We start from the raw sequence: 111620 nt of genomic DNA, 5'->3' as shown, positions 1-111620 counted from the left end.
CTTCGGAAGCGCTGACCTGGAGCACAAGATCCCTGCAACTGTGGATACCAAATTCCAGGTCGACAAACTGGCTTGGGAGTTTGTCGCGATCGCCACGCTGATGCTGGAACAGCAGGGAAAAATTCAGCTCGACGAGGATGTCCGGAAGTACCTGCCCGACATGCCGGATTTCGGCGCGAAGCTCACGGTCAGGCATTTGCTGAGCTCAACTGACGGACTGCACGGCTACAAGGTGTTGAACTCGTTGGCGGGATGGGAGTCCAGGGAGCCCGAGCTGCACAAGACGGTCCTGCAGTTCATCAGCAGGCAGAAGGCTTTGAACTTCACGCCGGGTCAGGCGTATTCTCCAAGCGGTGATACGCGCTTTGTCGTGCTGGCCAGGATTGTGGAGGCGGTTTCGGGCCAGACGTTCGAGGTCTACTGCCGGGATCGCATCTTCGCTCCGCTGGGAATGTCGAATACCTTGTTCGTCTACGACGGCGGCATTCCTTTGCCGAACACGGCCGTTCCCTATCGGATTGGCGAAAACGGAACGTACAGGAAGGACTATGGCGGCGGCAACGTCGCCGGTCCGACCAACCTTTATACATCCGTCAGGGACATGGGCATCTGGCGGGCACACCTCTCGTCGAAGGCGCCCGGCATCCAGTCCCTGGTTGAAAAACTGGAGTCGCCCATACGGCTCGACGGCGGCACGGTAGTGAAGGATATGTCCAGTGTTTCGATATACGGCCAGCAGCACGTTGGACAGGAGCGGGGTATATCCAAGGTCTACCAGTATGGCACTTCCGGCGGGTATGCGAGTTCCATTTTCCGTTTCCCGGGCCAGGACTTCACGGTGATCACATTGAGCTCCGGCCTGGCCTACAGCGGAGGTTACGGCATGCGCCTGGCAACCGTTTTGCTGAAGGATCATTTCCCGCAACCCGCAACGATCGATTTTGGCAAGATCGCGTCCGTGAAGCTGACGGCCCGGCAGATGCAGAAATACGAGGGGGACTACTGGAATCCGGTGCGCGCCATTTCCGCAAAAGTCCATGTCAAGGACGGTGCACTGCACTTCAGCAGGACCGAAGGGGCGGAAGGGCGAGAGTTGCTTCCATTGGGAGGGGCGGTTTTCCAGGTGAAGGTTGAAAGCGACGATACATTCCTCATCAAGTTCGTCGAAACAGCATCGGGACTGGAGCTGCAATTCACCATGGACGGCAGCGACCCGATTGTTTACCAATCCTACAAGCCGGCGCCTTATACGAAAGACGAATTGGCGCAATTCGCCGGAACTTTCTACAGCGAAGAACTGGATTCTTCTTTTGTCCTTGATGCAGGGCCTGGCGGGCTTACCGCAAACAATATCCGGGTGGGCACGGTCAAGTTCAAGCCGACGAATCCCGACATGTTTGCCGGCGACAAACGCTTCATGGCCGGCATCAAATTCATTCGAGGAAAAAACAGGGCGATCACCGGATTCCAGGTTGTGGTGGATGAAGTTCGGAATCTTGTATTCAGGAAGCTGCGCGGCAGTCACTGAGCGCTGGCGCCGGCCGTTGTCAAAGTCCCTCACTGCCCCGTATCATGCGGGGCACGCGGGTGTTTTCAATCCAACCCTACTTTGACGATGGCCAAAGCGAACTTCCAGGTGCTGCCGTGTGGTGATGCGCGTATCCAGGCGGTGGAAGCGCATAGTAGCCAATCCTTTTCCCGGCATACCCACGAACAGTTTGGCATCGGCCTGCTTACGCACGGCGGATCGAAGTCGTTCAGCGGCTGCGGCACGGTGGAGTCTGGCCCGGGCGATGTGATCACCGTGAATCCGAACGAAGTTCACGACGGTGCGCCGCTCGGTGACGGCGGACGTAGCTGGAAGATGTTGTACCTGGAACCTGGCTATGCTGCCGACCTGCTGCACGAAGCGGACGTCGGCGCTGGCGGTGCCTCGCTGGAGTTCAAGGCGCCGGTGCTGCAGGATACTCGCCTGGCCGCAGGCTTCATTCGGGCCTACATCGCGGCCACCTCGGCACTGCCGGGTGCCCGGCTGGCTGCCGAACACCACTTGCTCGACCTGATGGCACAGACCTTGCTCCGCCGTCGCGCCGCTGTGACGCGTGCTGCTGCGCCCACTGCAATCGCCCAGTCGATGATGGAAGACGATCCCCTGGCCGACTGGTCTCTGGCCGAATTGGCCGATGCCTGCGGCTTGAGCCGCTTCCAGCTGGTGCGATCGTTTTCCCGCAATACGGGTTTTACGCCACACGCCTATCTTATTCATCGCCGCATCCTGCTGGCGCGCCGCTTGATTGCCGGTGGCACGGCGTTGGCAGATGCCGCCGCCGGCAGCGGGTTCGCGGACCAGAGCCATATGACCCGCGTATTCACCCGCAAATATGGCGTCGCCCCGGGCGCTTTTGCAATTTCGTTCAAGACCTGAATGCGCCAAATGGTTTAGCCTTCAGCTTTCGTTCATGGAGGCTGCATATGGTGGGATATCTGTATTGCGCGCTGGCGATGGTGACAGTCGGCAGCACGGTGGTGGCCAGCAAGGTGATCGCTGCGGGACTGCCGCCGTTCACGGCAACGGCTTTGCGGTTTGTCGTGGCGTTGCCGGTGTTTCTTGCCTTGTGCTGGCTGATGCGGGCGCGCTGGCCGCGTATCGGGCGGCGCGATGCCGCTTTGCTGGCGCTGCAGGCTGGCGCGGGAAGTGTGGGCTATACGGTGCTGCTGATCTCGGGAATGTCGTTCACCAGTGCGGCTACTGCCGGTGTGCTGGTCGGCACGCTACCGATCGTGACAGCGGCATTTGCCGTGCTGGGTCTTGGCGAGCGCCCTACGTTGCGGCTGCTGGGGGCGATCGCCTTGGCCGCGCTTGGGGTGCTGGTGGCGAGCGGCGTGGGCTTGCCGTCGGCGGGAGCGGAGGGCGGCGCGGCGCCCGGCGTTGCCAGCGAGTCCGGGCGCCTGTTCGGAGCGGCGCTGGTGCTGGCCGCCGTGGCCTGCGAGTCGTTCTTCATCCTGCTGAACAAGCGGCTGCACGCGCCGATCGAAGCGTTGCCGTTGTCGACGTTGATGTGCGCCCTGGGCCTGCTGTTCGCGGGCGGCGCCGCGTTGGCGATCGAGCAGCCATGGCAGGTCAGCATCAGCGCCGGCGCCTTGCAGGCGGTGCTGTATTACGCCCTGGTGCCGACGGTGCTGGGCTTTGTCCTGTGGTACGCCGGCGCGGCGCGCATCAGTGGGGCGGAGGCAGCATTGTTCACGGCCTTGTCGCCGATCTCCGCGACGCTGCTGGCCAACACCATCCTGCATGAAGCCATCACGCCGCCGCAACTGGCGGGCATGGCTTGCGTGCTGGCGGCCGTGGCGAGTCTTGCCTGGAAGCGTGCTCCTTATGGTAGGGTTGAGACTTTGTAACCAAGGAGGTGCGCCATGAGCATCACACAACAAGTATCCACCCTGCTGGCCGGCCTGGCGCTCGCCGCCAGCGCCTTTGCAAACCCATTGGACGCGTTGACCGAGAAGGAAGCGGGCGGCGGCTTGAAAGCCGCGCTGGAAGCCGGTTCGGTGGCGGCTGTGGGCAAGCTGGGCGTTGAAGGCGGTTTCCTGAACAACGATGCGGTGCGCATCAGGCTGCCGCGTGTGCTGGAAAAAGCCCGCCCGATCCTGGAAATGACCGGTCGCGGCGAACAACTCGATGAGCTGGAAAACGCGATGAACCGCGCTGCCGAGCAAGCGGTCCCGCTGGCGAAGCCGTTGCTGGTGAATGCCGTCAAATCGATGACGCTGAGCGATGCGAAGGCGATCCTGACCGGCGGCGAAACCTCGGTCACCGACTTCTTCAAGGAGAAGACCGCTGCACCGCTGGCGGTGAAATTCAAGCCGATCGTGAAAGGCGTGACGGACAAGTCCAAGCTGTCTGCCCAGTTCAATGGCGCCATGGCGCAGGCCACCAAATTCGGCCTGGCCACTGAAGAGCAGGCTTCGGTGGAAAGCTACGTCACCCAGCGCGCGTTGGATGGCCTGTTCCTGATGATCGGGGAAGAAGAGAAGAAAATCCGCGAGAATCCGATTTCCTATGGCAGCAAGGCGATCTCCAAAGTCTTCGGCCTGCTCAAATAAGCGTTCGGCCGCGCGGGTTGCGGGCTTGCGCGGCCGAATTCAGGACTTCAAGCTGTCCTGATTTGAAAGTTTGCTGGTGTTCGCCGTCGCTGTCGTGCCAGCGGCACAACACATCCTCGTCATCATTCCGGCCCGTGCGGCCCGGCGTGGTGCGAATCACCAGCATCTTATGGTGCCAGCCGATTGGCCGCACCGCATCGCCTGCCTTTGCCCGTTCGCGTTCCATGATTCCCTCCTGCTAGCTGCCAGGGCCATGATACGCCTGCCGGGAAAGGCAGGGCGCCCGATCAGGAACCGATCAGCTGTACGGCGTCGACCTGCAGGCGATGGGTGGTGATGTTGTTGGACTTGGTGATGCGCGCTGCCTTGGCCTTGTACGACGTTTTCTCGATCGGCTGCACGAACCAGGTGCGCGGGCCGCGGTTGTCGGCTTTCACGCTGTGCACGCCGGACCAGACGGTGTTCCATTTGCCATCGGTATCTTGCAGCTCTACCTTGGTAATGCCTTCCAGGCCATAGGATTCGGCCACCGCCACGCGCAGCTGGGTTGCGTTGACCGGCTTGTCGAAAGTCACTTCCAGCGAATCGAAACCGATATCGCTGTCTTTGGTGGACCAGTAGTTGCCATCGACCTTGCCGGTGGCCTTGGAGGCGTTGTAGCTGTCGCTGTAGTTCGAGCTGGCGCTAGCCGCGCTAGCCCACTGTGCTCCGGGATCGGCCATATAGTCCTGCTCCATGTTCGAGTAGTCGAGCTTGGCCTGGCGCTTGGCGGTTTCCCTTTGCTCGTCGCTCATGTTTTCGGTGGAGATCACCGGCGTCGGCAGGGGCGTGTTGCCGGCCGGGGCAGCTGCAGCGGCGGCGACAGGTGCCGGCGCGGCGGCGGGTGCCGGGGCCGGAGCAGCGGCTGCAGTGGCAGGAGCTGGCGCGGCAGCCGGTGCTGCCTCAGGTTCCGGGTGCTTCTTGGCGCATGCGGCCAGCAACAGGACGGGCAGCAGCAGGGCGAATTTGGTCTTCATGGGCATCCTTTGCGGAATTATCAAAAATATAAAGCCGCAATATGGCATAGGGATGCCAAAAATTCAATTGTGCGTGGGGCGATTACGACAGGTTGACGTCCAGCCACACTGCGTATGCCAGGCGCTTGCCTTCGTACACCTGGCCGCCGCGGATGACGGCGTCGGTCGACGTCAACTGGCCGGTGATTTCCTGGCGCGCCAGCATGGTGCGGAAGGCCGCGGCGTCTTTTGGTGCCAGGTAGCCGACCATCTCGTTGTTGAGGAAGACGGCCACCGCCTTGTCTTCGTAGGGATTGTTGTCGTCCGCCAGCAGCAGCGCCTTGTGGCGGGCGTCCGCTGCCGCCTCGCCATGCTCGCCGGCCAGGGCGCGAATCGTGTCGGAGTAGCGCGATTCGCCCAGTACTTCAAGCTGGAAGCGGCCTTCGTCGGTCCAATGGTGCACCGGCTCCCCTTGCGGCAGCGGGGTGTAAGACCCGCCCACCGGCTTGCCTGTTGGCGCCGGCGTGGCTTGCGGGCCGCCCTTCAGCAGGAAATACAGCGTTACCAGTGCCAGGACGATGATCAGGATGTTCAATGCGAGGGCCATTTCAGGGGACTTCCTAAGGGACAAGACCCGCTATTATCGCAGGCCGGGCGATAAAACCGGAATGGTATAATCGCCCCTTTTCCTTGCACGTTTAGCCATGTCTTCCGAATCCACGCCAAAGGGCAAAATGCTCTATGACCCGACCGAACACCGCATTCGCAGCTTCGTTACGCGTGCTGGCCGCCTGTCCACGGGCCAGGAACGTGGACTGAAGGAGTTCGGCCCGCAATTCCTGATTGAGCACAAGAAGGAAGCGCTGGATTACGAGCAGGCATTCGGCCGCAAGGCGCCGGTGATCCTGGAGATCGGTTTCGGCATGGGCGGCACCACCGCCCACATCGCCAAGGTCATGCCGGAGAAGGATTTCATCGGCGTGGAAGTGCATACGCCTGGCGTGGGCAGCCTGCTCAAGATGATTGGCGACGAAGGCATCACCAACCTGCGCCTGATCCAGCACGATGCCGTTGAAGTACTGCGCGACATGATCCCGGCCGGTTCGCTGGCAGGCGTGCATATCTACTTCCCGGACCCTTGGCACAAGGCGCGCCACAACAAGCGCCGCCTGATCCAGACGCCATTCGTGAAGACCCTGTGCGACCACCTGGCGCCGGGCGGCTACATCCACCTGGCGACCGACTGGGAAGATTACGCGGTGCAGATGCTGGAAGTGCTGAGCGCCGAGCCGGCGCTGCAGAACACCGCCGAAGGCTACGCGCCGCAGCCGGCATACCGCCCGCTGACCAAGTTCGAAAACCGTGGCCTGAAACTGGGCCACGGTGTGTGGGACCTGGTTTTCACCAAGAAGTAAGTTAGGCAGCCGCCGGCGCCTGGGCCTTCGCCCGCGCCGGCATGAAGGCCAGCAAATTCCCTCCGATGACCAGCAGCAGCCCGGCCAGCGCCATGCCGCTCCACTGGTAGCCTTCGAAGACGGTGGACACCGTCAGCGCCACCACCGGGAACAGCACCGTGCAGTAAGCCGCGCGGTCCGGCCCGATCCTCCCCACCAGCATCAGGTAAGCCGTGAAGGCAACCACCGATCCCGGCACAGCCAGGTAGAGCAACGCGCCGACATAGCGCGGGCTTGGGTCGAAGTTGAATGGCATGCCAAGCGCCAGCGCGCCAATCGTCAGGATAGTCGCGCCGCACAGCATGGCCCAGGTGTTGGTCAGCCACGGCTGCATGCCCAGTGCCTGCATCCGGCTGGAGAGCAGGTTGCCGGTCGAGAAGCACAAGGTGCCCAGCAGGGCCAGTCCCAGGCCGCCAAGCATGCCGGAATCGTTCCAATGCCCCTGCATCGAAGGCAGGAACAGCATCACGATGCCCGCCAATCCCAGCAGCGCGCCACCGAGTACCTGCGGGCGGATCGGGCGGTTCATGAAGAGGCGCCCGTTGATCGCATTCCAGATCGGCGCGGTGGAAAACACCACCGCCACCAATCCGCTCGGCACCCACATGGTGGCGTAGTAGAAGCACAGGAAATTGCAGCAGAACAGGGCGAGGCCTTGCGCGACCAGGTAGCGCCACGCTGAGCGCGGCGGCAGGATCTGCTGCCTGCGCACCAGCAGGATCAGCATCAGCACCAGCGCCGCGATCCAGAAACGATAAGCGATCGACACCGGCGCTGCGACGACGCCGAGTTGGAACTTGATCGCGATCCAGGTGGTGCCCCAGATGAGCACCGTGGTGAGGTAGAGGGCAGTATTCATAGTCCTGCCAGTGTGCCGCTTGCCGCACCCTGGCAGTTGTCTGAACTTGCTGCGTTTTTTATTTCCCTGCTTATTTCCCTGTGCGACGGCGGGAGATGCCCAGCGCGGACAATCCAAGGCCAAGCAGCGCCAGCGTGCCTGGCACCGGCACTTGCTGCCCTGGCGTGGTGTCGACGTTGATTTCGGAGAAGCCAAAGCCCTGTGTGCCGCCGTCCTGGTCGATGTTGAAGACAACCGAAGTCACGTCACCCATGCCGGCGATGGCCAGGGTGCCGAGTCCCGACAAGGTTTGGGTCACACCGTTGGAGCCGGTGACGGTGATCGAATTCGCGCCATCGGCATAAGCGGCGATATTGATGTTGACCAGGCTGAAGCTGGCGCCGAAGAAGTCGATGACCCAGCTCACGTCATCGGCATTCTGGAAACCGTTATGGATGCCGATGTCGCCAAGGAAGTTTGGATCGAAATGGTCCCCTGCACGCACCGTGCGCAGGCGGAAGCCGTCTTCGGTGTAGGTATCGACAACGGCCGAGCCGTTGTTATTGGCGAACACGCCGCTGGTCAGGTCTAGCTGGATCGGGCCTGCATGTGCTGCAAAGGCGGCCAGCGACAGGGCTGCGAGGCAAGCGAGCTTCTTCATCGAGATTTCCTTTCAGAACAATAGCTAGTTGATAGTATTGATTCAAATGCAATAAGCAATTTCTATACCCCGTGCCTGCAAGTTACTGATTCTTATGGATAAGTGGTATCTGGCCCGGATGCCACTGTCAATTTTCCCGACAGCCTTGTCTGAGCTTGCGCAAATCGGCGGGACCGCCGGCGGGGCGGGAGCGGCCGTGCTAGACTTTTCGGCGTGAAGCCACTGACTGGACAACTTGATGATGCCGTTCCCCGCAAACGCGTAGGGGCGGCGGCGCGTGCCGCGCTGGCGGAGCAGCCGGGCGATGCGATGTCGCATGCGGTGTTCCGCACCATGTCCGGCACCGATGCGACGCTGGAACGCTTTGCCTGGCTTGGCGATGGGCTGGCGGCGGCGGTCTGGCATCGCAGCACGCCGGAGGCGTTCACCGAATATCGCCAGCCGGGCCACCATACCTTGTCGTGCTACCTGGGCGGCGGCTATGAAGTCGAGCGCGAAGGTTTGCCAGGGCAATATGGCGCGCCGCAGCGCCTGTGCTCATTGCCGGACTGGCATGAGTCGGAGTGGGTGGTGCGCGGCCAGTTGCGCATGCTGCATGTGTACTTCATGCCCGAACACTTTACGCGGCGCGCGGTGGCGGAACTGGACCGCGAACCACGCGAGTTGACGCTGCAGGACAGGACGTATTTCGAGAACCCGCGCCTGGTGCAATTGTGCGGTGACTTGCTGCAGCAGCCGTGGGATGACGCCGACCAACTGCTGCGCGCCAATGAAATCACCCATGAAGCCCTGAGCGAGCTGCTGCGCTCGCAATCGATGGTCAAGCCCGGCTTGCGGCTGCGCGGTGGCCTGGCGCCCCTGGTGCGGCGCCGCCTGCATGAGTACATCGAGGCTCACCTCGACCAGAACATCACGCTGGGCATGCTGGCGCAGCTTGCGCGCATGTCGGAATTCCACTTGGCGCGCATGTTCCGCATCAGCTTTGGCATGCCGCCATCGGCGTGGATCGCCGCGCGCCGCGTCGAGCGGGCACGGGGCTTGTTGCGCGCTGGCCGCCTGCCGCTGCAGCAGGTGGCGGAAGCTTGCGGCTATGCCGACATGAGCCACTTCAGCCATCGCTTCAGCGAAGCGGTTGGGGCGCCGCCCGGCCGCTACCGCCAGTTGGCTGCCGGACTCAAGTCCTGACCCTATCGCCACGCTGCGCACGATAGGATGCGTAGCGCGCGCGGTTGACGGGCCACGTCCACCATTGGCGACTGTGCCTTCGGTTGGAGATTGCCATGAAGCTGATTGCCCCCATGTGCGGCCTTGCCCTTGCCCTTGCGTTTTCGTTGCCGCTATTCGCCGCGGCCCAGGTGCCGCCCGCTTATCGCGCCACCGCGCTCCCCTTCGATAGCGCAAAACTGGTCATCAACAACGCGGGTGACGTCGCCGGCACGGCCGGCGGCCGCGTGGCGCTCTGGCGGCGCGGCACCGGACTCGCTTACCTGACAGGCAGCGGCGAACAAGCCTATCTGGGCGACATGAATGACGTGGGCCAGCTGGTTGGATCGTCCGATGCGCATCCGACCATCTGGCAGTTGGGGCGGCAACCGGTCACGTTCGAGGCGGGTAGATATGGCGGGGCAGCCCTTGCCATCAATAACCAGGGCACGATTGTCGCGATGGCGCGTGCCGTGCCTGGCGAACAGGGCCCGCGTGACGAGTACTTCATCTACAAGGATGGCCAGAGGAATTGGCTGCACGGCCTGCTTCCCTGGGCGATCAATGAGCAGGAGCAGGTCGTCGGCACCTTGCGCGGCGCGACCCAGGACGCTGCAGTCTGGCAGGGGGGCATTTACCATGAGCTGCCGGACCAGGGGTATTCCTTGGCTCGCGACATCAACGACAAAGGCTGGGCCGCCGGAGGTACCTCCAGCGAAATTACCACCGTCTATGGCGCGATCTGGAAAGGCGATCAGCTGGAGACCTACGGCCTCGGCTATGCCAACGCCATCAACAACGCGGGCGTGGCAGTCGGTTACTGGGAAGGCGCGCGGCATGCCATGATGTATTCCGGCGGCCGGACTTACGACCTGAACACCCTGTGGGACAACAGCGGCTGGGACGGCTGGAGCCTGTTCTTCGCGGAAGACATCAACGATGCCGGCGAGATCGTGGTCATTGCCAGCAATGAGGCAAACTTCGCGCAGCAGGTGTTGTTGCTGTCGCCGGTGCCTGAAACCGCCACGGCGGCCATGCTGCTTGCCGGCCTGGCCCTGCTTGGCGGCTTGCATCGCGCTATAGCGCGCAATGCTATCGCGCCGATGCGCACGATTTGAGCTGGCGCGCGCGCGGCCCACCGCGCTGGCGCAGCATTGGCTCCTGTCCACACACAGGAGGTTGCCATGCTCAAGTTTGCTCGAATGCTGTTGGCTGTGCTGGCGCTGCTTGCCGGCGCCGCGCACGCGCAGAATGCGCCCACCTATCAAGCCTTCAAGTTTGACGGCCAGTTCACCCCGCAGTTTTTGAATGACCTGGGCCAGGTCGCGGGCGTCGGCCCGGATGGCAGGCCGATGATCTGGCATCGGGACGGATCGTTGCAGCCACTGGCGGGCAACGTCAGCCAGCTCACCATCACCGGCTTCAACAACCAGGGCACGGTCGTCGGCAATGGGGTGATCCCGGGCTACAGCCTGCCGCAGCCGGTCGTATGGCGCAACGGAGGCGCGGTGCAGCGTTTGCCGCTGCAGGGCCTGGGTGGTTATACGGAAGGAATCAACAACCGCGGCGACATTATCGGCTATATGGCAGGCGCCTCCAACACGGGCTCGGGACAGGTTGGCTTCATCCAGTGGGGCGACGGCGCGGTGCCGCAGCTGTTCGACGATTATTTCCCACACATGATCAATGACCACGGTTTCGTTCTTGGCCGGCGTAGCGGCGAATACGGCGCCAGGAGCTGGCAGGACGGTGTATTCGGCGCGTCTTCGATTGATGACTTGAACATCCGCGCGCTCAACAATGAAGGGCGCATGGCGGGCACCCACGAGAGCATGCATGCGTTTTCGGCGATCGATAGGGCGGGGCAGCGCGAAGTGCAAGACCTGTGGTCCGGCACTGCCGCTGACCTCAATGACGCAGGCAGTGTCGTTGGCGAGACTGAATATTCCTTGCACGCTATGCTGTGGTACCAGGAGCGCGCCTATAACCTCGACCATTTGTGGGACCATGCATCCTATTCGGGCTGGACTTTGCTCAATGCCTGGGACATCAATGAAAGCGGTGCGATCCTCGCGACCGCGCTGGACCCGCTTGGGGGCTATGGGAAATTCCTGCTGTCGCCGGTGCCTGAGCCCCAGGCCGCCATGTTGTTGCTGGCCGGTCTGCTGGTGTTGGCGGCGCGCTGGCTGGCGCAGCGAAAATCGTTGACCCGCATGGCATCGGCATCCTTGCTGGCCGTGCTGGCCTGCAACGCTCATGCGCAGGAAGCGCCGGCCTACCGGGCCCTCAGGCTTGACGGCCAGTTCACCCCGCAGTTCCTGAACGATGCCGGACAAATCGCGGGAATCGGCCAGGACGGCAAGCCGGTCATCTGGAGCCCTGACGGTTCGCTCGTGCACTTGTCGGGCGTCGCCGGTCATTTCAGCCTCACCGGCTTCAATAACCAGGGGACGGTGGTCGGCAATGTCACGATCCCCGGGTTTTCGCAATCGCAGCCGGTCGTGTGGCGCAATGGCGGGGCGATGGAACTGCTGACGTTCGCAGGCTCGGGCGGTTATGCGTCCGGCCTGAACAACCGCGGCGACATTATCGGCTTCAGCTCCGGTGCGTCGGGCACGGGCCCGATCGGCTTCATCGAGTGGGCCGATGGCAGTGCACCGCAGCGGTTTGACGATTACCGGCCGCGCTTGATCAACGACATGGGCATGGTGATCGGCGGCCATACCGGTGAATTTGGCGTGAGGAGCTGGCAAGACGGCGTCTTTGGCGCGTATCACCTGGCGTACGACTATGACATTCGGGCGCTGAACAGCGAAGGGCGGCTGGCCGGTTTCCAGGACAATGCCAATGCCTTCACACTGCTCATGCGCGGCGACCCGTGGGAGCACCAGGAATTGTGGTCCGACTATGCCTACGACATCAACGATGCGGGCAGCGTGGTGGGCGAAACCGAGTACCGGCGGGCCATGCTCTGGTACCAGGACCAGCCCTATGCGCTGGACCGCTTGTGGAACGAGGAGCAATACGCCGGCTGGATGTTGCAAAGTGCCTGGAGCATCAACGCCAGCGGCCAGATTCTGGCACGCGGCGCGAATGAATGGGACGCGCAGGCGAATTTCCTGCTGTCGCCCGTGCCTGAGCCGGCACAGGGTGCACTGTTGCTGGCCGGGCTGGCGCTGCTGGGTAGCCTGCGCCTCAGGCCAGGTCGGCGATCAGCCTGACGATTTCGTCGCCGTAGGACACCAGCTTCTTCTCGCCCACGCCCGAGATGCCGCGCATCTGGTCCAGCGTGGCCGGCCGCACCTTGGCGATTTCGCGCAGCGTGGCGTCGTTGAAGATCACATAGGCCGGCACGCTGTGTTCGCGCGCCGCACCCATGCGCCAGGAACGCAGGCGGTCGAACAAGCGCTGTTCGTCGCCATCCAGGTTGGTTTCCTCGTAGCCTTTCGGCGCCGAGCTGCGTTTCTGCTTGACCGGCTTCTGGTACTGGCGCAGTTGTACTTTCTGGCCGCCTTTCAGCACCGGGCGCGCGGCGTCGGTCAGCTTGAGCGAGCTGAATTGTTCGTGGTCGACGGTGACCAGTCCCAGCGCGATCACCTGGCGCAGGATGGCGCGCCATTCCTGCTCGCTGCGGTCGGCGCCGATGCCGAATACGGACAGCTTGTCGTGGTGCCAGGTCTGGATGCGTTCGGACTCGGCGCCGCGCAGCACGTCGATCACGTGGCCGGCGGCAAAGCGCTGGTCGCAGCGGTAGATGGCCGACAGCAGCTTCTGCACCGGTACCGTGCCGTCGAAGGACACCGGCGGAATCAGGCAGGTATCGCAATTGCCGCAAGGCGTGGCAGGCTCGCCGAAGTACTCCAGCAGGCGCACGCGGCGGCAGCTCAGGGTCTCGCACAGGCCCAGCATGGAGTCGAGCTTGGTGGACAGCACGCGCTTGAAATTCTCGTCGGCTTCCGACTCGTCGATCATGCGCCGCTGCAGCACCACGTCCTGCAGGCCGTAGGACATCCAGGCGCTGGCCGGCATGCCGTCGCGGCCGGCGCGACCGGTCTCCTGGTAGTAGCCCTCGATCGACTTCGGCAGGTCGAGGTGGCAGACGAAACGCACGTCCGGCTTGTCGATGCCCATGCCGAAGGCGATGGTGGCGACCATCACGATATTCTCCTCGCGCAGGAAACGTGCCTGGTTATCGGCGCGCTTCGCATGCTCCATGCCGGCATGGTAGGCCATGGCGCGCACGCCGTGCTCGTTCAGGAACTCCGCCGTCTCTTCCACCTTCTTGCGCGACAGGCAGTACACGATGCCGCAATCGCCGGCATGCTCGGCCGTGATGAAGTCCAGCAGCTGTTTGCGGCCGTTGGTTTTCTCGACGATCTGGTAGCGGATGTTCGGGCGGTCGAATGAGGAGACGAATTGCGCGGCATCGTTCAGCGCCAGGCGGTGGATGATCTCGGCGCGCGTCTGCTGGTCGGCGGTGGCCGTCAGCGCGATGCGCGGCACATTCGGGAACTGCTCGTGCAGCACCGACAGCTTGATGTATTCCGGACGGAAGTCGTGGCCCCATTGCGATACGCAGTGCGCCTCGTCGATGGCGAACAGCGCGATATGGGAATCCTGCAGCAGGTCGAAGCAACGCTGCGTCAGCAGGCGCTCCGGCGCCACGTACAGCAGGTCGATCTGGTTGGTGCGCACCAGGCGTTCGATGCGCGCCGCCTCTTCATAGGTTTGCGTGGAATTCAGGAAGGCCGCGCGCACGCCGACTTCGGCCAGCGCGTCGACCTGGTCCTGCATCAGCGCGATCAGCGGCGATACCACCACGCCTACGCCCTCGCGCAGCATGGCGGGAATCTGGTAGCACAGCGACTTGCCGCCGCCGGTCGGCATCAGCACCAGGGCATCGCCGCCATTGCCGACCTGCTCGACAATCTGCCCCTGCTGGCCGCGGAAGGCTGGGTAGCCGAATACGGTCTGGAGCAGGTGCAGGGCGCGCTGGTTGATATCCTGGCCGGTCATGCTCTTATTCGGCCCAAACGATCGTGCCGGTGTAGGCAGTGGCAATCACCACGATGCCGAACACGATGCGGTACCAGGCGAAGATGGTGAAAGTGTGGGTGCTGATGTAGCGCAGCAGCCAGCGGATGCAGGCGAAGGCCGACACGAACGCCACCACGGCGCCGATGCTGAACAGCGGCAGGTCGGCGGCGCTCAGCAGCGCGCGGTCCTTCCACAGCGAGTAGAAGGTGGCGGCCAGCAAGGTCGGGATGGCAAGGAAAAACGAGAATTCGGTCGCTACTTTGCGCGACAGGCCGAACATCATGCCGCCGATGATGGTGGCGCCGGAGCGGCTGGTGCCGGGAATCAGGGCGAACACCTGGGCGAAGCCGACTTTCAGCGCGTCGAGCAGGGTCATATCGTCCACCGACTGCACGCGCACGGCGACCGGGTTATTCCTGGCACGGCGCTCGACCCACAGGATGATCAGGCCGCCGATGATGAAGGCCAGCGCCACCGGCTCCGGCGCAAATAGCACCGCCTTGATCTTCTTTTCGAACAGGTATCCCAGCGCGGCCGCTGGAATGAAGGCCACCGCCACGTTGAGCGCAAAGCGGCGTGCGCGCGCGTCGCTGAACATGCCCAACAGGACTTCGCCGATCTTCTTGTGGTACTCCCAGATCACGGCCACCATGGCACCGCCCTGGATGGCGATCTCGAACACCTTGGCTTTCTCACCCGTGAAATTCAACAGGCTACCCGCCAGCACCAGGTGGCCGGTGGAAGAAATCGGCAGGAATTCGGTAAATCCTTCGACCAGACCCATGATCAGAGCCTTCAGCGCAAGAACGATATCCATTGTGATTCTGTTAAGTGTTTCGGTGGGGGAACGCGGGCGGGATGCTGCGCGGGCACGAAGCTTACCATGAGCGCGGCCTGCCGATGCACTTGAGCCAAGCGTAGCCCGGTAGCCGGGGCGCCGGTTTGCGCTGCGTCAGGAGTGGACCCGCACCAGGCGACTGCTGGCGGCTACCAGCAACAGCGCGCCGCCCAGGGCGGCAAACGCCAGTTCCAGGCTGGTCAGGTGGGCGACAAAGCCGATCATGGCCGGGCCGGCCAGGACGCCCGCGTAGCCGATGGTGGTGATGGCGGCGATAGCCAGGCTGGCCGGCATGGCGCGCTGGTTGCCGGCCGCGGTGAACAGGATCGGCACGATATTCGAGGCGCCCAGGCCGACCAGCACGAAGCCCGCCAGGGCCGCGGCCGGCGAAGGCGCTGCGACTGCCGTGAAGAAGCCGGCGGCGGCGCACAAGCCGCCCACCAGCAGCACGCGGCGCCCGCCGAAGCGGCCCACCACCCGGTCGCCAGTCAGGCGGCCGACAGTCATGGCAACCGCGAAGGCCGCGTAGCCGAGGCCGGCGCGGCCTTCCTCCAGCCCGCGCTCGGCGGTCAGGAAGACGGCGCTCCAGTCGAGCATCGCCCCTTCGGCCAGGAAGACGATGAAGCACAGAACGCCGATAAAGATCACGGCGCCATGCGGCATGACGAAGGTAGGCGTACTGCCGTCGCGCGCTTCCGGCTGGTGCAGCAGGTCGGGGCTGGCGCGCCACAGCAGGAGGCCGCTCAAGGCAACGATGGCCAGGCAGGCGGCCAGCGGGCCGCTGCCCAGCCACAGCAGCAGCGCCATGCCGCCCGCGCCGGCAAAGCCGCCCAGGCTGAACATGCCGTGGAAGCCCGACATCAGGGCGCCGCCGCTGGCTTTCTCGACAATCACGGCTTGCACATTCATCGCCACGTCCATCGTCCCCAACGCGGCGCCAAACACGAACAGCACCAGGCCGAGCAGCAGCGCGGTCGGCGCCAGCGCCAGGCCGGGCAGGGCCAGGCAGACCACCAGAGCCGCCCACAGCACCACCTTGCGGCAGCCAAAGCGCGCCGCCAGGGCGCCGGTCAGCGGCATGGTCAGCAGCGAACCGAGGCCAAGGCAAAGCAGCAGCAAGCCGAGCGGGCCCTCCGCCAGTTGCAGGCGCTCCTTCGCATAGGGCACCAGCGGCGCCCAGGCGGACATGACAAGGCCTGCGGTCAGGAAGGCCAGGCGGGTGGACAGGCGGTGATCAATGGCATGGTTCATGGCTGAACATTCTAGCCGGGAATCGTTTCCAATGCCCGCGCCCGGCGTGTTCAGGGTGCCGTGGCCAATTCCAGCGCAGTGAGCCAGTGCATGGCTTGCTCGCGCGTTGCGCCGCACATTTCGGCCGAGGGCTGCAGGCCGCCGCAGAACGCCGGGCGTTCGGGCTGGCCGAAAATCTTGCAAAGATGATCGTCGCCCAGCTGGACGCAGCGCACCCCGGCCGGCTTGCCGTTCGGCATGCCGGGAATCGGGGACGTGATCGAGGGCGCCGTGCAACAGGCGCCGCAGGCGGGGCGGCATTGGAAACTCATGATGGGGCAGTATTTTACCGCTTCGGCCAGCCCAGCCAGCGCATGGCCTGTTCGCGCGACTCGCCGCACACCGCTGCGTCGGCGCCGAACTCGACGCACACGCGGGGGCGTTCGGGCAAGCCATACAGCTTGCAGCGCCGTTGTGAATCGAGCTGGATGCAAGGCACGCCCGCCGGTTTGCCTTCAGGCATGCCGGGAATCGGGCTGGAGATGGCGGGCGCCGTACAACAGGCGCCGCATTGTGGACGGCACGGGATCGGGGTGCGGTTCACAGCCTTGCTGGCGGCTTTGCCTGGCTAATGGACAACGTGTTGCGTGCGGCCGCCGAAGGCTTTGAGGGCGTCCGACAGCGACACTTCTATCTGGCCGAGGTGGGCGTCGGCCAGCACCCAGGGTTCGCCGTCCGCGTCGTGGCGCTTGGCCACTTCGCGTTCGACCATGGCCGCCATGCGCTCATGCAGCACCTGCTGGTAGCGCGGCGAATCCGGATTCCCAGCCTGGGCGCGGGCGTACATATCCGCCCCTTCCCAGAGTTCCTGGATGCGCTCATCCCCAAGTCCGGAGGCCGCTGCCAGGACTTGTAATGTTGTCTTGTTATGCATTTTTACTCTCCCAGACACGTTCTTTGACGCGTACTTAGCAGTAAATACCTAATTCTCACGAATTACCAATCTTTTTGGAGCAGTGGATCTTTATAACAACAGTCGTTGTTCTTCTGGCTAGATTGTTCGCCAATGCCAGTCTGTTAGAATGGCGCACGTTGTGTGATTGGTGCCTTCCTGCAAGCCTGCAGGGAGGTGAAACGGGAAGCCGGTGCCGCGCGAGATTGCCATCTTGCGCCAGTCCGGCGCAGCCCCCGCTGCTGTAAGCCGGACGAAGCTGACCAACGCCACTGTGCATCGCACGGGAAGGCCAGGCCAGGGGAGGATGAAGGCGAGCCAGAAGACCGGCCAGTCACTTTGATTGTGCAAAGCCCGGGGTGTGGTTTTGCGTGCTCGGAAACCTGCTGTGCCTACCACTACCTTTGCCCGGACCATTGCGGTCCTGCTATGTGCGTTCGCTTGCGCGCGTGCCAATGCCGGCGTGCTGTTTGCCATCGTCACCGAGCGCGCCGCGCCCATTGCCATCGAGGCGGCCCACCGCCACCTGGCCAGCCATCCCCAGGACCGTATCGTGCTGCGCACGCCGGCGCAGTGGATGGCGGCCGACGACAAGCAAGCCGCCCAGTGGCTGGCGCAGGCCGACAGCATCCTGGCGGTATCGCTGTTCGGCGACCCGGCGCGGCGCCTGAAAGAAGCCTTGCCGCGCCACGCCCGCCCGCAAGCCACGGTGCTGGCCATCAACGGCGAAGCCACGCTCAGCCTGCTGTCGCGCGGCCGGCAAGGCAGCCTGCAAAGCTTTGCGCCGGAAACACTGCGCCAGCTGTCGGCCGAACAGCCGCCGGAAGCGGCGCTGCAGGCGGCCAGGGCGCGTCCCGCAGCGGGGCAGTGGCTGGCCGCCCGCCAGCTGTGGCAGGCCGGGGGCCGCGACAACACGGCGGCCTTGTTGGCGCACCTGCTCGACCCGGCGCAGGCCTTGGCGCAGCCGCAGCCGGAACCGACGCTGCGCCTGCGCGTTGGACAGCGCGAGCTGCATGACGCGGCAGCGTGGGGCCGGGCCGCGCAGCTGGGCGTGCAGGCGCGGCCGACGGTGGTGGTGCTGGACTTGTCGAATATGGATGGCACGGTGCCCGATGCCGTGTGCCGCCGGATCGAGCGCAATGGCCAGCAATGCGTGCAGGTGCTGCCGCGCTGGGGCGGCGCCTCGCGCGAGGCGCTGGAGCGCTTGCCGGAGCTGATTGCACCGGCCGTTCCGGCGGCGATGGTGGTATTGCAGGACTTTGTGGTCGGCGCCGCCGAAGGGCGCGAGGCTGTCAGCGATGCATTCAAGAAGCTCGACATCCCGCTGTTCAAGGCGATCCGCCTGTCCGACCGCACGGCCATGCAATGGCGCCTTTCTCCTGACGGCTTGCCGCCGGATTCCGTGCAGTACCGCGTGGCGCTGCCGGAGCTGCAAGGCATCGGCCAGCCGATCGTGGTGGCCGCGCTGGGCGAGCCGCAACGCGACAAGCTGACCGGCATCGAGAACCGTCCGCCGGTGGTGCTGGCGGCGGAAGCGGAACGCCTTGCCGCGCGCGTCGATCGCTGGCTGGCGCTGCGCGCCAAATCCAACCGCGACAAGCGCGTGGCCCTGGTCTACTACAACCATCCGCCGGGCCGGCAGAACATCGGCGCCGACAACCTCGACGTGCCGGCTTCGCTGTTCGACATGCTGCATGCCATGAAGGGCGCCGGCTACAACGTTGGCGAATTGCCCGCCACGCCGGAGGCGCTGCTCGATCGCATCATGGCGCACGGCGTCAACCTGCCGGAAGACCGCGGCGCCTTGCGCGAACTGGCCGGTTCCGTGAACAGCGTCAGCGCCGCCGATTACGCAAAATGGTTCGCCACACTGTCGCCGCGCGTGCAAGGCGAAATGACCAGCGGCTTGCTGGGCCGCCTGCACGCCGACGTGCTGGAAGCGGAAGCCGCCGGCGAATGGGCGCTGGGCCGCAAGCAGGCCGAAGTCGTGATCAAGGAGTTGCAGCACCTGGTGGAGGGCGCCGACCATCCGCAGCGCGAGGCGGCAATCCGCGACCTGGCCGCGCTGGCCGATGGCTATGCGGCATGCCTGAAAGCGAAGGCGCCGCGCCGTTGTTCCGCGCTGGAGCCGTTGCGCCGCCGCGTGGCGTCTTACGGCATCGAGGGCTTGAAGGGTTGGGGACCCGCGCCCGGCAAGATCATGGTCGATGGCGGCAAGCTGCTGGTGCCGGGCCTGGTGTTCGGCAATGTATTCATCGGCCCACAGCCGCCGCGCGGATGGGAAGTCGATGAAGAACTGCTGCACGCGAATACCAGCGTGCCGCCGCCGCACCAGTACCTGGCCTTCTACCATTGGCTGCGCGACCGTTTCAAGGCCGACGCGCTGGTGCATGTCGGCCGCCATTCGACTTATGAATTCCTGCCGGGGAAGGCGGTCGGCCTGTCGGGCGACGATTTCCCCAGCCTGATTGCGGGCGACCTGCCGGGCATCTATCCCTATATCGTGGACGGCGTCGGCGAAGGCACGCAGGCCAAGCGGCGCGGCCTGGCCGTGATGGTCGACCACCTGACGCCGCCGCTGGCCTCCACGCCGCTGTATGACGAACTGCTGTCGCTGCGCCAGATCGTCGAGAGCTACGAGGCTGCCGGCTCCGACACGCTGAAGGAAAAGGCTGCGCAACTGATGCGCGAGCGCGTGGTGGCCTTGAATTTAAAGGCGGAACTGGAAGCCTCGATGGCCGACGTGCTGGCCGTGCGCGGCATCGGTTTCGATGCTGCCGACGACGACCTGCTGGCGCACGAAGTCGGACACTACCTGACCAAGCTGCAGGAAAAATTCATGCCGCACGGCCTGCACATTTTCGGCCGCCCGTGGAAGCAGGAATCCATCGACCTGATGCTGGAGTCGATGAAGAAGGGCGGTATCGACGACCCTGAAGTGGCGCGCAAGCTGGCCGCTTCGCCGCTGAATGAAATGCGCGGGCTGCTGGCGGGCCTGGAGGGCCGCTTCATCGAGCCGGGCAAGGGCAACGACCCGCTGCGCTCGCCGGAGGCGCTGCCGACCGGGCGCAACTTCCATGCGGTCGATGGCGATATCCTGCCGACCCGGATCGGCTACCAGATGGGCTCCAGCCTGGCTGCCAAGGCGGCGGCGCGCGAGCGCTCCGATGCGGGCAGCGAGGGCATCCTGCTGTGGGCATCCGACGCGGTCCGCGATGAAGGCGTGATGGTGGCATTCGCACTGGCCATGATGGGCGCCGAGCCGGTCTGGAACGCGCGCGGCATCGTCAATGACGTGCGCCTGCTACCGGGCGCCGTGCGGCGCGATGCGCTGGTGACTACCTCCGGCCTGTTTCGCGACCTGTACCCGAACCTGATCCGCCTGATCGACCGCGCGGGCCGCCTGTCCCTGGCAGCCTCCGCCGCCGGCATCGCCGAGCAGGAACCGGCGTTGCGCGAGGCTTTGGAGTCCGCCCTGGCGCCGCTGGGCAGCAGCGCCGGTGCCGGCAGTGGCAGTACGGGCGCCAGCATCGCCTGGGGACGCGAACCCGCCTCCAGCAACCGTGTGGCGCGCGAGTGGCTGGTGCGGGTGCGGGCCTTGCAGGCCGGCGGCATGCCGCCGGCCGAAGCCGGGCGTGCCGCAGCCCAGCGCATCTTCGGCGATGCGCCGGGTGCCTACGGTGCCGGCGTCAACCGCCTGACCGAACGCTCGGGAGCCTGGCGCGAACGCGACGAGATCGGCAAGGCTTACCGCAACCGCATGGGCCACGCTTACGGCCTGGACGCCAGCGGCGAATCGAGCCACGCCGCTTTCGATGTTGCGCTGGACGGCATCACACGCACTTACCATGGCCGCGCCAGCAACCTGTACGGCCTGCTCGATAACAACGACGCCTTTGATTACCTTGGCGGCCTGTCGCTGGCTGTCGAAAGCCGCACCGGCCGCGTGCCGGAGGCGCTGATCCTGCAGCATGCGCAACCGGGGCGCGCCGACGTTGAGCCGCTTGCCTCCGCCATGCTTGGCGAGCTGCGCGGCCGCTTCCTGAATCCGGCCTGGATCAAGCCCTTGATGGGACACGGTTATGCCGGCGCGCGAACCATGGGGCAGGAGTTCCTCGAAAACCTGTGGGGCTGGCAGGTGACGCGCCCGGATTTGGTGAAAAACTGGGCCTGGAATGAAGTGAAGTCGGTCTACTTCGACGATGCGCATAAACTGGGACTGCCGCAATTCCTCGGCCAGCGCCACAACGCGCATGCCAAGGCGCATATGCTGGCGATCTTCATGGTGGCGGCCGAGAAGGGCTTCTGGAAGACCGACGACGCCACCATCAAGAAGATGGGCGGCGAACTGGCGCGCCTGGTTGCCGGCAACGGCCTGCCAGGCAGCGGCCATACCGCGCCTGACCATCCCATGTGGCAATGGCTGACGCCCCAACTCGATTCAGCCGATGCCCAGGCTTTGGCAGCCACGCTCGCCAAAGCCCGCGGCGACGCGCTCGCCGCCGATGCAGTGGGCGCCGCGCTCCGGCAGGACGCAGCGGAGAATAGTCCCGCAGCCGTGCGCGCCGACCGCCCTTCGCACGAACTCCGCACCACGCAGGACGCGAACCAGTTCGGTGCTGTCGTGGCAGCGCAAGGCAACGCCACGCAAGCCAAGGCCCGCGCCTACGAGCTGCGCGACCTCGCCGACCCACCACAATCCCCCGCCGAGCGCGCGATGAAGCTGCTTTCCCTGCTGGCCGCTGCGGCAGCGGGCATCGCACTGTTCGCACTCGGCGTCCTGCGCGGCACCCAAACACCAATCTACAAAGGAGCACACCAATGATCGACAACCAAACCTACGCCTGGCTGCACGACGGCGTCAGCTTCCTTCTTGCCCCAGCCTTGCTGGCCCTGCTGGTCGCCTGCGCAGTGGCGGCGGTCGAAGCAGGCATCGCCGCCGGCGAACGTTTCGGCGGCTTGAAAAAACTACGCGAAGCCGGCAACGCCGCCCACATCCAGGCCCTGGCGCGCCACCGCCTGGAGCGCGCCGACCTGCTGGCGCGAATTCCCCCGATGCTCGGCCTGATGGCCACCATCATCCCCCTTGGCCCCGGCCTGGCCGCCCTCGGCCAAGGCAACCCCGCCCAACTGGCCAGCGCCGTGACGGTCGCGTTCGACGCCACCGTCCTCGGCCTGGTGGCGGGCATCGCCGGCCTGGTGATCGGCAAGCTGCGCCGCCGCTGGTACGAAGAAACGCTGGATGCGATGGAGCACGCCGCATGAGGGACCAGGCCCAAGCCCCCGCCCCCGCCGCGGTTGCGGCCCGCCAGCGCCTGCGCCTGTACCGCCACCTCGACTCGCGCTTCGACGACAGCGACGAAGACCCGCGCGCCAGCCTGGTCAACCTGGTCGACGTGATGCTGGTGTTCGCCTGCGGCCTGATCGCGGCCATCGCCGGCAGCCAGGGCGCGCTGCAACATAAGCCGGTGGAGAAGGGACGCCAGATCGAGCGCCCGGCCGCCGGCGTCACGCAAGCCGGCAGCGGCTACGACCGGGTCGGCGAGGTGTTCCGCGACCCCAAGACCGGCCAACTGGTGCTGATCGAGCCAGCCAAAAGCGACGCAACGCGCGCCAAGTAAGGTCAGGCCCTTCCATCACATTCCGGTCCGCCCACTGCAAGGCTGCAAGCTGGCCGGCCAGGTTTAAATTGGGTACTTGCCGCCATTGAAATTTGGGTGGCAGTACTGATTCCTGCATCCTCTCCCCTGGTCCACTATGACCACTCCGTCGCCCCGGGCATGCAAATGCCGCGGGCAACGGAGGCATCGACGCCGGCTGGCGAAGATTATATAAAAAACAACAAACAGATTCAAAGTGCGGCTAGGGAGCGTTCGGCCCATAGCTATTTCGACCAGATCGAAAAGTTGACAAATTTTATATACTTCGCTACATTAGATACCTATCGGTACGAAATTCGCCGAGCAGGATCTCGACATTGGTTGTACGCACCTTCAGAGTTGACAGACGCCATGAACAGCCTCAGTACAGAGCAGACCGCCGCCGTTGCCGCCTTCATTCAGGCTTGCCACAGCGTATCGACGCTTCAGGATTTCAGCACCGTGGTGGGCCCGCGCCTGCGCGATGTGCTGCCCCATGCGATGTTCGCTTGCGGCTGCATGCGCATGGCGGACCGGCGCATCGTGGAAGCGGTGAATTTCAGTTTCCCGGCCGCCTTCATGAACGGCTTTGTGGTCGAGGACAACCACTGCCCATGTCCTGCGCTGCGGCGCTGGGTGGAGACGCGCAGCCCTGTTTTCGTCGACCCGGATTCATCGCTGCTGCTGCCGGGCGACCGCGCCTGGCTGGCCAAGGCCGAGCGGCACGGCATCCGCAACGTCGCCATCCACGGCGTCATGAGCCTGAGCCAGGAGCACGCCTGTTACTTCAGTTTCGGCAACCTCGACCAGTGGAACCGCGAGACGGCCTTCCTGCTGCAGCTGCTGGTACCGCATTTGCATTACGCGCTGACCCATGTCGAGGAATTCGGCAACAAGCGCCCCAAGAAGATCCTCACCGAGCGTGAGCAGGAAGTGCTCAAGTGGATCTGCGGCGGCAAGTCCAATTCGGAGATGGCCTCGATCCTCGGCATCAGCTCGTGGACGGTGAAGATCCACGTCAGCAACCTGCTGGCCAAATTGAACGCTTCCACGCGCGGGCACGCGGTGGCCAAGGCCATCTCTTTCGGCCTGATCGAAGTCTAAGCCGCCTTCAGGTGGCGCTTGCGCGCGGGCGCCGGGGGCTTGGGCCACACGGCCATTGCCGTCTCGATCACCGTCAGCAACTTGGCCTGGCCGGCGCCGCTCTTGGCCATCACCGCCAGGCCGGCAATCAATGAACCGAACAACGCGGCCATGGCCTGCGGGGTGAGCGCGGCCGGCAGTTGGCCGTCCTGCTCGGCCCGCTGCAGGCGTTGCAGCACCATCGTTTCGGTACCCTGCAGGGCAGTGCGCAGCGCCATCTCCACCGAAGCGGGAATGCTTGAGCCGCCGCAATCGGCCGTGCCGTTGATGATGAAGCAGCCGCCCGGCAGGTCGGGATCGGCCAGCATCCCGGCCAGCGAGCGCAGGAAGCCTTCCAGCGCCGTGCGGCCGTCCGGCTCGTCGTTGAGCTTGGCCGCGTGGCGCGCGATCAGCAGCGACAGGTAGCGCTGCAGGCCTTTCAGGTAAAGGGCTTCCTTGTCGCCGAAGGCCGCATACAGGCTCGGTTTCGACAGGCCCATCGCATCGGTCAGTTCGTGCAAGGAAGCGTCCTGGTAGCCGTGTTTCCAGAACACTTCCACGGCCCGGTCCAGGGCATGATCGATATCGAAAGTGCGTGGGCGGCCGCGTTCGCGCGTCATGGTGATCTCCATTCAATCGTGTGGTTGACGAATATTATACTAACCGGTATATTAAATACCTATCGGTACATAAATAAACACGAACCGGTATTTTTCAATTTTTGCCGCTCTTGCAGGGCGGCCTTTCAAGGAGAAGATGATGGGTAGACTGACTGGCAAAACCGCTCTGATCACCGGCGGCACCACTGGCATCGGCCTGGCGACGGCCAAGCTGTTCCTGAAAGAAGGCGCACGCGTCGCGATCATTGGCCAGGACGCACAGCGCGTCGAAGCGGCCGGCAAGGAGCTGGGCGAAGGCGTCCTGGCGCTGCGCGCCGACGTATCCTCGGCAGCGGAGATGGCCGGCGTGGCCGCCAAGCTGAAGTCGGTGTTCGGCAGCCTGGACGTGGTATTCGCCAACGCCGGCATCGCCCAGCCGATGCCTTTCTCGGACGTCGATGCCAAGCACATCGACAACCAGGTCGACGTCAACTTCAAGGGCGTGATCTACACCGTGCAAAGCGTGCTGTCGATGCTGAACAACCCGTCGAGCGTGGTCCTGACCGGCACCACCCTGGTCGAGCAGGGCGTGGCCGGCCTGGCGGTGTATTCCGCCACCAAGGCCGCCGTGCGTTCGCTGGCGCGTACCCTGTCGACCGAGCTGACCCCACGCGGCGTGCGCGTCAACGTGATCAGCCCGGGCCTGATCGAAACCCCGATCTATGGCAAGCTGGGCCTGCCACCGGAAGCGGTGCAGGAGTGGGCCGGCCAACTGATGGCAAAAGTGCCGGCCTCGCGCTTCGGCCAGCCGGACGAAGTTGCCAAAGCCGTGCTGTTCCTGGCCAGCGACGATTCTTCCTACATGATCGGCGAGAACATCCTGTTCGACGGCGGCATGGCCACCCTGTAAGGCAAAACGAAGCCCGCTACGGCGGGCTTCTTGAGGAAGAAAGGCGCCATATCGATATGGCGCCTTTTTCACAGGTCGAGAACCAGGGTCTGGTCCAGCGAGCGCGAGCAGCAAGGCATGAACTGGTTGTTGCGCGCCTTCTCTTCTTCGGTGAAGTAGCAGTCGCGATGTTCCGGCGTGCCCGCCAGGACGCCGGTGATGCAGGTGCCGCACAGGCCTTCGTTGCAGGATAGCGGAATGGCGATGCCATGTTCGCCCAGCACGCCGGCCACCGTCTGGTCGGCGCCGACCCGGATCACCTTGCCGGTGCTGGCAATGCGCACATCGAAAGCGCCCGGTTCGGGCAGCTCTTGCGCCGGTGCGGCGAAGTGTTCCACATGCACTTGCGCCGCCGCCCAGCCATGCGCCGCCGCGCGCTCGCGCACGTGGGCGATAAAGCCGGCCGGGCCGCAGATGTACACATGGGTATCGGCATCCGGCACCGCCAGCAGCGCGTCGGCATTGAAATGCTGGTACGGCCCCTCGTCGTCGATGTGCAGCCGGGCGCGATCGGACCACGGCGACTGGGCGATCAGGTCGAGGAAGGCGGCGTGTTCGCGCGAACGGACGCAGTAGTGCAGCTCGAATGCACGGCCTTGCGCCGCCAGTTCCGCCGCCATCGCCAGCATCGGCGTGATGCCGATGCCGCCGCCCAGCAGCAAGCTGCGTGTGGCGGGCACCAGGGCAAAGTGGTTGCGCGGCACGCTGATGGACAGCAGGTCGTCCACGCCGACCTCCGCATGCAGTGCACGCGAACCACCGCGCGACGCCGGTTCGTCCAGGATGCCGAGCAGGTAGCGCTGGCGCTCCAGTGGCGAGCTGCAGATGGAGTATTGGCGCAGCATGCCGTTCGGCGCCAGCACGTCGATGTGGGCGCCGGCGGTGAATGGCGGCAGCTCGCCGCCATCCAGCGCACGCAGTTCGAAGCTGGCGATGCCAAGCGCTTCTTCGCGCCGCTGCGCCACTGTTACCAGCAGCGACGGCGCCACCATGGCGGAGTCCATCACGCCGCCTCGGCCGGCGCATAGGCCGCCAGCACTTCGGCCAGCGCGGCCACCAGCTTGTCGGCGTCTTCGCGCACGCGCACCACGCTGCGCAGGTATTGCTCGGTCGAGCCGGCCTTGTTGCTGCATTCGCGGATCAGCAGGCCATACTGTTCCAGCAGGATGTCGCGCACCTGCTTGCCCGAGACGCCTTCCGGCAATTCGCTGAACAGGAAGTTGCCCTTGGACGGGTAGGTCTTCAGGCCCGGCACCGTTTGCAGCTGGCGATACATGTACTCGCGGTCTTGCGCGACCTTGACGAAGCTTTGCGCATAGATTTCCTTGAACTGGCCGATGTTCTTCAGCACGAAGCCGGCCAGGCCGTTGACGTTCCAGTAGGGCACTTTGGCGCGCAGGATGGCGGCGGCGCGCGTATTGGCTACCGCGTAGCCCAGGCGGATGCCGTGCCAGCCGAGCGACTTGCCCATGCTCTTCACCACGATCACGTTGGGCGACTCCATCGCCAGCGCTTCGGCGCTCTCCAGGCCGGAGAACTCGATGAAGGATTCGTCGATGATCAGGCTGTCGATGTCGGACAGCTCGTATGCCATCTTGCGGATGTCCTCGCCGCTGAACCAGGCGCCGGTCGGGTTGTTCGGGTTGCAGATCACGACCGTCTTGGCGCCGGTTTCGCGTGCGCGGGCGATCACGTCGTCGGCGCCGATCACGAACTCGCGCGCGCGTTCACGGTGCACGAAATGGACCGGGACGTTGAACTCGGGCGGCAGGTCGGTCCAGCGCCCAAAGGTGGGCACCGAAGTCAGGATCGGACCGCCGCTGTCGCGGCACAGGATGGTGATGATCTCGGTGATGCCGTTCGCCACCACGATGTTTTCGGCCGGGGTGCCGACCAGGTCGGCGATGCATTGCTGGTAGACCGGCGAGTAGTCCGGGTAGTACTTGAGGATGTCGCCCATGTTCTGAGCGATCAGCTCCAGCATCCGCGGCGGCGGGAAGTAGGAATTGGCAGGCACGCAGAAGTCGGTCAGTTTTCCCTGGTACTTGGTGCGCGAACGGATCGCGAAGATGGACGGGTTGTGGAATCGGGTCTGGAAGATATCCAGGTTGTTAGCAGTCATAGCATCCTCCGCTGATAATCTTGAAGTCGCCCACGATCTCGACGCTCTTGCCAAAGCGCTGTGTGATGGCGTGTTTGAGGGTGTCGCCCAGGCGGTCGCTGGCGCGGTACATCACGCCCAGCACGGTGCCGCTGTGGGCGCAGTTGACGCCGAGCGCACCGAGCTCGCGGCTGGTGGCCAGCATTTCGTCGAATTGCGGCTTGAGGTGAATCTGCTGGCTCAGCGTCGCGCTGGCGGTGGCCGCATCGGCCACGGACAGCGGATCGGCATGGCGCAGGCCGCGCTTCAGCTTGGCCAGCGCATCCTTCAGGTAAGGCTGGTTCTGGCGGTAGATGGCGCGTGCCCTTTTGCGGTCGAAGCCGATGGTATCGATCTCGCCGCCGCAATCGACCACCAGCACATTCAGGTCGGCCGGCGCCGGCATCGAGTCGAGCAGGCGGCCGGTCAGGTGGTTGACTTCCGCGATGCCGGGGAAGTGGACGCAGTCGGACGGCTCGATCTCGGTCACCAGGCGCGCGAACAGCTGGGCGTCCAGGCGCACTTCGGCGCTGCGGAACACGGCTTCCAGCGCGGCGGTGATGTCGGCCGAGCTGGACGCCATGCCTTTGCCGCGCGGGATGTCGCTGTGGATGGCGACCTTGTGGCCGAGGCGGAAAGCGTACTCGTGCGCGGCCAGCGAGATGGTGTCGCGGATCTTGGTGAAGCGGTTCAGGTCCGACAGGTACAGGCCGTCGTCGTGTTCTTCGACGGTGGCGTAAGAAAACAGGTTGACCGGGCAGTTGACCAGGAAGTCCTGTTCGTCGATGGCGCCTTGCATCAGTTCGCCGCAGGTGCCGGGCGCTTTGAGACGCAATGCGGATGCTGCGTCAACGCCAATGGATGTCGCTTGCATGATGGTTTCCTTTGGGTGGGGAACGACGGATGCGCGCCGGCGGGCGGGCCGGCGCGACAGGAGGGGATAACGATTTAAGCCGCGGCCTTCGCTTCCTGGTACAGGTTGGCGAAGTAGTTCCGCGCCTCGGGGTCGTAGTTCTTGATGAAGTCAGGCAGCGCACGGGTCTCGCCATCAAGCGCGATCGCGCGCGAGAACGGGATGGTGTCGCCGACCTGGCCCATGAAGTGGTCGACCTTGGACTGGTCGGCCTGGATCGCATGGAAGAATTCCAGGTGTTCGCGGGTGTACGGGTTGCACTCGGCGCCGTCGCACACGAAGCCCCAGTAGTCCTCGTAGTCGGCCTGGCGCACCTCGTGGTACTCGGCCATCGCTTGCTCGAACGGGACTTCGTGCTTCAGCACGCGGTCCAGGTAACCGGTTACCAGTTCGGCATCGCGCAGCGAGTGGGTGATGCCCATCGCGGTCCACTGGTCCTTGAAGCTGCAGGCGTCGCCCACCAGCACCCAGCCCTTGCCGTAGGTCTGGCGGTGATACGCCACCATGCGGCCCATGGCCTTGAACTCTTCCACACGCTTGCCTTGGGCGACCAGGTCGGCCACTTCCGGCGCCACGTAGCGGTAGGTCTTGTGGAAGTTCGCTTCCGGATCCTTGCTGAAGTCGCTCCACCACGCGGTCGGGCCGTACACCAGCACCAGGTGGCGGTCTTCCATGGTCGGGAAGATGGCGGTGCCGAAGCGGCCGCGCTTGTGGATGCACAGTTCAGGCTTGTCGATGCCGCTGAAGTAGCCGTAGTAGGCGAAAGTCGACTTTTCGCGCACCACGGTTTTTTCGGCGCCGACCATGCCGGCAAATTGCGACATGCGGCCATCGGCGCCAACCACCACCCGGGCCCGCGCCAACAGGGCGCCGTTCGGGCCGTTGCCGCGCACGCCGACCACCTGGCCGTCTTCCACGATCAGCGACTGGACGGTGGTGGCTTCGCGCACGTCGACGCCGGAAGCACGCGCTTCATCCAGCAGCACCTTGTCCAGGTAGAAGCGGCGCGGGCCGGAATAGTAGTCGACCACGCCGTCGTCATTGCCGTGCAGTTTGATGAAGCGGTCCTTGACCGCCTGCACCGGCACGCCGCCATGCAGGCTGATGCCCTCGATCGAGACTTCCAGCTGCTTGAAGCTGGGGGTCTGCTCCAGCACTTTGCCGGCCACGCCCAGGCGGTTCAGGTAGGACATGCCGCGCGGCCAGATGAAGTGGGTGGAGTTGGTGTCGCGCGGGAAGGTGTCGCGCTCCACCATCAACACTTTATATCCTTTGCGGGCCAGCCAGGTGGCGGTGGGTGCGCCGGATACGCTGCCGCCCACGACGATTGCGTCGAACTGTTCCATGATGATTCCTCAGTAAGTGAAGTTGGCGGGCAGGCTTCAGCTGCCTTTGCGGTAGGTGAAGGCTTCGAAGGAAACGCGGTAAGTCTTGTTCTTCTCGTTGTAGCGGGTGCAGTACTGGGTTGGATACCAGCCATCGGTCTGCACGGCAGCGGGCTGCTTGACCGGCAGGCAGTCGTCCGGCTTGGAGTCCAGGTAGTCCTTGCTCATCATCGGCTCGTAGAAGGTGATGCGGCCGTCGAACGTGCCGAGGATGAAGGTATTGGTGAAGGTGCCGCCGTTGAATTCCGGCGCGGTGGAATCGGCGTAGTGGTTGCCCATGTGCGCATACACCAGGTTGGTGTTGAACATGTCGGCGTGGACGTATTGCGGTGCAACCGGATTCTTGGCCTTGGCCTCGATGGCGCAATTGGTCAGGCCCGGGCAATCGCCGGTGAACACGGCCAGGCGTTCGGTGTCGGGAATGGTGTAGAAATGGAAGTCGAAGTGCGGACGGTCATACACCTGGTCCGGCACGTGGCCATGCGCTTCCCAGTTGATGGTGATGTTCTTGAACTGGCTTGGGTTGGCATCGAAGTACAGCGTGCGCGAATGGCCGCCGACGCACTCGTCATGATCGTCGATCTTGTCGTCGCGGTTCAGGTCGAGGCAGGTCTTGCCGTCGTTGAGCGGATGATGCGGCAGGTTCTTCAGTGTCGACTCGTGGAATTCCACGCCGACTGCTTCCGGCCTGCCTTTATGGCTGGTCTTGGTATACGCGGTGAAACGGCCGTTGCCCATCGAGGCGCTGTCGCCGTAGCGCATGCCCGGCTTGAACTTGACGGGGGCTTCGTCGTCTTCGTGTGCTTGAACGTTCAGGGTGGCTGCGAGCAGGGCAAGTGCAATGGCGGTACGTTGGAATTTCATGTCGATCCTGTTTTGGTTGGTGGGTCATCGGCCGCGACATGGTCACGGCATCGTTTTTTTGACGTCGAGGGTATGGTGACAAAACAGGGTCGCGACCACCATAGCCCACCCGGGCTAGTAGTTGTGCGACGAATGGTTGCAAATGAAAAGATTGTGCGAGTCGTCCTATGGACGTAAGAATCGTCTGATAGGAAATGCGGCAAGCCGGCGCATGGCATACTGCGTTTTCTGATTTGACGACAAGGAACATGAATGGAATTCTCGCAGTCGCCCACGCGCAGGCCTCGCCGCCGCCATGCAGCGTTGGCTGTCATCGGTGCGGGAATGCTGCTGTTGGCCGCATTGGTCTGCCAACCTTTTGTGACTGCCGTGCCATCGACGCCACCAGTGGTCGATTCCGCCAGGCTTGAAGCGCACGTCAAAAAGCTGTCCGTCGATTTTCATCCACGCTCATTCGCGCACCGCGCAAACCTGGAGCGTACAGCGGCGTACATCGCACAGCAATTCAAGGACGCGGGTGGGCAGGTATCGCTGCAGGATGTGGTGGTCGAGGGTGAGCGCTACAAGAACGTCGTGGCGCGCTTCGGCCCAGAGCGTGGACGGCTGCTGGTGATTGGCGCGCATTACGACAGCCACGGCGCGACACGCGGGGCCGACGACAACGCCAGCGGCATTGCGGGTCTGCTGGAGCTGGCGCGCTTGCTGGGACAATCCGGACCAGCACGCCCGGTTGAATTGGTGGCGTATACCTTGGAGGAACCGCCGCACTTCCGCTCACCCCACATGGGCAGTGTTTGGCATGCCCGCGCATTGAAGGCGGCGGGACGCGATGTGGAGTTGATGCTGTCGCTGGAGATGATCGGTTATTTCAGCGACAGCCCGGGCAGCCAGGCCTACCCGCTGGCCGCGATGCGACTTGGCTATCCGGATCGCGGCAATTTCATCGCGCTGGTGGGACAATTCGGCGACTTCGGCGCAAGCCGTTCGGTGAAGGCGGCAATGTCGGGCGCGTCGCAGTTGCCGGTCTACTCGCTCAACGCGCCCAGCCTGGTGCAAGGGGTCGATTTCTCCGACCATCGCAGTTATTGGGCGCAGGATTATCCGGCGCTGATGGTGACCGATACGGCATTCATGCGCAATCCGAACTATCACCGCGCTGGCGATACGTTTGACAAGCTCGATTACCAACGCATGGCGATGGTGGTGCAGGCAGTCTACGCGGTGGCCCGGCCGGACCCTGTGGAGGCAGCGAGAGCGCGCTTGCCTTGAACGGACTGGCCCGAATGTCTTAAAGGCTCACGCCGTACTTGGCGTAGATCCTGGCGATGGCCCCCGAGCGCTTCATGGCCAGGATGGCCTCATCCAGTTCCGGTAACAAGGCTTTCTTGCTGGGGTGGACGCGCATCGACACGTCAAACGAGCCCAAAACGTCACCGAGGACGAATTCCCGGTACTTGGGCACCAGGAACATGTTGTATTGGGCGACGGCCTTGTTGATCAGGATCTGGTCCATCCGTCCGGCAGCGAGCATGGCCATGAGCTGCGTTTCGCTCACGGCGTCCGAGCGATGCACGATGCCACTGTCAAACAGCTCGCGCAAGTCCGGATAGGTGTATCCCCTGACCAATCCGAGTGTTCTGCCGCTCAAGTCCCTCGGCGTGTTCATTCGAAAATGTTTGCCTGGGGCAAACACGAGTACGTCGACCACTTTCCCAAACGGCACTGAAAATTTGCCGGGAACTCTTTGCTGCTTCACCCAGCCGGGGAACACACCGGGTTCGAGGTCGATCTGGCCCAGGTCGAACTCTCTGGCAAGACGTGCGTAGGGAAAGTAGCGGATCTGGAAGCGATGGCCGGTGATCTGACTCAGCTCGTCCAGGATTTCCTGATAAATGCCGGCCTGCCCGCTCTCAATCATCATCGGCGGGTAATTGTAGAAGCCGACCTTGAACGTGTCGGAGCGCGCGTCCGTACACCAGGCGGCGAACACAAGGCATGTCGCGAAAACTAGGCGTCCCATGGTTATTCCGGGTAATGCGGCGTTCGCATTCACTATCATGCCGCTGCCAGCCCAAGTCAAGCGCCGCGCTGCCGCTGCTGGCGCCCAAGACCGGAAACTTGACGGCGGGCGGGTGGGGGAACTAATATAAATGACTCACAAGTAAGTTACCGGAACGCAATTCCACGCAATTATTATCATGCAAGCCCCGACTGATACCAAGCCCCGCTGGGAGCGGCGCAAGGACGCGCGCCCGCAGGAACTGCTGGCGGCGGCGCTGGAGCTGTTCGTCGATCGTGGATTTGCCGCCACCCGCCTGGAAGACGTGGCGCGCGCCGCCGGCGTCTCCAAGGGCACGCTCTACCTGTATTTCGAAAACAAGCAGGAACTGTTCAAGGCCGTGGTGCGCGAGACCATCGTGCAAACCATCGGCCAGGCCGAAAGCGATGCGGCCGCCGCCCGCGACATGCCCAGCGACGAGCTGCTGCGCCAGATGCTGCGCACCTGGTGGACCCAGGTCGGTGCCACCAAGGCCGCCGGCCTGACCAAGCTGATGATGGCCGAATCCGGCAATTTCCCCGAACTGGCCCGGTTCTATAACGAAGAAGTCATTGAGCGCGGCAGCGCCTTGCTGACCCGCATCCTCGAACGCGGCGTCAGCCGCGGCGAGTTCCGCCCGCTGGACCCGGTGATGATGACCAACGTCCTGATCGCCCCGGTGCTGACGCTGATGATGTGGAAGCACAGCTTCTTCCCCTGCGAGACCCACGAGGGCGTCGATGCCGACGCTTTCATGGAGTCCTTCCTGGGACTGGTGCAGCAGGGACTGGCCCCGCAAAAGCCAGCTTAAATTGCCGATTTTGGTCGTTCACCCCCCCAAATCTGCAGACTGTCGCAATTTCCCGCGATCCGTTGTCTTAATCGTTAATATGCCCACCTGACCAGACAAACGATAAAATGACGGATTATTTATCCCTCACCGAGTCAACAAAGATGAATATCGAACAAGCCCGTTTCAATATGATCGAACAGCAAATCCGCCCTTGGGATGTGCTGGATACGGACATCCTCGATCTCTTGCTGGTCGTAAAACGCGAGAATTTCGTGCCGGAAGCCTACAAGAACCTGGCTTTTGTCGACACTTTCATCCCGCTGCAGGGTGGCGAGCAAATGCTGACCCCGAAGCTGGAAGCGCGCATCGCACAAGATGCGCAGATCAAGAAACATGAAAACGTGCTGCTGGTGGGCGCGGGCACCGGCTACCTGGCCGCCCTGCTGGCCCACCGTGCACGCCACGTAACCGCCGTCGAAATCGCTCCTGAAATGAAGGCGCTGGCGGCCAAGAACCTGACGGCAAACGGCATCTCCAACGTGACCGTGGAACTGGGCAATGGCGCCCAGGGCTGGTCCAACGGCGCGCCGTTCGACGTGATCGTGTTCTCCGGTTCGCTGCCGGTACTGCCGGAAGCAGTGCTGCAGCAAGTGAAGGTAGGCGGCCGCATCGTGGCCATCATCGGCGATTCGCCGGTGATGTCCGCGCACCGCATTACCCGCACCGGCGACCACGGCTACGACACCGTCAAACTGTTTGAGACCGATGTCAAGCCGCTCGACCTGGCGGTGAAACCTTCGGCGTTCACTTTCTAAGGGAACGCCAATGCAGCACTTAACCGCACCGGAACTGGCCGGCTGGCTGAATGACGAAAGCCGCGCCAAGCCTTTCCTGCTGGACGTGCGCGAGAACTGGGAATACGGGACCTGCCATATCGCAGGCTCGACCCTGATGCCGATGCAGACCATCCCGGCCCGCATCGACGATCTCGACGAGGATGCAGAAATCGTCTGCATCTGCCACCACGGGGCGCGCAGCCTCAACGTGGCAGCTTTCCTCGAGCATCATGGTTTCAGCAAGGTAAGCAATCTGACAGGCGGGATTCACGCCTGGGCTGTGCAGGTAGACAGCTCGATGCCGCAGTACTAAGGCACGAAAACTAACCCTTTTTGACGACTCCAACGGAGATGCAAATGCAGAAACCCCTCCTCGCCGTGCTGGTATCCAGCGCCCTGTTCTCGCTGAATGCGCAAGCGGCCGACCTGGTCCAGGTGTACAAACAGGCGCTCGCCAATGACGCCACCTATGCCAGTGCGCGTGCCGCGCTGGCGGCGGGCCAGGAACGCACGGTGCAGGGGCGCTCGCAATTGCTGCCAACCATTTCCGCCAGCGGCCAGCACTTGAAGAACGATGGCGAAGTGTCGCCGGAAAAGACTGGCTTCGTCGACAAGGAAAACTACAACGGCCAGGTACAGGTGCAACTGACCCAGCCCCTGTTCCGTTGGGCTAACTGGGAAAACTACCAGCAGAGCAAGCTGTCCACCGCCGCGGCCGAAGCTGTGTTCGCGCAAGCGCAACAAGACGTGATCTTGCGCGTGTCGCAAGCCTACTTCGACGTGCTGACCGCGCAGGACAACCTGACTGCGACCCAGGCCCAGAAGGCCGCCACCACCGAGCAGCTGGCGTCGGCCAAGCGCAATTTCGAAGTGGGTACCCAGACCATCACCGACACGCATGAAGCGCAAGCGGCATACGACCTGGTGGTGGCGCAGGAATTCGCCGCGCAGAACGACCTGGAAGTGAAGCGCACCGCGCTGCAGCAGGTGATCGGCCAGGCGCCTGGTGCATTGGCACCGCTGCGTACCGGCGTGACCATCGCCACCCCGCAGCCGGCAACGCTGGAACCATGGGTGTCGGCGGCGGAAGAACAGAACTACGGCGTGACCGGCGCCAAGCTGAATGTGGAGATCGCCAAGCGCGAGATCAGCAAGCAGCGCGCAGGCCATATGCCAACCCTGGACCTGATCGCCAACTCGACCCGTATCACCTCCACCGGCCCGAACGGCGGCATCAACAAGAACAACGCCATCGGCGTGAGCTGGAACATCCCGATCTTCAACGGCTTCGCCGTGACCAGCAAGGTGCGTGAATCGATCGCGCTGGAAGACAAGGCCCGCAACGACCTGGAATCCTCGCGTCGCCAGGCCGCGCAGACCGCGCGCCAGGCTTTCCTCGGCGTGAACAGCGGCCTGGCCCAGGTCAAGGCGCTGGAAGCGGCGGAAGTGTCGTCCAAGTCCGCTCTGGAATCGAACAAGCTGGGTTACCAGGTGGGCGTGCGCATCAACATCGACGTGCTGAATGCACAGCGCCAGTTGTACACCACCCAGAAAGACCTGTCGAAGGCCCGTTACGACACCATCATGAATGGCCTGCGCCTGAAGTCGGCGGCCGGCTCGCTCAAGGAAGAAGACCTGGAGCCGATCAACGTCCTGCTGCAGCACTAAGCCCCCTGATCTGCCGCGGCGCCGTTCAAGGCGCTGCGGCGGATTTCTCTCAGCGCAGTCCGGCCCCCTGGGCGTCGAAACTGCGTTCGATCAGTTCGATCTTGTACCCGTCCGGGTCCGTCACAAAAGCGATCACCGTGGTGCCGCCCTTGACCGGCCCCGGCTCACGCGTGACGTTGCCGCCGTTGGTGCGCACTGCCTCGCAGGCGGAAACGATGTCGGCCGCGGAAATCGCGATGTGGCCATAGGCATTGCCCATGTCGTATTGCTCGACGCCGTAGTTGTACGTCAGTTCCAGCTCCGCGTGGTCCGGGTTGTGACCGTAGCCGAGGAAGGCCAGCGTGTACTTGTATTCGGGATTGTCGCTGGTGCGCAGAAGTTTCATGCCCAGCACCTTGGTGTAGAAGTCGATGGATCGCTGCAGGTCACCAACCCGCAGCATCGTGTGTAGGATGCGCATGGCTACATTGTATTGGTTTTCTCAGTGGCTCGCCGGCACTACCCGCCACACCACATTGCCCACGTCATCCGCCACCAGCAAGGCGCCGGTTTTATCCACCGCCACGCCGACCGGCCGGCCCTTGGCCTTGCCCTCGCGCGTCACGAAGCCGGACAGGAAATCCACCGGCGGCCCGGCCGGCCGGCCTTCCGCAAACGGCACGAAGGCCACCTTGTAGCCGCTGAACTGTTTGCGGTTCCACGAGCCGTGCTGGCCGATGAAGGCGCCGCCTTGCCAGCTGGCAGGGAACAGTTTCGCGTCGTAGAAGGCAAGGCCGAGGGAGGCTGTGTGCCCGCCCAGCGCGTAGTCCGGCATCACCGCCTTTGCCACCAGGTCCGGGCGCGGCGACTTGACGCGCGTGTCCACGCGCTGGCCGTAGTAGCTGTAAGGCCAGCCATAGAATGCGCCGTCCTTGACCGAGGTCAGGTAGTCCGGCACCAGGTCGTCGCCCAGTTCGTCGCGCTCGTTCACCACGGTCCAGAGAGCCTTGGAGCGGGGCTCCCACGCCATGCCGTTGGCATTGCGCAGGCCTGTTGCGAACAGGCGCGACTTGCCGGTGGCACGTTCATATTCCCAGATCGCGGCGCGGCCTTCTTCCTTGTCCATGCCGTTCTCGCCAACGTTGCTGTTCGAGCCTACGGTGACGTACAGGAAGCGTCCGTCCGGGCTGGCCGTGATGTTCTTGGTCCAGTGGTGGTTGAGCGGGCCGGCCGGCAGGTCCAATACCTTGATCCCGGCCGCGCCGATCGACGTCGCGCCCTCGGCGTAGGGGAAGCGCACCACCGCATCGGTGTTGGCGACGTACAGGTCCTTATCAACCAGCACCATGCCGAACGGCGAGTTGAGGTCCTTGATGAAGGTGCCGCGCGTTTTCGCCACGCCGCGTTCGTCGATATCGCGCAGCAGGGTGATGCGGTTGGCGGAGGGCGTGACCGAGCCGGCCTTCTTCATTTCGTGCTTCATGATCGCGCCCTTGATGCCTTTGCCGTCTTCCGGCTTGGGCGGGGCGGCCGTCTCGGCGACCAGCACGTCGCCGTTCGGCAGCACGTACAGCCAGCGGGGGTGATCGAGGTCGCGCGCATAGGCGCCGACGCTGAATCCCGCGGCCGGCACCGGCTTGTCGTCGCCCTTCCAGCGTTCGACCGGCGCCACGTTGACGGTCGGGATCAGCTTCCTGTTCGGCTCCGGCAGGCTTGGGTTGGGGCCCCAGCCCGGCGGGTAGCTTTGCGCCAGGGCGACGCTGGCGGCCGCGCAGGCCAGCAAGGAAAGGATGGCGGTTCGCATATGGGCCTCAATCGCGTTTGGTGCCGGGCAGGGGATTGGCCTTCGACTCATTGCCGGCTGGCGGCTTTTGCAGGCCCGGCTTGCCGTGCAAGTCGGTGTCGACCAGCCCTTGTTCGACATCTTCCGCCGCCTGGCGGATCACGCTGCGGGTTTTTTGCTGTGTCGCGCCCTGCGGCGACTCGTCGCGTTCGTGTGGCAGGCGCTTGCCGCCGCTGCGGTCCACGGGCGTCTGCGTGTTGACTTTGCGGTCCTTGCTGTTCGGTTCCATGGTGTCTTCCTCCTCAGTTCATGGTAGCGAAGGCGCGCGGCGGTGGTCGCCAGCTTGAATAGAAGCAATTCCACCGGTAGCATTGCACTATGGATATCGCCACCGACAACACTTGCCGCAACTGCGGCGCCACTACTTCCGGAAATTTCTGCCATATGTGCGGGCAGGAGACGCATTTGCATGCGCCCAGCTTCAGTGAGTTCATGCATGAGTTCATTGGCCACTACGTTGCGCTGGAAGGGCGTTTGTGGGGCACCATTTCGCGCCTGCTGTTCCGTCCCGGCCTGCTGACGGCCGAATACCTGGCCGGCCGCCGCAAGCGCTATGTCGAGCCGCTGCGGCTGTACCTGTCGCTCAGCATCATCTTCTTCGCCGTGCTGAAGTTCAGCGATGCCGATGTGGCGACGGTTGATCCGCGCCCTACGCCGCCGGCCATCAAGCTGCAGGCCGAGCGCGCCATCAGCGAAGTGAAGGCGAACCAGGCAGATCATCCGCCGATCGTGAACGATCAGCTGGAACGGGCGCTGCAGCAGAAGTATCCCGCCGTCTACCACGCCGTCGACCGCTTCGATAAGATGGACGACCACCAGAAGAGCGCAGTGATGCAGGCCGGCTTTTACAAGTACGCACCGTACGCGATCTTCCTGCTGATGCCGCTCTTCGCGCTGTGGATGAAGGTGCTGTATCTCGGTAGCGGCAAGAAGTACGGCGAGCATATGCTGTTCGCGCTGCACACCAACGCATTTGCGTTCGCCATGCTCGGCGTGTTTATTTTCTTGCCTGACGGCTTCCTGAAGTTTTTGGCGCTCTGCTGGGTCGCCGGCTATCTGCCTTGGGCCATGCAACGCGTCTATCAGAAGGGCAGGTGGGGGACGTTCTGGCGCTGGGTGCTGCTCGCCGTACTGCATGGCATTTCGCTGGCGATCGCCGTCCTGGGCGTGATGGGGCTGGGGATTATCTCTGCGCACTAAGCCGCACGAAGGCTGCGACTTCACGCGCGGCGTGTTCGGGCGCCGTTTGCAGCAGGAAGTGAGGCGCGTCGAATGCGATGACTTTGGCTGCAGGCTTGATCTTCGTGATCAGGCTTGCTGCAGCCAGCGGCACCAGGCGGTCGCGCTTCGCACGCAAATACAGTATCGGCACAGCGCAGGCACGAAGGCGGTCACAGACATCGACGGCCAGCACGGCGCGCATCCGCGCACGCAGTGCCGGCGTTGATACCTGCTCCAGCGCTCGCTCGAACGCTGCGCGCAGCGGCCGGTCGACGAGCCAGCCCGAAGGCAGTGCTTTGAATGGAACGGCCCCGATGACCGGCTTCAGCGCCGACAATCCCGGCCTTGGATTACGCGCGAACGTGCAACACAACACCAACCCTAGCAACTGGCCGGGCGCTGACGCTGAAATCGAAATCGCAAGCGGCCCGGAAAACGATTCCCCTAGCAGCAAATAGGGCCTGTCGAGCGGAATCGCTGCCCGCGCAACTTCCTCTAGTTGCTCATAACCGCCACAGTGGTCGCCGGGGTAGCGCACCACCCGTACATCAAATTCGCCGCCAAGTGCCTGGATGAATGGGGTAAACAGTTCGCCCGTGCCATCCATGCCGGGCAGCAGAACGAGAATGGGGGTTGTCAAGATGAGCGCCGAATTTTCCACGCAAGCCAAAGCATGAATGCGGGCGCCAGCGGAACAATGCCAAACATGACAAGACCGATCAGCAACCCATCCTGGCGAAACAGATAGGGTGTGGCGAAGCCGAACAGCGTGCTGGTGGCCACGAACAAGACTGTCCAGCGCAGCCGTTTCCCAGGTCCGGCAATGACCAGTCCAACTGCGAAGGTCAGCACAGGCATCAGCAAGGCCAACAATAGCGGCAAGAGTACCGGGAAGGTCAAAGTGAGGCTCCTCATGGGCCTGCAGACTAGTAATCGAACTTGGTGCTGCGGACGCTCTTGTTCTGGCGCTTGATACGCTCGGCCGCTTGGCGTGCTTCAGTCTCGGCGCGCTGGCGTTGGCGGGTTTCTTCGGCGGCTTGCGCCTTGGCGGCGCGCTCCGCGTAGACCGTGTCCAGCCGGCGTTGCGACTCGAAGCGCTCACTGATGTTCTGGAAGTGCATGGCTTGCTGGGCCAGCGCCACCAGCCACGCAATGGCGAGTGCCCACAGCACGAAAGTGTAGAACGATTGCCAAGACCCGAACGAGCCCTCCAGCAGGGGGCGCGCCTGCCCCAGCGCGCTCTGGCCGACAAACGCCAGCAGTCCCGCCATGACACCGAGTGCCACCGTCCCAAGCAGCTGCCGCTTGGCCTGGAGGCGCAACTGGTCAAGTTCAAATTGGGCTTCTGATACGGAATCCATGGCGGGGCAGGGGTAGTAAATCTCTCAACAGCTTGAATTTTACCTCAACCTTGCCGCCTGGAAAGCCGCCTCTGGCCTTCGTTTGAGATGGATCAGCACCCGATCGGGGCCCGCGCACGCCGTTCAGCTATACCTTGTCATTCCTCACGCCGCAGCATTCGGCTGCCACAGCTCGACCTTATTGCCGTCCGGGTCGACAAACCAGCCAAAACGGCCATAGTCGAAGGACTGCACATCGCCCACCAGGGTGCCGCCGCCATCGGCGACCTGTTTCAATGCGCCGTCCAGGTCATCCACAATAAAATTGATCATGAATTCGCGTTTGGACGGGGCGAAATAGGATGTCGTGCTCTTGAAGGGACTGAACACCGTGGCGCCATTCGACGGCATGGCGGCCGGCGCGAAGGAGGCGTACTCCTTGGCTTCGTCCGACAGGCCGAGGCAAGCCTGGTACCAGGCCATCAGCGCCACCGGGTCCTTGGACTTGAAGAAAATCCCGCCAATACCCAATGCTTTTGCCATTCCAGTCCCCCTTGTTATATACTGTGCAAACATACAGTATTTATTAGCGTATCGGCCAGTGTCGCAATGCATGGCATGAGCAAGCATTATGGGTTACTCTGCTGCGTGTTGCCACCCCCATATTTAGACCGAGATTGATATGTCCGCTACGCATCCGATGTACAACACGATTGCCCTGGTTGTCCGCCCCAATACGACCGGCATCGAAGAGCCGGTGCGTGATGTGCTGGACTTCCTGAAGCAGGGTGGTTACAGCGTGGTGCTGGAGGCTGACACGGCAGAGCACCTTGCCATCTCGGATTTCCCCTCGATGAGTGTGCAAGGCATTGGCGAGCGCGCCGATGCCGTAGTGGTGATGGGCGGCGACGGCACCATGCTGGGCATCGCGCGCCAGTTGGCCTCCTACGACACGCCGCTGATCGGCATCAATCAGGGGCGCCTCGGCTTCATGACCGACATCCGCCAGGAAGACATGCTGCCGGTGCTGGGACGCATCCTCGGCGGCACCCACAAGGCCGAACGCCGCACCTTGTTGGAAGGCCGCGTCATGCGTGATGGGAAGGCGATCTTCTTCGGCACCGCCGTCAACGACGTGGTGGTCTCGCGCGGCGCCGGCGCGGGCATGGTGGAGTTGAGCGTCGACGTCGACAACCAGTTCATGTACAACCAGCGCTCGGACGGCCTGATCATCTCGACACCGACCGGCTCCACGGCTTACGCGCTGTCGGCCGGCGGCCCGCTGCTGCATCCGACGCTGGGCGGGATAGTGATGGTGCCGATCGCACCGCACGCGCTGTCCAACCGCCCGATCGTGCTGCCCGACTCCAGCGAGATCGTGATCGAGATCAAGCGCGGCAAGGACACCACCGTGAACTTTGACATGCAGACCTTCGCCAGCCTGGCGAACGGTGACCGGATCCACATCCGCCTCTCGCCGCACACCATCACCTTCCTGCATCCGGAAGGCTGGAGCTACTACAACACCCTGCGCGAAAAGCTGCACTGGAACGAATACCCCTCTACTGACGGCAAAATCTGATGCTTCGAACCCTGTCCATCCGCGATTTCGTTATTGTCGATTCGATTGAGCTTGAATTTTCCCCTGGCTTCACAGTCTTCACCGGCGAAACCGGTGCCGGTAAATCCATCCTGATTGATGCACTGACGCTGGCGCTGGGTGGCCGGGGCGATGGCAGCATGGTGCGCGAAGGCACGGCCAAGGCCGACATCACCGCCGATTTCGCACTCACCGAACAGGCCCGGGCCTGGCTGGAGTCGAACGAGTTTGCGGTGGAGGAGGGCGGCGCGCTGTTGCGGCGCGTGATCGACAACGCAGGCCGTTCCAAGGCCTTCATCAACGGCGTGGCGGCGACCGCCGGCCAGTTGCGCGAGTTGGGCGATATGCTGGTCGACATCCACGGCCAGCACGCGCACCAATCGCTGCTGAAATCCGATTCGCAGCGCGAGCTGCTGGATAACCAAAGCGGCGCCAATGTGCGCGAAGTGACCGCGGCTTACCGCGCCTGGCGCGCTTTGTCGAAGCAGTTGGAGGAGTACGAGGCCAACGCCGCCAACCTGCAATTCGAACGCGAACGCCTGGAGTGGCAGGTAACGGAGCTGGACAAGCTGGCGCCGAAGAAGGGCGAGTGGGCGGAAATCGGCAACGAGCATTCGCGCTTGTCGCACGCGGCCAGCTTGCTGGAAGGCGCGCAGGAAGCGCTGGGTGTTCTTTCGGAGGCCGACGACCATCCAGTCCTTTCGCAGGTCACCACGATTGCAACGCGGCTGGGCAAGCTGGTGTCGGTCGATGCCGAATTGCAGCCGGTTGTCGACCTGCTCGAATCGGCGCGCATCCAGTTGCAGGAATCCGTATACGCGCTGAATAACTATATGGATCGCGTGGAGCTTGATCCAGAGCGCCTGCGCCAGGTCGATGCGCGCATGGAAGCGCTGCATTCGGCCTCGCGCAAGTTCCGTGTGCACGCCGACGATCTGCCGGAGGAGCATGAACGCCTGTCGGAAAAGCTGGCGCAGTTGGCAGATGCCGCGGACCTGGAAGGTCTGCGCAAGCAGGAAGAAAAACTGAAGGCGTCTTATCTCGAGTTGGCTGCGGAGCTGTCGGCAACGCGTGCAACCGCCGCGCAAGCGCTGGGAGCAGCCGTCACGCAAGGGATGCAGGAGCTGAGCATGTCCGGTGGACGCTTCGAGATCGCGCTGCGCCCGTGCGAGCCAACTGCTTACGGCGTGGAGCAAGTGGAATTCCTGGTGGCTGGCCACGCCGGCGTCGCGCCGCGCCCGTTGGCAAAAGTGGCGTCGGGCGGCGAACTGGCGCGTATCTCACTGGCGATCTCCGTGATCACTTCGCATGCGACCACCGTGCCGACCCTGATCTTCGACGAAGTCGATAGCGGCATCGGCGGCGGCGTGGCTGAGGTCGTGGGCCGCTTGCTCAAGCGCCTCGGTCAGGAGCGCCAAGTATTGTGCGTGACGCACTTGCCGCAAGTCGCCAGCCAGGGCAACCAGCACTTCCAGGTCGCCAAAGGACCCTCCGACAACGGCCGCACAGCCTCGCGCATCGAAGTGCTGGACCAGAAAGCGCGCATTGAGGAAGTGGCGCGGATGCTGGGCGGCCTTGAAATCACTGCAACCACCCGCAAGCACGCCCGCGAGCTTTTGGCTTCTTAGTTGTGGGGCAGCGTATGAACGGAGTGGGGTAACTTCATCGTCGCTGGAACAATCGCCACTCGCGCGAATCCAAGCAGTTGCGATCGATTCGGAGGATTCCGGGGTGTCCTTCCGAACTCCGAATCATTACCTTTTGCTCGTTTAACTCGCGCAAAGCTGCTCTTTGCTGCTCTTTCTTGCTCCTTTGCTGCACTTTTTTGCTCATTCAGTGCTCCTTTGTGCTCCTCTTCTGCTCTTTTGTGCTCTTTCTCTGCTCTTTTCTGCTCTCCGAATGCAGGAGCAAAAAAGAGCAGTAAACGAGCACGAAAGCGCACAAAAGGAGCACAAAGGAGCACTGAAAGAGCACGAAGGAGCAGCGAAAGAGCAGCAAAGAGCAGATTTGCGCACGATTGCGCAGCATTGCGCAACAACGCGAAGGAGGATGGAAAATGGAACCCACCATCAGCATCCCAATCACTTTCAGGGTATTCGAAAATCTTTGTAGGTTTCTCGATGGTTCGACAGTAAGTGAAGAAGTCGCGAAGGTGGCGAGCAAGGCGATCACCGCCTGGATCGAGCAGCAAAGCGCACCACCGCCTGAAGAGTCACTAGCCCTGCTGGGAGGGTATCAATGGAAGCACCTGTTTCTGCCAGAGGGGACCAAACTGCGCGTTGTCGTCAAGCGCAAGACATTCCACGCTTCGGTGGTCGGAGACCACGTCGTTTTCAACGGCCAAGCGACATCGCCAGCATCTCTGGTTAATCAACTCGCGTCGACAAAGCGCAATGCATGGAAACACATATGGATTCTGCTGCCAGGTGAAACCAGGTGGCAACTGGCGCAGTCCATGCGCGAATAGCACGCCACGCCCGCATGTCCCTCCTGCACCGTGCACCTAAAGCGCGCCAGTTTATAATGGCGCGCCCACGAATAACAAAAAAGTACCCAAGATGCCGTTCGCCAAAGAACCCGCCCTGCAGCCAGGCTCCGTCTCCAGAACCGCCGTGGTACTGGTCAATCTCGGTACCCCTGACGAACCGACGCCCGGCGCCGTGCGCCGCTACCTGAAGGAATTCCTGTCCGACCCGCGCGTGGTCGAAATCCCGAAGGCAGTCTGGTGGTTCATCCTGAACGGCATCATCCTGCCTTTCCGCTCCAAGCAGTCGGCGCAGAAGTACGCCGCGATCTGGACCAGCGACGGCTCGCCATTGAAATACAACACGCAAGCGCAAGCTAAGCTGCTGCGCGGCCTGCTCGGCGAACGTGGCCACAACGATGTCACGGTGGCGATGGCGATGCGCTATGGTTCCCCGTCCCTGCCCGAAGTGCTCGGCAAGCTTAAAGCCGACGGCCACGACCGCATCCTGGTCCTGCCGGCCTATCCGCAATATTCCGGTACCACCACCGCCTCGGTCAGCGACGCAGTGTTCGACCACTACAAGAAAGTGCGCAACATCCCCGAGCTGCGTTTCGTGCGCGACTACCACGATCACGACGGCTATATAGACGCGTTGAAAAAGACCGTGCTGGCTCATTGGGAAACCAACGGCCGCGGTGAAAAGCTGGTGATGAGCTTCCACGGCGTGCCGAAGCGCACCATCGACCTGGGCGACACCTACCAACGCGAATGCATGGAAACCGCGCGCCTGCTGGCGAACAAGTTGCGCCTGAACGAAAACCAGTACCTGGTCACCTTCCAGTCCCGCTTCGGCAAAGCTGAGTGGCTGCAGCCCTATACCGCACCGACTGTGGCACAACTGGCAAAAGGTGGAGTGCGCAAGCTGGATGTGATCTGCCCGGGCTTCACCAGCGATTGCCTGGAAACCCTGGAAGAAATTGCAATGGAAGTGCGCCACGACTTCCTGTCCAACGGCGGCAAGGAGTTCAATTACATCCCTTGCCTGAACAGCCATCCCGCCTGGATTGCTGCCCTGACCGAGGTTGCCGAGCAACACATGATCGGCTGGCCGACCATGTCGTCCATGCGCAAGCTGCGCCGGTAGCCAGTTGTTAGCACTTGCGGGTGGTGAGTGCTAACCTGCTAAAATAACTGGTTAGGGGAACAGTTCGCTGAAGACGATCACTGCTGTAGCAAGAAAGCTCCAGGCAATGATCGATGCTGTAATAAATGGCAACTTCATGATGCGCTCCGAGGGGACGCGGTGTCCAGGCACCGCATAGATTCATCTTAGTCAAAACCCCCGGTTAACGTATCTCCGAGCTTTGTAAAATTTGTAACTCTACAGTTACAGCACCCCCGCCGGCGTGCGCCGGGCCTTTGCACTGAGGGGCAGAATACCCCTTGAAAAGATAGGGGCAAGCCCCATTTCTTGCTCGTGCACCAAGCAGCAGATGTCAGATAAACATGATTTTGTAGGAGTCTTTTAGATGCAAGACCAGGAAAACCAGCCAAGCCAGAACCCGGAAGTGGAGCAGGCAGAAGAGCAAACGACTCCAGTTGAAGCCCCTGCGATGTCCGACCTGGAAGCGCAGCTCTCCGCGACCGAGGCGAAACTGGCCGAAATGCATGACGCATTCATGCGCGCCAAGGCGGAAGGCGAAAACATCCGCCGCCGCGCCCAGGAAGACGTGGCCAAGGCCCACAAATTTGCCGTTGAAAGCTTTGCCGAAGCCATGGTGCCGGTGAAGGACAGCCTGGAAATGGCGCTCAAAGTCGACAACCCGACCCTGGAATCGCTGAAGGAAGGCGTCGAAATGACCCTGAAACAGCTGAATTCCGCCTTCGAGCGCAACCGCCTGATCGAAGTGATGCCGGCGGTCGGCGACAAGCTGGACCCGAACAAGCACCAGGCCGTGGCCATGGTGCCTGCCGAGCAGGAGGCGAACACCGTCGTCACCGTGCTGCAAAAGGGTTACATGATTGCGGACCGCCTGCTGCGTCCCGCCATCGTGACGGCTGCCCAGCCAAAGTAAGCACTTGAAAAGAAACACAAATTCCACATATAAGAAGTAATTAAACTTAGTACACAAGGAAGAACAAATCATGGGCAAAATCATCGGTATTGACCTGGGCACCACCAACTCCTGCGTCGCCATCATGGAAAATGGCGCGCCGAAGGTCATCGAGAATGCGGAAGGCGCGCGTACCACCCCTTCCATCATCGCCTACCAAGAAGACGGCGAAATCCTGGTTGGCGCACCTGCCAAACGCCAGGCCGTCACCAACCCGAAGAACACCCTGTTCGCGGTGAAACGCCTGATCGGCCGTAAGTTCCAGGAGAAGGAAGTCCAGAAGGACATCTCCCTGATGCCTTACGAGATCATGAAGGCCGACAACGGCGACGCCTGGATCGGCGTGCGCGACAAGAAGCTGGCGCCTCCTCAAATCTCCGCGGAAGTGCTGCGCAAGATGAAGAAGACCGCTGAAGACTACCTGGGCGAAGAAGTGACCGAAGCGGTCATCACCGTGCCGGCCTACTTCAACGACTCGCAGCGCCAGGCAACCAAGGACGCGGGCCGTATCGCCGGCCTGGAAGTCAAGCGCATCATCAACGAACCGACCGCAGCCGCTCTTGCATTCGGCCTGGACAAGACCGACAAGGGCGACCGCAAGATCGCCGTGTATGACCTGGGCGGCGGTACCTTCGACGTCTCGATCATCGAAATCGCCGACGTGGACGGCGAAAAGCAGTTCGAAGTGCTGTCGACCAACGGCGACACCTTCCTGGGCGGCGAAGACTTCGACCAGCGCGTGATCGACTACATCATCGACGAATTCAAGAAGATCAACGGCCTGGACCTGAAGAAGGATCCAATCGCCCTGCAGCGCATCAAGGCATCGGCCGAGCGCGCGAAGATCGAACTGTCGTCCTCGCAGCAGACCGAAATCAACGAGCCTTACATCGCCATGGCCAACGGCGCGCCAGTCCACCTGAACCTGAAGATGACCCGCGCCAAGCTGGAGTCCCTGGTTGAGGAACTGATCACCGCCACCATCGAGCCTTGCCGCACCGCGATCAAGGACGCCGGCGTGAAAGTGTCCGACATCGACGACATCATCCTGGTCGGCGGCATGACCCGTATGCCTAAGGTGCAGGAAAAAGTGAAAGAATTCTTCGGCAAGGATCCACGCAAGGACGTGAACCCTGACGAAGCCGTGGCCGTTGGCGCCGCGATCCAGGGTGCGGTTCTGTCGGGCGACCGTAAAGACCTGCTGCTGCTGGACGTGACCCCGCTGTCCCTGGGTATTGAAACCCTGGGCGGCGTGATGACCAAGATGATCCACAAGAACACCACGATTCCTACCAAGTTCTCGCAAGTGTTCTCGACCGCCGACGACAACCAGCCGGCCGTGACCATCAAGGTGTACCAGGGCGAGCGTGAAATCGCTGCCGGCAACAAGGGCCTGGGCGAATTCAACCTGGAAGGCATCCCGCCAGCAGCGCGCGGCACCCCGCAGATCGAAGTGACCTTCGACATCGACGCCAACGGCATCCTGCACGTCGGCGCGAAAGACAAGGCCACCGGCAAGGAAAACAAGATCACCATCAAGGCAAACTCCGGCCTGTCCGAAGAGGAAATCCAGAAGATGGTGAAGGACGCGGAACTGAACGCGGAAGAAGACAAGAAGCTGAAAGAACTGGCCGAGTCCCGCAACCAGGCCGACGCGCTGGTGCACTCGACCAAGAAATCCCTGACCGAATACGGTGACAAGCTGGAAGGCGGCGAGAAAGAGAAGATCGAAGCTGCCATCACCGCCCTGGAAGCCACCATCAAGGATGGCGACAAGGCAGCGATCGACGCCAAAGTGGCAGCGCTGTCCGAAGCTTCGCAGAAGCTGGGCGAGAAGATGTACGCTGACATGCAGGCGCAGCAAGGCGCCGCCGGTGCCGAAGGCGCTGGTGCCGGTGCACAGGCTGAATCCAAGCCAGCCCAGGACGACGTGGTCGACGCCGACTTCAAGGAAGTCAAAGATAGCAAGTAAGCTTCACATCCGGTCAATTCTCTGACCTGCCGAGCGACGCATCCAGACGGGGCTCGCTCGGCTTTTTCGCATAAATTGGTACATCATGGCAAAGCGTGATTTTTACGAGATCCTCGGGGTCGCTAAGAACTCGTCCGAAGACGAAATCAAGAAGGCCTATCGCAAACTCGCGATGAAATATCATCCGGACCGCAATCCGGATAACAAAGAGGCCGAGGAAAAGTTCAAAGAGGTCAAAGAGGCCTACGAGATGCTGACCAATCCGGAGAAGCGCGAAGCGTATGACCGTTACGGTCACGCCGGCGTGGACCCGAATATGGGCGGCGGCGGTGGCGGCGGCTTCGGCGGTTTTGGCGACGCCTTCGGCGACATCTTCGGCGACATTTTCGGCGGCGGCGGCCGCGGGCGCAGCTCCGGCCCGCAGGTTTACCGCGGCGCGGACCTGCGCTACAACCTGGAAATCACCCTGGAGCAGGCCGCCCACGGCTTCGACACCACGATCCGCGTGCCGAGCTGGGACAAGTGCGACACCTGCCACGGTTCCGGCGCCAAGCCGGGCACCCAGCCGGTCACCTGCGGCACTTGCGGCGGCCATGGCCAGGTGCGCATGCAGCAGGGCTTCTTCAGCATCCAGCAGACCTGCCCCAAGTGCCACGGCACCGGCAAGATCATTCCCGAGCCGTGCCCATCGTGCTCCGGCGCGGGCCGCATCAAGCGCAACAAGACGCTGGAAGTGAAGATCCCGGTCGGCATCGACAACGGCATGCGCATCCGCTCCACCGGCAACGGCGAACCGGGCACCAACGGCGGGCCGCCGGGCGACCTGTATGTGGAGATCCATATCAAGCCGCACACGGTCTTCCAGCGCGAAGGCGACGACCTGCATTGCGAAATGCCGATCAGCTTCGCCAAGGCGGCGCTGGGTGGCGAGATCGAAGTGCCGACGCTGGATGGTAAAGTATCGTTCACCATTCCGGACGGCACCCAGTCCGGCAAGACCTTCCGCCTCAAGGGCAAGGGCATCAAAGGCGTGCGTTCCGGTTATCCGGGCGACCTGTTCTGCCATGTCGCCGTTGAGACCCCGGTCAAGCTGACCGACAAGCAGAAGGACCTGCTGCGTGAATTCGAGCGTTCCACCACCGAAGGTGGTGCGAAGCATAGCCCACAGACCAAGTCCTTCATGGACAAGGTCAAAGACTTCTTCGAGTGAGTATATGAGCGACGACGTACTGAAGCACCTGCTGGAAAACAACCGTAAATGGGCGGAGAAAAAGGTCATCCAAGACCCTGACTACTTCCGCGACCTGTCGATGGTGGCGCCGGAGTACCTGTGGATCGGCTGTTCCGATTCCCGCGTACCGGCAAACGAACTGCTTGGCCTGCCGCCTGGAAAAGTGTTCGTGCACCGTAATATCGCCAACGTGGTGGTCCATTCGGACTTGAATTCCCTGTCGGTGCTGCAGTTCGCCATCGAAGTGCTGAAGGTCAAGCACGTCATCATCGTAGGCCACTACGGCTGCAAGGGCGTGCACACCGCACTGACCGGTGGCCGTGTGGGCCTGGTCGACAACTGGCTGCGCCACGTGCAGGACGTCGCGCAGAAGCACGAGCGCTACCTCGGCGCGGCGCTGGCCGATGTCGGCAAACAGAGCGAGCGCCTGTGCGAGCTGAACGTGGTGGAACAGGTGACCAACGTCTGCTCGACCACTATCGTGCAGGACGCGTGGGAGCGCGGCCAGGAACTGACCGTGCACGGTTTCGTCTACGGCCTGAAGGACGGACTGCTGAACGACCTGGGCATGAACATCAGCTCCCAGGCCGACCTGCAGCCCTGCACCGACGCCCGCCTGGCGGCATACGCCCAGCAGTAATCCTGCCAAAAAAGCATGTACACTCCTGTGCATGCTTAAATCCATCACTGCCTTCCTCGCTTCCCTCGGCGCTCCACGCGCCAGGGCGCCGGGAAATTTCCAACCCAGCCAGCAGCTTGTCGTGAAGGCCGGGGATGTGCTCGTCCAGCCGCAGCCGGATGGACAGCTCTGGAGCGCGCTCAAGGTATTCGCCGTCGATGGCGCCACCGCGCATTGCCTGACCTACGAATCGTGCGCCATCAAGCCCACGCTGGACTCGCTGGCGCAAGCCCCGGTGCGCATGGCGCATTCGCCGCGCGCCATGGCCACCCTGGCTGAGGGCTGGGAGCTGGCCGGCAACCAGGCCGCCACCGCGCGCGAACTGCAAGGCTTGAAGTATATGGACTTCGAACTCTATGTCCGCCTGACGGGGCAGGATGCCGACACCATCATGCGCACCGCCACCGAACATTTCGAACGCGCCGGCCTGCACGCCGCCGAAGGCCGCCGCATTGAAGCGATCAACGAATATGGCAAGGCAATCGAACTGTATCCCGCCTACACCGACGCATTGGATAAACGTGCTTTCGCGTTCATGGAACTGGGCTTGTACCAGCAAGCCTTGCGCGACCTGGACGAATCAATCTACCTCAATCCGGAGGGAATGACGGCATTCTTCTCCAAAGGCGAATGCCTGCTCAAGCTGGGCCACCTCGACGAGGCCGAGGCGATCTTCGTCGAAGGCCAGGAGCTCTTCCCCGAGCATGCCGCCCAATTCAACGAGTTTCTCAAGCGCACCCGCGCTTTCGCCCTGACTGGTCGTCCAGCGTAAGCTGGAAGTCCATGAAATTCAGTGCTGTGCGGCGTGTCGCTTCCAGCATCGGCAGGTGGCCGATGCCTTCCATCATGACCAGCCGCGCATTCGGCATCAGCGCCTTGGTGGCTGCGGCGCCTTTGGGGCTGAGGATACGGTCTTCAGTGCCCCACACGATCAGCGCAGGCGTTTCGATGGCACCCCTCAGCATCGGCGAGTCAACCAGTTCGCGCATGATTGCGCAGTGCAGCCCGTAATCCGCCACTGCGCGTCGCGCCAGGACGTGTTTTAGCGAGTAAGGGAAGAATGGCGGCTTAGCCATGCAGCTTGCCATCAGCGCGCCGAAGTCGCGCGGGTTGGGCACCAGCAGTGGCATGCCGCCGCCTGCCAGATAGGTATGGAAGGTGGGATTGTCGTACGCCGCCTCGGTACCGGCGGGCGCCAGCAGCCAAAGGCTCGCCACCTGCTCCGGGTAGCGCGCCGCGTACTCGGCGGCGATGAAGCCGCCCATCGAATTGCCGCCCACGTGGAAGCGCTGCACGCCCAGCTCCGCCATGAGGGCGCGCAGGTTTTCGACTTGCGTCGCTATGTCGTGCTTGGCGGATGGATCGCGCCGTGCATCACCGAAGCCCGGTAGGTCGGGAATGATCACGCGGTAGTGCGGCGCCAGCAAGCGCGCGATACGCGTGAAGTTGTCCTTGTCGCCGGCAAAGCCGTGCACCAGCAGCAGTACCTCCTGGCCCGCGCCGCTGTCGAGATAGGGCAGGGAAGCTTGCCGCAGCGTGAGGCCGGAACGCTTGCGTTCAAATGCGAGCGAAGCCCTGGCCAACGGGGCTGGCAGCAGCCGGTCTGCCGCTACCAGCGCCAATGCCGCAACGCCCACTGCGTAAAGGAAGAACATCGCCGTCTCCGTATTGACTTGTTATTAATGCAAAATTATAGTCTGCCAAACCATCCTGGGGGGGCGGCAATGGATTACGACGTAGTAATCGTGGGCAGCGGCTTTGGCGGCATATGCAGTGCAATCAAGCTGAGGGAAGCAGGCATCGACAACTTCGTCATGCTGGAGAAGGATGAAGTGTTCGGCGGCACCTGGCGCGTCAACACCTATCCCGGCGCCGCTTGCGATATTCCCAGCCATCTTTACTCGTTCTCTTTCGCCCAGAACGCGCACTGGAGCCGCCTGTTCCCGCGCCAGGACGAACTGCTCGAATATACCCAGCGCGTGGTACGCGACTTCGACCTGGAGCGGCATCTGCGCCTCGGCACGGCGCTGCGCTCGGCGCAGTTCGATGAAGCGACGGGCAGATGGCATCTCGCCACCAGCAAGGGCGAAATGACGGCGCGCGCAGTGATTTTCGCTATCGGCTTACTCGGCCGGCCAAGCATCCCGCAATTTCCCGGCGCGCAGCGTTTTCGCGGACAGAGCTTCCATTCGGCGCAGTGGGACCACAGCATCGATCTAGGCGGCAAGCGCGTGGCGGTGATCGGCAGCGGCGCCAGCGCCGTGCAATTCGTGCCGGAGATCCAGCCGCTGGTGCAGCAGCTGGACCACTACCAGCGCACGGCGCACTGGGTACTGCCGCGTCCCGACCGTACCGTGACGCGCGTCGAGCAATGGCTGCTGGACCGCGCGCGCCCCTTGCAGTTGCTGTATCGCGCCAAGCATTACATGCAGTTCGAATCGCGCGTCGTGCTGTTCATTTTCCTGCCAGTGCTGGCAAAGCTGATGCAGTGGCAAGCCATGCGCCACCTGAAACGGCAAGTCGCCGACCCGCAGCTACGCGCCAGGCTGGTGCCGGACTATACGCTTGGCTGCAAGCGCGTGCTGCTGACCAACGATTACTACCCCGCGCTGTCACAGTCCAATGTAGCGGTGCTGAAGGACGGCATCCACGAGGTGCGCGAACACAGTATCGTCACCGGCAGCGGCGAGGAGCGCCCGGTCGACGTGATCATCTACGCCACCGGTTTCGACGTCGAACACGCCTACGGCCCGATCGAACTGCGCGGGCGGGATGGATGCAGTTTCGCCCAGGCGCTGGAAGACGGCGCAGGCGCCTACAAAGGCGCCACGGTGGCCGGTTTCCCCAACTTCTTCATGATCACCGGGCCGAATACCCTGCTTGGCCACAACTCCATGATCTACATGATCGAGTCAAGCGTGCGCTATGCGGTCGACGGCGTACGCCGCGTGCTGCGCGGGGGCCTGCATTCGGTCGAAGTACAGCCGGCGGTGCAGGGCGCCTACAACCGCAAGCTGCAGCAAAAACTCAAGGGTACGGTGTGGCACACAGGCTGCAAGAGCTGGTATCTCGATTCGCGCGGCCGCAACCTGGTGATATGGCCGGGCTTCACCTTCCACTTCCGCCACATCACGCGGCGTTTCGATATCGACAGTTACATCGTGCGCCGCTCGGCCTGACGCTTCGTACAATGGCTGGATGAAAGCCAAGCCGGAACAGCAACGTCCGCATACCCTGGATGAGTGCCGCCGCTGCGATTTGTGGCGCAATGCCACGCAGCCGGTGGGAGGGCTGGGTGCGCGCCACGCAAAGTTGATGCTGGTCGGTGAGCAGCCGGGTGACCAGGAGGATTTGAGCGGCAAACCTTTCGTCGGTCCGGCCGGCGACTTGCTTGACGAGGCGCTGGAGGCTGCCGGCATCGACCGCCGCCAGGTCTATATCACCAACGCGGTCAAGCACTTCAAGTGGGAGCCGCGCGGCAAGCGCCGCATGCACAAGACGCCTGCGCAGAAGGAAGTCGCCGCTTGCCATTATTGGCTGGAAGCAGAGTTGGAAAGCGTGGCGCCCGACGTCATTGTCGCCCTGGGCGCCACTGCGTTGAAGTCCATCCTGCAAAGCGGCAGCGTGGCGCTGAAGGACTATATGGGCCAAGCCGTCGAACGCGATGGCCGCTGGATCATCGCCACCTACCATCCGGCCTACGCGCTGCGCGTTCCCAGCCGCGAGGCCCGCGCCGCCGCCCGCCAGGCCATCGTTGACGCCCTGCTTGAAGCCAAGGGTCTCCTCTAATACGTTGCCATGGCGGTTGGCCCTTGGTATTGTGGTGTTTTTTGAGAACACACGAGTGACATAAATGTCGGATGAAGTAGCGAATGTCTACGCTGCGCCGCAAGCGCATTTCGAAGCGCTCGCCAATGGAAACAGTTCTGGGCTTGGCAATATGTATCCGGTGCCGGCGGAAGTGCCTGGATGGTCGTGGGGAGCATTTACCCTGAACTGGATCTGGGCCATCGGCAATCGCACCTGGTTCGGGCTGATGGCATTGATTCCTTACGTGGGATTGATCATCGCAATTGTCCTCGGGGTGAAAGGACGTGAATGGGCCTGGCAGAACAAGCGTTGGGACAGTGTGGAGCATTTCAACCGTGTGCAGCGCCGCTGGAGCATTTGGGGCCTCTGCCTGATGATCATACCGCTCCTGGGTATTGCGGCGGCTGTGGCAATTCCCGCGTATTCAGATCACGTTTCGCGCAAAGCCAACTTCATGGTCTATATGCACGCCAAGCGCGTGGCATCCCATGTCGGCGCTTTTGTCGTCAATAATCGTCGCTTGCCAACCAGCCTGGCCGACGCCGGCGTCACGGAGCCGCTTCCAGCCGGCGTGCGCAGCATTGAATTGAACCAGGGCAGCGCGCAGCTGGAGATTACACTGGACGGGCCACCGGTCGCCGGGGCGACATTCTATCTGGCGCCAAGCGTCGACAAGGAGGGCTACGTCAACTGGCGCTGCATGCATGGCGAAGTCCCGCGTTCGCTGCTGCCGCAAGACTGCCGTTATAGTGCAGCCGATCCGTTCCGCATCAAGTAAGCATACGGCTGATGGGAATCGTTACCGCCGCCAGCAGCGTTTGCAGCGTAATCAAGGATGCCATCAGGCGCGCATCGCCGCCGAGTTGGCGCGCCATGATGTAGGCGTTGGGGGCCGTGGGCAGCGCGCAGTAGAAGCAGGCCGCCAGCGTTACGGGCTCTGACACGCCGAACATCGCGCACACGTGGAAAGCTACAAACGGCAGCACAATCAGCTTGAGCATGGAGGTAAAGGCCAGCGCCGCCGGCCGTAAGCCCTCCAGCGAGAAAACCAGGCCGCTGCCAACGCTGATCAGGCCGAGTGCCAGCGCCGATTTACCGATGATGTCGAGGGTGTTCATCAACGGCGCCGGCAGCGCCAGCCCGCCAAGGCTGAACATCATCCCCGTCAACGTGGCCAGGATGATGGGATTGGTCGCCAGCGTTTTCGCCACCTTGCCCACGTCCGCCTTGTTACCGCTCCACCACGACAACGCCAGGATCGAAACCACGTTGACCACCGGCAGGCATAGGGCCAGTGCCAACATCACCAGCGCTGCCGTCTGCGGCGGGAAGAACAATGCCGACACGGCGATCCCGAAATAGCTGTTCGGCCGCATCGCACCCTGCACGACCGAGGAGCGGCTTGGGTCGGGTAGCCCGCGCCAGCACAGTAATACCAGCAGGGCGAGGCCGACCACGATAAAGGTCGGCAGCAGCGTCGCCAGCGCCAGTTCTCCCACCATGCGGCCATGGAAGTCGAGCCGCGCAATCCCGGTGAACAGCAAGGCCGGGAAGGCGATGAAATACGAGAACTTCTCCACCGAAGGGAAAAAGTCATCCGGCATCCAGCGGGACTGGCGGATCGCCACGCCCAGCATGATCAGCAGGAAGACCGGGATGATCGAGCCAAGCATCCTAGCGTGCGGCCAGTTGGCGGTCGTGCAGGCGGGACAGGGTCAGCAAGGCTGTGACGCCGCCGATCAGGGCCATGAACATGTCGGACTGGGTATCCCACGGGTCGCCCTGGGTACCGAGGAATTCGTCCGCGCCCTGGCCCAGGGCCACGGCCGCACCCCATTCGATCAGCTCATACGTCGCGCTGATCGCCAGCACGATGGAGAGCACGATAAAGGCCAGCATCTTGCCGGTTGGGAGATAGCGGCCGCGCAGCAGGACCTCGCGCGCCACCATGGCCGGCACGAAGCCCTGCGCGAAATGCCCGATCTTGTCGTAAGGATTACGCGACAGGCCGAACCAGTGTTGCAGGTCGAAGCCGAAAGGCACGCGCGCGTAGGTGTAGGCGCCGCCCACTATCAGGATCACGCAATGCACCGCGATCAATGCATACAGCAGGTCGGTCAGGCGATAGCTGCGGTAAGTCGCCGCCATCAACGGCAGCGCAATCAGCGCGGGCGCCACCTCCATCCACCAGGTGGTGCGGTCATAGGGGGCGATGCCGGACCATGCCAGCACGGCCAGTACGAAGCCGGCCAGGGCGAGATGGAATCTGGAGGTAGTGGTGTTCATGCAGATCCTGTGCTTTGCGAAAAGCGCATATTAATATCAAAAACCATTCGTTTCCAACGCAAACTGCGGCGCGTAGACTGCTCGAATGAACTGGCAGCATTTCGACATCCGCATCCTTGACGCGCCGCTTGGCGCGGAAATCATCGGCTATAACCTCGGGCAGGAGCAGGACGACAACAACACCGTCCGCCTGCGATCGGCCCTGCGCGACCATCACCTGCTGGTTTTCCGTGGCCAGCGCATCACAGCGCGCCTGCAGCGGGAGGCCGGAAACCGACTTGCCGCCCAAGCCCTCGCTCCCACCGGCGAGGTGGCCTTGTTCGCCAACCTGCAGATGGCTTATGACACCCTACCACTGGGCTTGCGGCGCATGGTCCACAACGCGCGCGCAACGCAGGAAGGCGCCGCCTGCGCGCTGCCACTGGTGCGCCTGCATCCTGAAACCGGCCGCCGCGCCATCCTGGTGGCCAACCCGGAAACCGCGCGCGTGGTCGGGGCCAGCGCTGCCGAAAGCGCGCAATTGCTGCAGGAATTGCATGCCCACGCGACCCGCTCCCAGCACCTGTACCAGCATGAATGGCTGCCGGGCGACCTGTTATTCTGGGATCAACACAGCTTGATGCCGGTATCGTTGATGTGAGGCTGGCGCGGTTCTTGCAACATAGGAGGCATGAGCCGCAATCTACGCATCGTTTTGATCCACCCGCCGCACGAAAGTGAGGCACGAGCGCACGCCTTGCATTCCGGCTTGGCGGAGGCCGGGTACGACCTGGTCGCCTCGCTGCCGGCCGATTTCCACCTGCCCGAACACATCGCCCGCCTGCAGCCCGACATGATCATCGTGGACGCTGAATCGGACGCGCGCGACGTGCTCGAACACATCGTCATTGCCACCCGCGACGAGCGCCGTCCCATCGTCATGTTCACCGAAGACGACAAGGCCGATTCCATGGAAGCGGCAATGGCGGCGGGGGTTTCCGCCTATGTGGTGGCGGGTTTGCAGCCCGAGCGCATCAAGCCCGTGCTGGACGTTGCGCTGGTGCGCTTCAAGCGCGAACAGAAGCTGCTGGACGAGCTGGAAGGCACCCGCCTCAAACTGGCCGAGCGCAAGCTGCTGGACCGCGCCAAAGGCATCCTGATGGCGCGCCAGGGACTGACCGAAGAGCAGGCTTTCCAGAAGTTGCGCAGCATGGCCATGAACAAGAACCTGAAGCTGGCCGAATTGGCGCAGCGCATCCTGGACGCAGAGGATTTGCTCGGATGATGCACCGTCGTGGTGCGTCCCGGGCAGGAGTGAAGCATGCAGATTGAAAAAGACATCGTCAGGATTGGTTTCAACCCGCTGACCGATTGCGCGTCGCTGGTGATGGCATCCGTGCTCGGGCTGGATCGCAAGCACGGCATCCGCATCGTCTTGAGCAAGGAGACGTCGTGGGCCGGCGTGCGCGACAAGCTGCTGACCGGTGAACTCGATGCCGCCCACGCACTGTATGGGCTTGTCTATGCAACCCATCTCGGCGTCGGTTCGGTACGGCGCGATTTGGCAGTCTTGATGAATTTGAACCGCAACGGGCAGGCCATCACGCTGTCGCGCCGCCTGGTGGAGGACGGCGTGCGCGATGGCGCCGCCGTTGCCGCCCTTTCACATGAACGCGAACTACGCTGGGCCCAGACCTTCCCGACCGGCACCCATGCCATGTGGTTGTATTACTGGCTGGCTGCGCACGGCGTGCATCCGCTGCGCGAGGCGCGCGTCATCACGGTGCCGCCATCGCAAATGGCGACCAACCTGGCGGCCGGCCATATGGACGGCTTCTGTGCCGGCGAGCCGTGGAACCACCGCGCCGTGATGGACGGCGTCGGCGTCACCATTGCCACCAGCCAGCAGATCTGGCCCGACCATCCGGAAAAAGTGTTGGCTACGACCGCCGACTTCGCGCGCCGCAACCCGAATACTGCGCGCGCACTGGTCGCTGCCGTGCTGGAGGCCAGCCGCTGGATCGATGCCAGCGCGGCCAACCGCATGGCGATGGCCGAGATCATCTCCGCGGTCCAATACGTCAATACCGGCAAGGACGTGATCTGGCAGCGCATCCTTGGCCGCTATGAAGACGGCATGGGCCGCAACTGGGAGGATGCGCACAGCATGCGCTTCCATCAGGAGGGCGCCGCCAACTTCCCCTACCTGTCGGACGGGATGTGGTTCATGACCCAGCAAAAGCGCTGGGGCTTGCTCAAGGCTTCGCCCGACTACCTTGGCGTGGCGCTCAAGGTGCAGCAGGTCGCCCTCTATAAAGAGGCGGCGGAACTCACCGAGACCGCCATTCCGGCCAACCCCTTGCGCAGCTCCGTGCTGATGGACGGCATCGCCTGGGACGGCCGCGATCCCGAGCGCTACGCCGCCTCTTTCGACATCCACCTGTAGCCAACGCCATCTGGCGGTGCACCATAGTTGGGCGCGGTGCACCGCCAGATGGCGAAAATCCCCTGGCAGGCGTCGTTTTCCCCTGCAAAGCGGCTGGCACAGGTCTTGCAGAGCATAGGTAAAGCGCTGGTCTAACGGAGGATCGGCTAACCGGACAACGGCGTCCGTGCAGCACCGCCACCGATGGCGGGCGCTGCACGGACGCCTTTTTGTTTTCAGGGATCAAACCATGGCAAGCAAAGCGACCAGCATCAAACTGTTTTCGTTCTCCACGCCGCAGATGCGTGCCTTCCATCTGACCTGGATGGCCTTCTTCGTCTGCTTCTTCGCGTGGTTCGCCTGCGCGCCATTGATGCCGGTGATTAAAGGCGAATTCGGCCTGACCCCGGCACAGATCGCCAACATCAATATCGCCGCGGTAGCCATCACCATCATCGTGCGCCTGGTCATTGGCCCGCTGTGCGACCGCTACGGCCCGCGCAAGGCCTACACCGGCCTGCTGCTCCTGGGCGCCATCCCGGTACTGGGCGTAGCCGCGGCGCAGACTTATGAAAGTTTCCTGTTCTTCCGCCTGCTGATTGGCGCGGTCGGCGCCAGTTTCGTGATCACCCAGTACCACACCTCGGTCATGTTCGCGCCGAACGTGGTCGGCACCGCCAACGCGGCTGCCGCGGGCTGGGGCAACGCGGGTGGCGGCGTGGTGCAGTCCACCATGCCGATGATCATGGCCGCCATGGTCATGCTGGGCGTGAGCGAAACCATGGGCTGGCGCGCCGCCCTGGTGGTGCCGGGCGTGCTGATGCTGGTCATGGCCTTCGTCTACTACCGCTACACCCAGGACTGCCCGGACGGTAACTACGCCGACCTGCGCGCCGCCGGTATCGAACTGGAGGGCGGCAAGAAGGGCGGCTGGTCGAGCTTCAAGCTGGCCGCTGCCAACTACCGCGTGTGGCTGCTGTTCGTGACCTACGGCGCCTGCTTCGGCGTGGAGATCTTCATCCACAACATCGCCGCCATCTACTACGTCGATACCTTCAAGCTCACGCTGCCGCAGGCCGGCCTGGCGGCAGGCAGCTTCGGGCTGCTGGCGCTGTTTGCCCGCGCCCTGGGCGGCTACGTCTCGGACAAAGCTGCTGCACACGGCAGCCTGAATAGCCGCGTCACCCTGCTGTTCGCCATGATGATCGGCGAAGGCATCGGCCTGATGTTCTTTGCCAAGGCGGACAGTGTGACCCTCGCCGTGATCGCCATGCTGGTGTTCGGCCTGTTTACCCACATGGCCTGCGGCGCGACTTATGCGCTGGTGCCATTCGTCGACAAGCGCGCACTGGGTGGGGTGGCCGGCATCATCGGCGCCGGCGGCAATGTCGGCGCCGTGGCGGCAGGCTTCCTGCTGAAAGGCATCGGCAATACCCAGCAAACCTTGTGGATCCTCGGTGTGTTCGTCGCCGTCTCCGCCGTGTGCGCACTGGGCGCACGTTTCAGCGAATCCACCGTCAAAGAAAATGCAATTGCAGGAGCAGCAGCATGAAGAAGATCGTCGTCATCGGCCACGGCATGGTTGGCCACCAGTTCCTGAAATCCCTGCCGGCGGGCAGCGCCCAGGTCACCATCCTGTGCGAAGAAGCGCGCCCGGCCTACGACCGCGTGCACCTGTCGGAGTTCTTCAGCGGCAAGAGCGCCGAGGAACTGTCGCTGGTGGAGAAAGGCTTCTTCGAGCGCGACGACATGGTGCTCAAGCTGAACGGTCGTGCCGTGGCCATCGACCGTGCCGCGCACACCGTCACCACCAACAGCGGCGAGGTGCTCCCTTATGACAAGCTGGTGATCGCCACCGGCTCCTTCCCCTTCGTGCCGCAGATTGACGGCAAGGACCGCAAGGACTGCTTTGTCTACCGCACCATCGAAGACCTGGAGGCCATGCAGGAGTGCGGCGCACGTTCGAAAACCGGGGTGGTGATCGGCGGCGGCCTGCTCGGCCTGGAATGCGCCAAGGCGTTGAAGGACCTGGGCCTGGAAACCCACGTGGTCGAATTCGCACCGCGCCTGATGGCGGTGCAGGTTGACGACGGCGGCGGCCGCGTGCTGCGCCAGAAGATCGAGGAGCTGGGCGTCACCGTCCATACCGGCAAGAACACCACCGCCATTGTGGCCGGCGAAAGCGCAACCCATCGCATGCAGTTCGCCGACGGCACTTGGCTGGAAACCGACATGATCGTGTTTTCCGCCGGCATCCGCCCACGCGACTACCTGGCCCGCGAATGCGGCCTGGAAGTCGGCGCACGCGGCGGCATCGCGATCAACAATCAATGCCAGACCAGCGATCCCGACGTTTACGCGATCGGCGAATGCGCGCTGTGGAACGGCCAGGTATTCGGCCTGGTGGCGCCCGGCTACGACATGGCCCGCGTTACCGCGCGCCACATCAGCGGCGACGCCGCCGCCGAATTCACCGGCGCCGACATGAGCACCAAGCTGAAGCTGATGGGCGTGGACGTGGCCAGCATCGGCGACCCGCACGCCAAGGCCGAAGGTGCACGCAGCTACCAGTTCACCGACGAGCGCAAGCAGGTGTACAAGAAGATCGTGGTTTCCGACTGCGGCAAGTTCCTGCTGGGCGGCGTAATGGTGGGCGATGCCGGCGAATACGGCACCTTGCTGCAAATGATGCTGAACAGGATCGAGCTGCCGGAAGCGCCGGAATTCCTGATCCTGCCGCAATCCGATGGCGCAGCCAAGCCAGGGCTGGGCGTGGACGCCTTGCCGGCCGGCGCCCAGATCTGCTCCTGCAACGACGTGTCGAAAGGCGTCATCTGCGACGCCGTCGCCGGCGGCGCCACCAGCATCGGCGCCATCAAGAAATGCTGCGGCGCCGGCACTTCCTGCGGTGGCTGCGTGCCGCTGGTAACGCAGATCATGAAAGCGGAAATGAAGAAGCTGGGCATGGACGTGAACAATCACGTCTGCGAACACTTCCCGCATTCGCGCCAGGAGCTGTTCCACCTGATTCGCGTTGGCCAGGTCAAGTCCTTCGAAGACCTGCTGGAGCGCCACGGCAAGGGCCTTGGTTGCGACGTCTGCAAGCCGCTGGCGGCAAGCATTTTCGCCACCTGCTGGAACGACTTCGTGCTGAAGAAGGAACACGCCAGCCTGCAGGATTCGAACGACTACTTCCTGGGTAATATCCAGAAGGACGGCACCTATTCGGTGGTGCCGCGCATGCCGGGCGGCGAAGTAACGCCGGAAGGGCTGATCGCGGTCGGACAGGTCGCCAAGAAGTACGGCCTGTACACCAAGATCACCGGCGGCCAGCGTGTCGACCTGTTTGGCGCCCGCGTCGAGCAGCTGCCGGCGATCTGGGAAGAGCTGATCGCCGCCGGCTTCGAGACCGGCCACGCCTACGGCAAGTCGCTGCGCACCGTAAAGTCCTGCGTCGGCTCCACCTGGTGCCGCTACGGCGTGGACGATTCGGTCGGCCTGGCCATCGAACTGGAGAACCGCTACAAGGGCCTGCGCACCCCGCACAAGATCAAGTTCGGCGTGTCCGGCTGCACCCGCGAATGCGCCGAAGCGCAGGGCAAGGACGTCGGCATTATCGCCACGGAGAAGGGCTGGAACCTGTACGTGTGCGGCAACGGCGGCATGAAGCCACGCCACGCCGAGCTGCTGGCCTCCGACCTGGACAAGGCAACCCTGGTGGCCTACATCGACCGCTTCCTGATGTTCTACAGTCGCACCGCCGACCGCCTGCAGCGCACCAGTACCTGGCGCGAAAACCTGGAGGGCGGCCTGGATTACCTGAAGGACGTGGTCATCAAGGACAAGCTGGGCATCAACGCCGAAATGGAAGAAGACATGCAGCGCGTGGTCGACAGCTACGCCTGCGAGTGGAAAGAAGCCGTCAACAACCCTGAAACGCGCGCCCGCTTCCGCCACTTCGTCAACAGCCCGGAAGCCGACAGCAACGTGGTCTTCATGGAGGAACGCGGCCAGATCCGCCCGGCCACCCTGGAAGAACGCAAGCTGATCCCAATCAAAGCCATCGCCTGAGGAGAAAACCATGCACCGTGATACCCAAGCCTCCGCCTGGACCGCCGTTTGCGGCGTGGAAGAAATCGTCCCCAACACCGGCGTCTGCGCGCTGCTGCAAGGCCAGCAAGTTGCCGTCTTCCGCATGAACGATGGCGACGACAGCCGTGTTTTCGCCATTGGCAACTACGACCCGAATGCCGAAGCGTCCGTGCTGTCGCGCGGCCTGGTCGGCAACCTGGGCGAACGCCTGGTGGTCGCCTCGCCGATCTACAAGCACCACTTCGACCTGCAGACCGGCGAATGCCTGGAAGCGCCGGAACACTCCGTGCCTACCTGGCCGGCACGCATCGAAGGCGGCAAGGTCTGGGTTGGGGCATGAAGCCCGCCCTGGTGGTTGTCGGCAACGGCATGGCCGGCATGCGCACGGTCGAGGAGCTGCTCAAGCTCGCGCCGGACATGTACGACATCACCGTCTTCGGCGCCGAACCGCACGGCAACTACAACCGCATCCTGCTGTCGCCGGTGTTGGCGGGCGAGAAGACGGTCGACGACATCATGCTGAACACGCGCGAGTGGTACCAGCAGAATCGCATCACCCTGCACGCCGGCGACCCGGTCGAGTTCATCGACCGCAAGCGCCGGCTGGTGCGCGCGCGTTCCGGCCTGGAGGTGCGCTATGACCGTCTGCTGCTGGCCACCGGCTCGCGCCCCTTCATCATTCCTGTGCCTGGCCACGAACTGCCAGGCGTGCTGGCCTTCCGCGATATCCAGGACGTGGAATCGATGCTGGACGCTGCACGCAACCATCGCCACGCCGTGGTGATCGGCGGCGGCCTGCTCGGCCTGGAAGCGGCCAACGGCCTGCAGCGCCAGGGCATGCACGTTACCGTGGTGCACGTGACCGATTCGCTGATGAACCAGCAATTGGACAAGCCGGCCGCGCAGCTCCTGCAAAAGGCGCTGGAAGCGAAAGGCCTGGTCTTCCGCATGGAAGCCCAGACCAGCGAAATCGTCGGCATCGGCCGCGCAACAGCCGTGCGCTTTGCCGACGGCAGCGAAATCCCGGCGGACCTGGTAGTGATGACCGCCGGCGTGCGCCCGAATATCGAGTTGGCCCGCCGCGCCGGCCTGCATTGCGAACGCGCCATCGTGGTGGACGATACCCTGCAAAGCTTCGACCCGCGCATCTACGCCGTAGGCGAATGCGTGCAGCACCGCCGCGCCACCTTCGGCCTGGTGGCGCCGATCTGGGAGCAGGCGCGCGTCTGCGCCGCCCACCTGGCAGGCAACGGTCACCGCCGCTACGTGCAGCAGGTGACGCCGACCCGCCTCAAGGTAACCGGCGTCGACCTGTACTCTGTGGGCGACTTCATCGGCGGCGAAGGCAGCGAAGACCTGGTGCTGCGCGATCCGCGCCGCGGCGTCTACAAACGCCTGGTGCTGGACGGCGGCCGCATCACCGGCGCCGTGCTGTATGGCGACGTGCAGGACGGTCCGTGGTACTTCGACCTGATCCAGAACCGCACCGACATTTCGTCGATGCGCAATCATCTCTTGTTTGGGCAGGCGCTCTGCGCGCAGGCTGCGTGAATTCATGATTAAGACGACGTGCGCCTATTGTGGTGTCGGTTGCGGTGTCACGGCGACGCCGCGTGAAGGTGGCGGGTTCGATATTGCCGGCGATGCCGCGCATCCCGCCAACCAGGGGCGCCTGTGCGTGAAGGGTTCCGCGCTGGGCGAAACGATCGGCATGGAAGGCCGCCTGCTATTTCCGATGATGCGCGAGCGTGGCGGCGATGCATCGCTGCAGCGCGTGGCCTGGGGCGAGGCGCTGGACCACGTGGCCGACAGGTGGCGCGCCATCATCGACGAACACGGCCCGGATGCCGTGGCCTTCTACGTTTCCGGCCAGCTGCTGACGGAGGACTACTACGTCGCCAACAAGCTGATGAAGGGCTATATCGGCAGCGCCAATATCGACACCAACTCGCGGCTTTGCATGTCGTCCGCTGTTGCGGGCCACAAGCGTGCTTTCGGCGAGGACGTGGTGCCGGTCCACTACGACGATATCGACCACGCCGACATGGTGGTGCTGGTCGGCTCCAACCTTGCCTGGTGCCACCCGATCCTGTTCCAGCGCCTGTCGCGCGCGAAGGAAGCGCGGCCAGAAATGAAAATCGTGGTGATCGACCCGCGCCGAACCGCCACCTGCGAACTGGCCGACCTGCACCTGCCGATCAAACCCGGCACCGATGTGTGGCTGTTCAATGGCTTGCTCAGCTACCTGTCGCGCATCGGCGCGGTCGATCCTGGTTTTGTTGCCGCCCACACCAGCGGCCTGGAAGACGCGCTGGCCGTGGCCACGCTGGCGCCGGAGGAAGTCGCGCGCGCCTGCCGCCTGAACCTGCAGGACCTGATGGAGTTCTACGAATCCTTCGCCGCCACCGCGAAAGTGATCACCGCCTTCTCGATGGGGGTCAACCAGTCCAGCGCCGGTACCGACAAGGTGAACAGCATCATCAACTGCCACCTGATCGGCGGCCGTATCGGCAAGCAGGGCATGGGCCCGTTTTCAATCACCGGCCAACCGAACGCCATGGGCGGCCGCGAGGTGGGCGGCCTGGCCAATATGCTGGCGGCGCACTTGGACCTGGACAACGCCGCACACCGCGACGCGGTGCAATCGTTCTGGGAATCGCCAGGCATTGCTTCGCGCCCAGGGTTGAAGGCAGTTGACTTGTTCGAAGCCATCGAGGCAGGACGCGTCAAGGCTGTCTGGGTGATCGCCACCAATCCGGTCGTCAGCCTGCCGAACGCCGACCAGGTGCGTCGCGCGCTCGAACGCTGCGAACTGGTGGTGGTATCCGACGTGGTGCGCGACACCGACACCAACGCTTACGCCGACGTCCTGCTACCGGCTCTCGCATGGGGCGAAAAGGACGGCACGGTCACCAACTCCGAGCGCCGCATCTCGCGCCAGCGGGCCTTCCTGCCTGCCCCGGGCGAGGCGAGGGCGGATTGGCTGATCCTGTCACAGTTCGCCCTGCGCATGGGTTACGACGGCTTCGGCTATGCCAGCGCCGCCGAGATCTTCACCGAACACGCCCGCCTGAGCGCATGGCGCAACAGCGCCGAGGAGCTGCCGCGCGCCTTCAACATCGGTGCTCTCGCCACGCTGGGTGAATCCGCCTACGACGCGCTGCAACCGACGCAATGGCCGGCAATCGCCACTGCCGATGCGGCGCCTGCGGCCCGCCCGTTCGCGGATGGCCGCTTCTCCCACGCCGATAGCCGCGCGCGTTTCATTGCCACCGTGCCGCGCGCGCCGGCCAACCTGCCGGACGGCGAATTCCCGATCACCCTCAACACCGGCCGCGTGCGCGACCATTGGCACACCATGACGCGCACCGGCCGCGCACCAAAGCTGGCCGACCACATCGCCGAATCCTTCATCGACCTGCACCCGCAGGACGCCCTGCTGTGCGGCGTGAAGGAGGGCGAGCTGGCGCGCGTCAGCAGCCAATGGGGCAGCATGATCGCCCGCGTGCAGCACGGCGGCGGCATCACACGCGGCAGCGCCTTCGTGCCAATCCACTGGAACAACCAGACCGCTTCCGACGCCCGCGTTGGCGCCGTGGTGAATCCTGTCGTCGACCCGGTTTCCGGCGAGCCGGAATTCAAGCACACGCCGGTGACCATTGACCGCTTCCCTGTCAAATGGCACGGTTTCATCTTGAGCCGTGACGCGCTGCGGCTCGACGCGCTGGCCTACTGGACCAAGGTGCAAGGGAAAGACTTCCAGCGTTATGAGCTGGCCGGCCGCAATGCCATCGAAGACTTCGGTGCGTGGGCGCGCCAACTGCTCGGCATCAAGGACGACGACGCCGACTGGCTTGAATACGCCGACCGCACTTCCTGCGTATTCCGTGCCGTGCACCTGGTCGACGACCGCATCGCCCAATGCATCTTCATCTCGGCGCGCCCTGATTTGCCGGCGCGCCAATGGCTGGCCAGCCTGTTCGACAAGGCGCAACTGGACGTGGCCGACCGCGCCGCCTTGCTGGCCGGTCGTCCGATCGCCGCCGGCGCCGACACCGGCCCAACAGTCTGCTCCTGCTTCGGCGTGGGACGCAACACCATTTGCAAAGCCATTCGCGAGCAGAACCTGACCACGCCGGCACAGGTGACCGCCTGCGTGAAAGCCGGCGGCAACTGCGGCTCCTGCGTGCCCGAGCTGAAGAAACTGCTGAGCGAGATCCGGGTAGAGGAAACCGCGTAATCCCGCCCGAGGTTGAGTTGCTACCTATGGTAAGGTACAGCACACAACCTTTTGCCGGAGCTGCGAGATGCGTCTCATACCGCGCTTCATCCATTTCTTTGCTTGCGCTATATGTGCGTGGTCTCCCGTGGTTGCCGGTGCCGAGGCAACCCCGCAGCTGCCGGGGACCCTGCCTTCGTCCAATGCCAAACCGCTCGAGTTGCGCATGGCGGTTTCGTCCGATGGCCATGCTGCTTACTTCATCCGCTTGCTGGAAGAGTCGTTGAAGTTGATTCATCAGCCTTACCATCTCCAGTTCGCAAAGGACGTTCCCGCCCGCCGCATGTGGTGGATGCTGGACAAAGGTGACATCAACCTTTTCTACGGCATGCAATCAAAAGAAAAGGATAGTAATGGACGGATCGTTCGCGTGCGTAACGCCTTGACAAATGGTTTGATCGGTCAGCGTGTGTTGTTGATTCGCCGATCCGACGCGGAAGCCTTTGCACGTGTCCACTCGGTAAGCGATTTAAAGCGTACCAGGATGATCGCAGGATTCGGCGCCGGCTGGGGCGACGTGAAAGTATGGCGGACGACAGGCCTCCCGCTGTATGAGCACACCGCGCCGTGGGCGACAGTTTATGCAATGGTGGCCGCGGGGAACCGTCACGTCGACTACCTGCCGCGCGGCGTTATTGAGGTGCAGGAAGAGGCTCGTTCACATCCGGAACTGCAGGTGGAGAGGAACCTGTTGGTCGATTATCGCGCCGACTTCAGCTTCTATCTGGCGGCATCGGCCGCCAGCTATCGTCCCGTCATCGAACGCGCGTTAAGAGAAGCGGAAGCGTCGGGCCTCAAAGCCCGGTTGATTGACGAGGCGTTCGGCGCCGACATCAAGGCACTGGGCCTGGATCGCCGGATTCGCCTGCGCCTTGCAGCCACTCCTGACTGAATCCTATGACGAACTTCAATTTTTACGCATCGGAGATTTCCTCTGCACCTGTGGACGGAATCTGGACGGTTGGATTTGCGGAGGCTTTGGCGCACATCGTCGAGCATGGCCGTGTCGAAGTCCTTTCAGTTTCTTGACCGTCTTTTCGCGCCGATGCTATAGTCCGCCTGTCGGAAAAGGCAGACTTGGTTTGGTAAGCCCAAGTCCTTTCGGTAACGAAAGCTCTGGTCTTTGGCCCTTGCATGAGATCCCCGCGACGAATATTTGACGCCACCTGGCGTCCAATTGTTCGTCCGTGCGGAATCCAGGTCTGGGAACGCTCCGGTCGAACATCGACTAAGGAGCCTTGACATGCATATTCCCCGTACCAATTCCCATGACGTTTTGATTGCCGGCGCCGGCCCTGTAGGGTTGTTTCTCGCCTGCGAGTTGCGGCTCGCGGGCTGCTCAGTACTGGTACTCGAGCAGGCGAAAGATCTTCGCAATCCGCTCAAGGAACTGCCGTTCGGCCTGCGCGGCCTTTCAGTACCGAGCATTGATAGCTTTGACCGTCGCGACCTGCTACGCCTAATCGAGGAGCGGGCCGTCCCTCGTAGTTCGCCGGCGGCCGCACACTGGATGCAACAAGCGCGCCGTCCAGCAGGCCATTTCGCCGGCATCCAATTTTTCCATGACCAGATTGACAGCACGCAGTGGTCGCCCCGACTGCCTGATACCGTGAGCAGTGTCGCCGTAGATATGGCCAGTATCGAGGCTGTCCTGGCGACACGAGCGGAGACATTAGGTGTGGAGATTTTGCGTGGATGCGGCGTTGAGAATCTCAAGCAATTGGAGCTCGGAGTAACCGTCTTCGCCGGCGGCCGGGAGTTCCGGGGACAATGGCTTGTCGGCTGCGACGGCGGGCGCAGCACCGTGCGTAAGGCGGCAGGAATAGGCTTCACCGGTACCGATCCCGAGTTCACCGGCTACTCGGCCCAGGTCCGGCTTGCTGATCCTGACGTGCTCAAACCCGGCCGCCACTACACAGCGACGGGAATGTACATTTACGCAGCGCCCGGCACGATCGGGATGGTTGGCTTTGACGGTGGTGCATTTCATCGCAGCCATCCCATCACGCGCGAGCATATCGAGGCGGTGCTTCGCAAGATCTCTGGCACTGAAGTCGCGGTAACGGAGCTCGAACTCGCGACGACCTGGACCGACCGCGCTTTTCAGGCGACTGAATACAAGAAGGGGCGCGTGCTTTTGGCTGGCGATGCGGCACACATCCACTCACCGCTTGGCGGGCAAGGCCTGAACCTTGGTCTAGGCGACGCAATGAACCTGGGTTGGAAACTCGCAGCGACGATACGCGGCACCGCTCCCGACGACCTGCTCGATAGCTATGAACGCGAACGGCATCCCGAAGGCGCACGGATCCTCGACTGGTCCCGCGCGCAAGTGGCACTGATGCGTCCCAGTCCAAGTTCGCGTGTGCTTGAATCCATCATTCGCGACCTGCTTCAGACGCCTGACGGCGCCACGTACTTCGCTGGCCGTGTCTGGGGTATCGAGTCCCGCTACGATCTCGGCGACGCCCATCCGATGGTGGGCCGCAGCGCGCCCGACTTCGAGCTAACCGATGGGACAAGCCTGAACCAGCTCCTGCGGATCGGGCATTCAATCTTGCTCGACTTTGAAGCCTGCGAATCGCTCAAGTCCCTTGCCAGGAATTGGAGTGACCGCATTCGCTACGTTACTATCGGCGCGAAGGACCGATTAGGCCTGAGCGCATTGCTGGTGCGCCCCGACGGTGTCATTGCCTGGGCCAGCGATTCGAATGGCGGCGAGATGGCTGCCGCCAACAGCGCATCCAAGTGGTTTGGCAAACCTCTGACCACACCTCCATGATATATTGCCAATTTTTCCGGGATGGGTATGGACGTTGGGTTTTGGGGCCTGCTGCATGATGGCGGGATTGATGCCATATATGGAAACGTTCCAGGAACTGTTTCAGTCAAAGTCTCTATCCAATACCTGCGCCAAAAATTTCCGGGCGAAGGCACTGGCTTCACAATCGAATTGGCCGATTGCAGCGAACTGGCATATCGCGAATATGATTCAGCGATGGTCACGGACTTTGCTGAGATCGTAGCGCTGGAGCCCGAAATTGTGGGTGTGGAAAAGGATGGGAACCGCGTGGTTGTGAACTGTGTCATGGGTTCCCTCAACATCATCTACGAGTCCGCATCAATTCACCTGGACACCGGCGAAGATGTATCGTTCGGTGAACTTTACACCGCCAGCAAGACATATTGGGAAGAGTGGACAGCAAAGACTTCCAATATGGGCAGATGCTCAAAAATCTAGTCTCTCCTTTACATCATCAACGATGGTCATAATGAAAAAATCTTTAGTTTTCCTATGTGCAGTTTCGTCGATACTTGCTTCTGGATGTGCGACGCAACTTGAAAATGGCGCTGAGAAGGTACGGCTTGTAACTGCAGGTCAGAAAGAGTCCTGTGAATCGTTGGGTATCATCAGCACGGACCATCAGCTAGGATTGAATAAGGCATCAAATGCGATGAACAAAGCTGTTAACGAAGTTGCTCGCCGTGGTGGCAACGCAATTTTCGTCTTATCGACAGGCACGAGTGGACTTGATGGGGCGGCAGTTACGGCCGAGGCCCTCCGTTGTAAGTAAGTTGATCTTTCGTTCAATGGGCGACCTGGACACTAGACATGAAGCGCTGGATAAATCAGATGCGTGGGACCTCCGAGAAAGCAGCTTGTGAACGCGTCCCTTTCGCAGAGAACGTGCGCGGCGACTTCTACGTGGAAGACGGATGCTGCACGTCATGTGGGATGCCCTCAACTGTCGCCCCCGAGCTATTTTCATACGCGTCTGGTGGACACTGTTATGTAAGCAAGCAACCATCGAACGCAATCGAAGTTCAGCAAATGATCGAGGCCTTTGAAGTGCAAGACATTGGCTGCATTCGCTACAAGGGAAGAAATCACGCAATTCAGATGAAGCTCGTCGCTTCAGGTGAGGGCGATCAATGCGATGGACTTGATCACGATCTGAAGGCACTGAATGAAGAAGTGAAGTCAGATCGACGGAAAAAACGTGCAAGTGACGAGTAACTCGAATGGCGGTCCACTTAGCCTTTGCCTTGCACAATGACGGATCCGCTTTAAGCGAAGGCGACACCTGATATAACGGCTGCGCTCAACAGAGTAGCTGCAATCGATAACATCTTGCAGGTGAACGATGGCACTCGACTCGCTGCGAAATGGCGGACCTAAAGCCTATCTTGACTGGGAGTGTTAAGGAAAGTTGGGGAGAGGGAGTGCGCTCGGTGACAAGATATTCATCGATCGGTGTCGGGCGTGCAGCATGAACGAGTTCTATGAGGCGTGATTATGGCTGGGGCAACTGCACGAGTTTTACTGCGTCGTACGATTTCACAGAACGAACGCGCAGAGCTTGAACATTACATTCAATCGGTAGCGTCCTCGGTCGAAGGACGGGCATTCTGGATCGCTGGCCAGCCGTTCATTTGGTGTGACGAACCGGCCGATGAAGAGCTTGCGGCGCAAGATATTCAGGGCTGGAATCCTGGGGGCGTTGTCACATTTTGTGCTATGTGTCGAGGACTGGTTTCGGAAGCCTACTTGGCAATGCTGGTAGCCAGGGTGGCACAGATGCTTGGTGGTGTCATCGCGTTGGGTGGCTATGTCAGGTCGTTTGCGGACGACAGCATCTTGGTAATGGAAGGCCGGCTGGAGACGGAGCATGAGGATTACGTTACCCCGGAATATCTTCACCACTGGATTGGTCATCCTAGCTTCCGAATGATAAATTGATCGGCACCGCCAATGGAATACGTTGAGACGCTGGAAAACCTGGAGACGCTTCTTGAATTGAAGCTGATGTTCTACGAAGAAGTACCAAGGATTGACCATCCAGGTATTCGCATTGCGCACGCGTGCGAGAATATTGCGCGCCACATCAGGAGTGGCGACCGTGAGGCCGCGAGAATCGGGTGTCGGATAATTGTGAGAGACCCGCACCTTCCATTTGGAAAAATCATAAAGAGTGGAATAGCTCGGGCTCTTCGGCAGCGCATTGACCTTGTGCCCGAGCTTGAACAGGCGGGGTTGGTGAAGAGGACCACCGAGCTCTTAAGTCTAGAGTTCTGCCCGCGTGAGACAGAGGACTATTGCAAGCTGGTCAAAAAAATTGGGCCGGCTGCGGTGCATAACGTGACCAACAATGCTCGCGCAACGGACGAAAAGTCCCAACGGCTCCTGCACTACATGAGCCAACCATTTTCCAAGTGATGCAATACTTCTAGATGCCGCCCATGCAGATGTATTTGATCACGAGGTAATCGTCAATGCCATGCGTCGAGCCTTCGCGTCCCAGGCCCGATTGCTTGACGCCACCGAACGGCGCGATCTCGGTCGAGATCAAGCCGCTGTTCACGCCCACCATGCCGCTTTCCAGTCCTTCCGCCACGCGCCAGATGCGGCCGATATCGCGTGAGTAGAAGTAGGCCGCCAGGCCGAACTCCGTGTCGTTGGCCAGCGCCACCACTTCGTCATCGGTCTTGAAGCGGAACAGCGGCGCCAGGGGGCCGAAGGTTTCTTCGCGCGCCACCAGCATGTCGGCACCAACATCTGCCAGCACGGTTGGCTGGAAGAAGCTGTGGCCAAGCTCGTGCCGCCTGCCTCCTAACAGCAGGCGTGCGCCTTTGCCGAGTGCATCGGCGATATGTTCTTCCACTTTGACGACCGCCTTCTCTTCGATCAGCGGGCCTTGCGTCACGCCTTCATCGGCGCCATTGCCGACTTGGAGTTTGCGTACCGCTTCGACCAGCTTCGATGCGAACGAGTCGTACACGCCGTCCTGTACATAGATGCGGTTCGCACACACGCAAGTCTGCCCGGCGTTGCGGTATTTGGAGGCGATAGCGCCTTCCACTGCTGCGTCCAGGTCTGCATCGTCGAGCACGATGAAGGGTGCATTGCCGCCTAGTTCCAGCGACAACTTCTTGATCGTTGGCGCGCACTGTTCCATCAATAGCCGGCCGACGGCAGTCGAGCCGGTAAAACTGAGCTTGCGCACGATAGGGTTGGCGGTCATCTCGCCGCCGATCTCGCGCGAAGCGCCGGTGATCACGCTGAACACGCCGGCAGGCACGCCGGCACGCTCCGCCAGCACGGCCAAGGCCAATGCCGAGAAGGGTGTGAGTTCCGCCGGCTTGACCACCATCGGGCAGCCGGCAGCCAACGCCGGACCGGCCTTTCGGGTAATCATCGCGGAAGGGAAGTTCCACGGTGTGATTGCTGCGCTGACGCCGATCGGTTCGCGCGTGACCACAACGCGCTTGTCCGGCCAAGGCGATGCCAGGGTTTCGCCGGCGATGCGCTTTGCCTCTTCGCCGAACCATTCGATGAACGATGCGGCATAGGTAATTTCGCCTTTGGATTCAACCAGCGGTTTGCCTTGCTCCGCTGTCATCAGGGCTGCCAGGTCGTCGGCATTGGCGAGGATCAGGTCACTCCATTTGCGCAGGATGGCCGCGCGCGTTTTGGCCGGCTTCTTGCGCCATTCAGGCCATGCGGCATTGGCGGCTGCGATGGCACGGCGCGTTTCGGCTGCGCCCATTTTGGGCACGCTGCCAAGTGTTTCTCCGGTAGCCGGATTGGTGACGTTGATGGTTGCGCCCCCGTCGGCATCGCACCATTGGCCAGCGATATAGCACTGTTGGCGCAGAAGGCTGGGATCTTTCAGGGTCAGCATGATTCACCTCCAAAGCAAAAATCCAGTATACCGGGTATCACACTGTACAGTTGCCACATTCCAAAATTGGGAATAAGATCAAGCTGCACACTGATAGTTACCGAAGAAACTAAACATGCGCCGCCCCATCGTACTGGTCCCCGCCTGCAGTCAGAATAAAGGCTCCCATCCCAGCTACGCCGCTCACAACAAATACGTTGATGCGGTGGCTGTGGGAGCGCGCTGCCAGCCGTTGTTGCTCCCTCCACTGGGCGACAACACCGATATTGAAAGCCTGCTTGGCATCGCCAATGGCATCATGCTGACCGGCGCTGCCTCCAATGTGCAGGCAAGCCTGTATGGGCAGGAAACGCTCGATCCCTCGCTGCCGCTGGACCCCGCGCGCGACGCGACCACGTTGCCCTTGATACGTGCCGCGCTGGCGCGTGGCATCCCGATCTTGGCGATTTGCCGCGGCTTCCAGGAAGTGAACGTGGCGCTGGGCGGTACGCTGCACCAGGCCATCCACTCTGTGCCTGGCTACTTCGATCATCGCGAAGACAAGACGCAATCGCTGGAGCAGCAGTACGCTGCCGCCCACCGCGTCAAGCTCGAAAAAGGCGGTTTGCTGGCGCATATCCTCGATGGAGCTAGCGAAATACAAGTGAATTCGCTGCACGGGCAGGGCATCGATCGCCTGGCGCCCGGCTTGCATGTCGAAGCCCGATCCGACGACGGCTTGATCGAAGCTTATTCTTTCGCGGTTTCTCCTTCGTTTGCGCTGGCGGTGCAATGGCACCCGGAATGGCGGGTCGAAGAGAACCACGATTCCATGCGCATGTTCAGCGCATTCGGCCTGGCGTGCCGCGTGCATAGGGATCGCATTCCTTAGGTGGCTGTCCTTCAGTAGTGCTGTTTTCTAAACTACCTGAGAGGAAGCTATGGCAATCCGCGAAAATTTCAGTTACACCGATATGGATGAGTGGCTCAATGAAAAGCGAGTCACCGAGATCGAATGCCTGGTCCCTGACCTGACCGGCGTCGCACGCGGCAAGATTCTCCCGCGCGGCAAATTCACCCAGGAGCGCGGCATGCGCATTCCTGAAGCGGTGCTTGGCATGACTGTCACCGGTAATTATCCAACCGAGGATGACGCCTACGACCGCGCCATATCCAGCACCGACCGCGACATGATCCTGAAGGCCGATCCCACCACCATCACCATGGTGCCCTGGGCTGCCGACCCGACGGCGCAGGTGATCCACGACTGCTACTTCAGCGACGGCCGCCTGGTCGATTTTGCGCCGCGCTCCGTGCTGCGCCGCGTGTTGAAGCTGTTCGAAGACAAGGGCTGGAAGCCGGTGGTCGCGCCGGAGTTGGAGTTCTACCTGACGGACAAGAATTCCGATCCTGATTTGCCCCTGAAGGCGCCCATCGGCCGCAGCGGCCGCGCCGAAACCAGCCGCCAGGTGTACAGCATCGATGCGGTGAACGAGTTCGATCCTCTGTTCGAAGACATCTACGATTACTGCGACATGATGGGCCTGGACGTGGATACCCTGATCCACGAAATCGGCGCCGGTCAGATGGAGATCAATTTCCTGCACGGCGAGCCGCTTGGCTTGGCGGACAAGGTGTTCTTCTTCAAGCGCACCTTGCGTGAGGCGGCATTGAAGCACCACATGTACGCCACCTTCATGGCCAAGCCGATGGCGGGCGAGCCGGGCTCGGCGATGCACATCCATCAGAGCGTGGTCGATGCGCGCAGCGGCTGGAATATCTTCAGCAACCAGGATGGTTCGCCTTCGCAGCTTTTCAAGGCCTACATCGGCGGCCTTCAGCGTTATATGCCAAGCGCCTTGGCGATTGTCGCACCGTATGTGAATTCGTATCGCCGGCTGGTGCGCCACACGGCGGCGCCGATCAACATCCAGTGGGGCATGGATAACCGCACCGTCGGCTTCCGGGTGCCGGAATCGGGCGTGCAGGACCGGCGCGTTGAGAACCGCATCATCGGTGCCGATGCCAATCCCTACCTTGCACTGGCAGTGACGCTGGCCTGCGGCTACCTCGGCATGACCGAACAGCTGGAACCGACTGCACCGACCATGGGTAGCGCCTATGAAATGAAGTACGAGCTGCCGCAAGGCTTGCCGGAAGCGCTGGGTATCCTGCGCGCGGAAGACAAACTGCGCTTCGTTCTGGGCGAGCGCTTTATCGACGTGTACGCTGCCATCAAGGACCTGGAACACCAGGAATTCATGACCGTCATCAGTCCGTGGGAGCGCGAGCACCTGCTGCTGCACGTATGAGGAGGCGATCATGGACGATACCAAGTCGATCCAGGCGCGCGACCATGCGCATTACATGCATCCCTTCACCGACCACAAGGCACTCGGTGAACGCGGCGTGCGCGTGATGGTGCGCGGCGAAGGCATCTACCTGTGGGATTCGGAAGGCAAGAAAATTTTGGACGGCATGTCGGGCTTGTGGTGCGTGAATGTTGGCTATGGCCGGCACAGCATCGCGCAGGCGGTGTACGACCAGATGGAGACGCTGCCTTTCTATAACAGCTTCTTCAACACGACCAACGTGCCTGCGGTGACGTTGGCCGCCAAGCTGGCGGAGATTGCGCCGCCGGGCTTCAAGCATGTGTTCTTCACCGGCTCCGGCTCGGAGGCGAACGACACCAATGTGCGCATGGTGCGCCGCTATTGGGATTTGAAGGGGCAGCCGCAGCGGCATACGATCATCAGCCGCTTCAACGCCTATCACGGCAGCACCATGGCCGGGGCTTCCCTGGGCGGCATGGAAGGCATGCACGCGCAGGGCGGCTTGCCGATACCGGGCATCGTGCATATCCGCCAGCCGAACTTCCTCGAATCCGGGCGCGGCATGACGGAAGACGAATTCGGCATCGAGGCCGCCGCTTGGCTGGAACAGAAGATCCTCGATGTCGGCCCGGAGAAGGTGGCTGCCTTCATCGGCGAGCCGATCCAGGGCGCCGGCGGCGTGGTGATCCCGCCGCGCACCTATTGGCCGGAGATCCAGCGCATTTGCGACAAGTACGGCATTCTCCTGATCGCGGATGAAGTGATCACCGGCTTTGGCCGCACCGGCCGCATGTTCGCGTGTGAATACTTCGACTTCAAGCCGGACCTGATCACTTTCGCCAAGGGCGTCACCTCGGGTTATATCCCGCTTGGCGGCGTGCTGGTCGGCGAGCGTGTGGCGCAGGTGCTGATCGGGCAGGGCGGCGAGTTCGCGCACGGCTTCACGTATTCCGGCCATCCTGTCGCCTGCGCGGCGGCGCTGGAGACGATCCGCATCATTGAGGACGAAAAGCTGGTGCAGCGGGTGGCTGAAGACACCGGCCCCTATCTCGCGCAACGCTTCGCCACCCTGGACGAGCACCCGCTGGTTGGCTACGCCAATAGCTGCGGTTTCGTCGCGGGCCTCAATCTTGTGCGGCGCAAGGGCCCCACTATCCACGGCCACGAGTACTTTGATCCGAAACTGGAAGTGGGCATGGTGTGCCGCGGCTATATGTTCAACAACGGCATGATCATGCGCGCCGTGGGCGAGCGCATGATCATCGCACCACCGCTGGTGATGACGCGCGAACAGATCGATGAAATGGTGGCCCTGATCCGGCGCTGCCTTGACGATACCTACGCGGACCTGCAGCAGAGAGGATGGATGTAAGCCATGGCAAAAGAAGCGATCAACTGGCATGACCGTGCCAAGATGCTGACCCTCGACGGGCGCGCTTTCATCAACGGCGAACGCACCTGGGCGCGGGGCGAACGCAAGTTCGACAACCTGTCGCCCATTGATGGCCGCTACCTGTCGCAGACGGCGCGTTGCGATGCGGCGGATGTCGACCAGGCGGTCGCCGTGGCACGCCGTGCCTTTGACAGCGGCCGCTGGGCAGGCCAGGCACCGGCGCAACGCAAACGCGTGCTGGTCAGGTTGGCCGACCTGATGATGCAGAACAAGGACGAACTGGCCTTGCTCGAAACGCTCGACATGGGCAAGCCGATCAAGTACAGCCAGGTGGTCGATGTTTCGCTCGCGGCGAATTGCATCCGTTGGTACGGCGAGGCGATCGACAAGGTGTACGGCGAGATTGCACCGACGCCGGGCAATTCGCTGGCCCTGATCACGCGCGAGCCGGTTGGCGTGGTGGCGGCCATCGTGCCGTGGAACTATCCACTGCTGATGGCGGCATGGAAGATCGCGCCGGCGCTGGCGGCCGGCAACAGCGTGCTGCTCAAGCCGTCGGAGAAGTCGCCGTTGTCGGCGCTGCGGTTGGCGGAGCTGGCGGTGGAGGCGGGCATCCCGCCGGGCGTGTTCAATGTGCTGCCTGGCTACGGCAACGAGGCCGGCGCGGCGCTGGCGATGCACATGGACGTGGACTGCATCGGCTTCACCGGCTCCACGCGCACGGGCAAGCAGATCATCCAGATGGCGGGACAGTCGAACCTGAAGCGGGCGTGGACGGAGTTGGGCGGCAAGTCGGCCAATATTGTGTGCGCCGATTGTCCTGATCTCGACGCAGCCGTTGCCGCGGCGGTCGGGTCGATCTATTTCAACCAGGGCGAGAGCTGCAATGCGCCTTCACGCCTGTTCGTGGAAGAGTCGATCAAGGACAGGTTCCTCGAGAAAGCGCTGGCCATGGTGCCGTCCTATGCGCCAGGCGACCCGCTCGACGAAAAGACCGTGATGGGCGCGATTGTCGATGCGATCCAGCTGAAAACCGTGATGGGCTATATCGATGCGGGCCGCGGCGAGGGGGCGAAACTGCTCGCGGGCGGCAAGGCGGTGCGCAAGGAGACCGGCGGCTTCTACGTCGAGCCGACGCTGTTCGACGGCGTGCAGAACACCATGAAGATCGCGCGCGAAGAGATTTTCGGGCCGGTCCTGTCGGTGCTGTCGTTCAAGGATCTCGACGAGGCGGTGAAGCAGGCGAACGATACGCCATACGGCTTGCACGCCGCGGTGTGGAGCTCGGATATGTCGAAGGCGATCCGCACTGCGCGGGCGCTGAAAGCGGGCACCGTGCACGTCAACCAGTACGATGGCGACGATATCACGGTGCCGTTCGGCGGCTACAAGCAGTCAGGCAATGGCCGCGACAAGTCGCTGCATGCCTTCGACAAGTACACCGAACTGAAGACCACCTGGATTCAGGTTTAAGCGCCGCAGCACTTCTTGAACTTCTTGCCGCTGCCGCAAGGGCAAGGGTCGTTGCGGCCGGCCTTGGCCGCCTTGGGCTGTGGCATGTGGAAAAACTCGTTGATCCTGATGACAGCCTGCGGCACCTTGGCCGCGTTCAGTGGCGCCTGGAAGGGCAGCAGTAGGGCGGGCTGCTGCGCGCGCAGTGGAGCCCAGGCATCCGCCGCCAGTGCGACGCCCGCCAGGAAGCCATCGCACCACGCTTGCACTGTCCAGCTGCCACCGCACTCGTAGATCGGTTCGAAGCTGCCCGGATCTTTCTGCATCCAGACGCTCATGTAGTCGTGATGGCGCAAGACCAGCGCGGCAGCTTCGTCGTTGCCGGCCGCGCCGCCCCAGACGCCGGGCAGCCAGGTTTCCTGCGCTACGCCGGCCGGGCCGACCACCAGCGCGGTCAAAAAACCTTCCAGCTTGGCGACGTCCATGCTGTGCGGGCCGATTGCTGCCAGCAGCTCATCGAGTTGATCGTATTCGTCGTCGTTCAGCGGATGGCTCATGGTTTCAGAAGCAGTGCTCAACCGCTGGGAAGGTGCCGCCCTTGACGGCGTCGATGTAGGCCGTCACTGCGGCCTGGATCGACACCTGGCCTTCCATGAAGTTCTTCACGAAGCGCGCTTTGCGGCCTGGGAACACGCCCAGCATGTCGTGCATCACCAGCACCTGGCCCGAGCAATCCGGACCGGCGCCAATGCCGATGGTCGGCATCGACAGCATCTCGGTCACTTCCTTGCCCAGCGCGGTAGGGATCGCCTCCAGCACGACCATGGCGGCACCGGCGGCCTGCAGCTTGAGCGCGTCCTGCTTCAGCAGTTCGGCGCTTTCAATGGTCTTGCCTTGCACCTTGTAGCCGCCCAGCGTGTGGACCGACTGCGGGGTCAGGCCCAGGTGGGCGCAAACAGGAATCGAGCGCTCCACCAGGAAGCGCACGGTTTCAGCAACCCAGGCGCCGCCTTCGATCTTCACCATATGCGCGCCGGCCTGGACCAGTTGCACGGCATTGTTGAATGCCTGTTCCGGCGTGGCGTAGGAGCCGAACGGCATGTCGGCCAGGATCAGCGCGTTCTTCGCGCCGCGGGCTACGGCAGCGGTGTGGTAGGCGATTTCCTGCACGGTCACCGGCAATGTGGACTGGTGGCCGTTGCACACCATGCCCAGCGAATCGCCGATCAGCAGCACTTCCACGCCGCAGCCATCCATCAGGGAGGCGAAGCTGGCGTCATAGCAGGTCAGCATGGTGATCTTCTCGCCTGCCGCCTTCAGGGAATTGATCGAAGGGATCGTGACCGCCTTGGCAGGGACGGCACGCGCTGGCGCCGGGTAAGGGTTTTGCAGGTTGCCAGACATGGTATGTCCTTAAATTCGAAAAACGATATTCTAACTGCGGAAAATGAAGTACACAGCGCCCACCAGGCAAAGGCCGGCCCAGATGAAGTCCGTCTTGAAGGGCTGGTCCATGTAGTACATGGCGAAGGGGACGAATACGCCCAGCGTGACGACCTCCTGCAGGATCTTGAGCTGGGCAAGGCTGTACTGGCTGAAACCGATGCGGTTGGCCGGGACCTGGATCAGGTATTCGAACAGCGCGATGCCCCAGCTGACCAGCGCGGCGACCAGCCAGGACTTGTTAGAGAAGTTCTTCAGGTGTCCGTACCACGCCACAGTCATGAAGATGTTGGACAGGATCAGGAGGCCGGTGGTTTGGACGATGATGGGGATTTGCATTCTTGTGGTCCTTTGGCTTACCGGTTTTAAAGGCGGATGATACCTTGCTCCGAAACCGAAGGCGCGAAATCGGCCGCGCGCCCCAGCCCCGGCAGCACCATGTCAGGGGCCAGTTCGAGCAGCGGCATCAATACAAACGCCCGCAAATGCATGCGCGGATGCGGCACGATCAGCGAGGGCGTCGCAATCCGCTCGTCGCCATACAGCAGCAAATCGAGATCCAGCGTGCGCGGTGCATTGAAATAGGGCCGTTCGCGCCCATGCGCCTGCTCGATCTCGAATAGCGCCTGCAGTAAAGCCTGCGCAGGTAGGCCGGTGCTCAAGCGCGCAACGGCATTGATATAGTCATCGCCGGAAGAATCAATCGGCGCGGTGCGGTACAGCGCAGACACCGCCTCCAGCGTAGCGCCCGGCAGCTTGCGCAGGCGCTCCACGGCATCCAGCACATTGGCCCGGGCGTCGCCCAGGTTGGCGCCGATGCCGATGAAGGCGGTTACAGGCATCAAGCTTCGCCGGCAGGCGCGTTGCCGCCGCCACTACGGCGGCCGCGGCGCGGACGGCGGCGGCGCTTGCGCGCTGGGGCCTCGCCTTCTGGGGGCGGATTCAGGAATTCATCGTCATCGGACTCGTCGCCCTCGTCGGCATCGGCATGCGCGTCCGCCGGCACCTCATCGCTCGCGGCAGCGCGGCCGCGGCGTGCTGCCGGTTTCTTCTTCTTGCCGGCGCCCGACGATGCGCTTGACACCAGCTCTGCGCGCATGCTCTCGTCGGCCTCGTAGAAGGCGGTCCACCAGTCGCCCAGCTCACGCTCGATCTCGCCGGAAGCGCAGCGCAGCAGCAGGAAGTCGTAGCCGGCGCGGAAGCGCAGGTGCTCCAGCAGCTTGTAGGGGTTCTTGCCGTTGCGGCGCTCAAAGCGCGGCTGCATGGCCCAGATGTCGCGCATGTCGGAACCGATCTTGCGCTGGATCGCCAGCTTCTCGGTCTGCGACTCCAGCACTTCGTCCGCCGCCAGGTGCAGCGCAGGGATCGGGAATTCGCCCGCCGCCTGGTAAGCCTGCCACTTCTCCAGCACCTGGTGCCACAGCAGGGAAGCGAACAGGAAGCCGGGCGATACGGTCTTGCCGGCCATCACGCGCTTGTCGGTGGAATCCAGCGCCAGCGTCACGAACTTGGTGCCCATCGGCTGTTCCAGCACCACGTCCAGCATCGGCAGCAGGCCATGGTGCAGGCCTTCCTTGCGCAGTTGCTGCAGGCAGGCCAGGGCCTGGCCGGAGGTCAGCAGCTTGAGCATCTCGTCGAACACGCGCGCCGCAGGCACGTTGTCGATCAGCGGCGCCATCACCCCGATCGGCTCGGCAGTCGAACGCTCGATGGAGAATTTCAGCTTGGCGGCAAAGCGCACCACGCGCAGCATGCGCACCGGATCTTCGCGGTAGCGCGCCTCCGGCTGGCCGATGATGCGCAGCGTCTTGGCGCGGATATCCTCGATACCGCCGTGGTAGTCCAGCACTTCCTGCGTGGCAGGGTTGTAGTACATGGCGTTGATAGTGAAGTCGCGGCGCTCCGCGTCTTCCGCCTGCGAGCCGAAGGTGTTGTCGCGCAGCACGCGGCCATGCTCGTCCTTCGGCGCATTGTCGGTGGCGGTGCCGCGGAAGGTGGTCACCTCCAGCAGGTCCTGGCCGAACATCACGTGCACGATCTGGAAACGGCGGCCGATGATGAAGGCGCGGCGGAACAGGCGCTTGACCTGCTCCGGCGTGGCATTGGTGGCGACGTCGAAGTCCTTGGGCTTTACGCCCAGCAGCAGGTCGCGCACGGCGCCGCCGACCACGAAGGCTTCATAGCCGGCCTCCTGCAGCGTGCTGGTGACGCGGATCGCGTTGTTCGACACCATGCGCGGGTCGATGCCATGGTCCTTGGCGCCCAGTACGACAGGCTCGTTGCTGGGTCTCGCGCTCTTGACGCCGAGGATCTTGCGGATGAATTTCTTAATCATTGAACAGGTGAATTAGTGGCCAGCCTTGCGCGCTCGCGTGCTCGGACAACTTGGCGTTCGGGTTGGTCGCAATCGGGTGGCTGACGATCGACAGCAGCGGCAGGTCATTATGGGAATCGCTGTAAAAGTGGACGCTGTCGAAGCTGTCCAGCGTATGTCCCATCTTTTCGAGCCACGCCTTGGTGTGCACGATCTTGCCTTCGCCCTGGGTCGGCGTGCCGAGCAGCTTGCCGGTGATGCGGCCGGCGGCGTCGCGCTCCGGCATCGCGGCGATCACATGCTCCACGCCGAAGGCCTGGGCGATCGGCGCCACCACAAAGTGGTTGGTCGCCGTGACGATCGCCACCAGGTCGCCGGCATCGAGGTGCTGCTGCAGCAGCGCGCGGGCCGATGGCAGGATGTTCGGCATCACCACTTCGGTCATGTATTGCTGCTGCAGTTCGGCCAGGTGCTCAGGCTCGAAGCGAGCCAGGGTTCCGAGCGAAAATTCCAGGTATTCCACCGGGTCCAGGGTGCCCGCCTGGTACTGCGCGAAGAAATCCTCGTTGCGGCGCTTGAATTCAACGGCATCGACGGCGCCCACGCGGCACAGGAATTGCCCCCACTCGAAATCGGAATCGATCGGCAGCAGGGTATGGTCAAGGTCGAACAGGGCGAGTTTCATCATTCTTTCGCTTCCTCCTGCAGCCATTCGCGCAGCAGGGGCAGGGTGATCGGGCGTTTGGTTTCCAGGGAATACTGGTCGAGCGAGTCGAGCATCGAGGACAGCGATACCATGTCGCGCTGGAAGTGCGACAGCAGGTAAGGTAGCACACCGGGTGAGAGGATCAAGCCGCGCGCTTCCGCCATTTGCGTCAGTGTTGCAAGCTTTTCCTCGTCGGTCAGACCATGGATCTGGTACACCAGGCCCCAGCCCATGCGCGTGCGCAGGTCCTCGCGCACCGGCAGCACGGCCGGGGCGACCGAGCCCGCGCTCACCATGAAGGCGTGGTTGGCGCGGATCTCGTTGAACAGGGCAAAGGCATCGATCTGGGCCACCGGCGACAGCTTTTCGCAGTCGTCCAGCAGGTACAGGTCCACGTCCGGCGAATACAGGAACTCGGTTTCAATCGAAAACGGCGAAATATAGCGCGCGCGTTCGCTCGAGGCGAGCGCCTTCAGCAGGTGCGACTTGCCTGCGCCGGTTTCCCCCCACAGGTAGGCGAAATGCTCGCGCGAGCTGCGTTCGGCGAACTGGCGCATCAGCGCCGCCACCTCGGCATTGCGCCCCACCTCGAAGGACTCGAGGGTGCACACCGGCTCCGCACCCAGGTCAAGCACCAGTTGTTTCATTGGACTTGTCCCGGCTTTGTGGAATTTTTGCTAACGTAATCGATCTTCACACTACGCATTATAAAAGCTGCTGCGCAGGTAGTGGCGGCGCAGGTGCCTAAAACCGACCATCAAGAGGGCGGAAGCGGGCAAAGCGAGCAGTACGCCGACAAATCCGAACAGCTGGCCAAAGGCCAACAGCGCGAAGATCACCGCCAGCGGGTCCAGGCCGATGCGCTCGCCCACCAGGCGCGGCGTCAGGATGAAACCTTCGATCACCTGGCCCAGGCCGTAGATGATGGCCACCGCCACCAGCCCGCTCCAGTCGGAAAATTGCAGCACCGCCGCCATCAGCGCCAGCAGCAGCCCGAGGCCGAAGCCGAGATAGGGAATGAAGACCAGCACGCCGGACAGGATGCCGACCGGCAGCGCCACGTCGAAGCCCGCCACCGCCAGCGCGGTGGAGTAATAAACCGACAACACCAGCATCACCAGCAACTGGCCGCGCAGGTACTGCGCCAGCAGCGCGTCGGATTCGCGCGCCATGTCCATGGTGGCGCCGATATAGCGGCGCGGCACCGCGCCGGCGATGCGGGCCAGCAACTGCTGCCAGTCCAGCAGCAGGTAAAACAGCACGACCGGGATCAGCACCAGCGTGGCCAGCCAGCCCAGGACCGCGCTGCCGCCGGTACGCACGGAATTCAGCACGGCCGTCCAGATCTGGTTGCCGCTTTCCGCCATCTTTTCCGCCACCAGGGCCTTGATGCTGGCACCGTCGAGGGTGAACTCCACCCCCAGTTGCTGCAGGCGCGGGCCCAGCGTGTCGTTCAGCTTGGCCAGCGACGCGGGAATGGCCGCCTGCAGCAGCGGAATTTCCTTTTGCAGCACCGGCACCACAATCAGCAGCAGCGCCAGCACGGCGGCGCCAAACAGGGTGATCACGATGGATACGGCCAGTGCGCGCGGCATTTTCCAGCGCCGCAATATACGCAGGCGGCACAGCTTGTCGACGGCGGGATTCAGCGCGTAGGCGAAAATGGCGGCCGCCAGGAAAGGCGTCAAGACCGGCCCCAGGATCCAGAGCAGGAAGAAAAAGGCGGCCCAGACCGACACCCAGAATAGCGTTTGTTTTTGTTCTGGCGAGAGGGGAAGGGGCATCTGCGCTGGCGTGGTCGGGACGAAGGAAGGGCTATTCTAACGCCTCTGCTGTTAAAAACACCATGCGCCGGTCCTTGCAGTAGTTTAATATTTCTATAAATCAACTTCGATGTGATGTCATGCTGTCTGTCCGTATCCGTGCCGCCGTAGCGGCCCTGCCCCTGGCATTTGCCGCCCATTGCCCTGCCATGGCAGCAGACGAAGGCGAAAAATGCGAAGGCTTCAACCGCCTGCTGTGCATGCCTCGCGCCGCCGCGGCCAGCGTGGCCGACGCCGCCGCTAGCATGGCCGACGCCGCAGCCAGCATGGCCGAGGCGGTGAACTTCAAGAAGCCCTCTTCCAAGGTCATCGACGCGACGGACGAGGGCGACCTGGCCCGCATCAAGCGCTTCGATCCGCAGAAAGACCCCAGCTTCGAGCCCGAAGCCATGCTGGGCGTGGCGGTCAACACCTACCTGACCAAGCCCGACCCGGCCAAGGACGCCAAGCGTTTCGCCGTCCTCGAATACCTGGTCGACAAGGCCGATATCGCCGGCGAACTGGGCACCGTATTGCTGCAGGAAACCGTGAACCAGGCCTACTTCGCCCGCAACGACCCGCAGGAAAGCTGGCCGCGCCGCCTGGCCTTGGCCCACCTGCTGGTCGCGCGCGGCGCCAGCGCCAAGGGCCTCAACCTGTCCACCTGCGATTATTGCGAGACCGACAACGAATTCCTCGCGCTGCTGATCCAGGCCGGCGCCAATCCGAACGTGCAATCGACCACCTATTCGGCCCTGCTCAATCGCTTTATCCGCAAAGACCAGTTCGATGCCGCCAGGCGCCTGGTCGCCCTGGGCGCCGACCCCAACGGCAGCACCTGGGGCAAGCGCAGCATGCTGGTGCGCCTGGTCAGCGAATGCGACCAGGACATGACGCGCAAGCTGGTGCCGGCCGATCGCTTCGACGCGGAATGGCGGAAATGTGTGGAGGCGGTGACCACCCGCGTCAACTTCGCCATCGAACAGGGGGCCGACCCGAATGGCAAAGCCAACCCGGACAACGGCTGCCTGACGCCCTACGACGTGGCCTTGGAAAAGAAGAATGAAGAACTGGCCGCCCGCCTGCTGAAGCTCGGTGCGCGCTCCGGATTGGGGGCAGTTTGCCGCTCCGGGGGCTGAAAAACGGCCGATAACAAGAGAAAATGTGGGGGTAAAAATGCTAAAATAGCGGACTTGCCGTATTCGGCCACCGCTTTTCCATTCTTCCGCCTCAGTTGCGACAACACCATGAGCCAACCTTCGAATGTTTCCCTGTCCTACCGTGACGCAGGTGTCGATATCGACGCCGGCGACGCCCTAGTTGAAGCGATCAAGCCATTCGCCAAGCGCACCATGCGCGAAGGCGTGATGGGCGGCATCGGCGGCTTCGGCGCGCTGTTCGAGATCAGCAAGAAATACAAGGAGCCGGTGCTGGTTTCCGGTACCGACGGCGTCGGCACCAAGCTGAAACTGGCGTTTGAGCTGAACCGGCACGACACCGTGGGCATCGACCTGGTGGCCATGAGCGTGAACGACATCCTGGTGCAGGGCGCCGAGCCGCTGTTCTTCCTCGACTACTTCGCCTGCGGCAAGCTGAACGTGGCCACCGCGACCGACGTGATCAAGGGCATCGCCAAGGGTTGCGAGTACGCCGGCTGCGCACTGATCGGCGGCGAAACCGCGGAAATGCCATCCATGTACCCGGACGGCGAATACGACCTGGCCGGCTTCGCCGTCGGCGCGGTGGAAAAATCCAAGCTGATCGACGGCACCAAGATCGTGCCGGGCGACGTGGTGCTGGGCCTGGCCTCCTCGGGCGCCCACTCCAACGGTTACTCCCTGGTGCGCAAGATCATCGAAGTGGCCAAGCCGGACCTGGAAGCCGATTTCCACGGCCGCAAGCTGGCCGACGTGCTGATGGAACCGACCCGCATCTACGTCAAGCCGCTGCTGGCGCTGATGGAAGCGATGGAAGTCAAAGGCCTGGTGCACATCACCGGCGGCGGCCTGGTCGAAAACATCCCGCGCGTGCTGGCCGACAACCTGACCGCCGAACTGGATGGCGCCTCCTGGACCATGCCACCGCTGTTCAAGTGGCTGCAACAGCACGGCGGCGTGGCCGACGCGGAAATGCACCGCGTGTTCAACTGCGGTATCGGCATGACCGTGATCGTATCCGCTGAAAACGCCGACGCAGCCGTCGCCCAGCTGACCGCCGCCGGCGAAACCGTCTCGCGCATCGGCAAGATCCGCGCCCGCGCCCAAGGCGAACACCAGACCATCGTCGTCTAACGCAATTTTTGTCCCCCCGGGGTCAGGAACCAAGTGGACATTTGTTGTTCATCGAACTCATTTGTCCTGCTGGTTCCTGACCCCACGGGGGACATTTATTTCCGCGTGAAATCCATGATCCAGTTGGTTTGCCAACTGGTGCCATCGTCCCAGGAATAGGCCTGCTCCCAGCGTGCCTGGCGCTCGCTGCTGCGGGTCCAGGTGAAGCGCACGCGGGCGGTGCGGCCTTTGTAGACTTCCTCCCCCTCGAAGCGGCCCACGCCGTCGGCATCGAAACGGCCCACCACCGGCGGCAGCAAGGTGCCGGTGGCGGGATCGAGCCCGCCGTCGCGGTTGGTGAGCCAATAGATGCTCCAGCGCCCGGTGGCCGGATCGAATACGCGCAGCGTCATCGCCACGAAGCCTGGACGCCAGTTGCCCAGCGGCCGGTATTCGTCGTAGTTGCCGATGCCCGCCGGCAGCGCGTGCACCAGGTTGCTGGCGTTGAAGGTCTCCCACGCGCTGTCCGGATTGGCGTAATCGGATTGGCGGCGGTTCTGCACCGTCCAGTCGCCGTGCAGGAAGTCGAAGGCGTGCCGCGCGCGTTCAATGTCGGCCGTTGAAGGCGCCCCGCCCGCCGCCGCAGTCGCGCTGCTTGCCGCCAGGGCCAGCGCCCCGATCAGTTTCTTCATGGTTGTCTCCTTGGTTGAAAGAGTCGCCATGCTAGGCCGCCATCAGGCGAGAACCCGCCCTATATGCCGGCCGTATCTAAATCCGATACCAGGGGGATTTTCTTAGGCACAGGCTGTGCCCCGGCGCGATGATCTCGTCCTTGCCCATCGAAAGGACTCGCCATGCTCGCCACTATCTTCATCGTCTTTGCCGCCTGTTTTGTACTGGAGCGCCTGCGGCCCGGATGGAAACTGCCCCAGGTCCGCACCTGGCCGCTGCGCGTGCTTGCCATCAACGCCATACAACTCGGCGTAGTCCTGCTGGCCGGCGTGAGCTGGGAACGCTGGACTTCGCAATCCTCGCTGCTGCACCTGTCCGACCATATGGGGCCGGTGGCTGGCGGCCTGCTGGCCTATTTCATCGCCACCTTCGTGTTCTATTGGTGGCACAGGGTGCGCCACGAATCGGATCTGCTGTGGCGCCTGTTCCACCAGATCCACCACAGCCCGCAGCGCATCGAAGTCATCACCTCTTTCTACAAGCACCCCGGCGAGATGATCGTCAACTCGATCATCGGCAGCCTGCTGGTGTACGCCTTCCTTGGCCTGTCGCCGGAAGCGGGCGCGGTCTACACCCTGTGCACCGCGCTCGGTGAATTCTTCTACCACACCAGCGTCACCACGCCGCGCTGGGTCGGCTGGTTCTTCCAGCGCCCCGAGATGCACCGCATCCACCACCAGTACGGCCGCCACAAGAACAACTACGGCGACATCGTATGGTGGGACATGCTGTTCGGTACGTACGAAAACCCGGCAAGGTTCGAAGCCACCTGCGGTTTCGATCCCGACAAGGAAGAACGCCTGGTGGACATGCTGGCCTACCGCGACGTCCACCAGGATTGATCAGCGCAGCGGCAGCGCGATCGGCCGCATCGGCGCCGCGTCCGCGCCGCGCAGTTTCAACGACGCGCCGATAAAGGCGAATTCATACACCTTGTCGCGCGCCAGTTCTTCCAGGTTGACCAGTTCCATGATCGGCACGCCGTGTTCGGCCAACAGGTAAGTGTGGACCGGGATGTAGTTGTCCTTGGCCTCGGAAGGGAAGGACTCGAAGCTCAGGTTGTCCGCGCCCACCACCATCGCGCCATGCTGCTCCACCAGGAAGCGCGCCGCATCCAGGCCCATGCCCGGCGGGTTCTGCATGAAAGCCTGCGCCTTCTCGAACTGCTGCATGCGCCCTGTGCGGATCAGCACCACGTCGCCTTTCTGAAGCTGCACCTTCTGCCTGGCCAAAGCCGCGGCCAAGTCCTTGCCGGTCACACGGTAGTTATCCGGCAGCATGGAAACACCCTTGGCCGCCGCCACGTCGATCAGCACGCCGCGCGCCACGATCGGCGGCAGCTTCTCCGCGCCGGCCACCTTCCAGCCACGGTCGCCCAGGTGCTCGGACGCCTTGAAGCCGTTCCAGATCTTGCCGTTCAAGCCGAAGTGGTTCAGCGCGTCGATATGGGTGCCCATGTGCGCATACATCGAGATGGCGCTGCCCGAATAGCTGACGTGCTGGTTCATGGCCTTGCCGGTTTCCATCGGGTCGGACAGCACATTGCCGTGCGGCGTATGCGTCATCCACATCAGGTAAGGCGGGTCGCCGGCCGCCTGCCAGCTGGGCATGCCGACGAAATAATCGACCGACAGGTCGTAAGCGCGGCCGCCGCTGATGCGGGCCAGGATGGCTGCGCTGGAGGCTGGGGTGACCAGGTTCAGGCGGCCGATTTCATCCTGCGGGCCCCAAGGGCTGGTGCCCGGCTCGGCAGCCACGGCATGGGCGGACAGCAGCAGGGCGGCAAGGCTGGTTGCAAGTTTCATCATGGTTCCTTGTAAAAATGTCAGTGAAGCCAGCATATTTGATTCTGCTACTAAGATAATCTGGCGTTTCTGATAAAGACTTTTTACCCGGAGGATCGAATGGACAAGCTGGCGGCGATGCACGCCTTTCGCCGCGTGGTCGAGCGCGGCAGCTTCAGCAAGGCGGCCGAGGAACTGGGCCTGTCGCCGGCAGGCATCGGCAAGCAGGTGCGCTGGCTCGAGCAGGGCTTGCAGGCGGCGCTGCTGTTGCGCACCACGCGTACCATGCGCCTGACCGACACCGGCCGCGCCTACTTCCAGGAATGCTGCCGCCTGCTCGACGAGCTTGAAGAACTGGAGCGCAGTACCAGCGGCGAGCAGGCCGCCATGAAAGGACGGGTACGCATCAACGCCCCGATGTCGCTCAGCCTGACGGTGTTGTCGCCGCTGCTGGCGCGCTTCATGGACCAATACCCCGATGTCGACGTCGAACTCACCATGGCCGACCGCTTGCTCGACGTGGTGGCGGAAGGATTCGACCTGTCGCTGCGCGTGCGCACCACGCTGCCCGATTCCTCGCTGGTGGTGCGCTCCGCCGGCAAGGTGGAGCAGTGGCTGTGCGCTGCGCCCAGCTACTTGCGCCGGCACGGCGCACCGCAGGCGCCGCACGACTTGCTGGCGCACCGCGCATTGGCCTTCCGCCTGGCCGAAGCGCCGGGCCTGTGGCGGCTGGAAGGGGAGGGCGGCATGGTCGAAATCGAGCCGCCGGTGCGCATGTGGCTGGACAACAGCCTGATGCTGGGCCAGATGCTGGCCGCCGGCCAGGGCATCGGTTCGCTGCCGTCCTTCATCGCACGGCCCATGTTGGCGCAGGGCACGCTGGAACGCGTGCTGCCGGGCTGGCATCTGCAGCCGCGCATCGCCTACATCGTCTACCCCGGCAACCGCCACCTGCAGACCAAGGTGCGCGCCTTGTCCGATTTTCTGGCGGCGGAACTGCCGGCGCTGTTCTAACGTTTGAGGATCTTCGGCACGGGCGCCGGGCGCAGGCGGAAAGCGTCGGGCATGCCGGAACCGAGCAAGGGGCGCAGGTACATGCGGAAGGCATCGGTCACGCCGGTGCCCTTCTCGTCGATGAATTCGTCTTCCATGGTGCGCGTCTTGCCGGCCACCGCTTCCAGCGGCAGCAGCGCATAGTCGGCCGAATAGAAGCCGGTGCGCTTGATCGCCACCGAGCCATTGCGCTCGCCCCACATGGCGAATTGCACGGCCTTCTCGCCGACCTCGCGCGCTTCGCGCTGGTCCACATCCGACACGCAGCCGATGAAGGAGCGCTGCAGGTAGCCGAAGGTGTCGCCGCGCACGCGCTTGATGCCCAGCTTGTCCTTGATCTCGTCGCACAGCAGGTCGGCCAGCGCACCGGTGCCGGACAGCTGCACATTGCCGTGCGCGTCGCGTTCCACTTCCTTGGCCAGCAAGGTGGCGATCGGCGCGCCGGAGGCATCGTGGATGCCTTCCGATACCGCCACCACGCAGCGGCCGTAGCGCGCATAGGTATCCTTCACATCGGCCAGGAACTGCTCGATCGAGAACACGCGCTCCGGCAGGTAGATCAGGTGCGGCCCATCGTCCGGAAACTTCTTGCCCAGCGCCGAAGCGGCTGTCAGGAAGCCGGCGTGGCGCCCCATCACCACGCCCACGTACACGCCCGGCAGCGAGGCATTATCGAGGTTGGCGCCGGCAAAGGCCTGCGCCACGAAGCGCGCCGCGGACGGAAAGCCCGGCGTATGGTCGTTGCCCACCAGGTCGTTGTCGATGGTCTTGGGGATGTGGATGGCGCGCAGCGGATAGCCGGCAGCCTGCGCCTGTTCGGCCACGATGCGCACCGTGTCCGATGAATCGTTGCCGCCGATGTAGAAGAAGTGTTCGATCTCGTGCGCCTTCAGCACCTTGAAGATCTCTTCGCAGTACTTCAGGTCAGGCTTGTCGCGCGTGGAGCCGAGGGCGGAGGAGGGCGTGGCGGCCACCAGTTCCAGGTTATGGCTGGTCTCCTGCGTCAGGTCGACGAATTCCTCGTTGACGATGCCGCGCACGCCGTGCAGTGCACCGTAGATGCGCGTCACATTGCGGAAGCGGCGCGCTTCGAGCACGACGCCGACCAGCGACTGGTTGATCACGGCGGTGGGACCGCCCCCTTGTGCGACCAGGATCTTGCCAGACGACATCGCGCTGCCTCCTTCGAAGTGAGTGACGGACGAGCCGCCAGCTTACTCCGTTTTTGCCGCCGCGCCGATATGCTTGTCGAGGAATTTCTCGACCCGGGTCCAGAAGTCGATGCGGTTTTTGGCCAGCTTCAGGCTGTGGCCCTCGTCATCGTATTCGGTGAATTCAACTTTCCTGTTATATGCGCGAACTTCGCGCAAAAAGAGCTTGCCGTGCACGATCGGAACGCGGTGGTCGGAGTCGCCGTAACCCATCAGGATAGGCCGCCTGATTCGTTGTGCTTGCTCGAGCGGGGAAGTCGCTTTAAGTTGCGCTGCATCCTTTTCCAGATCTCCTACAAGCAGCGGCATGCCATATTGCTTCCACTCTGCGGGTAAATCCGAAGTGTATAACCAGTGCCCGGTGTACAGCAGTTCGATGTCGGTCACACCTGCCCAATTAACGGCGCATTGGAAAATATCGGGGTCCTTCAAAACACCCATCAATGCAGCGTAGCCGCCATAGCTTGCCCCTGCAATGCATATCCTTCGGCTGTCGGCGTAGCCGTTGTCCACGGCCCAACGGGCACCATCTGCGAGATCATCCTGCATCTTCAGCCCCCACTGCTTCCAGCCAGCCTTGAAGTGCTTGGTTCCGAAGCCAGTCGAGCCACGGAAGAAGGGTTCCAGCACGACGTAGCCTCTTGAAGCCAGAAATTGGGATTCGGGATTCCAGCCCCATTTGCTACCGCGATGGTACGGTCCGCCATGAACCAGGACGACCAGCGGCGACTTGGACCCTACAGACTTTTGTGGCAAGGTGAGTAGCGCGGGGATCTGCATGCCGTCCCGAGCTTTATAGGCGACCATTGTCTGCTTTGCTTGCGTGGCCGGATCGATCTGGGATAACTGCTGTCCCACTTTGACCAACTGGCGCACGTCCTTGCGATATGCATAGTAGGCCGGCGGTTGGCGGTCAGAGTACGAATATATGAGAACGTTTTTGCTGCTGGCTTCTTTGGCCGGCGTTATCAGGTTAACCGTATTCGGCAACAGCTTGTCGATGTCGGCTTGCAAGGCCTTTAGTTCGGCATCGAACCACATATTGCCATCGCCTTCGGTGGTATATCGCATTCCGAGTAGCTTGCCATCACGGATGAACAACTCACCGTCAAAATCATAGCCGTCAAGCTCAATCAAAGGCTCACCCAGCTTCATGGTGGCAAGGTCCAGCGCCCTGACCATTGCCTTATCATCTATCGGGCTGGTGACATAGAGCAGGTTATCACTTGCGAATGCCAGCGGCCGGACGAACAGCGGGCTGTTATCGGGGCCTTTGGCAGCCAGTACCTCCCATTTGCCGGCCTCCCTCCGTAAATAAGGAATCATTGATCCCTGCAAGCGCGTAAGCGCGATACGTGGCTCGCCATGCTGGTCAAGCACCCAGCCGATCGGGTCTGCAGATGGAATATTCGCCCAAGCAGCCTCGCCAGTGACCACGTTCAGCTTTTTGAGGTCGACGGTTCCCGTGAATATGCCGGCTTCCTTGTCGACGTTGCGATGTTCAACATAAATGAACTCCGAGTTTTGTGCCCCGGGTTGTTTAAGCAAATAGGTATTCCAAGGCAGTTTCCCCCACTCCTTCCAGCCTCGAGCCGCAAGCTGGAGAGGTTTGCTACCGTCCCGATTGACGGCGAATAGTCCCGCGGCAGCTTCGATGACGCCGACAGGAATATTCTTGTTCCCGGCAGTCAAAACAAGGCGTTCGTCATTCGCCCACTGGAATTCGCTGACATCATCCAACGCAAAGTGCGCAGCCACATTGGCTTTTAGCGTTTCAAGATCGATGACAACCAGGCGGTCATGCTCGGTCGCATGGCTGACGATCGCAGCAAGGTATTTGCCGCTGGGCGAAAGTGCTGCCTGTACGAAGTCCGGATTCGCAAAGAAAGCAGATACCGGCGCAATCTGCGGCTTGGCTGGCGCGTCCTGTTGCGCCACCGCTCCCGATGCGGTCAGCACGAGCAGTGACGCCAGCAGGGCTCTGGCTACTTTACTGATTGGCATTCGGTCCAATATGCTTGTCGAGGAATTTTTCGACCCGGCCCCAGAAGTCCAGGCGGGTCTTCAGCGTACTCCAGCCGTGGCCTTCACCGACGTATTCAATGAATTCGGCATCGGCCTTGGCATCCGTTAAGGCGCTACGGAGCTTGTTGTAATGCGGGACGGGAACGCGACGGTCATCGGTGCCGTGCGCCAGCAGCAGCGGGCGCTTGATGCGGGCGGCCTGCTGGAGCGGCGAAGTGGCGATGAACTGCGCTGCGTCCTTTTCCAGGTCGCCCACCAGCACCGGCACGCCGTAGGCCTTGTAGTCGGAAGGCAGGTCGGACAGCACGGCCATGCCGCTGGAGTACTGCAGCGGGATGTCGGTGACGGCAGCGTAGGCAATGCCGCAGCGGTACAGGCTTGGATCGTTGATCAGGCCCATCAGGGTAGCGTAGCCGCCATAGCTGCCGCCCATGATGCAGATACGGGCAGGATCGGCGATGCCTTTTTCCACCGCCCACTTGACGCTGTCGGCGATATCGTGCTGCATTTTCAGGCCCCATTGTTTCAGCCCGGCGTCGAACAGCTTCATGCCGTAGCCGGTCGAGCCGCGGAATTCCGGCGCCAATACAGCGTAGCCGCGCGAAGCCAGGAACTGGCTCTCGGCATTCCAGCCCCATTCGTTGCCGCGCACATAAGGACCGCCGTGCACCAGCACCACCATCGGCAGCTTCTTGCCCTCTTTGGCGGGCAGGGTCAGCCAGGCCGGCACTTCCAGGCCATCGCGGGCGCGGTACTTGACGAAGTCCTGGCGCCCCATCTCGCTGGACTTGATGTCGGGACGCGCGCTGCCCAGGCCCTTCAGCTCGTGGGTCTTGCTGTTGTACACGGAATAGAAGCGCGGCTGGCGGTCCGAGTAGCTCACTACCAGCAGCCAGTCGGTTTCCGGCTGCGTTGGCGGGGTGATGATGTTGACCATGCCGCCCAGTTGCTTGTCGACCTCCGCCTGGGCCGCTTTCAGGGCCGGATCGAACCAGGCGCTGGAACGGGCGTCGGCCAGATAGTGCAGGCCCACCAGGCGCTTCTTCGAGTACACCATGCTGCCGTTGAAGTCGAAGTCCGCCATTGCTACTAGCGGACTCGGATCGAGCTTGCCGGTGCCAAGGTTCATCAGGTACAGCGCAGCCTTGTCGCCCTTCATGCGCGTTTTGACCAGCAGGTGTTTGTCGTCATAGAAACCGATCGGGGCGATGGCATCCATGTCGCTGCCGTAGGCCGCCTGCGTGGCGATCTCGCGCCACTCCCCATCGGCGTTGCGGTAATAGATGGTTTCCCTGCCGTCCTTGGCGGCAACCAGGATGGAGGGCTCGCCCTTATGGTCCAGCATCCAGCCTTCAGCGTTGCCGGGATGGCTCAGCGTGACGCTTTGTCCGGTCGCGGTGTTCAGCTTGACCAGTTCGGTGCGCTCGATTTCATAGCCGGCCCGTTCCGACCAGATGGGGCGTTCAACGTATACCGTGTCGGAATCTTGCGCACCTTCCTCGTCCATCAGGAAGGTATTCCACGGCTCCAGGCGCGACTTGATATGGCTGCCGGTGCCGGAGCCACTGAACCGATGCTCGGCCAACTGACGGTTTTCCTTGCCGTCGCGGCTCATGGCGTACAGGCCCGGTGCGAAGCGCTTGTCGCCGGTGGCGACTGTGCTGTCGGCGACCGTGTACAGCAGGCGATTATCGTTGACCCAGCGGATGGTGCCGACGTCATAGTCGGCAAGGCGTCCACCGCCCACCACTTTCAATGACTCGTTATCGAACACCAGCACCGAGTCGCGGGCCTCGTTGCTGCCAACGCGCAAGGCCAGGTAGCGCCCGCTCGGCGACAGTTTGGCATCCTTGTAGTGGGCGGATTCGAAGAATTGCTGCACCGGCGGTGCTGCATGGGCCAGGCCGGCCATGGTGGCCAGTCCGGCCAGGAAGTATTTGATCATTTTGGTTCTAGTGGTTGTCCAATTTGGCGGTCGAGGAAGCGCTCCACGCGGCTCCAGAAGTCGATGCGGTTGGCTGGCACATGGAAGCCGTGGCCTTCCGTCTCGTACTCCACCCACTCGACTTGCCGGTTGTTGCTGCGTATCGCATCGCGCAGGCGGGTACCGTGCACCAGCGGCACACGCAGGTCGGCGCCGCCGTATGCCATCAGCAGTGGCTGGGTGATGCGGTGGGCCTGCTCAATTGGCGAGGTGGCCTTGAAACGCTCGGCGTCCTTGACCGGGTCGCCGATCAGCTCGGGCATGCCGTAACGGCGCCAGGTTTCGCTGGCATCGTCGCGGTACATCCAGTGGCCGGTGAACAGCAGCTTGATGTCAGTGACGCCGACCCAGTTGATGCCGCAGCGGTACAGGCCAGGGTCGTTGACCAGTCCCATCAGCGTGGCGTAGCCGCCGTAGCTGGCGCCGGCGATGCAGATGCGTTGCGGGTCCGCATAGCCCGTGGCGATGGCCCATTTGGTGGCGTCGGCGATATCGTCCTGCATCTTCAGGCCCCACTGCTTCCAGCCCGAGAGGAAGTGGCGCCGGCCATAGCCGGTGCTGCCGCGGAATTCCGGCTCCAGCACGGCATAGCCGCGCGAGGCCAGGAATTGCACTTCCGGCTTCCAGCCCCAGGTCGTGCCGCGTGTGTACGGCCCGCCATGCACCAGCACCACCATCGGCAATTTCTTCGCCTCCTTCTGCGGCGGCAGCGTCAACATGGTCGGCACCTCCTGGCCATCGCGCGCCACGATGCGCACCTGTTCCTGCTGGCCCATCTGGTCCGGAACGATGCCGGAGTAGGTGTCACCGACCTTGTTCAGCTTTTTGGTGCTGCGATCGAACACGTAGTAGCTGGCTGGGCGGATGTCGGAGAAGGCGCGCACCAGCACGTTCTGGGCTTGCAGGTCGGTTGGCAGGTCGAGCATGTTGACGGTCTGCGGCAGCAGCTTGTCGACGTCGGCTTGCAGCGCCTGCAGCGCAGGGTCGAACCATTGCGTGCCTTCGCCATCCTGCAGGTAGTGCACGCCGACCAGTTTTCCTCCGCGCATGACAAGGCGGCCACCGAAGTCGAAGCCTTCCAGCGTGATCAGGGGCTTGTCGTCCATCTTGCCGCTTGCCAGGTCGAGGCGGAAAATGGAGGCTTTGTCGGCGCCTCGGTTGGTCCTGACGTACAGGGTGTTGTCGGCCCCGAAGGCCACCGGGTCCATGGCGTTGGCGTCAGGCGTGAAGGCCTTGAAGCTGGCGAGCGTGCGCCATGGCGCGCTTTCGTCGTCACGCACCTTGATTTCAACGACGTCCTTGTTGAGCATGTAGGCCAGGCGCGCGCGGCCTTCCTGGTCCAGCAGCCAGGCCACGACATCGCCGGGGCGCTCTACCAGTTGGCTGCGGCCGGTGACCGTGTTTACGCGTAACAGCCTGACGTCGCTCACCGTTTCCTTGCCGTTGAACTGCAGATCCTGCACATAGGTCCATTCGGATTCGGGCAGGCCGGCCTGGCGGTGCATCACGGTGTGCCATGGCAGCAGATCGCGCTGCGCCGAGCTTTGCTTGAAGCCTTGTCCGCGGCGCGAGGCAAGCTGCTTGAAGCGGGCGCCGTCGCGGTCGACCGCGTACAGGCCGGGCGCGTACATCGCATCACCCTGAGCCGCCTGGCGGTCATTGGTATCGAACACCAGGCGCTGCTCGTTTACCCATTTGACGTTGGCGATATCGGTATCGCTGAAGTGGGCCACGATCTGGATCTTTTGCGTGGCCAGGTCGACCACGGCAAGCATATTGCGCTTGCCCTTGGCGCCAACCTTGGCGGCGACGTGCTTGCCGCTCGGCGAGATGATGGCCCCGCTGAAATCCGGGTTTTCAAAGAAGGCTTCCACCGATGGTGGCGCCACCGCTGCTACGGCGGCCGGCGCGGCGGCCAGCCCGAGCGAAATCGCGAGGGTAAGGGAAAAGATTTTCATGGGAATCGAATGTTACTGGATTGGCAAGAGAAAAAACTAGCCAAATGTCACTTACGTTGATTCCGGTGTGCCAGTGTGGCGAGCTTGCGACAACACCCCGCAACTGCGCGCATACCGGCCAGTGCTAGCAGGTAAACGGTTGGCACCCAAGAAAGCGCTCCCGCTCGCGCCTTGCCAGCACCCCTTGCCGCGCCGTCTCCCGATCCTTCGCCTCTTGCCTGGCCCGCGCTTCGATGGCCCATCGCTCCCGGTCGGCGCGGGCCTGCGCGGCCTTCTGTTCCTGATCGGCGTACATCCGTTCGCGTTCTGCCGCGCGGACCTTGAAATGCTCATTGGCGCGCTTGAGCTTCTCCGCGTCCGCTTCCGCCTTTTGCGCGACCTCTGCGTCCCTTAGCGGCGGCCTGACATCCAGCGTGCTCGCCTTGCCTTGCCCGGCGCAGGGCTGGTCGGTGAAGGTGACTTTGCCGCTTGCGCCAGTACACTTGTACATCGTATCGGCGCCGGCGCTGCCGGCGAATCCCGCCGCGGCGGCAAAGATCGTGATCGAGAGAGTAAGGTTCAACTTCTTCATGGGGGCGTATCGTAGCGGAGCGGCAGGCCGCAAATGTCCTCGGATTGTCACCTGTACTATTCCGGTGTCCGGATATGGCGCACCAGCGACAAGGCGCGCGCGTCGGGGGCCGGCGTGAGCAGGCTGGCCACCAGCAGCGCAGCAAAGCCGGCCGGCACGCCGAATACGCCGGCCGAATTGGCGGCGATGCCGAACCACTGTCCGCTGATGCTGCCGCCCAGTACCGGATTGGCATGCAGCATGTAGTACAGGCAGGTAAAGAAGCCGGCCACCATCGCTGCGATCGCGCCCTGGTGGTTGGCGCGCTGCCAGAACACGCCCGCCACCAGGGCCGGGAACAGGGTCGATGCGGCGAGCGAGAAGGCGGCGCCCACCAGCGACAGGATGTCGCCCGGCTTGGTCGAGGCGGCATAGGCTGCGATGAAGGCCACCGCCAGCAACAGCAGCTTGGAGATCGTCACGCGTTTCTGGGTCGACGCTTCCGGGTCGACGATCTTGTAATACACGTCGTGCGACAGCGCGTTGGAGATCGCCAGCAGCAGGCCGTCCGCCGTGGAAAGCGCAGCGGCCAGGCCGCCGGCGGCCACCAGCCCGGACACGACATAAGGCAGCCCCGCGATCTCCGGCGTGGCCAGCACCAGCACGTCGCTGTCGATCTGGATTTCGGCCAGTTGCACGATGCCGTCCAGGTTGATGTCGCTGATCGACAGCAGCGGGTTGGCCTTGTCCACGTTGGCCCAGTAGGAGACCCAGGTCGGCAAGTGCGCGAAATCGCTGCCCACCAGGGAACTGTAGATGTCGTACTTGACCAGCACCGCCAGCGCCGGAATGGTCAGGTACACCAGCAGGATGAAGAACAGGGTCCAGAATACCGACACGCGCGTCTCCTGCACCGATGGCGTGGTGTAGGAGCGCATCAGGATGTGCGGCAGCGCAGCCGTGCCCATCATCAGGCAGAACACCAGCGCCAGGAAGTTGTTGCGCTTCTGGTTCGACTGCGCGCGATCGGTGCCGGGGAAGGGTTCGGCATGCTTGACCAGTTCGCGCCCACGCGCCAGGTTGTAGTTGCGCTGCGCGGTCCATGCGGCGGCGGCATCCTCCACCGTCTTGGGATAGTCGGCCAGGGCCCGTTCGGCGGCGCGGATTTCCAGCAGCGAACCGTTGCGCTGCTTGACCATGTCGAGGTTGTGCTGCGCTTCGACCCGGCCCGAATCCCAGGATGCGGGCAGGCCATGCAGGCGCACGCCGAAATCCTCGGCGCGCTGCAGGAATACCTCGCGCACCTCCGCTTCCTTGGTGTCGTGCGCCAGTTGCGTCTCGCGTGCGCTGAGCTTGGGCAGCAGCTTGCCGTAGGCGACCTGCGGCACCGGGTTGCCGCCATGCTTGACCGCCAGCCACATGGCCGGCATCAGGAACGCCACCAGGATGATGATGTACTGCGCCACCTGGGTCCAGGTGATCGCCCGCATGCCGCCCAGGAAGGAGCACACCAGGATCGACGCCAGCCCGAGGAAGATGCCGACCGAGAAATCGACGCCGGTGAAGCGCGAGGCGATCAGCCCTACCGCGTAGATCTGCGCCACCACGTAAGTGAAGGAAACGATGATGGTGGCGCCAACCGCCATCAGCCGCACCGCGCGCCCGTTGAAGCCGCCGCCGTAGCGCGCAGCGAAAAAGTCGGGGATGGTGTATTGGCCGAACTTGCGCAGGTAGGGCCCGATCAGCAGCGCCACCAGGCAGTAGCCGCCGGTCCAGCCCATGATGTAGGCCAGGCCGTCGAAGCCGTGCAGGTACAGGCCGCCCGCCAGGGAGATGAAGGACGCGGCGGAAATCCAGTCGGCCGCCGTGGCCATGCCGTTGAACAGCGAAGGCACGCGCCGCCCCGCCACGTAATACTCCGCCACGTTCGAGGTGCGGCTGATCACGCCGATCGCCGCGTACAGGATGATGGTGGCGAACATGAACAGGTAGCCGATCCACAAGCGCGGCATGCCTTCCTTCTCCAGCATCGCCAACGCGAGCAGAAACATGGCGAAGCAGCCGGTGAAGATCATGTAATAACGCTGCAGCTTGCGGAAGAAGGGTGTCCTCATGCCGCGTCCTCGCTGCGGTACAGGCGCTCCAGTGCGCGCATGCGCCAGGCGTAGAAGCCGATGATGGCCAGGTAGATCAGCGAAGCACCTTGCGCTGCCAGGTAGAACGACAGCGGCCAGCCGAAGATCGACAGGCCGCTCAACTCGCGCGCGAAGAAAACGATGCAGAAGGTGGTCAGCAGCCAGGTGGCCAGCAGCCAGCCTGTCATGCGGCGTACACGGCGCCAGTGGCGCTCGATCTTATCCAAAATGCGGTACCTCTTCTTCTTCGGGCGGCGCGTCCGGCACGCGCAGCGGGAACGTGACGCGGAACAGGCAGCCCGGATATTTCGGGTCGGTGGTGCGCGGGTTGGCGAACAGGTCGACTTCCGCATCGTGCTGCTGCGCCACTTCGCGCACGATCGGCAGGCCCAGGCCGGAACCTTCGGTATTGCTGCCCAGGATGCGGTAGAAGCGTTCGAACACGTGGCCGCGCTCCGCCGCGGGGATGCCGGGACCATTGTCTTCCACCTCGAGCAGGGCATGCCTGCCGGTGCGGCGCACGCGCACCGTGACCGCGCCTGCGCGCGGCGTGTAGCGCAAGGCATTGTCGATCAGGTTGGACAGCATTTCGCGCAGCATCATCGAATTGCCGGAAATCGGCACCTCTTCATGCGGCGGCTCGTAGCCGAGGTCGATGCCGTAGTTGAACGAGGCCTGCACCCAGTCGTGCACCGTGTTGCGCGCCACGTCCCCGAGCTGCAACGGCTCCATCGCGGTGCCGGCCTGTGGCTGGTTCTCGGCGCGCGCCAGGGCCAGCAACTGGTTGACCAGGCGCGTGGCCGCCTCCGACGACTTGGCCAACTGCTCCAGCGAGCGGTGCACCTCGGCCTGGTCGGTCTGGCGCAGCGCCAGTTCCGACTGCGTGCGCATGCCGGCCAACGGGGTTTTCATCTGGTGCGCGGCATCGGCGATGAAGCGCTTCTGCGAATCGATCGACAGCTTCAGGCGCTCCAGCATTTCATTGAGCGACTTGACCAGCGGCGTGATTTCCTCCGGCACCTGGCGCGGCGGGATCGGGCTCAGGTCGTCGGAAGGGCGGGCGCGGATGCGCTCCTGCAGCTCGCGCAGCGGCAAGAGGCCGCGCGACAGGGCGAACCATACCAGGGCCAGCACGATGGGCAGGATGATGAACTGCGGCAGGATCACGCCCTTGATGATTTCATTGGCCAGCTTGGCGCGCTTTTCCAGGGTTTCGCCGACCTGCACCAGCGCCAGGCGCGGCGGCAGCGCCTTGTCTTCTTCCATATTGACCCAGGTGTAGGCGATGCGGATCGGCGTGCCGTGCAGGTTGGCGTTGCGGAAAATGACTTCGCCCGAGCGGAATTCCTGCAGCTCCGGGTCATGCCTGGGTGGCGGCGGCAGGTCGCGGTCGCCATCCACGTAGCTGCCGCTGGGGGCGCTGATCTGGTAATAGATATTGTCGACGTCGTCGGCGCGCAGGATGTCGCGCGCCGGTCCGGGCAGGCGGGGAATCGCGCCGGCCACCTCGCGCACCTGCTGCGTCAGCACGGTGACGGTGTCTTCCAGCGCATGGTCGAAGGGCTGGTTGGCAATGGACTTGGCCACCAGGTAGGTGATGGCGATGCTCATCGGCCAGAGCAACAGCAGGGGAGCGAGCATCCAGTCGAGGATCTCGCCGAACAGCGAGTGCTGGATCTCGTTCTCTTCGGCGGCCGGGGCGTGGTCCCAGTCGGCGGCCTGCTGCTTGCCGTTCACGTTGCAGCCGGCGCTTGCGGCGGGTTGAATTTCTCCAGGCAGTAACCGAGGCCGCGCACCGTGGCGATGCGGATGCCGCCCACTTCGATCTTCTTGCGCAGGCGGTGCACGTATACCTCGATGGCGTTGTTGCTGACCTCTTCGCCCCACTCGCACAAATGGTCCACCAACTGCTCCTTGGACACCAGGCGGCCGGTGCGCGCCAGCAGGATTTCCAGCAGGCCCAGTTCGCGCGCCGACAAATCCAGCATCTGCTCATTGATGTAGGCGCTGCGCCCGACCTGGTCGTAAGTGAGGGGGCCATGCTTGACGACGGTGGAGCCGCCGCCCTGGCCGCGCCGGGTCAGGGCGCGCACCCGCGCTTCCAGTTCGGACAGCGCGAAAGGCTTGGCCATGTAATCGTCGGCGCCCAGGTCGAGGCCGTTGACCCGCTGCTCCACCGAATCGGCTGCGGTCAGGATCAGCACCGGCAGCAGCGAGCCGCGCGTGCGCAGGCGGCGCAGCACCTCCAGTCCGGACAGCTTGGGCAGGCCCAGGTCCAGGATCAGCAGGTCGAATTCCTGGGTGGACAAGGCCGTGTCCGCCTCCTGCCCGTTTTTTACGCAATCGATCGCATAGCCGGACTGGCGCAGGGAGCGCGTCAGGCCGTCCGCGAGGACGCTGTCATCTTCGGCTAATAGGATACGCATAAGCTAACTGTAACCACCTCTTTGATAAATCGCAAAGTTTGCAAAAAGGGGCTTGTCAAAAGCACTGTAATTTTATACAGTATCACCTGTACATACGTAGTGACCCAACTTATCTAGCGCGAAAGAACATCATGGACGACAAAAAAGGAGCAGTACCGGCATCGGAAAAAGCCAAGGCCCTGGCCGCGGCGCTGGCCCAGATTGAAAAGCAGTTTGGTAAAGGCTCCGTGATGCGCATGGATGCCTCGGCCCCGATCGAGGAAGTGCAAACTGTCTCCACCGGTTCCCTGGGTCTGGATATCGCGCTGGGCGTAGGCGGCCTGCCACGCGGCCGTGTCGTGGAAATCTACGGTCCTGAATCTTCCGGTAAAACCACCCTGACCCTGCAATCCATCGCCGAAATGCAGAAACTGGGCGGCACCTGCGCCTTCATCGACGCGGAACACGCGCTGGACGTGACCTACGCGCAAAAGCTGGGCGTCAACCTGCACGAACTGCTGATCTCCCAGCCGGACACCGGCGAACAAGCCCTGGAAATCTGCGATGCGCTGGTACGCTCCGGTTCCGTGGACCTGATCGTGGTCGACTCCGTCGCGGCGCTGACCCCGAAAGCTGAAATCGAAGGCGATATGGGCGACTCGCTGCCGGGCCTGCAGGCGCGACTGATGTCCCAGGCGCTGCGCAAGCTGACCGGCACCATCAACCGCACCAACACCCTGGTGATCTTCATTAACCAGATCCGTATGAAGATCGGCGTGATGTTCGGCTCGCCGGAAACCACCACCGGCGGCAACGCGCTGAAATTTTACGCCTCCGTGCGCCTCGACATCCGTCGTACCGGCTCGATCAAGTCGGGCGACGAGGTGATTGGTAACGAGACCAAGGTCAAGGTCGTCAAGAACAAGATCGCGCCGCCATTCAAGGAAGCCCACTTCGACATCCTGTACGGAGAAGGCACTTCGCGTGAAGGCGAGATCATCGACCTGGGCGTGGAAGCCAAGATCGTTGAGAAGTCGGGTTCCTGGTACAGCTACGGCGGCGAGCGTATCGGCCAGGGCAAGGACAATGCCCGTACCTTCCTCAAGGAGCGTCCAGCCCTGGCGCGCGAAATCGAGAACAAGGTGCGTGCCGCGCTGGGCGTGCGTGAGCTGCCAGCGGTGACGGCTGATGGCGATGAAGCGCCGGCTCCCAAGCTGAAGGCAGTCGACTAAACCGGTAAGTCTGGGTCAGACCCGAGGGTCAGACCCGTCTGATCCTCGGCCCGTGACTCCGGCACGCGGGTCTGACCCTTGGGTCAGACCCTGGTTTACCGGTTTAAAAGATGCCCCTCCCCAAACCCACCCTAAAAGCCCGCGCCCTTCGCCTGCTCAGCCAGCGCGAGCACAGCCGCCTCGAACTCGCCCGCAAGCTGCGGCGCCACGCGGAAGAGGGCGACGACGTCGAAGCCCTCCTGAATTTCCTCGAACAAAACAAATGGCTCTCTGAAGAGCGCTTCTCCGAAAACCTGGTACACCGTCGTTCCGCCCGCTACGGCAACAGCCGCATCGTGGCTGAACTGCAGCACCACGGCATCGGCGGCGAGATGCTGGCCGAAGTCAAGGAAAGCCTGAAAGAAGACGAAGTCGAGCGCTGCTGCGAGGTCTGGCGCCGCAAATTCGGCGAAGTGGCCGCCGATCCCGAAGGCCGCCAGAAGCAACTGCGCTTCCTCATGTCGCGCGGCTTCTCGCAGAAAGCCATCCGCACCGCCATGAAGGGCACCATGCCCGATGACTACGATTAGCTGCAAGGCCTGCGCTAGAATTGCGGAATTTTTCTTGTACAGGGTTGCTGATGCGTCGTGAATTCCTGAAGGCTGGCATGCTCGGCCTGTGGCTGCTGCTGCCCAGCTTGGCGGTGTTGTTGACGGATCATTTGACATCGGTGAGCGATGCCGTCGGATTACTGGTCTTTGCCCTGTTTGTGTTGGCGGCACCGCTGGTGCTGCTGCCGCGCGTGCGTACCTACTTTCTGCTGTGGACGCCGTTGTCGGCATTGGCCGTCCTGTATTGCTATCTGACGCTGACATTTCGCAGCGTGCCCGGAGATGCGCTGGTACAGTCGGCGCTGAACACTGGCCTGGGCATGTCGTGGCAGGTTGTGTCCGCGTTCGGATGGCGGGTGTGGCTATTGCCAGCCAGCCTGGTCGCTTATGCAGCGTTGGCATGCTCCATCGACCCTGCCTGGCGGCTCTCGGCATCCGCCCGAAAGGGCCTGCTGGCGCTGCTTTTGGTGCCAGCCATGTTGCTGCTGGTCGCCCGTCAAGCGTTGCCCCAGCACTTTCAGCTGCCGCCGGTGTTCGAGCATGGGACGGCAAACCTGGCCTTTCCCAGCGGCCTGGCAATGTCGCTGGCGCGCCAGGCTCATTTGAGGAACAAAACCTATGCCAGCGTGCGTGGCCGTGCCACGAATCCGGCGACCCCGCTATTGGTGGTGCTGGTGGTTGGCGAGAGCTTGCGCGCCGACCATTTGCCGTGGAACGGCTATACGCGCAACACCATGCCCCTGTTGCAGGCGATGGGGCCGGACATCATTAATTTTGGCGACGTGGCCAGTACGGCCAATTGGACGTTTGCTGCCTTTCCCGCGATCGTGATGCGGGAACGGGGCGAAGTGGAGTTCAATCTCGCGCAGACGTTCCGTGAGGCGGGTTTCCGGAACGCCTGGATTTCGAATCAGGAACCGGTTCCGTACAGCCTCGGCTCGCATGTGATGGAGCATGCGACCGGCACCCAGGACTACCACTTCCGGACCGACGCCAACCTGCTGCCCATGTTCACTTCCTTTGTGCGCCAAGCGGGGCCGCGCCAGTTTGTGTTGCTGCATATGAATGGCAGCCACTTCCCCTACGAAGAGCGGTATGGCATCGAGTCCAAGGTGTATGCCCCCACGCTGGCAGACCTGGGGGGGAAGATGCCGGCCTTGCAGGACAAGGCCGCCGCCATCAATTCCTACGACAATACCATTGTCGAATCCGACCGCTTCCTGGCGCGTGTGATCGAGGTGTTGAAAAAAGAAGGCCGGCCGGCCGTGCTGTTGTTCACTTCCGACCACGGAGAAAACCTGTTCGATGATGAACGCCAGTTGATCCTGCATTCGCGTTCCGGCGCAACGCGCTACGATGCCCACGTGCCCATGCTGGCATGGATGAACGAGTCCTACCGTGCGGCATTTCCAACGCAAGCGGCCGCGTTGCGCGCCAACCAGGCGCGCAAGATCAGCCACGTCAATGTGTTTCCCACGGTGTTGGAGCTCGCCGGCGTCGAGTGGGACGGCCGGGATTCGTCGGAAAGTTTTGCCTCGCCCACCTTCCGTGAGCATAGGCGCCGTGTGCGCATCGACCTGACTCGCTGGGAGGATTATGACGGCCTTCAGTGAGGCGGGCGGTGGGCGAAGTGTCCCTGCTGGCCCAGTTGTGCTAAACTTTTGCAGTTTTATGCAGCACCGCAGGTGCGGTGGTTGTCCGTAGAAGCTGCGGCGTACTGATTAGCTGCTTATAATTTTGGCCACTTTTGAGTGGCATCGGTCTTATGTCCCTGTCAAATCCAGTCTCCCGACGTGCGCTGCGGCATACGCGCGCCATAGACGTCCAGGCGTATTCACGCGAGGATGGCCTGTGGGATCTTGACGCCCATATCACGGACATCAAATCATTCGACACCATGCTGGCAACCGGTCCACGCAAGGGCAATGAAGCCCTGCACGACCTGTGGCTGCGCGTGACCGTCGATAAGCAGCTGACCATCGTCGATGCCGAAGCAAGTTCGGACGCCGTTCCTTATCCTGGCCATTGCGACACCATTGGTCCAGCCTATACAGCCTTGATCGGCCTGAACCTGACGAAGGGTTTTCGCCATGCAGTCAAGGAAAGGCTGGCCGGTGTGCACGGCTGTACCCACCTGACAGAATTGGCCCTGGTGCTGCCGACGGCAGCCATGCAAGCCTTTGCCAACGACGTCTGGCCGGTGAACGAGCGTTCCAGCACTGCGACAGAGAAACCGTTCCAACTTGACAAGTGCCACGCCCTCAAGACCGATGGCGGGGCAGTTGCCGAGTTTTACCCACGCTGGTACGTCAACAAGACGGACGCAGCCTAGGTGCTGTACAAAATACATCTAACCAACAAACAGGTATTCGAAAGAAGGGAAAGCCAGCATGAAAATCCATGAGTATCAAGGCAAAGAGATCCTCCGAAAATTCGGAGTGACCGTACCGCGCGGCATCCCATGCATGTCCGTGGAAGAAGCAGTGAAAGCTGCCGAAACCCTGGGCGGCCCAGTATGGGTCGTGAAAGCGCAGATCCATGCCGGTGGCCGTGGTAAAGGCGGCGGCGTGAAAGTAGCCAAGTCGCTGGAACAGGTCAAGGAATACGCCGACCAGATCATGGGCATGCAACTGGTGACCCACCAGACCGGCCCTGAAGGCCAGAAAGTCCGCCGCCTGATGATCGAAGAAGGCGCCGACATCAAGAAAGAACTGTACGTTTCCCTGGTGACCGACCGCGTCACCCAGCGCGTTGTCCTGATGGCTTCCTCCGAAGGCGGCATGGACATCGAAGAAGTCGCTGAAAAGCACCCGGAACTGATCCACAACGTCGTGATCGATCCAGCTGTTGGCCTGACCGACGCTGATGCTGCCGACGTCTCCCGCAAAATCGGCGTGCCGGAAGCCTCCATCGCCGACGCGGTGACCAACCTGCAAGGCCTGTACAAAGCCTACTGGGATACCGACGCATCCCTGGCCGAAATCAACCCGCTGATCCTGACCGGTTCCGGCAAGGTCATCGCACTGGACGCCAAGTTCAACTTCGACGCCAACGCCCTGTTCCGTCACCCGGAGATCGTGGCTTACCGCGACCTGGACGAAGAAGATCCAGCTGAAGTCGAAGCATCGAAATTCGACCTGGCCTACATCTCCCTGGACGGCAACATCGGCTGCCTGGTGAACGGCGCCGGCCTGGCCATGGCAACCATGGACACCATCAAGCTGTTCGGCGGCGAGCCAGCCAACTTCCTGGACGTGGGCGGTGGCGCAACGGCCGAGAAAGTGACCGAAGCGTTCAAGATCATGCTGAAGAACCCGGAACTGAAAGCGATCCTGGTCAACATCTTCGGCGGCATCATGCGCTGCGACGTGATCGCCGAAGGCGTGATCACCGCATCCAAGGCAGTGTCCCTGCAAGTACCGCTGGTGGTCCGCATGAAGGGCACCAACGAAGACCTGGGCAAGAAGATGCTGGCCGACTCCGGCCTGCCAATCATCGCCGCTGACACCATGGAAGATGCAGCCAAGGCCGTTGTTGCTGCCGCTGCCGGTAAATAATTAAGGAATCACTATGTCTATCCTGATCAATAAAGACACCAAAGTCATCACCCAGGGCATCACCGGCAAAACCGGCCAGTTCCACACCCGCATGTGCCGCGACTACGCGAACGGCCGTGAAGCATTCGTTGCCGGCGTGAACCCGAAGAAAGCTGGCGAAGACTTCGAAGGCATCCCGATCTACGCATCCGTCAAGGAAGCGGCTTCGGAAACCGGCGCGACCGTTTCCGTGATCTACGTTCCGCCAGCAGGCGCAGCCGCTGCGATCTGGGAAGCCGTGGAAGCTGACCTGGACCTGGCCATCTGCATCACCGAAGGCATCCCGGTGCGCGACATGATGGAAATCAAAGACCGCATGGCCAAAGCCGGTTCCAAGACCCTGCTGCTGGGCCCGAACTGCCCAGGCCTGATCACCCCGGACGAAATCAAGATCGGCATCATGCCTGGCCACATCCACAAGAAGGGCCGTATCGGCGTGGTTTCCCGTTCCGGCACCCTGACCTATGAAGCAGTCGGCCAGCTGACCGCACTGGGCCTGGGCCAGTCTTCCGCAGTGGGTATCGGCGGCGACCCGATCAACGGCCTGAAGCACATCGACGTGATGCGCATGTTCAACGACGATCCTGACACCGACGCTGTGATCATGATCGGCGAAATCGGCGGTCCGGACGAAGCCAACGCCGCTCGTTGGATCAAGGACAACATGAAGAAGCCAGTGGTTGGCTTCATCGCCGGTGTCACCGCTCCTCCAGGCAAGCGCATGGGCCACGCCGGCGCGCTGATCTCTGGCGGCGCCGACACCGCGCAAGCCAAACTGGAAATCATGGAAGCCTGCGGTATCAAGGTTACCAAGAACCCTTCCGAAATGGCTCGTCTGTTGAAGGCAATGCTGTAATAGTAGCTGTATGATAACGGGGAGCTTCGGCTCCCCGTTTTTGTTTACCCGGAGGATATCGATTTGGCAAAACTACTCGTGATGCGAGAAGGTGTAATTGAGCAGACGGTGCAGCTCACCAAGGAGCGCATGACCGTCGGCCGCCATAAGCATAACGACATTGTCCTGAACCACGGGGCGGTGAGTGGCGAACATGCCCTCATTACGACCATCCTGGACGACTCCTTCCTGGAAGACCTGCAAAGCACAAATGGTACATTTGTGAATGGCCACCGCATCGGCAAGCACTTCCTGCAGCACAAGGACGTGATCAAGATGGCCAAGTACCACCTCGAATTCGTCAGCGACGGCATCCGCCCGCTTGCTGCGGCCGCAGCCACCATCCCGGCCATGCCTGTCCCACCCTCGGCCTCGATCCCTGCCGCGCCAAACACCCAGTTCGCCGAACTGCCCCTGGCTCATATAGAAGTCCTGAATGGCACCAACGCCGGCAAAACGCTGAGCCTGACCAAGCCCGTCACCAGCCTCGGCCGCCCTGGTGTACAGGTGGTGGTGATCACCCGTGCCCCTGAAGGCTATTCCGTCGCCCACGTCGAAGGCGACAAGTCCCCCTTGCTGAACGGCGACCCCATGCCGCGCCAACCGCACCCGCTGAATGCTGGCGACATCCTCGACCTTAGCGGGATCCTGATGGCATTCCGCGTCAGCTGACGATATTTGTCAGCACCGTGGACAATTTTTAGTTTCCCTTTGACAAAAACCGTCAACTAACCGATCTTCAGTTGACAAAAAATGGTCGATTTCCCCTGGGTTTTGCACTAAAGTGGGCTGGCACGGCTATTGCTCTACTGTCTTTGCCTCAACACACTGAGCAATTTTTAAAATCTTAGGGACTAGTTAAATGAAATCGATGAAAATGATTAAGAAACAAGCGCAAGCTGGCTTCACCCTGATCGAACTGATGATTGTTGTTGCAATTATCGGTATCCTGGCTGCTGTTGCAATCCCAGCATACTCGGACTACACCGCTAAAGCTAAGATCGCCAACGCGATCACCGCTGCTGACTCGATCAAAACCGCAGTTTCCGTGTGCATCCAAGAAGCAGGCGGCGTGAAAGATAAGTGCGACGCAGGCTCGAACGGCATCACCAAAACTGACGACTTCAAGAAAACCAAAGAAGTTGCTAACCTGGCATCTGTTACCGCCGGCGCGATCACCATCACCCTGGCCACTGGCATTTCCAAAGAAGCTGACGGCAAGACCATCACCTTCACCCCTGTTGTCACTGGCAATGATTCGACCGTGAAGTGGGCCATGAGCACCAACATCACCGAGGCAAATGCACCAGCCGTCTACGCAGCAATCATGAAGAACAACGTAGGTACCTAATATACCTGTGTAGTTAAGACGAAAATGCCCCGCGAAAGCGGGGCATTTTCTTTTCTGGGTCTAGAAGGTTGAGTGTAAGCGTAAAGCCAGCGCCGTCTGGACGTAAGAATCGCTCCCAGCCATGATCGAATTTTGGCACAGCAGTTGTGCCCACAAATTCAATTATGGA

At 62.6% G+C, this 111620-nt stretch carries 109 protein-coding genes and 1 riboswitch (1 of these 110 running past the window's edge); of the genes, 61 read left to right on the top strand and 48 right to left on the bottom strand.

Annotated elements, in window-relative coordinates:
- From BM269_RS18050 to BM269_RS18035, 4 genes are all read left to right on the top strand, one after another.
- On the top strand, positions 1 to 1528 hold the 3' portion of the coding sequence (locus BM269_RS18050; protein WP_090439844.1) for a serine hydrolase domain-containing protein. 200 nt of this gene lie to the left of the window's left edge; the window shows 1528 of its 1728 coding nt (coding positions 201-1728); the start codon falls outside the window, past its left edge; it ends in the stop codon at positions 1526 to 1528.
- Between the two features lie 87 nt (positions 1529 to 1615).
- Positions 1616 to 2425: an AraC family transcriptional regulator gene (locus BM269_RS18045; RefSeq protein WP_090439841.1), complete on the top strand. Its 810-nt coding sequence runs from the start codon at positions 1616 to 1618 to the stop codon at positions 2423 to 2425.
- A 47-nt stretch (positions 2426 to 2472) separates the two neighbouring features.
- Positions 2473 to 3399: a DMT family transporter gene (locus tag BM269_RS18040; RefSeq protein WP_090439838.1), complete on the top strand. Its 927-nt coding sequence runs from the start codon at positions 2473 to 2475 to the stop codon at positions 3397 to 3399.
- A 15-nt stretch (positions 3400 to 3414) separates the two neighbouring features.
- Positions 3415 to 4104, top strand: coding sequence for a DUF4197 domain-containing protein (locus BM269_RS18035; protein ID WP_090439835.1), 690 nt, complete (start codon positions 3415 to 3417; stop codon positions 4102 to 4104).
- Here the strand turns inward: BM269_RS18035 and BM269_RS18030 are convergent.
- The 3 genes from BM269_RS18030 to BM269_RS18020 form a co-directional block, all read right to left on the bottom strand.
- On the bottom strand, positions 4097 to 4330 hold the full coding sequence (locus tag BM269_RS18030; protein ID WP_090439832.1) for a hypothetical protein: 234 nt from the start codon (positions 4328 to 4330) through the stop codon (positions 4097 to 4099). The genes BM269_RS18035 and BM269_RS18030 overlap by 8 nt on opposite strands.
- A 61-nt stretch (positions 4331 to 4391) precedes the next feature.
- Entirely contained in the window at positions 4392 to 5120 is a 729-nt protein-coding gene (locus BM269_RS18025; RefSeq protein ID WP_090439829.1) for a hypothetical protein, read from the bottom strand.
- Between the two features lie 82 nt (positions 5121 to 5202).
- Positions 5203 to 5706 (bottom strand): hypothetical protein, encoded by a 504-nt coding sequence (locus BM269_RS18020; protein ID WP_090439824.1) that lies wholly within the window; start codon positions 5704 to 5706, stop codon positions 5203 to 5205.
- Positions 5707 to 5833: 127 nt separating this feature from the next.
- On the opposite strand from BM269_RS18020, the gene trmB reads away from it, so the two are divergent.
- Positions 5834 to 6514: a tRNA (guanosine(46)-N7)-methyltransferase TrmB gene (trmB, locus tag BM269_RS18015; protein ID WP_090440246.1), complete on the top strand. Its 681-nt coding sequence runs from the start codon at positions 5834 to 5836 to the stop codon at positions 6512 to 6514.
- A 1-nt stretch (position 6515) separates the two neighbouring features.
- On the opposite strand, the gene BM269_RS18010 is transcribed toward trmB, so the two are convergent.
- The gene (locus tag BM269_RS18010; RefSeq protein ID WP_090439821.1) at positions 6516 to 7412 is read right to left on the bottom strand and encodes a DMT family transporter; all 897 of its coding nucleotides are present in this window, start codon (positions 7410 to 7412) and stop codon (positions 6516 to 6518) included.
- A gap of 70 nt (positions 7413 to 7482) precedes the next feature.
- Positions 7483 to 8052, bottom strand: a complete 570-nt coding sequence (locus BM269_RS18005) for a PEP-CTERM sorting domain-containing protein (protein WP_090439818.1) — start codon at positions 8050 to 8052, stop codon at positions 7483 to 7485.
- Between the two features lie 309 nt (positions 8053 to 8361).
- Between BM269_RS18005 and BM269_RS18000 the strand changes: the two genes are divergently transcribed.
- The 3 genes from BM269_RS18000 to BM269_RS17990 all read left to right on the top strand — a co-directional run bounded on the left by BM269_RS18000 (position 8362) and on the right by BM269_RS17990 (position 12476).
- A complete protein-coding gene (locus BM269_RS18000) occupies positions 8362 to 9237 on the top strand; it encodes an AraC family transcriptional regulator (RefSeq protein WP_090439815.1) in 876 nt (291 codons plus the stop codon).
- A 95-nt stretch (positions 9238 to 9332) separates the two neighbouring features.
- Complete coding sequence (locus BM269_RS17995) at positions 9333 to 10373, top strand: hypothetical protein (RefSeq protein WP_090439811.1); 1041 nt, start codon at positions 9333 to 9335, stop codon at positions 10371 to 10373.
- A gap of 66 nt (positions 10374 to 10439) precedes the next feature.
- Entirely contained in the window at positions 10440 to 12476 is a 2037-nt protein-coding gene (locus BM269_RS17990) for a hypothetical protein (protein ID WP_139232783.1), read from the top strand.
- On the opposite strand, the gene recQ is transcribed toward BM269_RS17990, so the two are convergent.
- The 6 genes from recQ to BM269_RS17960 all read right to left on the bottom strand — a co-directional run bounded on the left by recQ (position 12451) and on the right by BM269_RS17960 (position 17294).
- Entirely contained in the window at positions 12451 to 14271 is a 1821-nt protein-coding gene (gene recQ / locus BM269_RS17985) for a DNA helicase RecQ (protein ID WP_090439805.1), read from the bottom strand. The two genes, BM269_RS17990 and recQ, sit on opposite strands and share 26 nt — an antisense overlap.
- A 4-nt stretch (positions 14272 to 14275) precedes the next feature.
- Entirely contained in the window at positions 14276 to 15109 is an 834-nt protein-coding gene (locus BM269_RS17980; protein WP_090439802.1) for an undecaprenyl-diphosphate phosphatase, read from the bottom strand.
- A 135-nt stretch (positions 15110 to 15244) separates the two neighbouring features.
- Positions 15245 to 16381 (bottom strand): MFS transporter, encoded by a 1137-nt coding sequence (locus BM269_RS17975; protein WP_090439799.1) that lies wholly within the window; start codon positions 16379 to 16381, stop codon positions 15245 to 15247.
- 50 nt (positions 16382 to 16431) lie between these two features.
- Positions 16432 to 16692, bottom strand: a complete 261-nt coding sequence (locus tag BM269_RS17970) for a YkgJ family cysteine cluster protein (RefSeq protein ID WP_090439796.1) — start codon at positions 16690 to 16692, stop codon at positions 16432 to 16434.
- A 14-nt stretch (positions 16693 to 16706) separates the two neighbouring features.
- Positions 16707 to 16964 carry a YkgJ family cysteine cluster protein gene (locus BM269_RS17965; RefSeq protein ID WP_229204696.1) on the bottom strand — a complete coding sequence of 86 codons (258 nt, stop codon included), beginning with the start codon at positions 16962 to 16964 and terminating at the stop codon, positions 16707 to 16709.
- A gap of 24 nt (positions 16965 to 16988) precedes the next feature.
- A complete protein-coding gene (locus BM269_RS17960) occupies positions 16989 to 17294 on the bottom strand; it encodes a hypothetical protein (protein ID WP_139232782.1) in 306 nt (101 codons plus the stop codon).
- Between the two features lie 150 nt (positions 17295 to 17444).
- A riboswitch (cobalamin riboswitch) is annotated at positions 17445 to 17662 on the top strand.
- A 38-nt stretch (positions 17663 to 17700) separates the two neighbouring features.
- Between BM269_RS17960 and BM269_RS17955 the strand changes: the two genes are divergently transcribed.
- The 4 genes from BM269_RS17955 to BM269_RS30055 all read left to right on the top strand — a co-directional run bounded on the left by BM269_RS17955 (position 17701) and on the right by BM269_RS30055 (position 24055).
- Positions 17701 to 22137, top strand: coding sequence for a cobaltochelatase subunit CobN (locus tag BM269_RS17955; protein WP_090439790.1), 4437 nt, complete (start codon positions 17701 to 17703; stop codon positions 22135 to 22137).
- Positions 22134 to 22577, top strand: a complete 444-nt coding sequence (locus BM269_RS17950; RefSeq protein ID WP_090439787.1) for a MotA/TolQ/ExbB proton channel family protein — start codon at positions 22134 to 22136, stop codon at positions 22575 to 22577. The genes BM269_RS17955 and BM269_RS17950 overlap by 4 nt, the downstream gene beginning before the upstream one ends.
- Complete coding sequence (locus BM269_RS17945) at positions 22574 to 22933, top strand: hypothetical protein (protein WP_211482719.1); 360 nt, start codon at positions 22574 to 22576, stop codon at positions 22931 to 22933. The genes BM269_RS17950 and BM269_RS17945 overlap by 4 nt, the downstream gene beginning before the upstream one ends.
- A gap of 390 nt (positions 22934 to 23323) precedes the next feature.
- Complete coding sequence (locus BM269_RS30055; protein WP_170860414.1) at positions 23324 to 24055, top strand: helix-turn-helix transcriptional regulator; 732 nt, start codon at positions 23324 to 23326, stop codon at positions 24053 to 24055.
- Here the strand turns inward: BM269_RS30055 and BM269_RS17935 are convergent.
- Complete coding sequence (locus tag BM269_RS17935) at positions 24052 to 24693, bottom strand: TetR/AcrR family transcriptional regulator (protein ID WP_170860413.1); 642 nt, start codon at positions 24691 to 24693, stop codon at positions 24052 to 24054. The two genes, BM269_RS30055 and BM269_RS17935, sit on opposite strands and share 4 nt — an antisense overlap.
- A gap of 139 nt (positions 24694 to 24832) precedes the next feature.
- Between BM269_RS17935 and BM269_RS17930 the strand changes: the two genes are divergently transcribed.
- Positions 24833 to 25582 carry an SDR family oxidoreductase gene (locus BM269_RS17930; RefSeq protein ID WP_170860412.1) on the top strand — a complete coding sequence of 250 codons (750 nt, stop codon included), beginning with the start codon at positions 24833 to 24835 and terminating at the stop codon, positions 25580 to 25582.
- A gap of 68 nt (positions 25583 to 25650) precedes the next feature.
- Here the strand turns inward: BM269_RS17930 and BM269_RS17925 are convergent, their stop codons facing one another.
- The 5 genes from BM269_RS17925 to BM269_RS17905 all read right to left on the bottom strand — a co-directional run bounded on the left by BM269_RS17925 (position 25651) and on the right by BM269_RS17905 (position 30923).
- Positions 25651 to 26625, bottom strand: a complete 975-nt coding sequence (locus BM269_RS17925) for a PDR/VanB family oxidoreductase (protein ID WP_229204695.1) — start codon at positions 26623 to 26625, stop codon at positions 25651 to 25653.
- Positions 26625 to 27743, bottom strand: a complete 1119-nt coding sequence (locus BM269_RS17920) for a pyridoxal phosphate-dependent aminotransferase (protein ID WP_090439778.1) — start codon at positions 27741 to 27743, stop codon at positions 26625 to 26627. The genes BM269_RS17925 and BM269_RS17920 overlap by 1 nt, the downstream gene beginning before the upstream one ends.
- On the bottom strand, positions 27733 to 28635 hold the full coding sequence (locus tag BM269_RS17915; protein WP_090439775.1) for a GHMP family kinase ATP-binding protein: 903 nt from the start codon (positions 28633 to 28635) through the stop codon (positions 27733 to 27735). Before BM269_RS17915 ends, BM269_RS17920 begins: the two co-directional genes overlap by 11 nt.
- Before the next feature lie 74 nt (positions 28636 to 28709).
- A complete protein-coding gene (locus tag BM269_RS17910) occupies positions 28710 to 30020 on the bottom strand; it encodes an NAD(P)/FAD-dependent oxidoreductase (protein ID WP_090439773.1) in 1311 nt (436 codons plus the stop codon).
- Between the two features lie 36 nt (positions 30021 to 30056).
- On the bottom strand, positions 30057 to 30923 hold the full coding sequence (locus BM269_RS17905) for a hypothetical protein (protein WP_090439772.1): 867 nt from the start codon (positions 30921 to 30923) through the stop codon (positions 30057 to 30059).
- Between the two features lie 252 nt (positions 30924 to 31175).
- Here BM269_RS17905 and BM269_RS17900 point away from each other — a divergent pair, with 252 nt between their 5' ends.
- On the top strand, positions 31176 to 32192 hold the full coding sequence (locus BM269_RS17900; protein WP_211482718.1) for a M28 family peptidase: 1017 nt from the start codon (positions 31176 to 31178) through the stop codon (positions 32190 to 32192).
- A 19-nt stretch (positions 32193 to 32211) separates the two neighbouring features.
- On the opposite strand, the gene BM269_RS17895 is transcribed toward BM269_RS17900, so the two are convergent.
- Positions 32212 to 32943 (bottom strand): substrate-binding periplasmic protein, encoded by a 732-nt coding sequence (locus BM269_RS17895; protein WP_170860411.1) that lies wholly within the window; start codon positions 32941 to 32943, stop codon positions 32212 to 32214.
- Positions 32944 to 33121: 178 nt separating this feature from the next.
- Here BM269_RS17895 and BM269_RS17890 point away from each other — a divergent pair, with 178 nt between their 5' ends.
- From BM269_RS17890 to BM269_RS17875, 4 genes are all read left to right on the top strand, one after another.
- Complete coding sequence (locus BM269_RS17890; RefSeq protein WP_090439765.1) at positions 33122 to 33772, top strand: TetR/AcrR family transcriptional regulator; 651 nt, start codon at positions 33122 to 33124, stop codon at positions 33770 to 33772.
- A 143-nt stretch (positions 33773 to 33915) separates the two neighbouring features.
- The gene (locus tag BM269_RS17885) at positions 33916 to 34569 is read left to right on the top strand and encodes a protein-L-isoaspartate O-methyltransferase family protein (protein ID WP_090439763.1); all 654 of its coding nucleotides are present in this window, start codon (positions 33916 to 33918) and stop codon (positions 34567 to 34569) included.
- A gap of 10 nt (positions 34570 to 34579) precedes the next feature.
- Positions 34580 to 34903 carry a rhodanese-like domain-containing protein gene (locus tag BM269_RS17880; RefSeq protein ID WP_090439760.1) on the top strand — a complete coding sequence of 108 codons (324 nt, stop codon included), beginning with the start codon at positions 34580 to 34582 and terminating at the stop codon, positions 34901 to 34903.
- A gap of 44 nt (positions 34904 to 34947) precedes the next feature.
- Positions 34948 to 36258: a TolC family outer membrane protein gene (locus BM269_RS17875; RefSeq protein ID WP_090439757.1), complete on the top strand. Its 1311-nt coding sequence runs from the start codon at positions 34948 to 34950 to the stop codon at positions 36256 to 36258.
- Between the two features lie 49 nt (positions 36259 to 36307).
- Here BM269_RS17875 and gloA read toward each other — a convergent pair whose 3' ends face one another.
- The 3 genes from gloA to BM269_RS17860 are packed head-to-tail and all read right to left on the bottom strand — an operon-like array spanning position 36308 to position 38309.
- On the bottom strand, positions 36308 to 36718 hold the full coding sequence (gene gloA, locus BM269_RS17870; RefSeq protein ID WP_090439753.1) for a lactoylglutathione lyase: 411 nt from the start codon (positions 36716 to 36718) through the stop codon (positions 36308 to 36310).
- Positions 36719 to 36739: 21 nt separating this feature from the next.
- Positions 36740 to 38041, bottom strand: a complete 1302-nt coding sequence (locus BM269_RS17865) for a PQQ-dependent sugar dehydrogenase (protein ID WP_090439750.1) — start codon at positions 38039 to 38041, stop codon at positions 36740 to 36742.
- A gap of 7 nt (positions 38042 to 38048) precedes the next feature.
- Positions 38049 to 38309 carry a hypothetical protein gene (locus tag BM269_RS17860; RefSeq protein WP_090439747.1) on the bottom strand — a complete coding sequence of 87 codons (261 nt, stop codon included), beginning with the start codon at positions 38307 to 38309 and terminating at the stop codon, positions 38049 to 38051.
- A gap of 89 nt (positions 38310 to 38398) precedes the next feature.
- Here BM269_RS17860 and BM269_RS17855 point away from each other — a divergent pair, with 89 nt between their 5' ends.
- Positions 38399 to 39280: a DUF3667 domain-containing protein gene (locus BM269_RS17855; RefSeq protein ID WP_090439744.1), complete on the top strand. Its 882-nt coding sequence runs from the start codon at positions 38399 to 38401 to the stop codon at positions 39278 to 39280.
- Here the strand turns inward: BM269_RS17855 and BM269_RS17850 are convergent.
- The 4 genes from BM269_RS17850 to BM269_RS17835 form a co-directional block, all read right to left on the bottom strand.
- Positions 39264 to 39941, bottom strand: coding sequence for an alpha/beta fold hydrolase (locus BM269_RS17850; RefSeq protein WP_211482717.1), 678 nt, complete (start codon positions 39939 to 39941; stop codon positions 39264 to 39266). The genes BM269_RS17855 and BM269_RS17850 overlap by 17 nt on opposite strands.
- Complete coding sequence (locus tag BM269_RS17845; RefSeq protein WP_139232781.1) at positions 39938 to 40201, bottom strand: hypothetical protein; 264 nt, start codon at positions 40199 to 40201, stop codon at positions 39938 to 39940. Before BM269_RS17845 ends, BM269_RS17850 begins: the two co-directional genes overlap by 4 nt.
- Positions 40202 to 40227: 26 nt before the next feature.
- A complete protein-coding gene (locus tag BM269_RS17840; RefSeq protein WP_090439738.1) occupies positions 40228 to 40662 on the bottom strand; it encodes a hypothetical protein in 435 nt (144 codons plus the stop codon).
- 144 nt (positions 40663 to 40806) lie between these two features.
- The gene (locus tag BM269_RS17835; RefSeq protein WP_090439735.1) at positions 40807 to 41184 is read right to left on the bottom strand and encodes a VOC family protein; all 378 of its coding nucleotides are present in this window, start codon (positions 41182 to 41184) and stop codon (positions 40807 to 40809) included.
- Between the two features lie 139 nt (positions 41185 to 41323).
- Here BM269_RS17835 and BM269_RS17830 point away from each other — a divergent pair, with 139 nt between their 5' ends.
- The 9 genes from BM269_RS17830 to BM269_RS17785 all read left to right on the top strand — a co-directional run bounded on the left by BM269_RS17830 (position 41324) and on the right by BM269_RS17785 (position 51476).
- Entirely contained in the window at positions 41324 to 42223 is a 900-nt protein-coding gene (locus BM269_RS17830) for an NAD kinase (RefSeq protein ID WP_090439732.1), read from the top strand.
- On the top strand, positions 42223 to 43869 hold the full coding sequence (gene recN, locus BM269_RS17825; protein WP_090439729.1) for a DNA repair protein RecN: 1647 nt from the start codon (positions 42223 to 42225) through the stop codon (positions 43867 to 43869). Before BM269_RS17830 ends, recN begins: the two co-directional genes overlap by 1 nt.
- Before the next feature lie 428 nt (positions 43870 to 44297).
- Positions 44298 to 44708: a hypothetical protein gene (locus BM269_RS17815; protein ID WP_090439723.1), complete on the top strand. Its 411-nt coding sequence runs from the start codon at positions 44298 to 44300 to the stop codon at positions 44706 to 44708.
- 91 nt (positions 44709 to 44799) lie between these two features.
- Positions 44800 to 45852, top strand: a complete 1053-nt coding sequence (gene hemH, locus BM269_RS17810; protein WP_090439720.1) for a ferrochelatase — start codon at positions 44800 to 44802, stop codon at positions 45850 to 45852.
- A 385-nt stretch (positions 45853 to 46237) separates the two neighbouring features.
- Positions 46238 to 46783 carry a nucleotide exchange factor GrpE gene (gene grpE / locus BM269_RS17805; RefSeq protein ID WP_090439717.1) on the top strand — a complete coding sequence of 182 codons (546 nt, stop codon included), beginning with the start codon at positions 46238 to 46240 and terminating at the stop codon, positions 46781 to 46783.
- Between the two features lie 70 nt (positions 46784 to 46853).
- Positions 46854 to 48794: a molecular chaperone DnaK gene (gene dnaK, locus BM269_RS17800; RefSeq protein WP_090439714.1), complete on the top strand. Its 1941-nt coding sequence runs from the start codon at positions 46854 to 46856 to the stop codon at positions 48792 to 48794.
- A gap of 85 nt (positions 48795 to 48879) precedes the next feature.
- A complete protein-coding gene (dnaJ, locus tag BM269_RS17795) occupies positions 48880 to 50004 on the top strand; it encodes a molecular chaperone DnaJ (protein ID WP_090439711.1) in 1125 nt (374 codons plus the stop codon).
- Between the two features lie 4 nt (positions 50005 to 50008).
- The gene (locus BM269_RS17790; RefSeq protein WP_090439708.1) at positions 50009 to 50665 is read left to right on the top strand and encodes a carbonic anhydrase; all 657 of its coding nucleotides are present in this window, start codon (positions 50009 to 50011) and stop codon (positions 50663 to 50665) included.
- A 31-nt stretch (positions 50666 to 50696) separates the two neighbouring features.
- Positions 50697 to 51476, top strand: coding sequence for a tetratricopeptide repeat protein (locus BM269_RS17785; protein ID WP_139232780.1), 780 nt, complete (start codon positions 50697 to 50699; stop codon positions 51474 to 51476).
- Here the strand turns inward: BM269_RS17785 and BM269_RS17780 are convergent.
- Positions 51433 to 52359 (bottom strand): alpha/beta fold hydrolase, encoded by a 927-nt coding sequence (locus tag BM269_RS17780; protein WP_090439702.1) that lies wholly within the window; start codon positions 52357 to 52359, stop codon positions 51433 to 51435. The genes BM269_RS17785 and BM269_RS17780 overlap by 44 nt on opposite strands.
- A 69-nt stretch (positions 52360 to 52428) precedes the next feature.
- On the opposite strand from BM269_RS17780, the gene BM269_RS17775 reads away from it, so the two are divergent.
- From BM269_RS17775 to BM269_RS29680, 3 genes are all read left to right on the top strand, one after another.
- Positions 52429 to 53883 (top strand): flavin-containing monooxygenase, encoded by a 1455-nt coding sequence (locus tag BM269_RS17775; RefSeq protein WP_090439699.1) that lies wholly within the window; start codon positions 52429 to 52431, stop codon positions 53881 to 53883.
- A 19-nt stretch (positions 53884 to 53902) separates the two neighbouring features.
- Positions 53903 to 54493, top strand: a complete 591-nt coding sequence (locus tag BM269_RS17770; protein ID WP_090439697.1) for a UdgX family uracil-DNA binding protein — start codon at positions 53903 to 53905, stop codon at positions 54491 to 54493.
- A 64-nt stretch (positions 54494 to 54557) separates the two neighbouring features.
- Complete coding sequence (locus BM269_RS29680) at positions 54558 to 55292, top strand: pilin (RefSeq protein ID WP_211482716.1); 735 nt, start codon at positions 54558 to 54560, stop codon at positions 55290 to 55292.
- On the opposite strand, the gene BM269_RS17760 is transcribed toward BM269_RS29680, so the two are convergent.
- Together BM269_RS17760 and BM269_RS17755 are read right to left on the bottom strand one after the other, a co-directional pair.
- Positions 55285 to 56187, bottom strand: coding sequence for an AEC family transporter (locus tag BM269_RS17760; RefSeq protein ID WP_090439694.1), 903 nt, complete (start codon positions 56185 to 56187; stop codon positions 55285 to 55287). The genes BM269_RS29680 and BM269_RS17760 overlap by 8 nt on opposite strands.
- Position 56188: 1 nt before the next feature.
- Positions 56189 to 56800, bottom strand: coding sequence for a DUF2238 domain-containing protein (locus BM269_RS17755; protein ID WP_090439691.1), 612 nt, complete (start codon positions 56798 to 56800; stop codon positions 56189 to 56191).
- Positions 56801 to 56885: 85 nt separating this feature from the next.
- Here BM269_RS17755 and BM269_RS17750 point away from each other — a divergent pair, with 85 nt between their 5' ends.
- The 14 genes from BM269_RS17750 (at position 56886) to BM269_RS17685 (ending at position 72793) form a co-directional block, all read left to right on the top strand.
- Positions 56886 to 57440, top strand: coding sequence for a TauD/TfdA dioxygenase family protein (locus BM269_RS17750; protein ID WP_090439688.1), 555 nt, complete (start codon positions 56886 to 56888; stop codon positions 57438 to 57440).
- Positions 57441 to 57470: 30 nt separating this feature from the next.
- On the top strand, positions 57471 to 58064 hold the full coding sequence (locus tag BM269_RS17745) for an ANTAR domain-containing response regulator (protein WP_090439685.1): 594 nt from the start codon (positions 57471 to 57473) through the stop codon (positions 58062 to 58064).
- A 36-nt stretch (positions 58065 to 58100) separates the two neighbouring features.
- Positions 58101 to 59225, top strand: a complete 1125-nt coding sequence (locus BM269_RS17740; RefSeq protein ID WP_090439681.1) for a CmpA/NrtA family ABC transporter substrate-binding protein — start codon at positions 58101 to 58103, stop codon at positions 59223 to 59225.
- A gap of 229 nt (positions 59226 to 59454) precedes the next feature.
- A complete protein-coding gene (locus BM269_RS17735) occupies positions 59455 to 60756 on the top strand; it encodes an MFS transporter (protein WP_090439678.1) in 1302 nt (433 codons plus the stop codon).
- The gene (nirB, locus tag BM269_RS17730) at positions 60753 to 63275 is read left to right on the top strand and encodes a nitrite reductase large subunit NirB (RefSeq protein ID WP_090439675.1); all 2523 of its coding nucleotides are present in this window, start codon (positions 60753 to 60755) and stop codon (positions 63273 to 63275) included. The genes BM269_RS17735 and nirB overlap by 4 nt, the downstream gene beginning before the upstream one ends.
- Positions 63276 to 63285: 10 nt before the next feature.
- The gene (gene nirD, locus BM269_RS17725; protein ID WP_090439672.1) at positions 63286 to 63636 is read left to right on the top strand and encodes a nitrite reductase small subunit NirD; all 351 of its coding nucleotides are present in this window, start codon (positions 63286 to 63288) and stop codon (positions 63634 to 63636) included.
- Positions 63633 to 64847: an NAD(P)/FAD-dependent oxidoreductase gene (locus tag BM269_RS17720; protein WP_170860410.1), complete on the top strand. Its 1215-nt coding sequence runs from the start codon at positions 63633 to 63635 to the stop codon at positions 64845 to 64847. Before nirD ends, BM269_RS17720 begins: the two co-directional genes overlap by 4 nt.
- 4 nt (positions 64848 to 64851) lie before the next feature.
- Positions 64852 to 67536: a nitrate reductase gene (locus BM269_RS17715; protein ID WP_090440224.1), complete on the top strand. Its 2685-nt coding sequence runs from the start codon at positions 64852 to 64854 to the stop codon at positions 67534 to 67536.
- A gap of 67 nt (positions 67537 to 67603) precedes the next feature.
- Positions 67604 to 68467 carry a hypothetical protein gene (locus tag BM269_RS17710; RefSeq protein WP_090439666.1) on the top strand — a complete coding sequence of 288 codons (864 nt, stop codon included), beginning with the start codon at positions 67604 to 67606 and terminating at the stop codon, positions 68465 to 68467.
- A 351-nt stretch (positions 68468 to 68818) separates the two neighbouring features.
- On the top strand, positions 68819 to 70357 hold the full coding sequence (locus BM269_RS17705; RefSeq protein ID WP_090439663.1) for an FAD-dependent monooxygenase: 1539 nt from the start codon (positions 68819 to 68821) through the stop codon (positions 70355 to 70357).
- Positions 70358 to 70384: 27 nt separating this feature from the next.
- Complete coding sequence (locus BM269_RS17700; RefSeq protein WP_139232779.1) at positions 70385 to 70816, top strand: hypothetical protein; 432 nt, start codon at positions 70385 to 70387, stop codon at positions 70814 to 70816.
- Positions 70817 to 71188: 372 nt separating this feature from the next.
- Positions 71189 to 71593, top strand: coding sequence for a ferredoxin (locus BM269_RS17695; RefSeq protein WP_090439657.1), 405 nt, complete (start codon positions 71189 to 71191; stop codon positions 71591 to 71593).
- Positions 71594 to 71872: 279 nt separating this feature from the next.
- Positions 71873 to 72316, top strand: a complete 444-nt coding sequence (locus BM269_RS29120) for a DUF6368 family protein (RefSeq protein ID WP_139232778.1) — start codon at positions 71873 to 71875, stop codon at positions 72314 to 72316.
- A gap of 12 nt (positions 72317 to 72328) precedes the next feature.
- Positions 72329 to 72793: a hypothetical protein gene (locus BM269_RS17685; protein WP_090439651.1), complete on the top strand. Its 465-nt coding sequence runs from the start codon at positions 72329 to 72331 to the stop codon at positions 72791 to 72793.
- Positions 72794 to 72803: 10 nt separating this feature from the next.
- Here BM269_RS17685 and gabD read toward each other — a convergent pair whose 3' ends face one another.
- Positions 72804 to 74258 carry an NADP-dependent succinate-semialdehyde dehydrogenase gene (gabD, locus tag BM269_RS17680; RefSeq protein WP_090439646.1) on the bottom strand — a complete coding sequence of 485 codons (1455 nt, stop codon included), beginning with the start codon at positions 74256 to 74258 and terminating at the stop codon, positions 72804 to 72806.
- 115 nt (positions 74259 to 74373) lie between these two features.
- On the opposite strand from gabD, the gene BM269_RS17675 reads away from it, so the two are divergent.
- Genes BM269_RS17675 through BM269_RS17660 form a run of 4 tightly spaced genes read left to right on the top strand, consistent with a single transcriptional unit; the run spans position 74374 to position 79436 of the window.
- On the top strand, positions 74374 to 75129 hold the full coding sequence (locus BM269_RS17675) for a gamma-glutamyl-gamma-aminobutyrate hydrolase family protein (protein ID WP_090439643.1): 756 nt from the start codon (positions 74374 to 74376) through the stop codon (positions 75127 to 75129).
- A gap of 49 nt (positions 75130 to 75178) precedes the next feature.
- Positions 75179 to 76549 (top strand): glutamine synthetase family protein, encoded by a 1371-nt coding sequence (locus tag BM269_RS17670; protein WP_090439639.1) that lies wholly within the window; start codon positions 75179 to 75181, stop codon positions 76547 to 76549.
- Between the two features lie 10 nt (positions 76550 to 76559).
- The gene (locus tag BM269_RS17665; RefSeq protein ID WP_090439636.1) at positions 76560 to 77942 is read left to right on the top strand and encodes an aspartate aminotransferase family protein; all 1383 of its coding nucleotides are present in this window, start codon (positions 76560 to 76562) and stop codon (positions 77940 to 77942) included.
- A gap of 3 nt (positions 77943 to 77945) precedes the next feature.
- The gene (locus BM269_RS17660) at positions 77946 to 79436 is read left to right on the top strand and encodes an aldehyde dehydrogenase (RefSeq protein WP_090439634.1); all 1491 of its coding nucleotides are present in this window, start codon (positions 77946 to 77948) and stop codon (positions 79434 to 79436) included.
- Here BM269_RS17660 and BM269_RS17655 read toward each other — a convergent pair.
- From BM269_RS17655 to BM269_RS17620, 8 genes are read right to left on the bottom strand one after another with little or no spacing between them, the layout of a single operon-like run.
- On the bottom strand, positions 79433 to 79972 hold the full coding sequence (locus BM269_RS17655; RefSeq protein WP_090439632.1) for a UPF0149 family protein: 540 nt from the start codon (positions 79970 to 79972) through the stop codon (positions 79433 to 79435). The genes BM269_RS17660 and BM269_RS17655 overlap by 4 nt on opposite strands.
- Before the next feature lie 4 nt (positions 79973 to 79976).
- Positions 79977 to 80819: a 3-methyl-2-oxobutanoate hydroxymethyltransferase gene (gene panB / locus BM269_RS17650; protein ID WP_090439629.1), complete on the bottom strand. Its 843-nt coding sequence runs from the start codon at positions 80817 to 80819 to the stop codon at positions 79977 to 79979.
- A 30-nt stretch (positions 80820 to 80849) separates the two neighbouring features.
- Positions 80850 to 81197 (bottom strand): DMT family protein, encoded by a 348-nt coding sequence (locus BM269_RS17645; RefSeq protein WP_090439626.1) that lies wholly within the window; start codon positions 81195 to 81197, stop codon positions 80850 to 80852.
- Between the two features lie 26 nt (positions 81198 to 81223).
- Entirely contained in the window at positions 81224 to 81700 is a 477-nt protein-coding gene (folK, locus tag BM269_RS17640; protein WP_090439623.1) for a 2-amino-4-hydroxy-6-hydroxymethyldihydropteridine diphosphokinase, read from the bottom strand.
- Positions 81700 to 83193, bottom strand: coding sequence for a polynucleotide adenylyltransferase PcnB (pcnB, locus tag BM269_RS17635; protein WP_090439620.1), 1494 nt, complete (start codon positions 83191 to 83193; stop codon positions 81700 to 81702). The genes folK and pcnB overlap by 1 nt, the downstream gene beginning before the upstream one ends.
- Positions 83186 to 83857, bottom strand: a complete 672-nt coding sequence (locus tag BM269_RS17630) for a histidinol-phosphatase (RefSeq protein WP_090440221.1) — start codon at positions 83855 to 83857, stop codon at positions 83186 to 83188. The genes pcnB and BM269_RS17630 overlap by 8 nt, the downstream gene beginning before the upstream one ends.
- The gene (hda, locus tag BM269_RS17625) at positions 83857 to 84525 is read right to left on the bottom strand and encodes a DnaA regulatory inactivator Hda (protein WP_090439616.1); all 669 of its coding nucleotides are present in this window, start codon (positions 84523 to 84525) and stop codon (positions 83857 to 83859) included. The genes BM269_RS17630 and hda overlap by 1 nt, the downstream gene beginning before the upstream one ends.
- Before the next feature lie 51 nt (positions 84526 to 84576).
- Positions 84577 to 85662: an AI-2E family transporter gene (locus tag BM269_RS17620; RefSeq protein ID WP_090439613.1), complete on the bottom strand. Its 1086-nt coding sequence runs from the start codon at positions 85660 to 85662 to the stop codon at positions 84577 to 84579.
- 119 nt (positions 85663 to 85781) lie between these two features.
- Between BM269_RS17620 and BM269_RS17615 the strand changes: the two genes are divergently transcribed.
- Entirely contained in the window at positions 85782 to 86819 is a 1038-nt protein-coding gene (locus BM269_RS17615) for an ankyrin repeat domain-containing protein (RefSeq protein WP_090439611.1), read from the top strand.
- Positions 86820 to 86927: 108 nt separating this feature from the next.
- Positions 86928 to 87971, top strand: coding sequence for a phosphoribosylformylglycinamidine cyclo-ligase (gene purM / locus BM269_RS17610; RefSeq protein WP_090439609.1), 1044 nt, complete (start codon positions 86928 to 86930; stop codon positions 87969 to 87971).
- Positions 87972 to 88066: 95 nt separating this feature from the next.
- Here the strand turns inward: purM and BM269_RS17605 are convergent, their stop codons facing one another.
- Positions 88067 to 88642 carry a hypothetical protein gene (locus BM269_RS17605; protein ID WP_229204694.1) on the bottom strand — a complete coding sequence of 192 codons (576 nt, stop codon included), beginning with the start codon at positions 88640 to 88642 and terminating at the stop codon, positions 88067 to 88069.
- A gap of 162 nt (positions 88643 to 88804) precedes the next feature.
- Between BM269_RS17605 and BM269_RS17600 the strand changes: the two genes are divergently transcribed.
- Positions 88805 to 89524, top strand: a complete 720-nt coding sequence (locus BM269_RS17600) for a sterol desaturase family protein (RefSeq protein ID WP_090439607.1) — start codon at positions 88805 to 88807, stop codon at positions 89522 to 89524.
- Here the strand turns inward: BM269_RS17600 and BM269_RS17595 are convergent, their stop codons facing one another.
- Positions 89525 to 90490, bottom strand: a complete 966-nt coding sequence (locus BM269_RS17595) for a cyclase family protein (RefSeq protein WP_170860409.1) — start codon at positions 90488 to 90490, stop codon at positions 89525 to 89527. It abuts the gene before it with no gap.
- Positions 90491 to 90586: 96 nt separating this feature from the next.
- Between BM269_RS17595 and BM269_RS17590 the strand changes: the two genes are divergently transcribed.
- Positions 90587 to 91480, top strand: a complete 894-nt coding sequence (locus tag BM269_RS17590; RefSeq protein WP_090439601.1) for a LysR family transcriptional regulator — start codon at positions 90587 to 90589, stop codon at positions 91478 to 91480.
- Here the strand turns inward: BM269_RS17590 and BM269_RS17585 are convergent.
- From BM269_RS17585 to BM269_RS17545, 9 genes are all read right to left on the bottom strand, one after another.
- Positions 91477 to 92691, bottom strand: coding sequence for a 6-phosphofructokinase (locus BM269_RS17585; RefSeq protein ID WP_090439598.1), 1215 nt, complete (start codon positions 92689 to 92691; stop codon positions 91477 to 91479). The genes BM269_RS17590 and BM269_RS17585 overlap by 4 nt on opposite strands.
- A 42-nt stretch (positions 92692 to 92733) precedes the next feature.
- Positions 92734 to 94734 (bottom strand): alpha/beta hydrolase family protein, encoded by a 2001-nt coding sequence (locus tag BM269_RS17580; RefSeq protein ID WP_090439595.1) that lies wholly within the window; start codon positions 94732 to 94734, stop codon positions 92734 to 92736.
- Positions 94721 to 96700 (bottom strand): alpha/beta hydrolase family protein, encoded by a 1980-nt coding sequence (locus BM269_RS17575; RefSeq protein ID WP_090439592.1) that lies wholly within the window; start codon positions 96698 to 96700, stop codon positions 94721 to 94723. Before BM269_RS17575 ends, BM269_RS17580 begins: the two co-directional genes overlap by 14 nt.
- On the bottom strand, positions 96697 to 98697 hold the full coding sequence (locus BM269_RS17570; protein ID WP_090439589.1) for an alpha/beta hydrolase family protein: 2001 nt from the start codon (positions 98695 to 98697) through the stop codon (positions 96697 to 96699). Before BM269_RS17570 ends, BM269_RS17575 begins: the two co-directional genes overlap by 4 nt.
- 124 nt (positions 98698 to 98821) lie before the next feature.
- Positions 98822 to 99268 (bottom strand): DUF4124 domain-containing protein, encoded by a 447-nt coding sequence (locus tag BM269_RS17565; protein ID WP_090439586.1) that lies wholly within the window; start codon positions 99266 to 99268, stop codon positions 98822 to 98824.
- A gap of 56 nt (positions 99269 to 99324) precedes the next feature.
- Positions 99325 to 101361: a sodium:solute symporter family protein gene (locus tag BM269_RS17560; RefSeq protein ID WP_090439583.1), complete on the bottom strand. Its 2037-nt coding sequence runs from the start codon at positions 101359 to 101361 to the stop codon at positions 99325 to 99327.
- Complete coding sequence (locus tag BM269_RS29850; protein ID WP_255372310.1) at positions 101358 to 101609, bottom strand: DUF4212 domain-containing protein; 252 nt, start codon at positions 101607 to 101609, stop codon at positions 101358 to 101360. Before BM269_RS29850 ends, BM269_RS17560 begins: the two co-directional genes overlap by 4 nt.
- On the bottom strand, positions 101602 to 103119 hold the full coding sequence (locus tag BM269_RS17550) for a sensor histidine kinase (protein WP_229204693.1): 1518 nt from the start codon (positions 103117 to 103119) through the stop codon (positions 101602 to 101604). The genes BM269_RS29850 and BM269_RS17550 overlap by 8 nt, the downstream gene beginning before the upstream one ends.
- Entirely contained in the window at positions 103116 to 103808 is a 693-nt protein-coding gene (locus tag BM269_RS17545) for a response regulator (protein WP_090439577.1), read from the bottom strand. Before BM269_RS17545 ends, BM269_RS17550 begins: the two co-directional genes overlap by 4 nt.
- A gap of 131 nt (positions 103809 to 103939) precedes the next feature.
- On the opposite strand from BM269_RS17545, the gene recA reads away from it, so the two are divergent.
- From recA to BM269_RS17505, 8 genes are all read left to right on the top strand, one after another.
- Positions 103940 to 105019, top strand: coding sequence for a recombinase RecA (gene recA / locus BM269_RS17540; protein WP_090439574.1), 1080 nt, complete (start codon positions 103940 to 103942; stop codon positions 105017 to 105019).
- Between the two features lie 110 nt (positions 105020 to 105129).
- Positions 105130 to 105588: a recombination regulator RecX gene (gene recX / locus BM269_RS17535; protein WP_090439571.1), complete on the top strand. Its 459-nt coding sequence runs from the start codon at positions 105130 to 105132 to the stop codon at positions 105586 to 105588.
- Between the two features lie 50 nt (positions 105589 to 105638).
- Positions 105639 to 107222: a phosphoethanolamine transferase gene (locus BM269_RS17530; protein WP_139232777.1), complete on the top strand. Its 1584-nt coding sequence runs from the start codon at positions 105639 to 105641 to the stop codon at positions 107220 to 107222.
- A gap of 152 nt (positions 107223 to 107374) precedes the next feature.
- Complete coding sequence (locus BM269_RS17525) at positions 107375 to 107941, top strand: DUF2889 domain-containing protein (protein WP_090439564.1); 567 nt, start codon at positions 107375 to 107377, stop codon at positions 107939 to 107941.
- A gap of 58 nt (positions 107942 to 107999) precedes the next feature.
- Entirely contained in the window at positions 108000 to 109166 is a 1167-nt protein-coding gene (gene sucC / locus BM269_RS17520; RefSeq protein ID WP_090439561.1) for an ADP-forming succinate--CoA ligase subunit beta, read from the top strand.
- A 13-nt stretch (positions 109167 to 109179) separates the two neighbouring features.
- On the top strand, positions 109180 to 110061 hold the full coding sequence (sucD, locus tag BM269_RS17515; protein WP_055933947.1) for a succinate--CoA ligase subunit alpha: 882 nt from the start codon (positions 109180 to 109182) through the stop codon (positions 110059 to 110061).
- A 63-nt stretch (positions 110062 to 110124) separates the two neighbouring features.
- Positions 110125 to 110772, top strand: coding sequence for an FHA domain-containing protein (locus tag BM269_RS17510; RefSeq protein WP_090439558.1), 648 nt, complete (start codon positions 110125 to 110127; stop codon positions 110770 to 110772).
- A 190-nt stretch (positions 110773 to 110962) separates the two neighbouring features.
- Positions 110963 to 111451 carry a pilin gene (locus BM269_RS17505; RefSeq protein ID WP_090439555.1) on the top strand — a complete coding sequence of 163 codons (489 nt, stop codon included), beginning with the start codon at positions 110963 to 110965 and terminating at the stop codon, positions 111449 to 111451.
- Positions 111452 to 111620: the final 169 nt, after the last annotated feature.

The organism is Duganella sp. CF458, from assembly GCF_900113115.1.
In the GTDB taxonomy this organism is placed as follows: domain Bacteria; phylum Pseudomonadota; class Gammaproteobacteria; order Burkholderiales; family Burkholderiaceae_D; genus Rugamonas.
The sequence above is the reverse complement of the archived record's forward strand: the minus strand, read 5'-3'. Positions and strand labels throughout refer to the sequence as shown.

What these genes read in the sequence shown, in the direction of transcription:
- BM269_RS18045 (WP_090439841.1), top strand. Translation starts at nt 1,616, where the DNA reads ATGGCCAAAGCGAACTTCCAGGTGCTGCCGTGTGGTGATGCGCGTATC.
- BM269_RS18040 (WP_090439838.1), top strand. Translation starts at nt 2,473, where the DNA reads ATGGTGGGATATCTGTATTGCGCGCTGGCGATGGTGACAGTCGGCAGC.
- BM269_RS18035 (WP_090439835.1), top strand. Translation starts at nt 3,415, where the DNA reads ATGAGCATCACACAACAAGTATCCACCCTGCTGGCCGGCCTGGCGCTC.
- BM269_RS18030 (WP_090439832.1), bottom strand. Translation starts at nt 4,330, where the DNA reads ATGGAACGCGAACGGGCAAAGGCAGGCGATGCGGTGCGGCCAATCGGC.
- BM269_RS18025 (WP_090439829.1), bottom strand. Translation starts at nt 5,120, where the DNA reads ATGAAGACCAAATTCGCCCTGCTGCTGCCCGTCCTGTTGCTGGCCGCA.
- BM269_RS18020 (WP_090439824.1), bottom strand. Translation starts at nt 5,706, where the DNA reads ATGGCCCTCGCATTGAACATCCTGATCATCGTCCTGGCACTGGTAACG.
- trmB (WP_090440246.1), top strand. Translation starts at nt 5,834, where the DNA reads ATGCTCTATGACCCGACCGAACACCGCATTCGCAGCTTCGTTACGCGT.
- BM269_RS18010 (WP_090439821.1), bottom strand. Translation starts at nt 7,412, where the DNA reads ATGAATACTGCCCTCTACCTCACCACGGTGCTCATCTGGGGCACCACC.
- BM269_RS18005 (WP_090439818.1), bottom strand. Translation starts at nt 8,052, where the DNA reads ATGAAGAAGCTCGCTTGCCTCGCAGCCCTGTCGCTGGCCGCCTTTGCA.
- BM269_RS18000 (WP_090439815.1), top strand. Translation starts at nt 8,362, where the DNA reads ATGTCGCATGCGGTGTTCCGCACCATGTCCGGCACCGATGCGACGCTG.
- BM269_RS17995 (WP_090439811.1), top strand. Translation starts at nt 9,333, where the DNA reads ATGAAGCTGATTGCCCCCATGTGCGGCCTTGCCCTTGCCCTTGCGTTT.
- BM269_RS17990 (WP_139232783.1), top strand. Translation starts at nt 10,440, where the DNA reads ATGCTCAAGTTTGCTCGAATGCTGTTGGCTGTGCTGGCGCTGCTTGCC.
- recQ (WP_090439805.1), bottom strand. Translation starts at nt 14,271, where the DNA reads ATGACCGGCCAGGATATCAACCAGCGCGCCCTGCACCTGCTCCAGACC.
- BM269_RS17980 (WP_090439802.1), bottom strand. Translation starts at nt 15,109, where the DNA reads ATGGATATCGTTCTTGCGCTGAAGGCTCTGATCATGGGTCTGGTCGAA.
- BM269_RS17975 (WP_090439799.1), bottom strand. Translation starts at nt 16,381, where the DNA reads ATGAACCATGCCATTGATCACCGCCTGTCCACCCGCCTGGCCTTCCTG.
- BM269_RS17970 (WP_090439796.1), bottom strand. Translation starts at nt 16,692, where the DNA reads ATGAGTTTCCAATGCCGCCCCGCCTGCGGCGCCTGTTGCACGGCGCCC.
- BM269_RS17960 (WP_139232782.1), bottom strand. Translation starts at nt 17,294, where the DNA reads ATGCATAACAAGACAACATTACAAGTCCTGGCAGCGGCCTCCGGACTT.
- BM269_RS17950 (WP_090439787.1), top strand. Translation starts at nt 22,134, where the DNA reads ATGATCGACAACCAAACCTACGCCTGGCTGCACGACGGCGTCAGCTTC.
- BM269_RS17945 (WP_211482719.1), top strand. Translation starts at nt 22,574, where the DNA reads ATGAGGGACCAGGCCCAAGCCCCCGCCCCCGCCGCGGTTGCGGCCCGC.
- BM269_RS30055 (WP_170860414.1), top strand. Translation starts at nt 23,324, where the DNA reads ATGAACAGCCTCAGTACAGAGCAGACCGCCGCCGTTGCCGCCTTCATT.
- BM269_RS17935 (WP_170860413.1), bottom strand. Translation starts at nt 24,693, where the DNA reads ATGACGCGCGAACGCGGCCGCCCACGCACTTTCGATATCGATCATGCC.
- BM269_RS17930 (WP_170860412.1), top strand. Translation starts at nt 24,833, where the DNA reads ATGGGTAGACTGACTGGCAAAACCGCTCTGATCACCGGCGGCACCACT.
- BM269_RS17925 (WP_229204695.1), bottom strand. Translation starts at nt 26,625, where the DNA reads ATGGACTCCGCCATGGTGGCGCCGTCGCTGCTGGTAACAGTGGCGCAG.
- BM269_RS17920 (WP_090439778.1), bottom strand. Translation starts at nt 27,743, where the DNA reads ATGACTGCTAACAACCTGGATATCTTCCAGACCCGATTCCACAACCCG.
- BM269_RS17915 (WP_090439775.1), bottom strand. Translation starts at nt 28,635, where the DNA reads ATGCAAGCGACATCCATTGGCGTTGACGCAGCATCCGCATTGCGTCTC.
- BM269_RS17910 (WP_090439773.1), bottom strand. Translation starts at nt 30,020, where the DNA reads ATGGAACAGTTCGACGCAATCGTCGTGGGCGGCAGCGTATCCGGCGCA.
- BM269_RS17905 (WP_090439772.1), bottom strand. Translation starts at nt 30,923, where the DNA reads ATGAAATTCCAACGTACCGCCATTGCACTTGCCCTGCTCGCAGCCACC.
- BM269_RS17900 (WP_211482718.1), top strand. Translation starts at nt 31,176, where the DNA reads ATGGAATTCTCGCAGTCGCCCACGCGCAGGCCTCGCCGCCGCCATGCA.
- BM269_RS17895 (WP_170860411.1), bottom strand. Translation starts at nt 32,943, where the DNA reads ATGGGACGCCTAGTTTTCGCGACATGCCTTGTGTTCGCCGCCTGGTGT.
- BM269_RS17890 (WP_090439765.1), top strand. Translation starts at nt 33,122, where the DNA reads ATGCAAGCCCCGACTGATACCAAGCCCCGCTGGGAGCGGCGCAAGGAC.
- BM269_RS17885 (WP_090439763.1), top strand. Translation starts at nt 33,916, where the DNA reads ATGAATATCGAACAAGCCCGTTTCAATATGATCGAACAGCAAATCCGC.
- BM269_RS17880 (WP_090439760.1), top strand. Translation starts at nt 34,580, where the DNA reads ATGCAGCACTTAACCGCACCGGAACTGGCCGGCTGGCTGAATGACGAA.
- BM269_RS17875 (WP_090439757.1), top strand. Translation starts at nt 34,948, where the DNA reads ATGCAGAAACCCCTCCTCGCCGTGCTGGTATCCAGCGCCCTGTTCTCG.
- gloA (WP_090439753.1), bottom strand. Translation starts at nt 36,718, where the DNA reads ATGCGCATCCTACACACGATGCTGCGGGTTGGTGACCTGCAGCGATCC.
- BM269_RS17865 (WP_090439750.1), bottom strand. Translation starts at nt 38,041, where the DNA reads ATGCGAACCGCCATCCTTTCCTTGCTGGCCTGCGCGGCCGCCAGCGTC.
- BM269_RS17860 (WP_090439747.1), bottom strand. Translation starts at nt 38,309, where the DNA reads ATGGAACCGAACAGCAAGGACCGCAAAGTCAACACGCAGACGCCCGTG.
- BM269_RS17855 (WP_090439744.1), top strand. Translation starts at nt 38,399, where the DNA reads ATGGATATCGCCACCGACAACACTTGCCGCAACTGCGGCGCCACTACT.
- BM269_RS17840 (WP_090439738.1), bottom strand. Translation starts at nt 40,662, where the DNA reads ATGGATTCCGTATCAGAAGCCCAATTTGAACTTGACCAGTTGCGCCTC.
- BM269_RS17835 (WP_090439735.1), bottom strand. Translation starts at nt 41,184, where the DNA reads ATGGCAAAAGCATTGGGTATTGGCGGGATTTTCTTCAAGTCCAAGGAC.
- BM269_RS17830 (WP_090439732.1), top strand. Translation starts at nt 41,324, where the DNA reads ATGTCCGCTACGCATCCGATGTACAACACGATTGCCCTGGTTGTCCGC.
- recN (WP_090439729.1), top strand. Translation starts at nt 42,223, where the DNA reads ATGCTTCGAACCCTGTCCATCCGCGATTTCGTTATTGTCGATTCGATT.
- BM269_RS17815 (WP_090439723.1), top strand. Translation starts at nt 44,298, where the DNA reads ATGGAACCCACCATCAGCATCCCAATCACTTTCAGGGTATTCGAAAAT.
- hemH (WP_090439720.1), top strand. Translation starts at nt 44,800, where the DNA reads ATGCCGTTCGCCAAAGAACCCGCCCTGCAGCCAGGCTCCGTCTCCAGA.
- grpE (WP_090439717.1), top strand. Translation starts at nt 46,238, where the DNA reads ATGCAAGACCAGGAAAACCAGCCAAGCCAGAACCCGGAAGTGGAGCAG.
- dnaK (WP_090439714.1), top strand. Translation starts at nt 46,854, where the DNA reads ATGGGCAAAATCATCGGTATTGACCTGGGCACCACCAACTCCTGCGTC.
- dnaJ (WP_090439711.1), top strand. Translation starts at nt 48,880, where the DNA reads ATGGCAAAGCGTGATTTTTACGAGATCCTCGGGGTCGCTAAGAACTCG.
- BM269_RS17790 (WP_090439708.1), top strand. Translation starts at nt 50,009, where the DNA reads ATGAGCGACGACGTACTGAAGCACCTGCTGGAAAACAACCGTAAATGG.
- BM269_RS17785 (WP_139232780.1), top strand. Translation starts at nt 50,697, where the DNA reads ATGCTTAAATCCATCACTGCCTTCCTCGCTTCCCTCGGCGCTCCACGC.
- BM269_RS17780 (WP_090439702.1), bottom strand. Translation starts at nt 52,359, where the DNA reads ATGTTCTTCCTTTACGCAGTGGGCGTTGCGGCATTGGCGCTGGTAGCG.
- BM269_RS17775 (WP_090439699.1), top strand. Translation starts at nt 52,429, where the DNA reads ATGGATTACGACGTAGTAATCGTGGGCAGCGGCTTTGGCGGCATATGC.
- BM269_RS17770 (WP_090439697.1), top strand. Translation starts at nt 53,903, where the DNA reads ATGAAAGCCAAGCCGGAACAGCAACGTCCGCATACCCTGGATGAGTGC.
- BM269_RS29680 (WP_211482716.1), top strand. Translation starts at nt 54,558, where the DNA reads ATGTCGGATGAAGTAGCGAATGTCTACGCTGCGCCGCAAGCGCATTTC.
- BM269_RS17760 (WP_090439694.1), bottom strand. Translation starts at nt 56,187, where the DNA reads ATGCTTGGCTCGATCATCCCGGTCTTCCTGCTGATCATGCTGGGCGTG.
- BM269_RS17755 (WP_090439691.1), bottom strand. Translation starts at nt 56,800, where the DNA reads ATGAACACCACTACCTCCAGATTCCATCTCGCCCTGGCCGGCTTCGTA.
- BM269_RS17750 (WP_090439688.1), top strand. Translation starts at nt 56,886, where the DNA reads ATGAACTGGCAGCATTTCGACATCCGCATCCTTGACGCGCCGCTTGGC.
- BM269_RS17745 (WP_090439685.1), top strand. Translation starts at nt 57,471, where the DNA reads ATGAGCCGCAATCTACGCATCGTTTTGATCCACCCGCCGCACGAAAGT.
- BM269_RS17740 (WP_090439681.1), top strand. Translation starts at nt 58,101, where the DNA reads ATGCAGATTGAAAAAGACATCGTCAGGATTGGTTTCAACCCGCTGACC.
- BM269_RS17735 (WP_090439678.1), top strand. Translation starts at nt 59,455, where the DNA reads ATGGCAAGCAAAGCGACCAGCATCAAACTGTTTTCGTTCTCCACGCCG.
- nirB (WP_090439675.1), top strand. Translation starts at nt 60,753, where the DNA reads ATGAAGAAGATCGTCGTCATCGGCCACGGCATGGTTGGCCACCAGTTC.
- nirD (WP_090439672.1), top strand. Translation starts at nt 63,286, where the DNA reads ATGCACCGTGATACCCAAGCCTCCGCCTGGACCGCCGTTTGCGGCGTG.
- BM269_RS17720 (WP_170860410.1), top strand. Translation starts at nt 63,633, where the DNA reads ATGAAGCCCGCCCTGGTGGTTGTCGGCAACGGCATGGCCGGCATGCGC.
- BM269_RS17715 (WP_090440224.1), top strand. Translation starts at nt 64,852, where the DNA reads ATGATTAAGACGACGTGCGCCTATTGTGGTGTCGGTTGCGGTGTCACG.
- BM269_RS17710 (WP_090439666.1), top strand. Translation starts at nt 67,604, where the DNA reads ATGCGTCTCATACCGCGCTTCATCCATTTCTTTGCTTGCGCTATATGT.
- BM269_RS17705 (WP_090439663.1), top strand. Translation starts at nt 68,819, where the DNA reads ATGCATATTCCCCGTACCAATTCCCATGACGTTTTGATTGCCGGCGCC.
- BM269_RS17700 (WP_139232779.1), top strand. Translation starts at nt 70,385, where the DNA reads ATGGACGTTGGGTTTTGGGGCCTGCTGCATGATGGCGGGATTGATGCC.
- BM269_RS17695 (WP_090439657.1), top strand. Translation starts at nt 71,189, where the DNA reads ATGAAGCGCTGGATAAATCAGATGCGTGGGACCTCCGAGAAAGCAGCT.
- BM269_RS29120 (WP_139232778.1), top strand. Translation starts at nt 71,873, where the DNA reads ATGGCTGGGGCAACTGCACGAGTTTTACTGCGTCGTACGATTTCACAG.
- BM269_RS17685 (WP_090439651.1), top strand. Translation starts at nt 72,329, where the DNA reads ATGGAATACGTTGAGACGCTGGAAAACCTGGAGACGCTTCTTGAATTG.
- gabD (WP_090439646.1), bottom strand. Translation starts at nt 74,258, where the DNA reads ATGCTGACCCTGAAAGATCCCAGCCTTCTGCGCCAACAGTGCTATATC.
- BM269_RS17675 (WP_090439643.1), top strand. Translation starts at nt 74,374, where the DNA reads ATGCGCCGCCCCATCGTACTGGTCCCCGCCTGCAGTCAGAATAAAGGC.
- BM269_RS17670 (WP_090439639.1), top strand. Translation starts at nt 75,179, where the DNA reads ATGGCAATCCGCGAAAATTTCAGTTACACCGATATGGATGAGTGGCTC.
- BM269_RS17665 (WP_090439636.1), top strand. Translation starts at nt 76,560, where the DNA reads ATGGACGATACCAAGTCGATCCAGGCGCGCGACCATGCGCATTACATG.
- BM269_RS17660 (WP_090439634.1), top strand. Translation starts at nt 77,946, where the DNA reads ATGGCAAAAGAAGCGATCAACTGGCATGACCGTGCCAAGATGCTGACC.
- BM269_RS17655 (WP_090439632.1), bottom strand. Translation starts at nt 79,972, where the DNA reads ATGAGCCATCCGCTGAACGACGACGAATACGATCAACTCGATGAGCTG.
- panB (WP_090439629.1), bottom strand. Translation starts at nt 80,819, where the DNA reads ATGTCTGGCAACCTGCAAAACCCTTACCCGGCGCCAGCGCGTGCCGTC.
- BM269_RS17645 (WP_090439626.1), bottom strand. Translation starts at nt 81,197, where the DNA reads ATGCAAATCCCCATCATCGTCCAAACCACCGGCCTCCTGATCCTGTCC.
- folK (WP_090439623.1), bottom strand. Translation starts at nt 81,700, where the DNA reads ATGCCTGTAACCGCCTTCATCGGCATCGGCGCCAACCTGGGCGACGCC.
- pcnB (WP_090439620.1), bottom strand. Translation starts at nt 83,193, where the DNA reads ATGATTAAGAAATTCATCCGCAAGATCCTCGGCGTCAAGAGCGCGAGA.
- BM269_RS17630 (WP_090440221.1), bottom strand. Translation starts at nt 83,857, where the DNA reads ATGAAACTCGCCCTGTTCGACCTTGACCATACCCTGCTGCCGATCGAT.
- hda (WP_090439616.1), bottom strand. Translation starts at nt 84,525, where the DNA reads ATGAAACAACTGGTGCTTGACCTGGGTGCGGAGCCGGTGTGCACCCTC.
- BM269_RS17620 (WP_090439613.1), bottom strand. Translation starts at nt 85,662, where the DNA reads ATGCCCCTTCCCCTCTCGCCAGAACAAAAACAAACGCTATTCTGGGTG.
- BM269_RS17615 (WP_090439611.1), top strand. Translation starts at nt 85,782, where the DNA reads ATGCTGTCTGTCCGTATCCGTGCCGCCGTAGCGGCCCTGCCCCTGGCA.
- purM (WP_090439609.1), top strand. Translation starts at nt 86,928, where the DNA reads ATGAGCCAACCTTCGAATGTTTCCCTGTCCTACCGTGACGCAGGTGTC.
- BM269_RS17605 (WP_229204694.1), bottom strand. Translation starts at nt 88,642, where the DNA reads ATGAAGAAACTGATCGGGGCGCTGGCCCTGGCGGCAAGCAGCGCGACT.
- BM269_RS17600 (WP_090439607.1), top strand. Translation starts at nt 88,805, where the DNA reads ATGCTCGCCACTATCTTCATCGTCTTTGCCGCCTGTTTTGTACTGGAG.
- BM269_RS17595 (WP_170860409.1), bottom strand. Translation starts at nt 90,490, where the DNA reads ATGATGAAACTTGCAACCAGCCTTGCCGCCCTGCTGCTGTCCGCCCAT.
- BM269_RS17590 (WP_090439601.1), top strand. Translation starts at nt 90,587, where the DNA reads ATGGACAAGCTGGCGGCGATGCACGCCTTTCGCCGCGTGGTCGAGCGC.
- BM269_RS17585 (WP_090439598.1), bottom strand. Translation starts at nt 92,691, where the DNA reads ATGTCGTCTGGCAAGATCCTGGTCGCACAAGGGGGCGGTCCCACCGCC.
- BM269_RS17580 (WP_090439595.1), bottom strand. Translation starts at nt 94,734, where the DNA reads ATGCCAATCAGTAAAGTAGCCAGAGCCCTGCTGGCGTCACTGCTCGTG.
- BM269_RS17575 (WP_090439592.1), bottom strand. Translation starts at nt 96,700, where the DNA reads ATGATCAAATACTTCCTGGCCGGACTGGCCACCATGGCCGGCCTGGCC.
- BM269_RS17570 (WP_090439589.1), bottom strand. Translation starts at nt 98,697, where the DNA reads ATGAAAATCTTTTCCCTTACCCTCGCGATTTCGCTCGGGCTGGCCGCC.
- BM269_RS17565 (WP_090439586.1), bottom strand. Translation starts at nt 99,268, where the DNA reads ATGAAGAAGTTGAACCTTACTCTCTCGATCACGATCTTTGCCGCCGCG.
- BM269_RS17560 (WP_090439583.1), bottom strand. Translation starts at nt 101,361, where the DNA reads ATGAGGACACCCTTCTTCCGCAAGCTGCAGCGTTATTACATGATCTTC.
- BM269_RS17545 (WP_090439577.1), bottom strand. Translation starts at nt 103,808, where the DNA reads ATGCGTATCCTATTAGCCGAAGATGACAGCGTCCTCGCGGACGGCCTG.
- recA (WP_090439574.1), top strand. Translation starts at nt 103,940, where the DNA reads ATGGACGACAAAAAAGGAGCAGTACCGGCATCGGAAAAAGCCAAGGCC.
- recX (WP_090439571.1), top strand. Translation starts at nt 105,130, where the DNA reads ATGCCCCTCCCCAAACCCACCCTAAAAGCCCGCGCCCTTCGCCTGCTC.
- BM269_RS17530 (WP_139232777.1), top strand. Translation starts at nt 105,639, where the DNA reads ATGCGTCGTGAATTCCTGAAGGCTGGCATGCTCGGCCTGTGGCTGCTG.
- BM269_RS17525 (WP_090439564.1), top strand. Translation starts at nt 107,375, where the DNA reads ATGTCCCTGTCAAATCCAGTCTCCCGACGTGCGCTGCGGCATACGCGC.
- sucC (WP_090439561.1), top strand. Translation starts at nt 108,000, where the DNA reads ATGAAAATCCATGAGTATCAAGGCAAAGAGATCCTCCGAAAATTCGGA.
- sucD (WP_055933947.1), top strand. Translation starts at nt 109,180, where the DNA reads ATGTCTATCCTGATCAATAAAGACACCAAAGTCATCACCCAGGGCATC.
- BM269_RS17505 (WP_090439555.1), top strand. Translation starts at nt 110,963, where the DNA reads ATGAAATCGATGAAAATGATTAAGAAACAAGCGCAAGCTGGCTTCACC.